General features: G+C 70.0%; 105 protein-coding genes and 2 tRNA genes (2 of these 107 cut by a window edge). 45 read left to right on the forward strand and 62 right to left on the reverse strand.

The genetic code is table 11. The annotated features are described in order from the left end of the window. The 5 genes from ACFY16_RS02655 to ACFY16_RS02675 all read right to left on the reverse strand — a co-directional run. Positions 1–579 carry the 5' portion of a class F sortase gene (locus ACFY16_RS02655; protein WP_390645242.1) on the reverse strand. It extends 123 nt beyond the left edge of the window, so only the first 579 of its 702 coding nucleotides appear in the window; the start codon lies at positions 577–579; its stop codon lies beyond the left edge, outside the window. Between the two features lie 6 nt (positions 580–585). Further along, positions 586–1,146, reverse strand: a complete 561-nt coding sequence (locus ACFY16_RS02660; RefSeq protein WP_390645243.1) for a hypothetical protein — start codon at positions 1,144–1,146, stop codon at positions 586–588. Between the two features lie 104 nt (positions 1,147–1,250). Beyond that, complete coding sequence (locus ACFY16_RS02665) at positions 1,251–2,030, reverse strand: HAD-IIA family hydrolase (protein WP_390645244.1); 780 nt, start codon at positions 2,028–2,030, stop codon at positions 1,251–1,253. Between the two features lie 86 nt (positions 2,031–2,116). Next, positions 2,117–3,199, reverse strand: coding sequence for an LPXTG cell wall anchor domain-containing protein (locus tag ACFY16_RS02670; RefSeq protein ID WP_390645245.1), 1,083 nt, complete (start codon positions 3,197–3,199; stop codon positions 2,117–2,119). A 153-nt stretch (positions 3,200–3,352) separates the two neighbouring features. Next, positions 3,353–4,489 carry an ROK family protein gene (locus tag ACFY16_RS02675; RefSeq protein ID WP_390645246.1) on the reverse strand — a complete coding sequence of 379 codons (1,137 nt, stop codon included), beginning with the start codon at positions 4,487–4,489 and terminating at the stop codon, positions 3,353–3,355. A 56-nt stretch (positions 4,490–4,545) separates the two neighbouring features. Here ACFY16_RS02675 and ACFY16_RS02680 point away from each other — a divergent pair, with 56 nt between their 5' ends. From ACFY16_RS02680 to ACFY16_RS02690, 3 genes are all read left to right on the forward strand, one after another. Beyond that, entirely contained in the window at positions 4,546–5,631 is a 1,086-nt protein-coding gene (locus ACFY16_RS02680; protein ID WP_390645247.1) for a Gfo/Idh/MocA family oxidoreductase, read from the forward strand. Further along, positions 5,631–6,131 (forward strand): heme-degrading domain-containing protein, encoded by a 501-nt coding sequence (locus ACFY16_RS02685; protein ID WP_390645248.1) that lies wholly within the window; start codon positions 5,631–5,633, stop codon positions 6,129–6,131. Before ACFY16_RS02680 ends, ACFY16_RS02685 begins: the two co-directional genes overlap by 1 nt. A 96-nt stretch (positions 6,132–6,227) precedes the next feature. Next, positions 6,228–7,121 carry an LLM class F420-dependent oxidoreductase gene (locus tag ACFY16_RS02690; protein ID WP_390645249.1) on the forward strand — a complete coding sequence of 298 codons (894 nt, stop codon included), beginning with the start codon at positions 6,228–6,230 and terminating at the stop codon, positions 7,119–7,121. A gap of 59 nt (positions 7,122–7,180) precedes the next feature. On the opposite strand, the gene ACFY16_RS02695 is transcribed toward ACFY16_RS02690, so the two are convergent. Both ACFY16_RS02695 and ACFY16_RS02700 read right to left on the reverse strand, forming a co-directional pair. Then, a complete protein-coding gene (locus ACFY16_RS02695; protein ID WP_390645250.1) occupies positions 7,181–8,038 on the reverse strand; it encodes a fumarylacetoacetate hydrolase family protein in 858 nt (285 codons plus the stop codon). A gap of 155 nt (positions 8,039–8,193) precedes the next feature. Then, positions 8,194–8,721, reverse strand: a complete 528-nt coding sequence (locus ACFY16_RS02700) for a winged helix-turn-helix transcriptional regulator (RefSeq protein ID WP_390645251.1) — start codon at positions 8,719–8,721, stop codon at positions 8,194–8,196. A 143-nt stretch (positions 8,722–8,864) separates the two neighbouring features. Here ACFY16_RS02700 and ACFY16_RS02705 point away from each other — a divergent pair, with 143 nt between their 5' ends. After that, the gene (locus tag ACFY16_RS02705; protein ID WP_390645252.1) at positions 8,865–10,247 is read left to right on the forward strand and encodes an MFS transporter; all 1,383 of its coding nucleotides are present in this window, start codon (positions 8,865–8,867) and stop codon (positions 10,245–10,247) included. Here the strand turns inward: ACFY16_RS02705 and ACFY16_RS02710 are convergent. Beyond that, positions 10,225–11,049, reverse strand: coding sequence for a class E sortase (locus tag ACFY16_RS02710; protein ID WP_390645253.1), 825 nt, complete (start codon positions 11,047–11,049; stop codon positions 10,225–10,227). The two genes, ACFY16_RS02705 and ACFY16_RS02710, sit on opposite strands and share 23 nt — an antisense overlap. Positions 11,050–11,326: 277 nt before the next feature. Here ACFY16_RS02710 and ACFY16_RS02715 point away from each other — a divergent pair, with 277 nt between their 5' ends. The 9 genes from ACFY16_RS02715 (at position 11,327) to ACFY16_RS02755 (ending at position 23,627) form a co-directional block, all read left to right on the forward strand. Beyond that, the gene (locus tag ACFY16_RS02715) at positions 11,327–12,571 is read left to right on the forward strand and encodes a cytochrome P450 (RefSeq protein WP_390645254.1); all 1,245 of its coding nucleotides are present in this window, start codon (positions 11,327–11,329) and stop codon (positions 12,569–12,571) included. Between the two features lie 200 nt (positions 12,572–12,771). Then, on the forward strand, positions 12,772–14,247 hold the full coding sequence (locus tag ACFY16_RS02720) for a beta-1,6-galactanase (protein ID WP_390645255.1): 1,476 nt from the start codon (positions 12,772–12,774) through the stop codon (positions 14,245–14,247). A gap of 89 nt (positions 14,248–14,336) precedes the next feature. Then, positions 14,337–15,353: an SEC-C domain-containing protein gene (locus tag ACFY16_RS02725; RefSeq protein WP_390645256.1), complete on the forward strand. Its 1,017-nt coding sequence runs from the start codon at positions 14,337–14,339 to the stop codon at positions 15,351–15,353. Positions 15,354–15,393: 40 nt separating this feature from the next. Then, the gene (locus tag ACFY16_RS02730) at positions 15,394–15,813 is read left to right on the forward strand and encodes a DUF3592 domain-containing protein (RefSeq protein ID WP_390645257.1); all 420 of its coding nucleotides are present in this window, start codon (positions 15,394–15,396) and stop codon (positions 15,811–15,813) included. Between the two features lie 231 nt (positions 15,814–16,044). Beyond that, a complete protein-coding gene (locus tag ACFY16_RS02735) occupies positions 16,045–17,625 on the forward strand; it encodes an ATP-binding protein (protein ID WP_390645258.1) in 1,581 nt (526 codons plus the stop codon). 118 nt (positions 17,626–17,743) lie between these two features. Beyond that, on the forward strand, positions 17,744–20,641 hold the full coding sequence (locus ACFY16_RS02740) for a Z1 domain-containing protein (protein WP_390646081.1): 2,898 nt from the start codon (positions 17,744–17,746) through the stop codon (positions 20,639–20,641). Between the two features lie 12 nt (positions 20,642–20,653). Further along, positions 20,654–21,124 carry a very short patch repair endonuclease gene (locus ACFY16_RS02745; RefSeq protein ID WP_390645259.1) on the forward strand — a complete coding sequence of 157 codons (471 nt, stop codon included), beginning with the start codon at positions 20,654–20,656 and terminating at the stop codon, positions 21,122–21,124. A 125-nt stretch (positions 21,125–21,249) separates the two neighbouring features. Beyond that, positions 21,250–22,245 (forward strand): DNA cytosine methyltransferase, encoded by a 996-nt coding sequence (locus ACFY16_RS02750; RefSeq protein WP_390645260.1) that lies wholly within the window; start codon positions 21,250–21,252, stop codon positions 22,243–22,245. A gap of 11 nt (positions 22,246–22,256) precedes the next feature. Beyond that, the gene (locus ACFY16_RS02755) at positions 22,257–23,627 is read left to right on the forward strand and encodes a DNA cytosine methyltransferase (RefSeq protein ID WP_390645261.1); all 1,371 of its coding nucleotides are present in this window, start codon (positions 22,257–22,259) and stop codon (positions 23,625–23,627) included. Positions 23,628–23,645: 18 nt separating this feature from the next. Here the strand turns inward: ACFY16_RS02755 and ACFY16_RS02760 are convergent, their stop codons facing one another. The 3 genes from ACFY16_RS02760 to ACFY16_RS02770 are packed head-to-tail and all read right to left on the reverse strand — an operon-like array spanning position 23,646 to position 27,670. Then, a complete protein-coding gene (locus tag ACFY16_RS02760; RefSeq protein ID WP_390645262.1) occupies positions 23,646–24,524 on the reverse strand; it encodes a DUF6339 family protein in 879 nt (292 codons plus the stop codon). Beyond that, complete coding sequence (locus tag ACFY16_RS02765) at positions 24,521–25,516, reverse strand: hypothetical protein (protein WP_390645263.1); 996 nt, start codon at positions 25,514–25,516, stop codon at positions 24,521–24,523. Before ACFY16_RS02765 ends, ACFY16_RS02760 begins: the two co-directional genes overlap by 4 nt. Before the next feature lie 3 nt (positions 25,517–25,519). Continuing rightward, positions 25,520–27,670 (reverse strand): helix-turn-helix domain-containing protein, encoded by a 2,151-nt coding sequence (locus ACFY16_RS02770; protein WP_390645264.1) that lies wholly within the window; start codon positions 27,668–27,670, stop codon positions 25,520–25,522. A gap of 730 nt (positions 27,671–28,400) precedes the next feature. Here ACFY16_RS02770 and ACFY16_RS02775 point away from each other — a divergent pair. From ACFY16_RS02775 to drmB, 5 genes are all read left to right on the forward strand, one after another. After that, positions 28,401–28,610, forward strand: a complete 210-nt coding sequence (locus ACFY16_RS02775; RefSeq protein ID WP_390645265.1) for a hypothetical protein — start codon at positions 28,401–28,403, stop codon at positions 28,608–28,610. Positions 28,611–28,821: 211 nt separating this feature from the next. Beyond that, the gene (locus tag ACFY16_RS02780; RefSeq protein WP_390645266.1) at positions 28,822–33,585 is read left to right on the forward strand and encodes a DEAD/DEAH box helicase; all 4,764 of its coding nucleotides are present in this window, start codon (positions 28,822–28,824) and stop codon (positions 33,583–33,585) included. Further along, positions 33,582–35,486: a UvrD-helicase domain-containing protein gene (locus tag ACFY16_RS02785; protein ID WP_390645267.1), complete on the forward strand. Its 1,905-nt coding sequence runs from the start codon at positions 33,582–33,584 to the stop codon at positions 35,484–35,486. Before ACFY16_RS02780 ends, ACFY16_RS02785 begins: the two co-directional genes overlap by 4 nt. Next, positions 35,483–38,740, forward strand: coding sequence for a helicase-related protein (locus ACFY16_RS02790; protein WP_390645268.1), 3,258 nt, complete (start codon positions 35,483–35,485; stop codon positions 38,738–38,740). Before ACFY16_RS02785 ends, ACFY16_RS02790 begins: the two co-directional genes overlap by 4 nt. Continuing rightward, positions 38,737–40,602, forward strand: a complete 1,866-nt coding sequence (drmB, locus tag ACFY16_RS02795; protein ID WP_390645269.1) for a DrmB family protein — start codon at positions 38,737–38,739, stop codon at positions 40,600–40,602. Before ACFY16_RS02790 ends, drmB begins: the two co-directional genes overlap by 4 nt. 313 nt (positions 40,603–40,915) lie before the next feature. Here drmB and ACFY16_RS02800 read toward each other — a convergent pair whose 3' ends face one another. Further along, positions 40,916–41,545 (reverse strand): ATP-binding protein, encoded by a 630-nt coding sequence (locus tag ACFY16_RS02800; protein ID WP_390645270.1) that lies wholly within the window; start codon positions 41,543–41,545, stop codon positions 40,916–40,918. 216 nt (positions 41,546–41,761) lie between these two features. Here ACFY16_RS02800 and ACFY16_RS02805 point away from each other — a divergent pair, with 216 nt between their 5' ends. From ACFY16_RS02805 to ACFY16_RS02815, 3 genes are all read left to right on the forward strand, one after another. Beyond that, positions 41,762–42,610: a helix-turn-helix domain-containing protein gene (locus tag ACFY16_RS02805; protein ID WP_390645271.1), complete on the forward strand. Its 849-nt coding sequence runs from the start codon at positions 41,762–41,764 to the stop codon at positions 42,608–42,610. Between the two features lie 32 nt (positions 42,611–42,642). Beyond that, positions 42,643–42,822 (forward strand): DUF397 domain-containing protein, encoded by a 180-nt coding sequence (locus ACFY16_RS02810; RefSeq protein ID WP_390646082.1) that lies wholly within the window; start codon positions 42,643–42,645, stop codon positions 42,820–42,822. Between the two features lie 70 nt (positions 42,823–42,892). Then, positions 42,893–43,195, forward strand: coding sequence for a DUF6247 family protein (locus ACFY16_RS02815; RefSeq protein WP_390645272.1), 303 nt, complete (start codon positions 42,893–42,895; stop codon positions 43,193–43,195). A gap of 99 nt (positions 43,196–43,294) precedes the next feature. On the opposite strand, the gene ACFY16_RS02820 is transcribed toward ACFY16_RS02815, so the two are convergent. Then, positions 43,295–44,143 (reverse strand): alpha/beta fold hydrolase, encoded by an 849-nt coding sequence (locus ACFY16_RS02820; RefSeq protein ID WP_390645273.1) that lies wholly within the window; start codon positions 44,141–44,143, stop codon positions 43,295–43,297. 207 nt (positions 44,144–44,350) lie between these two features. On the opposite strand from ACFY16_RS02820, the gene ACFY16_RS02825 reads away from it, so the two are divergent. Further along, complete coding sequence (locus ACFY16_RS02825) at positions 44,351–44,842, forward strand: hypothetical protein (protein WP_390645274.1); 492 nt, start codon at positions 44,351–44,353, stop codon at positions 44,840–44,842. Between the two features lie 108 nt (positions 44,843–44,950). Next, positions 44,951–45,253: a hypothetical protein gene (locus ACFY16_RS02830; RefSeq protein WP_390645275.1), complete on the forward strand. Its 303-nt coding sequence runs from the start codon at positions 44,951–44,953 to the stop codon at positions 45,251–45,253. 62 nt (positions 45,254–45,315) lie between these two features. Here the strand turns inward: ACFY16_RS02830 and ACFY16_RS02835 are convergent, their stop codons facing one another. Continuing rightward, the gene (locus ACFY16_RS02835) at positions 45,316–46,281 is read right to left on the reverse strand and encodes a GlxA family transcriptional regulator (RefSeq protein ID WP_390645276.1); all 966 of its coding nucleotides are present in this window, start codon (positions 46,279–46,281) and stop codon (positions 45,316–45,318) included. 174 nt (positions 46,282–46,455) lie between these two features. Here ACFY16_RS02835 and ACFY16_RS02840 point away from each other — a divergent pair, with 174 nt between their 5' ends. Both ACFY16_RS02840 and ACFY16_RS02845 read left to right on the forward strand, forming a co-directional pair. Continuing rightward, entirely contained in the window at positions 46,456–46,905 is a 450-nt protein-coding gene (locus ACFY16_RS02840) for a hypothetical protein (protein ID WP_390645277.1), read from the forward strand. 472 nt (positions 46,906–47,377) lie between these two features. Continuing rightward, positions 47,378–47,986, forward strand: coding sequence for a hypothetical protein (locus ACFY16_RS02845; protein WP_390645278.1), 609 nt, complete (start codon positions 47,378–47,380; stop codon positions 47,984–47,986). Here the strand turns inward: ACFY16_RS02845 and ACFY16_RS02850 are convergent. The 3 genes from ACFY16_RS02850 to ACFY16_RS02860 all read right to left on the reverse strand — a co-directional run bounded on the left by ACFY16_RS02850 (position 47,955) and on the right by ACFY16_RS02860 (position 51,286). Beyond that, positions 47,955–48,233, reverse strand: coding sequence for a zeta toxin family protein (locus tag ACFY16_RS02850; RefSeq protein ID WP_390645279.1), 279 nt, complete (start codon positions 48,231–48,233; stop codon positions 47,955–47,957). The two genes, ACFY16_RS02845 and ACFY16_RS02850, sit on opposite strands and share 32 nt — an antisense overlap. 83 nt (positions 48,234–48,316) lie before the next feature. Continuing rightward, entirely contained in the window at positions 48,317–49,831 is a 1,515-nt protein-coding gene (locus ACFY16_RS02855; protein WP_390645280.1) for an MFS transporter, read from the reverse strand. Between the two features lie 120 nt (positions 49,832–49,951). Further along, the gene (locus ACFY16_RS02860; RefSeq protein ID WP_390645281.1) at positions 49,952–51,286 is read right to left on the reverse strand and encodes a DUF445 domain-containing protein; all 1,335 of its coding nucleotides are present in this window, start codon (positions 51,284–51,286) and stop codon (positions 49,952–49,954) included. A gap of 193 nt (positions 51,287–51,479) precedes the next feature. Between ACFY16_RS02860 and ACFY16_RS02865 the strand changes: the two genes are divergently transcribed. After that, positions 51,480–52,832, forward strand: a complete 1,353-nt coding sequence (locus tag ACFY16_RS02865) for an SGNH/GDSL hydrolase family protein (RefSeq protein ID WP_390645282.1) — start codon at positions 51,480–51,482, stop codon at positions 52,830–52,832. A 131-nt stretch (positions 52,833–52,963) separates the two neighbouring features. Here the strand turns inward: ACFY16_RS02865 and ACFY16_RS02870 are convergent, their stop codons facing one another. The 4 genes from ACFY16_RS02870 to ACFY16_RS02885 all read right to left on the reverse strand — a co-directional run bounded on the left by ACFY16_RS02870 (position 52,964) and on the right by ACFY16_RS02885 (position 56,540). Then, on the reverse strand, positions 52,964–53,848 hold the full coding sequence (locus tag ACFY16_RS02870) for a DUF1707 domain-containing protein (protein WP_390645283.1): 885 nt from the start codon (positions 53,846–53,848) through the stop codon (positions 52,964–52,966). A 33-nt stretch (positions 53,849–53,881) separates the two neighbouring features. After that, the gene (locus ACFY16_RS02875; RefSeq protein WP_390645284.1) at positions 53,882–54,871 is read right to left on the reverse strand and encodes an ATP-binding cassette domain-containing protein; all 990 of its coding nucleotides are present in this window, start codon (positions 54,869–54,871) and stop codon (positions 53,882–53,884) included. A gap of 6 nt (positions 54,872–54,877) precedes the next feature. Next, positions 54,878–55,642, reverse strand: coding sequence for an ABC transporter permease (locus ACFY16_RS02880; protein WP_390646083.1), 765 nt, complete (start codon positions 55,640–55,642; stop codon positions 54,878–54,880). 97 nt (positions 55,643–55,739) lie between these two features. Continuing rightward, positions 55,740–56,540, reverse strand: a complete 801-nt coding sequence (locus tag ACFY16_RS02885) for an ABC transporter permease (RefSeq protein WP_390645285.1) — start codon at positions 56,538–56,540, stop codon at positions 55,740–55,742. 202 nt (positions 56,541–56,742) lie between these two features. Between ACFY16_RS02885 and ACFY16_RS02890 the strand changes: the two genes are divergently transcribed. Continuing rightward, positions 56,743–59,103: a transglycosylase domain-containing protein gene (locus tag ACFY16_RS02890; protein ID WP_390645286.1), complete on the forward strand. Its 2,361-nt coding sequence runs from the start codon at positions 56,743–56,745 to the stop codon at positions 59,101–59,103. A gap of 43 nt (positions 59,104–59,146) precedes the next feature. Here the strand turns inward: ACFY16_RS02890 and sugE are convergent, their stop codons facing one another. The 3 genes from sugE to ACFY16_RS02905 form a co-directional block, all read right to left on the reverse strand. Next, complete coding sequence (gene sugE / locus ACFY16_RS02895) at positions 59,147–59,467, reverse strand: quaternary ammonium compound efflux SMR transporter SugE (RefSeq protein WP_390645287.1); 321 nt, start codon at positions 59,465–59,467, stop codon at positions 59,147–59,149. Positions 59,468–59,654: 187 nt separating this feature from the next. Beyond that, positions 59,655–60,011 carry a co-chaperone GroES gene (locus ACFY16_RS02900; RefSeq protein ID WP_351139693.1) on the reverse strand — a complete coding sequence of 119 codons (357 nt, stop codon included), beginning with the start codon at positions 60,009–60,011 and terminating at the stop codon, positions 59,655–59,657. A gap of 55 nt (positions 60,012–60,066) precedes the next feature. Beyond that, positions 60,067–60,396, reverse strand: a complete 330-nt coding sequence (locus tag ACFY16_RS02905; protein ID WP_390645288.1) for a DUF3618 domain-containing protein — start codon at positions 60,394–60,396, stop codon at positions 60,067–60,069. A 95-nt stretch (positions 60,397–60,491) separates the two neighbouring features. On the opposite strand from ACFY16_RS02905, the gene bcp reads away from it, so the two are divergent. From bcp to ACFY16_RS02920, 3 genes are all read left to right on the forward strand, one after another. Next, positions 60,492–60,959: a thioredoxin-dependent thiol peroxidase gene (gene bcp, locus ACFY16_RS02910; protein WP_390645289.1), complete on the forward strand. Its 468-nt coding sequence runs from the start codon at positions 60,492–60,494 to the stop codon at positions 60,957–60,959. Positions 60,960–61,108: 149 nt separating this feature from the next. Continuing rightward, complete coding sequence (locus ACFY16_RS02915) at positions 61,109–62,161, forward strand: HNH endonuclease signature motif containing protein (RefSeq protein WP_390645290.1); 1,053 nt, start codon at positions 61,109–61,111, stop codon at positions 62,159–62,161. Positions 62,162–62,215: 54 nt separating this feature from the next. Further along, positions 62,216–62,300, forward strand: a tRNA-Leu gene (locus tag ACFY16_RS02920). 45 nt (positions 62,301–62,345) lie between these two features. Here the strand turns inward: ACFY16_RS02920 and rdgB are convergent. The 4 genes from rdgB to ACFY16_RS02940 all read right to left on the reverse strand — a co-directional run bounded on the left by rdgB (position 62,346) and on the right by ACFY16_RS02940 (position 64,599). Next, complete coding sequence (gene rdgB, locus ACFY16_RS02925; RefSeq protein ID WP_390645291.1) at positions 62,346–62,948, reverse strand: RdgB/HAM1 family non-canonical purine NTP pyrophosphatase; 603 nt, start codon at positions 62,946–62,948, stop codon at positions 62,346–62,348. Positions 62,949–62,981: 33 nt separating this feature from the next. After that, positions 62,982–63,386 (reverse strand): hypothetical protein, encoded by a 405-nt coding sequence (locus tag ACFY16_RS02930; RefSeq protein WP_390645292.1) that lies wholly within the window; start codon positions 63,384–63,386, stop codon positions 62,982–62,984. A gap of 151 nt (positions 63,387–63,537) precedes the next feature. Then, positions 63,538–64,275: a ribonuclease PH gene (gene rph, locus ACFY16_RS02935; protein WP_390645293.1), complete on the reverse strand. Its 738-nt coding sequence runs from the start codon at positions 64,273–64,275 to the stop codon at positions 63,538–63,540. A 90-nt stretch (positions 64,276–64,365) separates the two neighbouring features. Then, entirely contained in the window at positions 64,366–64,599 is a 234-nt protein-coding gene (locus ACFY16_RS02940; RefSeq protein ID WP_043228148.1) for a glucose PTS transporter subunit EIIB, read from the reverse strand. A 176-nt stretch (positions 64,600–64,775) separates the two neighbouring features. Between ACFY16_RS02940 and ACFY16_RS02945 the strand changes: the two genes are divergently transcribed. Beyond that, positions 64,776–66,077 carry a PTS transporter subunit EIIC gene (locus tag ACFY16_RS02945; RefSeq protein ID WP_390645294.1) on the forward strand — a complete coding sequence of 434 codons (1,302 nt, stop codon included), beginning with the start codon at positions 64,776–64,778 and terminating at the stop codon, positions 66,075–66,077. A 161-nt stretch (positions 66,078–66,238) separates the two neighbouring features. Further along, complete coding sequence (locus tag ACFY16_RS02950) at positions 66,239–67,543, forward strand: PTS transporter subunit EIIC (RefSeq protein ID WP_390645295.1); 1,305 nt, start codon at positions 66,239–66,241, stop codon at positions 67,541–67,543. A 70-nt stretch (positions 67,544–67,613) separates the two neighbouring features. On the opposite strand, the gene ACFY16_RS02955 is transcribed toward ACFY16_RS02950, so the two are convergent. Further along, positions 67,614–68,366 carry an MBL fold metallo-hydrolase gene (locus tag ACFY16_RS02955; protein ID WP_390645296.1) on the reverse strand — a complete coding sequence of 251 codons (753 nt, stop codon included), beginning with the start codon at positions 68,364–68,366 and terminating at the stop codon, positions 67,614–67,616. 215 nt (positions 68,367–68,581) lie between these two features. Between ACFY16_RS02955 and ACFY16_RS02960 the strand changes: the two genes are divergently transcribed. Further along, positions 68,582–69,037 (forward strand): type II toxin-antitoxin system PemK/MazF family toxin, encoded by a 456-nt coding sequence (locus ACFY16_RS02960; RefSeq protein WP_390645297.1) that lies wholly within the window; start codon positions 68,582–68,584, stop codon positions 69,035–69,037. Positions 69,038–69,056: 19 nt separating this feature from the next. Here the strand turns inward: ACFY16_RS02960 and ACFY16_RS02965 are convergent, their stop codons facing one another. The 8 genes from ACFY16_RS02965 to clpS all read right to left on the reverse strand — a co-directional run bounded on the left by ACFY16_RS02965 (position 69,057) and on the right by clpS (position 74,458). Beyond that, entirely contained in the window at positions 69,057–69,494 is a 438-nt protein-coding gene (locus ACFY16_RS02965) for a hypothetical protein (protein WP_390645298.1), read from the reverse strand. A gap of 194 nt (positions 69,495–69,688) precedes the next feature. Next, positions 69,689–70,639, reverse strand: a complete 951-nt coding sequence (locus ACFY16_RS02970; protein WP_390645299.1) for a PLP-dependent cysteine synthase family protein — start codon at positions 70,637–70,639, stop codon at positions 69,689–69,691. Between the two features lie 16 nt (positions 70,640–70,655). Continuing rightward, positions 70,656–70,934 carry a MoaD/ThiS family protein gene (locus ACFY16_RS02975; RefSeq protein WP_390645300.1) on the reverse strand — a complete coding sequence of 93 codons (279 nt, stop codon included), beginning with the start codon at positions 70,932–70,934 and terminating at the stop codon, positions 70,656–70,658. Positions 70,935–71,049: 115 nt separating this feature from the next. Then, positions 71,050–71,145, reverse strand: a complete 96-nt coding sequence (locus ACFY16_RS02980; protein WP_385062288.1) for a putative leader peptide — start codon at positions 71,143–71,145, stop codon at positions 71,050–71,052. 79 nt (positions 71,146–71,224) lie between these two features. Continuing rightward, positions 71,225–71,647, reverse strand: a complete 423-nt coding sequence (locus ACFY16_RS02985; RefSeq protein WP_390645301.1) for a Mov34/MPN/PAD-1 family protein — start codon at positions 71,645–71,647, stop codon at positions 71,225–71,227. Between the two features lie 132 nt (positions 71,648–71,779). Beyond that, positions 71,780–73,204: an amino acid permease gene (locus ACFY16_RS02990; protein WP_390645302.1), complete on the reverse strand. Its 1,425-nt coding sequence runs from the start codon at positions 73,202–73,204 to the stop codon at positions 71,780–71,782. Positions 73,205–73,522: 318 nt separating this feature from the next. Then, positions 73,523–74,128, reverse strand: a complete 606-nt coding sequence (locus ACFY16_RS02995; protein ID WP_390645303.1) for a DUF2017 domain-containing protein — start codon at positions 74,126–74,128, stop codon at positions 73,523–73,525. 12 nt (positions 74,129–74,140) lie between these two features. Continuing rightward, complete coding sequence (gene clpS / locus ACFY16_RS03000; protein ID WP_152892859.1) at positions 74,141–74,458, reverse strand: ATP-dependent Clp protease adapter ClpS; 318 nt, start codon at positions 74,456–74,458, stop codon at positions 74,141–74,143. A 180-nt stretch (positions 74,459–74,638) separates the two neighbouring features. On the opposite strand from clpS, the gene ACFY16_RS03005 reads away from it, so the two are divergent. Both ACFY16_RS03005 and ACFY16_RS03010 read left to right on the forward strand, forming a co-directional pair. After that, the gene (locus ACFY16_RS03005; RefSeq protein ID WP_390645304.1) at positions 74,639–75,985 is read left to right on the forward strand and encodes a nicotinate phosphoribosyltransferase; all 1,347 of its coding nucleotides are present in this window, start codon (positions 74,639–74,641) and stop codon (positions 75,983–75,985) included. Positions 75,986–76,126: 141 nt separating this feature from the next. Beyond that, positions 76,127–76,711 carry an isochorismatase family protein gene (locus ACFY16_RS03010; protein ID WP_390645305.1) on the forward strand — a complete coding sequence of 195 codons (585 nt, stop codon included), beginning with the start codon at positions 76,127–76,129 and terminating at the stop codon, positions 76,709–76,711. A gap of 5 nt (positions 76,712–76,716) precedes the next feature. On the opposite strand, the gene ACFY16_RS03015 is transcribed toward ACFY16_RS03010, so the two are convergent. Together ACFY16_RS03015 and ACFY16_RS03020 are read right to left on the reverse strand one after the other, a co-directional pair. After that, complete coding sequence (locus ACFY16_RS03015) at positions 76,717–77,046, reverse strand: hypothetical protein (protein WP_390645306.1); 330 nt, start codon at positions 77,044–77,046, stop codon at positions 76,717–76,719. A 121-nt stretch (positions 77,047–77,167) separates the two neighbouring features. Beyond that, positions 77,168–79,516, reverse strand: coding sequence for an immune inhibitor A domain-containing protein (locus ACFY16_RS03020; RefSeq protein ID WP_390645307.1), 2,349 nt, complete (start codon positions 79,514–79,516; stop codon positions 77,168–77,170). Between the two features lie 402 nt (positions 79,517–79,918). Here ACFY16_RS03020 and ACFY16_RS03025 point away from each other — a divergent pair, with 402 nt between their 5' ends. After that, positions 79,919–80,245: a hypothetical protein gene (locus ACFY16_RS03025; RefSeq protein ID WP_390645308.1), complete on the forward strand. Its 327-nt coding sequence runs from the start codon at positions 79,919–79,921 to the stop codon at positions 80,243–80,245. Between the two features lie 84 nt (positions 80,246–80,329). On the opposite strand, the gene ACFY16_RS03030 is transcribed toward ACFY16_RS03025, so the two are convergent. Next, positions 80,330–81,079 carry an RDD family protein gene (locus ACFY16_RS03030; RefSeq protein ID WP_390645309.1) on the reverse strand — a complete coding sequence of 250 codons (750 nt, stop codon included), beginning with the start codon at positions 81,077–81,079 and terminating at the stop codon, positions 80,330–80,332. Positions 81,080–81,177: 98 nt separating this feature from the next. Continuing rightward, on the reverse strand, positions 81,178–82,833 hold the full coding sequence (locus ACFY16_RS03035) for an RDD family protein (protein WP_390645310.1): 1,656 nt from the start codon (positions 82,831–82,833) through the stop codon (positions 81,178–81,180). A gap of 242 nt (positions 82,834–83,075) precedes the next feature. Here ACFY16_RS03035 and ACFY16_RS03040 point away from each other — a divergent pair, with 242 nt between their 5' ends. Next, positions 83,076–83,552 carry an SsgA family sporulation/cell division regulator gene (locus ACFY16_RS03040; protein WP_390645311.1) on the forward strand — a complete coding sequence of 159 codons (477 nt, stop codon included), beginning with the start codon at positions 83,076–83,078 and terminating at the stop codon, positions 83,550–83,552. Between the two features lie 22 nt (positions 83,553–83,574). On the opposite strand, the gene ACFY16_RS03045 is transcribed toward ACFY16_RS03040, so the two are convergent. After that, positions 83,575–84,981, reverse strand: coding sequence for an FAD-binding oxidoreductase (locus ACFY16_RS03045; protein WP_390645312.1), 1,407 nt, complete (start codon positions 84,979–84,981; stop codon positions 83,575–83,577). A 93-nt stretch (positions 84,982–85,074) separates the two neighbouring features. On the opposite strand from ACFY16_RS03045, the gene ACFY16_RS03050 reads away from it, so the two are divergent. Further along, positions 85,075–86,550, forward strand: a complete 1,476-nt coding sequence (locus tag ACFY16_RS03050) for a tetratricopeptide repeat protein (RefSeq protein ID WP_390645313.1) — start codon at positions 85,075–85,077, stop codon at positions 86,548–86,550. Between the two features lie 119 nt (positions 86,551–86,669). On the opposite strand, the gene hppD is transcribed toward ACFY16_RS03050, so the two are convergent. Further along, positions 86,670–87,818, reverse strand: a complete 1,149-nt coding sequence (hppD, locus tag ACFY16_RS03055) for a 4-hydroxyphenylpyruvate dioxygenase (protein WP_390645314.1) — start codon at positions 87,816–87,818, stop codon at positions 86,670–86,672. 125 nt (positions 87,819–87,943) lie between these two features. Here hppD and ACFY16_RS03060 point away from each other — a divergent pair, with 125 nt between their 5' ends. The 5 genes from ACFY16_RS03060 to ACFY16_RS03080 are packed head-to-tail and all read left to right on the forward strand — an operon-like array spanning position 87,944 to position 92,164. Beyond that, on the forward strand, positions 87,944–88,423 hold the full coding sequence (locus tag ACFY16_RS03060) for an Lrp/AsnC family transcriptional regulator (protein ID WP_351139635.1): 480 nt from the start codon (positions 87,944–87,946) through the stop codon (positions 88,421–88,423). A gap of 22 nt (positions 88,424–88,445) precedes the next feature. Beyond that, on the forward strand, positions 88,446–89,093 hold the full coding sequence (locus tag ACFY16_RS03065; RefSeq protein WP_390645315.1) for an ABC transporter permease: 648 nt from the start codon (positions 88,446–88,448) through the stop codon (positions 89,091–89,093). Between the two features lie 43 nt (positions 89,094–89,136). Beyond that, positions 89,137–90,387, forward strand: a complete 1,251-nt coding sequence (locus ACFY16_RS03070; RefSeq protein ID WP_390645316.1) for a betaine/proline/choline family ABC transporter ATP-binding protein — start codon at positions 89,137–89,139, stop codon at positions 90,385–90,387. Continuing rightward, entirely contained in the window at positions 90,384–91,211 is an 828-nt protein-coding gene (locus ACFY16_RS03075) for an ABC transporter permease (RefSeq protein ID WP_390645317.1), read from the forward strand. Before ACFY16_RS03070 ends, ACFY16_RS03075 begins: the two co-directional genes overlap by 4 nt. Further along, positions 91,208–92,164: a glycine betaine ABC transporter substrate-binding protein gene (locus tag ACFY16_RS03080; protein WP_390645318.1), complete on the forward strand. Its 957-nt coding sequence runs from the start codon at positions 91,208–91,210 to the stop codon at positions 92,162–92,164. The genes ACFY16_RS03075 and ACFY16_RS03080 overlap by 4 nt, the downstream gene beginning before the upstream one ends. Before the next feature lie 92 nt (positions 92,165–92,256). Here ACFY16_RS03080 and ACFY16_RS03085 read toward each other — a convergent pair whose 3' ends face one another. The 3 genes from ACFY16_RS03085 to ACFY16_RS03095 form a co-directional block, all read right to left on the reverse strand. Further along, entirely contained in the window at positions 92,257–93,048 is a 792-nt protein-coding gene (locus ACFY16_RS03085) for a S16 family serine protease (protein WP_390645319.1), read from the reverse strand. 98 nt (positions 93,049–93,146) lie between these two features. After that, positions 93,147–94,256, reverse strand: coding sequence for an o-succinylbenzoate synthase (gene menC / locus ACFY16_RS03090; protein ID WP_390645320.1), 1,110 nt, complete (start codon positions 94,254–94,256; stop codon positions 93,147–93,149). After that, positions 94,253–95,023 (reverse strand): chorismate synthase, encoded by a 771-nt coding sequence (locus ACFY16_RS03095; protein ID WP_390645321.1) that lies wholly within the window; start codon positions 95,021–95,023, stop codon positions 94,253–94,255. The genes menC and ACFY16_RS03095 overlap by 4 nt, the downstream gene beginning before the upstream one ends. Positions 95,024–95,201: 178 nt before the next feature. Here ACFY16_RS03095 and ACFY16_RS03100 point away from each other — a divergent pair, with 178 nt between their 5' ends. Next, positions 95,202–96,749, forward strand: a complete 1,548-nt coding sequence (locus ACFY16_RS03100; RefSeq protein WP_390645322.1) for a PucR family transcriptional regulator — start codon at positions 95,202–95,204, stop codon at positions 96,747–96,749. Positions 96,750–96,770: 21 nt separating this feature from the next. Here the strand turns inward: ACFY16_RS03100 and dapE are convergent, their stop codons facing one another. From dapE to ACFY16_RS03135, 7 genes are all read right to left on the reverse strand, one after another. Then, a complete protein-coding gene (gene dapE / locus ACFY16_RS03105; RefSeq protein WP_390645323.1) occupies positions 96,771–97,829 on the reverse strand; it encodes a succinyl-diaminopimelate desuccinylase in 1,059 nt (352 codons plus the stop codon). Continuing rightward, positions 97,826–99,298 carry an amino acid permease gene (locus tag ACFY16_RS03110; protein ID WP_390645324.1) on the reverse strand — a complete coding sequence of 491 codons (1,473 nt, stop codon included), beginning with the start codon at positions 99,296–99,298 and terminating at the stop codon, positions 97,826–97,828. Before ACFY16_RS03110 ends, dapE begins: the two co-directional genes overlap by 4 nt. 163 nt (positions 99,299–99,461) lie before the next feature. After that, positions 99,462–100,103: an IclR family transcriptional regulator gene (locus ACFY16_RS03115; RefSeq protein WP_390645325.1), complete on the reverse strand. Its 642-nt coding sequence runs from the start codon at positions 100,101–100,103 to the stop codon at positions 99,462–99,464. Between the two features lie 361 nt (positions 100,104–100,464). Continuing rightward, on the reverse strand, positions 100,465–102,279 hold the full coding sequence (locus tag ACFY16_RS03120; RefSeq protein ID WP_390645326.1) for a DEAD/DEAH box helicase: 1,815 nt from the start codon (positions 102,277–102,279) through the stop codon (positions 100,465–100,467). Between the two features lie 118 nt (positions 102,280–102,397). Beyond that, on the reverse strand, positions 102,398–102,781 hold the full coding sequence (locus ACFY16_RS03125) for a type II toxin-antitoxin system death-on-curing family toxin (protein WP_390645327.1): 384 nt from the start codon (positions 102,779–102,781) through the stop codon (positions 102,398–102,400). Beyond that, the gene (locus tag ACFY16_RS03130) at positions 102,782–102,979 is read right to left on the reverse strand and encodes an Arc family DNA-binding protein (RefSeq protein WP_390646084.1); all 198 of its coding nucleotides are present in this window, start codon (positions 102,977–102,979) and stop codon (positions 102,782–102,784) included. A gap of 30 nt (positions 102,980–103,009) precedes the next feature. Further along, positions 103,010–104,482, reverse strand: a complete 1,473-nt coding sequence (locus ACFY16_RS03135) for an MFS transporter (RefSeq protein ID WP_390645328.1) — start codon at positions 104,480–104,482, stop codon at positions 103,010–103,012. Between the two features lie 248 nt (positions 104,483–104,730). On the opposite strand from ACFY16_RS03135, the gene ACFY16_RS03140 reads away from it, so the two are divergent. Continuing rightward, a tRNA-Cys gene (locus ACFY16_RS03140) sits at positions 104,731–104,802 on the forward strand. Here ACFY16_RS03140 and ACFY16_RS03145 read toward each other — a convergent pair. The 9 genes from ACFY16_RS03145 to ACFY16_RS03185 all read right to left on the reverse strand — a co-directional run. Beyond that, positions 104,774–105,451, reverse strand: coding sequence for an HAD family hydrolase (locus ACFY16_RS03145; protein WP_390645329.1), 678 nt, complete (start codon positions 105,449–105,451; stop codon positions 104,774–104,776). The genes ACFY16_RS03140 and ACFY16_RS03145 overlap by 29 nt on opposite strands. Before the next feature lie 46 nt (positions 105,452–105,497). Then, entirely contained in the window at positions 105,498–106,697 is a 1,200-nt protein-coding gene (locus ACFY16_RS03150) for an SUKH-4 family immunity protein (RefSeq protein ID WP_390645330.1), read from the reverse strand. 112 nt (positions 106,698–106,809) lie between these two features. Next, a complete protein-coding gene (locus ACFY16_RS03155) occupies positions 106,810–107,346 on the reverse strand; it encodes an AAA family ATPase (protein WP_390645331.1) in 537 nt (178 codons plus the stop codon). Beyond that, positions 107,343–107,477, reverse strand: coding sequence for a hypothetical protein (locus tag ACFY16_RS03160; protein ID WP_390645332.1), 135 nt, complete (start codon positions 107,475–107,477; stop codon positions 107,343–107,345). Before ACFY16_RS03160 ends, ACFY16_RS03155 begins: the two co-directional genes overlap by 4 nt. Then, complete coding sequence (locus ACFY16_RS03165) at positions 107,474–109,786, reverse strand: xanthine dehydrogenase family protein molybdopterin-binding subunit (protein ID WP_390645333.1); 2,313 nt, start codon at positions 109,784–109,786, stop codon at positions 107,474–107,476. Before ACFY16_RS03165 ends, ACFY16_RS03160 begins: the two co-directional genes overlap by 4 nt. Next, positions 109,783–111,342, reverse strand: coding sequence for a 2Fe-2S iron-sulfur cluster-binding protein (locus ACFY16_RS03170; RefSeq protein WP_390645334.1), 1,560 nt, complete (start codon positions 111,340–111,342; stop codon positions 109,783–109,785). Before ACFY16_RS03170 ends, ACFY16_RS03165 begins: the two co-directional genes overlap by 4 nt. Next, a complete protein-coding gene (locus ACFY16_RS03175) occupies positions 111,339–112,232 on the reverse strand; it encodes an FAD binding domain-containing protein (RefSeq protein WP_390645335.1) in 894 nt (297 codons plus the stop codon). Before ACFY16_RS03175 ends, ACFY16_RS03170 begins: the two co-directional genes overlap by 4 nt. A gap of 259 nt (positions 112,233–112,491) precedes the next feature. Then, on the reverse strand, positions 112,492–114,159 hold the full coding sequence (locus ACFY16_RS03180; protein WP_390645336.1) for a beta-N-acetylhexosaminidase: 1,668 nt from the start codon (positions 114,157–114,159) through the stop codon (positions 112,492–112,494). A 222-nt stretch (positions 114,160–114,381) separates the two neighbouring features. After that, positions 114,382–114,652: the 3' portion of a DUF3039 domain-containing protein gene (locus ACFY16_RS03185; protein WP_390645337.1), read on the reverse strand. 2 nt of this gene lie beyond the right edge of the window; 271 of the gene's 273 nt are visible here — the last part of the coding sequence; the start codon is cut by the window's right edge — 1 of its three bases falls inside, at position 114,652; the stop codon is at positions 114,382–114,384.

A 114,652-nucleotide genomic window follows, 5' to 3' on the forward strand; every position in this document is an offset into this window, starting at 1 on the left:
GCCGTAGGCCTGGCGGGCGTCGAAGTGGTCGCGGGTGATGACCTGGACGTCGTCGATGGTGAACTCGGCGACCTTGCCGTCGTCGCGGACCACCCGGACCGTCTCGCCCGGCCGCAGCGCACTGATCTTGTAGAAGACGGCGGGCCGGGTCTCGGTGTCGACATGCCCCACCATCAGCGCGGTCCCGGCCGCGCCCGGCTTCACCCCGCCCCCGTACCAGCCGACCACGCCCGCCTGGTCGAAGGGCGGCGGCTCGATCGCCCCCCGCGTGTCCAGCCCCCGGGCCACGACCGGCGCCTGCACGCCGAGGTCGGGTATGTCGATGCGCTGCGGCAACGCTGGCCGCAACGGCTGTACGGCGGGCGGCAGTTCGTCCTCCGCCGGCCGCCCGACGGCCGCCACGTCACCGGTGGTCGGCGCGGATATCCCCTGCCGCACGTCGGTCACCCCGCGCCCCCACAGCCACAGCCCGAGCAGCAGCATCGCCCACGCGAGGCCGGTCAGCAGACGGCCACCGGAGGAACTCTCCCGGTCTTCCGACAGGTGTGCGGGCGGGGCGTCGGACAGGTCTTCGGACATGGCCGTTCAGTCCGTCCTGCGGCTCCGGCGGCCACTCCGGAGCGCTACGGCGGTGGCGGCGACGCCCGCGAGAATCAGGCCGGTGACCGTGTGGGCGGTGCCCGGACCGTCCGCGTGGACGTCCACCGAGGCGAAGTGGGCGGTGCCGCCGCCGCCCGCGTCAACGGGGGCGATCGGGGAGGCCGAAACGTACGGGGAGGCAGGGGCGTACGGTGCCGCCGGGCCGCCGCCGGCGACGGTGACGGTGCCCTTCACCTGGACGTCGGCACAGGTGATCCGCACGTCGTACGAGCCCGGCTCGACCGTGGAGCGGATACGGGTCTCCCCGGCCAGCGCGCCGTCGGTGCCGGCCAGCCGGGCGTCCGAGACGAACGCCGACGACACGGCGGTGGCCGTCGTTCCGACACAGCCGCTGACCCGCAGTGCCACGTCGGCGCCGGGGGCGGGGGACGACGGAGTCACCGAGACGCTGCCACCGCCCGCCGGGTCCGCCGCGTACGCCACCGGGGCGAGTGTCGCGACCGCGGCCACGAAACCCGCACAAAGAGTGACTTTCCAAGAACCCATCGTGAAACCTCCTGATATCTGGAGGTTCCCCCTGGGAGCGCGGCCCCGCATCCGCTGCCGGGCCGCACTGCTCCGTACGGGTGATCTTCCTCGCGTCGGCGGTTTCAGATCCGTTCGACGAGGTCCGCGATGGAGTTCACGACCTTGGACGGCCGGTACGGGAAGTCCTCGATCTGCTCGGGCCGGGTCAGGCCGGTGAGCACCAGGAACGTCTGCATTCCGGCCTCCATGCCGGCCAGCACGTCGGTGTCCATGCGGTCGCCGATCATCGCGGCGGTCTCGGAGTGGGCGCCGATGGCGTTGAGCCCGGTGCGCATCATCAGCGGGTTCGGCTTGCCCGCGAAATACGGCTTCTTGCCGGTCGCCTTGGTGATCAGCGCGGCCACCGCGCCGGTGGCGGGCAGCGGGCCCTCGGTGGACGGGCCGGTCTCGTCCGGGTTGGTGCAGATGAAGCGGGCGCCGCCGAGTATCAGCCGCACGGCCTTGGTCATCGCCTCGAACGAGTACGTCCGGGTCTCGCCGAGGACGACGTAGTCCGGCTCGTGGTCGGTCAGGACGTAGCCGATGTCGTGCAGCGCGGTCGTGAGGCCGGCCTCGCCGATGACGTACGCCGTGCCGCCCGGCCGCTGGTCGTCCAGGAACTGGGCGGTGGCCAGCGCCGAGGTCCAGATGGACTCGACCGGCACGTCCAGTCCCATGCGCCGCAGCCGGGCGTGCAGGTCGCGCGGGGTGTAGATCGAGTTGTTGGTGAGGACGAGGAACGGCTTGCCGGACTCGCGGAGCTTCTTCAGGAAGGCGTCGGCGCCGGGGATCGGGACGCCCTCGTGGATGAGCACACCGTCCATGTCGGTGAGCCACGACTCGATGGGCCTGCGGTCTGCCATGTGCGGGATCTCCTGCCGTACGCGCTACGTGAGCCCCAGCCTAAACACAGGTCCGATCTTGAGGGAACGGTCGTCCGCCCCCGTGTTCAGCGACGCCTGCGGACCAGCACCAGCGCACCGCCGGCGACCAGCAGGACGACGGCGGCGGCGAGGGCACCGCCCGGGGTGCCGAGTCCGGTGCGGGCGAGTTGGTCGGCGATGGAGAAACGGTCATCCGGGGCGATGGAGGGGGTGGGGGTGCTCGGGGTGGTGGGGGTGCTCGGGGTGGTGAGGGTGGAGGACGCGGTGCGAGTGGTGAGGGTGGCGTGCGGCGTGGGGTCGGGAACGGGATCCGGATCGGGATGCGGGTCTGGGTGCGGGTCTGGGTGCGGATCGGGATCCGGGTGGAGGGAGGGAACAGCGGCGGTGCCGGGATCGGTGCCGGTGCGGGGGCTGTTGGGGTCGGGATGGGTGCTGTGGTCGGTGGTCGGATCAGTGGTGGGGCCGGTGGTGGAGTCGGTCGTGGGGCCGGTGGTGGAGTCCGTGTCCGTGTCCGTGTCGGACGTCGAGCCGGTGTCGGTCTCCACGCGGAAGCGGTAGTCGTTCGACTCGCCGACCCAGTCGCCGTCGTCCTCGTGGCGCTGGACCACGGCGGCGTTGACGGTGACCTCGTTGGACACGGCGTCCGAGGTGAGGGCGAGGCGGACCTTCACCGTGAGGGTCTTGTTGGGGCCCACCGTGAAGCCGGGAAAGTCGTCGGCTTTCCCGCCTTCCTGACCGAAGGCCCCGACCAGTTCGTCCTCGTCGGTCGTCTCGAAGTGGACGGGCCGGGGTCGCGCACCGTCGTAGAACTCCAGATGCGGCTGCGTCGGCTTCAGGGCGTGCTGCCCGTCGACCAGCACGACGACCGGGTGGATGCCCGAGCAGGAGCGGGCGGTGGTGTTGGTGAGGTCGAGGTACCAGGTGCCGTAGCCGCCGCCGGCCTCGTAGGAGGCGGGGCCGCCGTGGATGCGGGTGGTGAGGGGGAAGGCGCGGTCGCCGGCGGCGGCGCAGGACGGCCCGGGGTCGGCGGCGTTCGCCGAGGCGGGGTTCGCCACGGCGGCCGCCGAAGCGGTCGCCGCCGGTACGGGGAGGAGGGCGGCGGCTGCCGCCAGGCAGAGGGAGGCGGGCGTGCAGGGTCGCATGGTCATGTGACCCTGCCCGGTGCAGGCGGCGGAGGAACGATGCCGTGCCGGAGCGGAGGGCGACGGAACTCGAACGGACGTCCAATTCCGCCCGATCGGCGCGCCCCGGTTGCCACTCCGGGAAACGTCGTTTCAGCTGTGGTCCCGGGTCACGTCGTTTCAGCTGTCGTCCCGCCCGAACAGCGGCCCCAGCAGCAACTGCGCCGCCCCCTCCGCGACCCCTCGCACCCCGCCCGGAGCGACCCGCACCGGCACCGCGCCCTCGGCCGCGCCCTCGCGCCGGGCCCGCGCGTCGAGCACCTCCGCCACTCCGCGCACGAACCGCTCCGGCTCCGCGGCGACCGTACGCCCGCCGAGCAGCACCAGGTCGATGTCGAGCAGTCCCACCAGGTTCGCCGCGCCCGCGCCCAGCACCCGCGCCGCCTCCTCGACGTCACCGCGCGCCACGGCGCCCAGGCACAGCGCCTCTATGCAGCCGCGGTCGCCGCAGGTGCACGGCGGTCCGTCGAGCTGGATGACCTGGTGCCCGAACTCCCCCGCCCCGGTCCGCGGGCCCCGGTGTACGCTGCCGCCGATCACCAGTCCGGCGCCGAGTCCCGTACCGAGGTGCAGATAGGCGAAGGACCCGCTCTCGCCGCCGACGGCCAGCCCGAGCGCCGCCGCGTTGGTGTCCTTGTCGACGACGACGGGCACGCCCCCGAGCCGCCCGGCGAGCGCGTCCCGCAGCGGGAAGCCGTCCCACTCGGGGAAGCCGGTGACGCGGTGCAGCACGCCTCGGGTGTGGTCGAGGGGACCCGGCAGGGCCACGCCGACCCCGAGGAGGGAGCCCGGGCGCCGCGTCGCCGCCAGCAGCTCCGCCTCCCGGGCCACCGCCGCCACCACGGCCTCGGCCCCCGCCCCCAGGTCCAGCGGCCCGCCCCGCTCCCCCACCACGCTCCCGGTGAGGTCGACCAGGACGGTCCGCAGCTCGTCCCGGTCCAGATGAACGCCGACCGCGTAGCCCGCCTCCGGCACCAGCCGCAGCACCGTACGCGGCTTGCCGCCCGTCGACGCGCGCCGCCCCGCCTCCGTCGCCAGCCCCTCCGCCCGCAGCCGGGCGGTGATCTTGCTGACGGCCTGCGGGGTCAGCCCGGTCCGCTCGGCCAGCTCGAGCCGGCTGATGCCGTCGCCGCCCGCGGTGCCCGCCGTGCGCAGCAGGTCGAGGACCAGCGCGGTGTTGTGGCTGCGCACGGCGAGCAGGTTCGCCCCCGCCGCCGCGCCCGTGCCGCTGCCGCTGCCGCTCTTCGCCCTGTTCACGCCACCATTCTCCCCCGCGCTTGCACTTTGGCAACAGCGTTGCGAAAGTGGAGGGCATGAATGGTACGACTGGCACGACTGGTACTCCCCTCCGTGTGGGCCTGATCGGCTACGGCCTCGCGGGCTCCGTCTTCCACGCCCCGCTGATCGCGGCCACCGAGGGCCTCGCCCTCGACACGGTGGTCACTTCGAACCCCGAGCGGCAGGAACAGGCCCGGGCGGAGTTCCCGGACGTCCGCGTCGCCGCCACGTCCGACGAGTTGTTCGACCGCGCCGACGACCTCGACCTGGTCGTCATCGCCTCCCCGAACAAGACCCACGTCCCGCTCGCCACCGCCGCGCTGAAGGCCGGCCTGCCGGTCGTGGTCGACAAGCCGATCGCGGGCACGGCGGCCGAGGCGCGCGAGCTGGCGGCCCTCGCCGAGGAGCGCGGCCTGCTCCTCTCCGTGTTCCAGAACCGGCGCTGGGACAACGACTTCCTGACCCTGCGCAAGCTGATCGACGAGGGCGAACTGGGCGACGTATGGCGCTTCGAGTCGCGCTTCGAGCGCTGGCGCCCGCAGCCGAAGGGCGGCTGGCGCGAGTCCGGCGACCCCGCAGAGATCGGAGGTCTGCTCTACGACCTCGGCAGCCATGTCGTCGACCAGGCGCTGGTCCTCTTCGGCCCCGCCACGCAGGTCTATGCCGAGGCGGACGTCCGCCGACCGGGCGCCGAGACGGACGACGACACCTTCATCGCCCTCACGCACGCGAACGGCGTCCGCTCCCACCTCTACGTCTCCGCGACGACCGCCCAACTCGGCCCGCGCTTCCGGGCGCTGGGCTCGCAGGCGGGCTACGTCAAGTACGGCCTGGACCCGCAGGAGGCGGCGTTGCGCGACGGCGAGCGCCCCGCCTCCGGTTGGGGTACGGAGCCCGAGTCGCTGTGGGGCCGTGTCGGCTCGGGCGAGTCCCCGCTGACCGGCGGCGGCACCCCCGTACCGACCCTGCCCGGCGACTACCCCGCCTACTACGCGGCGGTGGCGAAGGCCCTCACCGAGGGCGGCCCGAACCCGGTGACCGCGCTGGAGGCGGCCGCCGCCCTCGATGTCCTGGAGGCGGCCCGCCGTTCCGCCCGCGACGGAGTGACGGTGAGCCTGTGATGAGCGGACGCGAGATCACCCCGAGGTCCACCCCCGAGATCACCCCGAGCCTGGAAGAACTGGAGGCCCAGGAACGCCGTCTGGTCTTCCCCCAGTTCTCCAACTACGACGCCTGGGCACTCGGTTCCCTGCTGGTGGACCTGGCCCGGGAGTCCCAGGCTCCGGTGGCCATCGACATCCACCGCGCCGGCCAGCAGCTCTTCCACGCTGCGATGCCGGGTTCCACCCCCGACAACGACGCGTGGATCGCCCGTAAGCGCCGGGTCGTCGAACGCTACGGCGCGGCCTCCTACCTCGTCGGCGCCCGGTTCCGGGCGAAGGGCACGACGTTCGAGGAGTCCTCCCGCCTCGACCCCGACACCTACGCGGCACACGGCGGCTCCTTCCCGATCAACGTCGAGGGCGTCGGCGTGATCGGCGCGGTGACGGTGTCCGGGCTGCCGCAACTGGAGGACCACCGGTTCGTGGTGGGGGCGCTGGAGCAGTTCCTGAGCGAGTAGTCCGTCGGCAGGATTACCGCGCGGCTTCCTCCGGTTGGGCCTGACGTGCGTGACGATCACGGCACGACACCCACCCGGAGGAGAGGGAAGGACCCGATGAGCGAGTCGACGAGCAGCACGAGCGGCACGAGCGGCACCAAGGAGAAGGTCGGCCGGTACGGCATCTGGAGCGTGGAGCTCCGCTCGGAGGATCCGGCCCGGCGCGGCGAGATCGCCGAGGCCGCCGCGGAGCTCGAACAGCTCGGTTACAGCGCCGTCTGGCTGGGCGGCAGCAGCGCCGCGCGGCATGCCGTCCCGCTTCTCGAAGCGACGTCGCGGCTCGCGGTCGGCACGAGCATCCAGAGCATCTGGCAGTACGACGCCGAGGCGAGCGCGGCCGGCTTCGCCGAGGTGGAGTCGGCCCACCCCGGCCGCTTCGTCCTCGGCCTCGGCGTGAGTCACGCCAAGCTCGCGGAGCAGTACCGCCGCCCGTACTCGGCCCTGGTCGCCTACCTCGACGCGCTGGACGCGGCCGGTGTCCCGGCCGGGCGTCGGGTCCTGGCGGCCCTCGGCCCGAAGACCCTGAAGCTGGCCGGCGACCGGGCGGCCGGCGCGATCCCCTACCTCGTCACCCCGGAGCACACCGCCGAGGCCCGCGAGATCCTGGGCGAGGGGGCGCTGCTGGCCCCGGAGTTCAAGGTCGTCCCGGAGACCGACCCGGCCCGCGCCCGCGCCCTGGCCCGCGAGCACCTCGCGATGTACCTCGCGCTCCCCAACTACACCAACAGCTTCCAGCGCCTCGGTTTCACCGAGGACGACCTGGCCGCCGGCGGCAGCGACCGCCTGATCGACGCGCTGTACGCGTGGGGCGACGAGGAGCGGATCCGGGACAGCGTCCACGCCTTCCACACGGCGGGCGCCGACCACGTGGCGATCCAGGTCGTGAACGGCACCTCACCCGACGCCCTGCCGCGCGAGACATGGCGCAGGCTGGCCGATCTTCTGATCTGAGGCCGGGCGCTCAGGTGATCTGAAGGGGCCGGGCGCTCAGGTGACCGGAAGGCCGGGGCTCAGGCGTCCTTGAGCTCCTGGCGCTGGCGCCCGAGCCCCTCGATCTCCAGCTCGACCACGTCACCGGCCCGCAGGAACGGCTTCGGCTCGGGTTGCCCCAGCGCGACCCCGGCCGGGGTCCCGGTGTTGATGACGTCACCGGGGTACAGCGTCATGAACTGGCTGACGTACCACACCACTTCACCCACGGGGAAGATCTGCTCGGCGGTCGTCCCGTCCTGCTTCAGCTCGCCGTTGACCCACAGCTTCAGCGAGAGGGCCTGCGGGTCCGGCACCTCGTCGGCGGTCACCAGCCAGGGCCCCAGCGGGTTGAACGTCTCGCAGTTCTTCCCCTTGTCCCAGGTTCCGCCCCGCTCGATCTGGAACTCCCGCTCGGACACGTCGTGCGCCACCGCGTAACCCGCGACGTGCGCGAGCCCTTCCTCCGCCGACTCCAGATAGCGGGCGGTCCGCCCGATGACCACGGCCAGCTCCACCTCCCAGTCGGTCTTGGTGGAGCCGCGCGGTACGAGCACCGTGTCGTGCGGCCCGACGACGGTGTCCGCCGCCTTGAAGAAGATGACGGGCTCGGCGGGCGGCTCGGCCCCCGTCTCCCGGGCGTGGTCGTGGTAGTTCAGCCCGATGCACACGATCTTGCCGATCCGCGCCAGCGGCGGCCCGACGCGCAGTCCGGTCGCGTCCAGCTCCGGCAGTTCCCCGGCTTCGGCGGCGGCACGGATGCGGCCGAGCGTGGCGTCGTCGGCGAGCAGTGCGCCGTCGATGTCCGTCACGAGACCTGACAGGTCCCGCAGGACACCTTCGGCGTCGAGCAGCGCGGGCCGCTCCGCTCCCGCCGTACCGACTCGCAGCAGCTTCATGATGACAATCTCCCTCGATCGCGAGCGCCCCACCGATGTGTGCAGCCATCGGAGGACTGGTTGATCCTCCAAGCTCGGCGTCCAGTCTGCAAGACCATGTTCACGGACTGGACCGCGACCGAGGTACCCGGGGCCCGCGCCGGCCACGGGGGGGCTTATACGGGTTCGGTGACGAGGGGCTCCAGCAGCCGCCTGGGCTTCAGCAGGGCCCTGCTGACCGGATCCGCCGGGTCGAGGTCGAGTTCGGGCCCCGGCACCATGAGGACGTCCTGGACCGGTACGACGATTCCGCAGGCGGGGCATTCGCCGTACGGGCCGAGTTCCGTGCCGCAGTCGGCGTGCCGGAACTCGCGCAGCCGGGACCCGTCGATGTGCTCGCGCCCCCACCAGCCGAGCGACCGCAGCGTCGGCCACAGGGCCATCCCGCGCTCGGTGACGACGTACTCGTCGCGCGGCGGCGACTGCTGGTAGCGGCGCTTCTCGAGGATCCCCTCGGCGGTGAGCGACTGGAGGCGGGAGGCCAGGACGGCACGGGGGATGCCTAGGTGGACGAGGAAGTCGTTGTAGCGCCGTACGCCGTAGAGCGCGTCACGGATGACGAGCAGTGTCCATCGTTCGCCGACGACCTCCAGTGCCCGGGCCATCGAGCACTCCTGCGTCGCGTAGTCCTTACCCAGTGCCATGACGTCCACTGTAGCCACTTTTTCCGTTATTGGTTCAGTGACCGAACCTGCGGTGCTACGGTGTGGGAGTGGAGGTGAGTTCAATGATCGAACCTACCCCGCCTCATCGAACTCGTACGGTCGCAGTCCACGGAAGGGCAGCCATGACCCGGCTCGACTACAACGCCACGACCACCCGAGCAGAGCGGAACCAGCACCCGGACCCCGGCCCGCGCCCCCGGGCGACCCTGGCCCTGACCAGCGCCGCGACCGCCGTGGCCCTCATGACGTACACCGCGCCGATGGTCACGCTCCCCGAGATGGCCGCCGACCTGCACACCGCGGCGTCCGCCCAGGCCTGGCTGCTCAACGGCACCCCGCTCGGCCTGGCCGCCCTGCTCCTGGTGGCCGGCAGCCTCGCCGACGACTACGGCCGCCGCCGGATCTTCGTCGCCGGCACGCTCGCGCTCGGCATCACCACCGCGCTCGGCGGACTCACCACGTCGACCTGGCTGTTCACACTGACCCGCGTCGCCCAGGGCGCGGCGAGCGCGGCACTCCTCGCCAGCAGCCTGGGCCTGCTCGTGCACGCCTTCCCCACCCCGCGCGGCCGGCTGCACGCGACCGGGGTGTGGGGCGCGTTCGTGAGCGGCGGCATCGCGGTGGGCCCCCTGCTCACCGGGGCCCTGCCCGACTGGCGGCTGGGCTACGTGATCCTGGGCGCGGCCGCGCTGATCGTGGCCGCCCTGTCGGCGCGCACGCTGTCCGAGTCGCGCGCCCCGCGCGGCGGCCGCCCCGACCTGCTCGGCGCGACGACCTTCGGGCTGGCGCTGGTCGCCCTGGTCGCGGCGCTGACGCTGGGACGGGACGGCTGGCTGCGGGCGCCGGTCGGCCTGCTGCTGGCCGCGTTCGTCCTGCTGATGGGCGTCTTCACCCTGGTCGAACGCCGCTCCGCCACCCCGATGATCGACCTCTCCCTGCTGCGCCGCCCCCGTTTCCTCGCCTCCTCCGCAGGCGGCCTGTTCACGGGCCTCGCCGTGATCGGCCTGTTCAGCTTCCTGCCGGCGCTGCTGCAACGCGCCCTCGGGCTGTCCGCGCTGGACACGGCGTGGCTGTTCCTGCTCTGGTCCGGCCTGTCCTTCGGGGTCGCGTTGCAGGCCCGGCGGCTCGCGGGCCGTATCGTGCCGCGCCACCAACTGGCCCTGGGTTTCCTGCTGCACGCGGTCGGCGTGCTGGCGATGCTCGGCGCGATCGGCGCGGGCTCCTGGCCGCGCATGCTGCCCGGCCTGGTGGTCGCCGGCGTGGGCAGCGGCCTGCTCAACGCGGCCCTGCCGCTGCTGTCGGTCGAGTCCGTACCGCCGGAGCGGGCCGCGATGGGCTCGGGGGCGCAGCAGACGTTCCGCTACATCGGCTCCTGCGCGGGCGTCGCCCTGACGATCGCGCTCACCACGTCCGGGGGAAGCCTGGCGCAGGGCGCGAACATCGCGATCGCGGTGTCGGCGGGACTCGCGGCGGTGGGCGCGGTCAGCGTGGCCGCATGGAAGTGAGCTTGCCCCACACCACCAGGCGGTATTTGGAGGTGTACTCCGGGGTGCAGGTGGTGAGGGTGATGTAGTACCCCGGGCTGCTGTAGCCGTAGGCGGGTTCGGTCAGGCTCCGGGGTACGGCCCGGATGACGCCGGAGTCGCGGGCCGAGGTCTGCGGGAGCGTCCGGTCGACGGTGTACGTGTAGACCGCGCTGCTCGTCTCCACCCGCACCTCGTCGCCCTTCCTGAGCCGGTTGACGTACCGGAACGGCTCACCGTGGGTGTTGCGGTGCCCGGCGAGAGCGAAGTTGCCCGCCTGGCCCGGCTGTTGGGTGCCGGGGTAGTGGCCGACGTATCCCTTGTTGAGGACGTTCTGCTTGCTGGTGCCCTCGGCGACGGGGACGCGCAGGTGGAGGCGGGGGATGGTGAGGACGGCGTAGGCCTGGGACCACTGGGGCGGCTCGGGCCGCGGGCGGGTGGCGGAGCGGCGGGGCGTGCTGTTCGGCCGGCCGGTCGAGGGGGCCGTCACGGAGTCGGCGTCGTCATCGCCGGACGGGGACGCGCTGCTCGGAGAACCGCCGGGTGCCCCTGCCGTCCCCCACTGCCGCTCCAGCGCCTCCACCTTGCGGTCGGCGCCCTGCTTGGCCTCCCGGTTGGTCCACCACAGCTGATGGACGACGAGGAGCAGGAGAACGAGCCCTACGGTGACGAGTGTTTCGCCCGCGCCCCACAGCGCGCGCCGCCGCGCAGCTCGTCGCCGCTGGGTGCTGTGCCGCACGACGCGAACCCGCATCCGCGTACGCATCGGCGTCCGCATCCGCATCCGCACGCCGCCTCCTTCACCGGGGCCGCCCGCAAGATAAGGCGCGGGGGGCGAAGTCACCAGCCCTGTACGCGTCCTCAGTCACCAGCCCCGTACGGCTCTTGGCCGGGTCACGCGAATGGCGGCACTGCCGTGCGGACCACCGACGGCTGATACAGGCTGTGCGGAAGGGAACGGAAGGGAAGGGAAGGGAACGGAACGGCGCGGCATGACGCCGGGCGCATCAGGCCGCACCAGCCTGCTCAGGCCGCATCAGGACGTACGGGAGTGGTGTGAAATGACCTTCTGCTCTGACTCCACCTCCGACTCCGCCGCCATCACGCCTCCCCCGCCCGTGAGGTTCTGGCCCGTCGACGACCTGCCCTCCCTCGACCCCGACCCGTTCCTGGACGAGGTGCTGCGCGACGAGCCGGTCACCCGGATCGAGCTGCCGCACGGCGACGGACACGCGTGGCTGGTCACCCGCTACGAAGACGTCCGCTTCGTCGCCTCCGACTCGCGCTTCTCCCGTGCCGCGCTCGTCGGTCGTTCCGTGACCACCATGCGGCCGACGCCGGTGGCGTCACAGACGGCCGGACTGCAGTACGTCGACCCGCCCCGGCACACCCTGCTGCGCAGGGTCGTCGCCCGGGCGTTCACCGGCAAGAGCATGATGCGGCTGCGCCCGATGGCGGAGCGCACCGCCGCGGAACTGCTCGGCGGGATGGAACGCGCCGGGGCCCCGGCCGACCTCATGCAGCACCTGCACGGCCCCTTCCCGATCGCCGTGATCCGCGACTTCCTCGGGGTCGACGAAAGCGACTGGCACCGCTGGGCCCAGGCCGGCGAGGCTCTCCTGTCCGCGGGACCGGACTCCGGTGAGCGCGGCGAGACGGCCCGGAACGCGACGCGCGCCCGCGTCATCGACCTCCTCGAGCGTCGCCGCGACGACCCTCGTGACGATCTGGCCGGCGTGCTGGCGCAGGCCGCCGCGACGGGCGAGATCACGGACGACGAGGCGATCTCCCTCGCCATGGCCATCCAGGTCAGTGGGGGCCACGCCGTGCGCAACAACAGCGGCTCCATGATGTACACGCTGCTCACCCACCCCGAGCAGCTCGACCGGCTGCGCCGCGAACCCGAACTGCTCCCGAAGGCCGTCGACGAGCTCTTCCGCTACGTCCCTCACCGCAACGGCGTCGGCATCCCCCGCATCGCCACCGAGGACGTGGAGGTCGGCGGTCACGTGATCAGCGCGGGCGACGTGATCTACTGCGCCTACGTCGCCGCCAACCGCGACCCCGCCGTCTTCCCGGACCCCGACGCCCTGGACTTCGACCGCGCCGACGTCTCCCACCTCGCCTTCGGGCACGGCCCGCACCACTGCCTGGCCGCCATCATGGCCCGTATGGAGGCCGAGGTGATGATCAGCTCGGTGCTGGACCGCTTCCCCGGTATCCGGCTCGCCGTCCCCGCCGACGAGGTGGAATTCCAGCGGCAGGGGCTGATCCGCGGCCCGAGGACGCTGCCCGTCACCTGGTAGCGGCTTCCACCATCGCCCTCCTCGGCTTCCACCACCGCCCTCCCCGGCTTCCTCCAGCGGTTTGAGAAAGGGCTGTAAGAAACGCTGTCAGAACCCTCGACAACCTCACGCGGCACACCCGATGCTTCCTGATGCCATGAACGGGACGGGCAACAACGCCGGTTCGACGACGACCGGCCGTTGACGGAATCGGAGAAGCCATGATCCGACGCAGAACCCTGCTGGCCGCGGCAGGGGCCGGAGTTCTCGGCAGCACCCTGGCGACGGGCACCGCCCGCGCGGACGCGACGATCGCCGTCAACCCGGCGGTGGGCTACGGCACTTGGGAAGGCTGGGGCACCTCGCTGGCCTGGTGGGCCAACGTCTTCGGTGCCCGGGACGACTTCGCCGACGCCTTCTTCACCACCAAGTCCGTGTCGTACAACGGCAGGACACTCCCCGGCCTGGGTCTCAACATCGCCCGCTACAACCTGGGCGCGTGCAGCTGGAACACCGTCGGCGGCGAGAGCATGGTGGCCTCCGCCAACATCCCCGCCTTCAAGCAGATCGAGGGTTACTGGCAGGACTGGAACAACGAGGACCCGACGTCCTCCGCCTGGGACTGGACGGCGGACGCGTCCCAGCGCGCGATGCTGGTGAAGGCGACCGCCCGGGGCGCGACGACCGAGCTGTTCGCGAACTCCCCGATGTGGTGGATGTGCCTGAACCACAACCCCTCCGGCGCTTCGGACGGCGGCAACAACCTCCAGTCCTGGAACTACCGTCAGCACGCCTCCCACCTGGCGGCCGTCGCCCTGTACGCCAAGAACAACTGGGGCGTGAACTTCGCGACGGTCGACGCCTTCAACGAGCCGAGCTCCAGCTGGTGGACGGCGACGGGCACGCAGGAGGGCTGCCACATGGACTCGACCGTCCAGGCCGCCGTACTCCCGTACTTGCGCAGCGAGTTGGACAAGCGCGGCCTGACGGGCACGAAGATCTCGGCCTCGGACGAGACGAGTTACGACCTGGCCCGCACGACCTGGAACTCCTTCAGCTCGACCACGAAGGGATACGTCAACCGGGTCAACGTCCACGGCTACCAGGGCTCGGGCGGCCGTAGGGACCTGTTGTACACGGACGTCGTGACGACCGCCGGCAAGGCCCTGTGGAACTCGGAGACCGGCGACAACGACGGCACCGGCATGACCATGGCCAGCAACCTGCTCTACGACTTCCGCTGGCTGCACCCGACCGCGTGGGTCTACTGGCAGGTCATGGACCCGTCCACGAACTGGGCGATGATCGCGTACGACGCCAACACGCTGGCGGCGGGTGCCGTCACGACGAAGTACTACGTGATGGCCCAGTTCAGCCGCCACATCCGCCCCGGGATGAAGATCATCGACACCGGCGTGAGCTACGCGGCGGCGGGCTACGACGCGACGGCGAAGCGCCTGGTGATCGTGGCTGCCAACAACTCCACCTCGGCGCAGACCCTGACCTTCGACCTGTCCCGCTTCACGACGGTGACGGGCGGCTCGGGCGGCCTGGTCCCCCGCTGGAACACGCTCACGACCGGCGGCGGCGACCTCTACACGGCCCACTCGGACACCTATCTCTCCGGCAAGACGGTGAGCGTGCCGTTCGCGGCGAAGTCGGTGCAGACGATTCAGGTGGACGGGGTGACGGTGTAGGACCGCCGGGACCCGGGCTCCAGTTGGTCCCGGGTCCCTGGCCTGCAGATATCTCACTCTTTGCCCGGGCCGGCAGTACGGTGTCAACCATGCGCCCCGACACGCCTGCCGAGAACGTCGACCACACCGCCGAAGCGGCACGCCTGGAGCGGACCGCCGGCCTGTATCCCGAGGACGCGGAGGCCCTGCTGCTGCAGGCCGCGGCCCACCTGGAACTGGCCGGCGACCGCCCCGCCGCGTCCACCCTCTACGACCGCCTGCTGAGCTCTCCCGAGACCTTGGACACCCCCCACCTGGTGCGGGCCCTGAAGGCCTCGAACCTCTGGGAGTACGGCCATGAGGCGGAGGCGCGAGCCATCATCGACGGCATCCGCACCGCGTCCCCGCGCGACCCCGCCCCCTGGGTGATCGTGGCGGAGTCCCTGGAGTCCCACGACGAGCTGGAGGCGGCGCAGGAGACGTTCACGGAGGGGGTGACCCTCCTCCTGACGGATGTGACAGATCCGCCGTATTCGTCGCACCCCCTGCTCTTCGGCCGCCACCGCGTGCGCCGCATGCTGGGCGCACCCCACGACGAGTGGGACACCCTGGCGGACACGCTCCACTCCTCCCCGGTCTCCCTGGACGAACTCCACGACCCGAAGCGGGTCTGGTCCCTGGGCTCGGACAACCCCGCTGAACTGGCGGCGGAGATCTCCCGCCTCCGGGCCGAGCTGGGCACGTACCGGGAGGCGCTGTCCCGTCCGTTCCCGGTGGCGGTACTGCACTGGCCGACGGGTGAGCTGGCGGAGCTTGTAGCGGCGTATTCCTCGTTGGCGGAGGAGTACCCCTCCCATGAGCTGCACCTCGCGACGATAGAGGCGTCCCTGCGCGAACTGGCGGCTTCCGGCACCCCGAACCTGGGCATCGTGACGGGGACGGTCCCGTCGTACGAGGCGTTCGCGGCGTCGGAGGGAGCGTCACCGGGGGATTCCGACTTGCTGCCGCAGTACGCGACGACGCTGGCGGCACGGGGGCGGGCGGTGGCTTGGCCGCCGCAGAGGGGGAGCGGGTGCTGGTGTGGGTCGGGGCGGGGTTATGGGGAGTGTCACGGCGTGGGGGCGTAACAGCACCTGACGTCAGGAGCGCCGACGGGGGGAGGCGGACATGTCCCAGCCGTGGCTGACGTTCGCCCTCCTCTTCGCCGCCGGGTGGCTGGCCTACGGCCTCCGCGTCGCCCGCCGCGGCCTCCGCGAGCGCAGGGGCGTACGGCTGCTCGGCGTGCGGGGCTCCCGCACGGAGGGCGAGGTCGTCCGCGGCCCACGCCACGAGGGCCCGACCTCCCACCCTCCCCAGATCCGCTACCAGGCGGGCCCGAACAACCAGACCTACCGCCGACCTCCCCTCAACGCGGATCTGCACGTTCTGCGGGTGGGCTACGAGGTGGTGGCACGGTACGACCCGGAGGACCCACGCCGGGTGGTCGTGGTGCGCACACAGCAGACGTTCAACCCGGGGACGTATGTGGTGAACGGGGTGCTGGTTTGTTTGTTCGGGGTGGGGTTGGCGGTGTGGGCGCTGGTCTGAGCAGGGCCGGTCGACGTCCACCGGCCGTTCGAGCAAGTACGGATGTGGAAGTGCCGGGCCGGCACAGCCAGGCGTGAACCCTTCGCCCACGGCGCATCCAGAAACTTCGAGCGCGTTTGTTCCGATCCCGTTACTCCTTCACAACTCACTCACGCTAACGTCACATGCGACCAGCTGAACTCGCATGCCCGCACGCATCCCGGGCATGTCCCGGCCCGCGAGGACACCTGCATGCCGCCCTACCAGCCGTCTTCGGACTGGCAGTTCGACGTACCCACCAGCGGAAGCAAGCGGCTCCCCCCGGCGGCCAGGTCGTTCGAATCGCTCGCGCACCAGGGCTACGGCTTCGAGGCGGCCATCGCCGACCTGATCGACAACTCGATCGACGCGGGAGCCCACAACGTCGTCGTGAGCTTCCTGCGGGACACCGGTGAGCGCGGCGGCCGAGACCGTCTCGTCGGCCTGCTCGTCATCGACGACGGTCATGGCATGGACGATGCGAGCCTGGACACGGCGATGACCGTCGGCGGGCGCGAAAAGTACGCCACCGGCGCCCTCGGGCACTTCGGCGCCGGCCTGAAGGCCGCCTCGCTCTCGCACGCCGACGCGCTCACCGTGATCAGCCGGACCAAGCGCAGCCCGTCGACCGGCCGCCGCTGGCTCACCGCCCGCGCGCAGGCCGACTTCACCTGCGACATCGTCGATGCGACGTACTGTCAGAACCTGGTCGACCGTTACGACGGCGTCATCGGCTGGCACGGCACGATCGTGCGCTGGGACCAGGTCCGCGCGTTCGAGACCATCACGGCCGGGCAGACCGACCGCTACCTGAACGACGCGATCGAACGGCTCGAGACCCACCTCGGTCTCTATCTCCACCGCTTCCTCGCCCGCGACGGCTTCCACGTCGACATCGTCGTCGAGGACGTCCACACCCGGGAGGAGCTGGACCACCGGGGCGTGGAGCCCATCGACCCCTTCGGCTACCGAGTTCCGGGCCGTGCCGGTTTTCCCCGTACGTACGTCGCGCCCGTCGAGGGCGTCGGCGACGTCGCGCTCACCGCCCACATCTGGCCGCCCAAGTCGCCGCTCGTCGCCTACCGAGGCATCGGCCCGCTCGCCGAGCGGCAGGGCTTCTACCTCTACCGCAACGACCGACTGGTGCAGGCCGGCGGCTGGAACGACACACGCAGCCCGGAGGGCCACCTCGCCCTCGCCCGGATCGCCGTGGACCTGCCGTCCGAACCGAACGACGTGTTCGCCCTGACCGTCAAGAAGGACGGCGTCCAGGTCACACCGGCGTTCGCCCGAGGGCTCGAGAAGGCGGCCGACCCGACGACCGGCCATACCTTCGCCGAGTACGTCCACGAGGCCGAGGCGACCTACCGCGAAGCCGCCAAGCGGCGCACCGAGGTCAAGCGCATGGCCGTCATCCCGCCCGGCAAGGGCATCGATCCGAAGCTGAAGCGGACGCTGCGGGACGAACTGCCGCAGCTGGAGGGCGATGACCCCATCACCTTCATCTGGGCCAAGCTCGACGTGCCACCCGGCGTCGACTCCGCCGAACTGCTCTTCACGGTCGACCACAAGGAGCGCCTGGTCGTCCTCAACAAGGACTACCGGCACGCCTTCAACGGCGGCCGGCGCGGGGGCTCCAACGACGCTCCGGTCCTCAAAGGCCTGCTCTACCTGATGCTCAACGAGATCTTCCAGAAGGAGCGGGTCTGGGCCAACCAGACCGACAAGGTCGCCCTGTGGAACAGCGTGCTCGTCACCGCGGTACGGGCCGAACTCGCCCGCTCCGAGGGTTAGTCCACCCGTCCACCCGCATCCTCCCGTACGCCAGAGAGGCCACCCAGCCGCCGTGACCGCAGAGAACACGCCCGCTCCCGACCACCTCGTCGATCTCCACGGCGAGGTCCTCGACGCGATGAGCCGACGTGGCCCCAAGCACTTCGCCAAACTGGCCTTCGTCCTCGCCGACACCGACGAACCGGCCGACACGGACCTGCCCCACTTCCGCGATCGCATCCTGACCGCGGGCCCCGGCGACGAGCTGCTCTCCCTCTGGCGCCGCAAACTCACCGCATGGGACTTCGAACAGTCCCCCGCATGGTCGGCCACCGCGCCTCGCACCCCGGAGCGCCGCGCCGAGGTCTACGACAAGCTCGCGTTCGGCGCGGACCTGCGCAAAGCGCTCGACGCAGCCGTCCCGGTCCACAAAGAACCGGGTCCTGTCACCATCAGCCGCGAGTTCCAGCCCTGGTACACCAGGGAACAGGCGGCGAACCGCTCCTTCTACTGGGCGTCGTACGAGCGCCTGCTGCGCCGCAAGGGCTGGAGCGACGCGGCGGTCTCCAGCCTGGACGAGGCCGCCCATGCCGTCGTGGAGCGGCTTGCCGACCCCACCCGCGACGACCCCTACGGCGCGCGCGGACTCGTCGTCGGTTACGTACAGTCCGGCAAGACCGCCAACTTCACCGGCGTCACCGCCAAGGCCATCGACGCGGGCTACCGCCTCGTCATCGTCCTGGGCGGCACCCTGAACCTGCTGCGCGGCCAGACCCAGCGCCGCCTCGACATGGAACTGATCGGCCAGGAGAACATCCTGGGCGCCGCCGACCCGAACGACCCGGACGCCCTGGTCGACATCGACTACCAGGACGACGAGGACTGGCCCGCGAAGTTCGTCTCGTTCGGTGCCCGCCCCTCCGTGCTCGGCGCCTTCGACATCGAGCGTCTGACCTCCCGCGACCGCGACTACATGTCCCTGGAACGTGGCATCAGCGCCCTGGAGTTCGAGAAGCCGGACCGCACGCGCTCCCTGTACGACCCGGCGAACCTGCATGCGGCCCGCGCCCGCGTCATGGTCGTGAAGAAGAACAAGTCGGTCCTGGCCAAACTGGTCAAGGACCTCAAGAAGATCGGCCCGATCCTCGGCGAGATACCCGCCCTGATCATCGACGACGAGTCCGACCAGGCCTCGGTCAACACGACCGACCCGAAGAAGTGGGAGGAGGGCACCGTCACCCGTACCGCGATCAACGGCCAGATCAGCCAGCTCCTCAAGCTCCTCCCCCGCGCCCAGTACGTCGGCTACACCGCGACCCCCTTCGCCAACGTCTTCGTCGATCCGGGTGACGAGGAGGACATCTTCCCTCGCGACTTCCTGATCTCCCTCCCCCGCCCGGCCGGCTACATGGGCGTCCAGGACTTCCACGACCTGGATGCCGTACCGGACGACGAGGACGAGGCCACGAAGGGCTTGGCCGAGGCGACCCACGTCCGCGGCATCTACGACTCCACGGGCGACCGCCTCCAGGAAGCGATGGACGCCTTCGTCCTGACCGGCGCCCTCAAGCTCTACCGGGCCGCCCACGGCGTGCCCGACGGCCCGTTTCGCCACCACACCATGTTGGTCCACGAATCCGTCCGGATGGCCGAGCACACCGCGCTGGCCCTGCGTATCAGCACCATGTGGCACCACTCCGGGTACACCGGCCCGGAGGGCCACGCCCGTCTCGCGTCCCTCTTCGAGAAGGACTTCCACACGTACGCGGACGAGTCGCTGCCCGCCCCGACGACCTACGCCGACCTCAAGCCGTACGTCTCCCGCTGCCGCCAGCTCATCAACACCGGCGGCTCCCCCGTGATCGTCGTCAACGGCGACAGCGAACGCGACTACGCCCAGCCCGACCTGGACTTCGACCGCACCCCGAACGTCTGGAAGATCCTCGTCGGCGGCACCAAGCTCTCCCGCGGCTTCACCGTCGAAGGCCTGACGATCACCTACTACCGCCGCACGACCCAGCAGGCCGACACCCTGATGCAGATGGGCCGCTGGTTCGGCTTCCGCCCCGGTTACCGGGACCTCGTCCGCCTCTACATCGGCCGCGAGGAATCTCTTGGCCGCGGCCGCACCGCCAAGACGGTCGATCTCTACGAGGCCTTCGAGGCGATCTGCCGCGACGAGGAAGTCTTCCGTGAGGAGCTGGCCCGCTACGCCCCGCTGGTGGACGGCCGCCCCCAGGTCACACCCGCGCAGATCCCACCGCTGGTAGCCCAGCATCTGCCGTGGGTGAAGCCGTCGGCCCGGAACAAGATGTTCAACGCGGAGTTGGTGGAGGTACGGTCGCCGGGCGTCTGGGAGGAGCCCACGGCCTACCCCGAGGAACCTGACGCCCTGCGTCACAACACGGAGTGCTGGGCGCCGATCCTCGGAGCTCTGTCGCATGATCCTGTCTCGCTCTGTGTGGACGGCAGCCCGCAGTACGACGCGCGGGTGGGCACGGTGTCGCACCAGGACCTGCTCATGGTGCTGTGCGACCTGCGCTGGTCCACCCCGGAGCAGTTCTCGCCCCACCTGGAGTTCCTGCTGGGCGCCGGGCGGGATCCGGGCACGATCGACGACTGGTTCGTGATCGCTCCGATGCAGGCCCGCCGAAACGAGGCGCGCATTCTGGGGCACGGCCCCTTCTCCCTCGCCCGCCGTAAGAGGCGCCGAGGGCCCCTGTTCGGCGCGATCCGCGACCCCAAGCACGTCGCAGCGGCGATGCGCCTGGCGGGAGTCACGAACCTGACCGGAAACGCGACCGTCGAGCAGAACGTCCGTCCGCGTCGGGGTGCGCTGGTGCTCTATCCCGTGGTGGAATCGGAACCCCGGATCGCGTCCGACGGTTCGGCCGATCCGCGTGACCTCGTGATGGCCTTCGCCTTCGTCGCCCCGCCGTCGACGGCTCAGAGCGACCGTCCCTTGGTGCGGTTCCGTGCGATCGACTCGACCAGGGCGGAAGTGGCGATCATCGACCGTGACGACATGCGTTCGTGAGGCTCGACGACAATGAACAGCATGACGCCTTCCTCTCCCGGCGTCTCGTCCCGCATGAGCAAGCAGCTGAGCAAGAACACGGGGGTCGAGCTGGCCGTACGACGGCTGCTGCACGCGGCCGGGATGCGTTATCGCGTGGAATACCCCGTGCCGGGCATGCCTCGGCGGCGGATCGACGTGGCGTTCCCCCGGGCCAAGGTCGCGGTCCTCATCGACGGCTGCTTCTGGCACGGCTGCCCCCAGCACGCCACTCAGCCGAAGGCCAACGCGGACTGGTGGCGCCACAAGCTGGACCGGAACATGGCCCGCGACCGGGAGACGACCGAGCATCTGCTCGCGGCGGGGTGGACGGTGCTGCGGTTCTGGGAGCACATGCCGGCGGAAGAGGTGGCGGCGACGGTACATGCAGTGGTGGACCAGGAGAAGCAGGGTCGGGACCGGCGGAAACAGAGGGCGCTGGAACAAGTTCGCCGGAAGAGCTGAGGGTGAGCAGCGGAAGGCCGGACGGTGCTTCGGTTCTGGGAGCATGAAGCTCCCGAGGAAGTGGCCGTACGGGTGGGGGCGGCTGTGGAGCGGCGTCGGACAGAACGAACGAGGGGGAAGAAGAAGTGAGCGGACTGACGTTCGTGGATGTGTGCTCCGGGGCGGGTGGGCTCGCCCTCGGGCTTGAGCAGGCGGGATTCGAGCCGCGACTGCTTCTGGACGAGGACGCCGATTCCTGCCGAACCCTGCAGGCCAACCGACCGCAGTGGAACGTACTGCACACCGACTTGCTGGACTTCGACCCGAGCGAGTATCCGGAGAGCTACGACGTGGATCTCCTCTCGGCCGGCCTGCCGCGCGTGAAGTCGAGCGCGACCGTCGGGCGCACGGATTCGCTTGTGGAGGAGCGGCTGTTGAAGGCCACGATCTATCTCGTCCATGCGATCAGGCCTCGTGCGGTACTCATCGAGAACGTTCCCGGGCTCGCCCACTCGGACGACTATCAGCAGTTCCGTGACTTCGCTCGTGCCGAACTGGCCCACCTAGGATACGAGTTCAGTTGGTTCATCGTGAATGCCGTCGACTTCGGCGTACCACAGAACCGCAAGCAGGGCGTCCTGGTAGCAGTCGAGCGGCAGCGGGCCAAGGAGTTTCGGCCGCCGGCGCCGACGGTGGAACAGCCGACGACGGTGGGCGAGATCTTGCTGCCGTCCATGGCCTCACGCGGTTGGCGGGACGCCGCCCGCTGGGCTGCCCAAGCGAATCGGCCGGCTCCGACGCTGGTCGGCGGATCGAAGAATCGAGGCGGCGCCGACCTGGGGCCGACGGGGGCCAAACGGACGTGGGCGACCATGGGCGTCAACGGTCACACCGTGGGCGACGAGATCCCCGGCGTGGATTTCGTGTGGGACCCCGAGCTCGGTAGAGACAATATGGTGAAAATCACATCGGAACAGGCGGCACTGCTCCAGGGCTTCCCCGAGTCATGGAAGATCTCCGGGCTCAAGACCGCCCGGTATCGTCAGGTCGGGCACGCGACACCGCCGGCCGTCGGAGAAGCGCTGGGGCGAGCCGTCGCCGAAGCTCTGGGTTGGGGTCCGGCAGACCCCGTTGCCGGCTAGACTTCCGCCACATGACCAGCACGGCGTCCCACCAGTCCATCCTCGACAGGCCCTTTGTCCTGGATCTCTTCGCAGGGCCCGGAGGGTTGGACGTAGCCGCGCACGCGCTCGACATCCCGAGTCTCGGCATCGAGTGGGACAGGAGCGCGTGTCTGACACGCTACGCGGCCGGGCTGGACACCCTCCACGCCGATGTGAGCGCGGTGCGCAGGGAGGCTTTCGAGTCACTGCCGCCGGAGATCAACATGCTCGCCGGAGGTCCCCCGTGCCAGACGTACTCCGTGGCGGGGCACGGCACGGGACGCAAAGCCTTGGACGAGGTCAAGAAGTACATCGACCGGCTGCTGGCAGGCGAACCTGACGAGCAGATCGACGAAGAGCTGAAGGCCCTTCCCGATCCTCGCACCGCGATGGTCCTCGAACCGCTCCGGTACGCCATCCAAGCGACCAAGAGCCCGAACCGGGAGAGGCGCCCGTACGACGTCATCGTCCTGGAACAGGTCCCCACGGTCGCCCCGCTCTGGAGGCACTACGCCAAGGTATTGAAGGAGACCGGCCTTCCCGACGGCACCAAGTACAACGTCGTCGTCGGCGTGCTCGACACCGAGACCTACGGGGTACCGCAGACGCGATCCCGCGCAGTACTGATCGCTCGACGTGAAGGGCTGGGTGAGCCCTCCCTCCCGGGAGCGACTCATCAGGCCTACGAGCCGAAGAAATGGCACCGGAGGACCGAACAAGCCCTGAGCCCAGCCCATCAACCGACCCTCGACGAGGACACCGCGCCCGAGCCCGACACCCAGGAAGCCGGCGATGCGGAGCTGAAGCACTGGAAGTCTATGGGGGATGTCCTCACAGACCCGGCGGGCACGCGCCCCGGGCGTGACAGTCCCTTCCTGGTCCGCTCGAACTACGGCAGCTCCGGAGTCTCCGGGAGGCGTGGTGTTCGCAGCGACCGGCAGCCCGCATTCACCGTCACCGGTCGCATCTCCCGCTTCGTGGTCTTCCAGCACCTCGACGACAACGTCGTCTACGAGGGCGCGCGGTTCAGCATGAACGAGGCAGGTCTGCTGCAGAGCTTCCCACCGGGCTATCCGTGGTCAGGCACGGCGCAGGCCCAGCAGGTGGGCAACGCCGTGCCGCCCCTGTTCGGCGCGCACCTGCTGAGCGCCGCGCTGGCTCTTCCCTCGCCGGGCGAGGATCTCCTGGTGGAGCCGTGGACACCGGCCACCGAGGAACAGCGGGCCAAGCTGCGAAGCCACGGCTGCGGAGCCTCCGACGCCTGCACCGCCAGGTGCCCCGAGTCCCAGGATCAGGCGCCGCCCCGCGCGATCCCGCACCCGCGCAAGAACGACGAGAGCAAGAAGGCGTCGGTCAAGTAGCGCGCGAACCCGGCACCGTCAATCAGCGATCTTCCTGCCTCTGATCGGTGTCGTCTCGAACAACTCCGCGAAGTAATCGGTGAGCGCGACCACAGACTTCTCAGGGACAGGATCCTCGTCGGGCCCGTCCGGGAGGCTGCGCCGCCCGACCGGTGGCGCCGACCCCGCCTCCGCGATCCAGTCGCGCAAGCGGGCAGGCTCCTTTGGCTCGTCCGGTGCGAGCACGTCGTAGATCAAGGTTGCTCCGGCCGCATTGATCGCGGCACTGAGACCGGCGACCTCTCGTCCCTTGGCCACCAGTCCGTTCTGCAGAAGGCGAACCAGTGCCTGGGCCGTGGGGCGATGGTCGATCAGGTCCATCCGCAGAACGGTGTGGATGAGGTCCTGGTTTCCGCAGGCGGCCACGACCGGCTCGTAGTCCGGCCCGTTCCGGAAGAGTTCGGCCGCCCACCACAGGCGGGAGAAGCACTGTCGGTCCGCCGGGCCCCGGAAGCGCTCTGCCGCGATACGTCTTCCCGGGCTCTTCGCCGTGGGCTCCGACAGGTGGCGCCAAGCGACGTAGTCAGGGGCTACGGCCAGACCGATGTGGTTCCACAGACGTTTGTCCGCCGCTTCTCGCCGTGTCAGGCGCAGCGTGGCGTGGAGTCGTGGCGCGAGCCACGCGTCGGCTCCGGTGCGGTCCTCCCGGAACTCGTACATGGCGTCTTCCACCAGGCTCCGGATCGGCTCGACCGACCACCTGGCGTCGTCCTCGGGAAGTTCCTCGACGACCTTGGCCAGCTCGATGCCGCCGTGCACCTCCTCGCCGCTGAGCAGTTCCTCCGTGAGGAACGGATCGAGGGCCGACGTGGCGAGCAGCGCGAGATGCTCCGGTACGTGGTTCGGTTTGGTGATCACGTCTCGCTCTCCCGGTTCATCTGTTCCAGACCTCGGATGGCATAGCCGACCGCCTTGGCGGCATCGGCACGACGGACCGCCGCGTAGTGGATGCGGGTCTGGAGCTCCACCCAGCCCGAATCGCCGGTGCGCCGCTGATGGACCTGCCGCAGGGCTTCCTCCACATGGACGCCGGGGATCACGTCCGGGAGCATCTCCCGGAGGACCTCTCCCTGCCAGTCGGTCGGGAAGACCGGGCCGCTGCCAGGTTCGACCTCCAGATCACCGATGGCGCCGTGGAAAACCGCGGTCCAGGCGTCGGTGGTCATCTGAGCGACCAGGAGGTCACGAACCCTGCTGTCGATACCGGAGCCGTTGGTGTCCAGCAGCCCTATGACGCCCTCGACATCGGTGTTCACGAACACGGTGGGAACCCTGGCCGAGGTGTCCACGATCCAGGGCGCGTCGGCATAAGCGTGCAGCCACTCCCGGGCGCTCTTCTTGAACGAGGTTCGCTGGAGCTCCAGTTCGAGCCCGTTGACCGGTTCGTCGGAGACCGTGTCGATCGTCCAGCTCCGGTCGGTCTCCGCGATGGCCCGGCCGGCAATTCCGTCCACTGTCGCGACGGCGTGCACGGCGAGGGAGGCCCGCCCCACGTGATCGTCCCGGAGCACCTCCAGGAAGCCGGACCACTCCCGACCGCTCTCCGTGTCCCGCTTGAGATCCACGGAGGTACGGACATTGGTCTCGCCGTCGGTCAGCACGGCGAGGACGCGCAGATCGGACCAGGCCGCATCTGACGCATTCGTCCCGGGCGGCAGCGTCGCGGAGAGACCGATCGTGGCGCTCACCCAGTCGGAATGGCCCGCGATACCGAGCGCGACGGCCTGCAACTGGGTGGAGTACGCAGTGGTTTCCAGCTGGTCGCGTGTACCGTCGTCGAGTTTGAGAGAGACCGAGGTCACCCGGACGCTGATCGGCTGCTTGGGACGCTTGTACGGGTAGGACTTCACGCGCTACTCCCCCTTGCCCGTGCGGAGTTCGAGGACGAGGCGTGTGAGCGCGGTCCTGACCGTGTGGCTGGTGACGTCGGTGGAGCCCCGGAACTTCGCACGGCGTGCACCGGGTGTGAAACGCAGGATCCCGTCCTCCACATCACAACCCTCAACGGCCACGAGTTCCGCCCAGTCCAGCTTCGGGCGGCCCCCGGAGCGCACCTCCAACTGAGCGACCGGCACCATGGGGGTGATCTCGTCACCCCGTGGAATGCTGACCTCGGCGGCGATCCGCCACTCTCCGTCGTCACCGATCGTCGCATCGAGTTCTGTCAACACGGGAACCACGGGGCCGGTGGGCGCCTTGACCTTGGACCTCGCCTTCTTCACGGTAAGCGCCTTGCGCAGGGCCTCACCGCCCTCACGGCTGCTGCGCTTCGGTCGTGCCACAAGTTCCCTGATCGCACTGTTGACCTCGTAGGTCAGCGCGTTGATCCGCCGGTACGCGGAGGGCGACCAGCGCAGGGTCAGCTCCTCCGTCTGCCCCCAACGATCGTGCTCAGGTGGTTCCGCCGCACGCAGGAAATCCTCGGCTTCCTTCGCGAAGGGGGCCGAATCGCCGGCGGCCTCGCCCACGAGGAGAACAGCCTGGAAAGGGTTGGTCCCGAGCGGCAGGTTCGAGACCCCTGCCTTCCTGACAGTCATACGGTTGCCACGCAGCGAGTGCACCTGATTTTTCGGTACGTCCGCGTCACCAGTGGCCTCAGTGACCAACAACGTCGCTTGGTGTGTGCCAAGAGTGCCCCGAGTTCCTCCCGCGAGCGGCAGCCGCAGTGGAACGCTTCGTGCTGCCACCTGTCCGGCTTCGGTGACCCGCTCCACGGTGGTGCCCTCGTAATACGCCCGCAGGGCACGGGTCCGGGCGGGCTGCTCGGCGGACGGATCCACTTGCTCGTCCGGTACGACAACGTCGCCGTTCCGCATGGTGCGGACCGAGGCCTCCAGAAGCGGCAACCTGCCGCCCCCTCCGGTCATCGCGGCCCAGAAGTCACGCCCAAGCGCCTTGACCAGCCGGCGGTGCATCCTGCGGATGTCGTGCGTGTCCTCGTTGCCCTCCTCATGCACATCCACGGACTCGTCGTCGGCGTCGGAGGACTTCTCGTCGAGAATGGCCACGTCGTGCGCGCCGACGATGAGGAAGGACGTACCGGGTTCGTCGCCCTCTCGGGTCAGGTGCAGACGGGCCGCGGTCTCCTCGTCCGCCCACCAGGAACGAGCAACCTCGGCGCCGGGCGAATCGGGATCGGGGCGTCCGAACCAGGCGGGCCCCGCGTACGGCTTGCCGTCGACCTCTCGCCAAGGCAGTTCGAGACGGCCGATCATCCGCCGCTCGGTACGCCCCTCGTGGGACTCGGACAGAGTGGAGTTGATGAGAACGAGCCCGAGCGCGCTGGTGGCCCACAGCGTCGCCTTGCCCAGGCCGTAGGAACCACCCGCACCACTATCGGACTTGAGACTCTCCAGTTGTCGTCGGACCACTGCGGCGAACTTGCCGTCCGTGTAGTCGTCACCGGTGAGTCCGGAGGCGTTGTAGTCGTCGACCCGCAGCAGGATCAGACGGCCCTTCTCATACATGTCGCGCACTCCGGCGTCCACGACCCGGCCGACCTTCTGGTTACCGGCGTTCTCCGAGACAGCGGAGTAGTGCGGGAAGAGGTCGTTCCAGAGAATCGCGTCGCGGAAGTCCTCCAGCACCTCACCCGTCAACTCGTGCAGCGTGTAACGGACCCTGACCGGACGGCCGTTCCGCCGTCGCTCGTCGAGGCTGTTCTGACAGGTCTCACGGGCGAGGACCTGCACGTCGGCGTCGAAAGCGAATGCGGCGGCATTGCCCAGGTCGCGGCCCCCATCGAGATAGCCGGGACGGTGGTACCAGGTGACCGGGAGGCCGGCCTGGGTGTCGGTGGTGCGGGTGTGAACCGTTCCCACATCTGTACCGAGCGCCTTGGCAATGTCCACCATGACGGTCGGGCGCGGGGTGGACCTTCCGGTGATCCACGCAGAGACGGCGGCTCGGGTCAGCCCCAGCTCCTCCGCCAACTCGGCCTGCGTCTTTCCCGCGAGCTTGAGTTGACGGGCCAACCAGGGCCCGAACTCCTCACCTGTCTCCACGAGCCACCCGCTCCTGACCTCGGTCGCATGTTGTCGACCATGAGGCTAATTTGACGAAGGCTCAGCCGTCAACCAACAATTAACATGGCTCGATTGCCGGAGCACTTCGACCGTTCGTCCGACTTGTCCAAAATCTAGGCGTTCACCCCACCTCTGGAGGCGCCTCCCCTTTCGACGCCCCATCCCGGGCGCCGCCCACGATCCACACAAAGTCAGACCTCACTCCGCACTGCACCCACGGCCACATCACCCTGCATCGACCGGCACCACAACCTCACACTCCGCGACGCCACTTGATCCCGCGCAACATCCTCCGCCCTCCAACCGACTCCCCCGGCCGGACAGCAGCTCAATAAGCGGAATCATCAAATCCCTTCACCGGTACGGGAGTTCGGGGTTGTGATCCAGACTGAACTGCCCTAGCTTCTACGGTGACGCAGAAGCCGTCTCGCTCGCGGAACCCGAACTCCGGGGGAAGCGGGCGGCCGGGGGAGAGCTCCGCTCGGATTTACTTCCGAGCGACAGGGGACCGGTGCGTCCAAAGCCGGTCGACAACTTCATCAACCTCACGCAGATACGTTTTCTCTAAAAGGGTGACGACCGGGGACCCTCACCCGCTAGCGTGTTTCTCTGAAAAAGAATCTTCGGTAAGGACAAACAACCGCTCCACGGGGGACCTGTACGTCAATCAACCCCTGTGTGACCACACGAGACAGGGGTGGGGAACCCGATGGATGAGCAGGACTGTGATAGCTGCCACTTGGAATCGTTCCGGGAATTGAGCGGATTTGAATTGAGTGTTCAGCTGGCAGCGAGCAAGGCCGACATGGCGGGGATTATTTACGCGCACGACCTTTCCGAAGAGAAGTTCTCCGACAGGTTCCCCGAGTTGGCCAAGCTGGTTCAGGATCTGCCGGACGACCTCCCTCACCTGGGCTGACACTGCCTGCGGGAACAGGGAAATTCCAGGCTTCCAGAACCCGTCACCGCCACCAAGAACGCCTTCGACCGGGAACCGGATCGACCGGATCGTGAAGGCGCGCTGACGCAATCCGGCACCGCAACCAACGGGGGCCGGCTGTCTGAAGTTGGCAGCCGGCCCGCCGATTCCACTTTCGCTCGAACCCTGACACCCCAGGAGTGTAGAAGCAGTGCGACCTTCATCCTCTTCGGTAGTTCAAACAGTTCTCGAGCAGTCCGACCGCGTCCTGCAGACGTACGCCGTGGATGCCGGCCTCGTAGCAGAACATGCCAATGGAGAGCGCCGTATCACCCAGGGCGGATATGGCGATCGCCAACTTTTCGAGCTGGTTCAGAATGCGGCCGATGAAATCGCCGACGAGCCGGGCGGGCGCGTCCATGCCGTTCTCACGGATACCTATTTGTATTGCGCAAACGAGGGAAACCCCGTTACTCCCGAAGGTGCGGAAACAATTCTCCGAATGAGCATGTCGAAGAAGCGCGGAGGGCAGATCGGCCGATTCGGCGTCGGCGTAAAGTCGGTCCTCGTGGTGACCGACACTCCCCAATTCTTCAGCCGCAGCGGAAGTTTCGGATTCGACCGCGCTTGGTCGTACGAGCAGATCAAGGCAGTGCCCGGTGTCACGGCACGGTACGGCCCGGAGTTCGACGCCCCCGTGCTGCGGATGGCGCGCCCGCTCGACATGCAGACCGAGCGCGCCGGCGACCCCGTCCTGAACGAGCTGTTGACCTGGGCTACCACCGTGGTTCGCCTGCCCCTGCTCCCGAAGGCCGGTGATCGACTGGGCCGGGACATGCACGGTGGTCGCGCCAAAGACCACGGAGAGCTCCGGGACGAGTTCCCCGCCAGCTTCCAACTCTTCTCGCCGCATGTCGCGAAGGTCGTGCTGGAGGACCGCCGTCCCCGGCCGGTTGCCCGCCGGACACTGACCGCCCAACAGACCGGCGATCTGCACACCGTGATCGAAGAGCGGACCGGGAAGGCGGTCGCCACCGAAAAATGGCGTGTGTTCACCATCACCCACGAGCCGGGCCCGGCTGCCCGCGCAGACGCCGGTGAACTCCACGGCCGGCTCTCACTCGAACTCGCCTGGGGTGTCCCCGCCCAGGAGAAGGATCCTGAGAGCGGTTTGTACCTCAGCCCGCGCTCGCGCGGTCGTGGCAAGTTCTGGTCCTTCTTCCCGACCAAGTACGAGATGTCTCTCAGCGGCATCCTCAACGGCGCCTGGAAGACGAACGAGGACCGACAGAACTTGCTCGACTCCTCACCGTTCAACCAGGAGATGATCAGCGTGGCGGCGAAGCTGGTCGTCGACTCCCTCCCCTCTCTTGCTCCCTCCGCGGACCCGGCCGCCTACCTCCCGCTGCTGCCGGGTCGTGTCAAGGAGGCGATCAGCTGGGCCGACGAGTTCCTGACTCGAGAGATCTGGGCCCGCACCGCGGACCGCCCGTCGCTTCCCGACCAGGACGGAGTCCTGCGCTCACCCTCGGATCTGCGCATCCACCCACGGCTCGACAAGGACCTGAAGAAACTGTCCGGCTGGCTGCGGATGTGGCACGAGTGCCCTGGGCGACCGTCGAACTGGCTGCATCCGAGCGTCGAAGCGGACTCTCTGCGCTCAGGCAAGGTCGAGCACGTTCTCGCTGCGGCAGGGCATGGGCGAGCCGACGTACGCGAATGGCTGGAGGCCCTGGTCGCGAACGGTACCGCCGAAACGTCAGCGGTGGCGATCAGGATTCTCGCGGACATGGTCGAATCCCGTTCCCCGTACGCCGATGAGGCTCGCAAGGCGCACATCGTGCTCACCGAGGAGCACGGCTTGGTCGCCCCTGTGGCCGGCAAGGTGTTCCGCCGCGCCGACCAGGGCGGGCTGCGCGAGTCCATGGTGTATGCGGTCGATGCGCTCGCTCAGGACCCGTCGCTGGCACATGCGCTCAACGTCCTGGGCATCCGGGAGGCCGACGTCGAGGGGCGGTTCATCAGCGTTCTCGACCAAGGCTTCGATCACTACAAGGAATCCGACTGGCAACGGTTCTGGGAGCTGTTCCGCCAGGCCGGGGTGCGGCGGCTCGCCCACAAGGTCCTGGAGCGGGTGCCCGCGCCGCGCTCGACGCTGCGCGTGCGGACCGCCGACCGGCGGTTCCGACCGATCGAGGACTGCATGCTGCCGGGCGTCGTCGTCGACGCCAAGCGCGACCGGAGCGTCGCCGTCGATATGACGTTCCACTCCGACGACACGCCTTTCTTTTCCCAGATCGGCCTGCGGGAGCGGCCTACCGCCGGCATACAGCCCACGACCGACGAGGCCTGGTTCGAGGAGTACCGGGAGGCCGTCCACGCCGCCTACCTACGCGGCCTGAACAGCCAGGCTCCCCGTCCCACACTGAACCGCATGAAGGTCGAGGGAGCCGCGATCGGCGGCCCGCTCCACCTTTTCCGCGCGCTATCCGAGGAGTCCCGCGCTGCCTTCCTGAGGATGCTCCCGGACGACGCCGTGGTGGACAACTGGACCCGTCAGGTCGGTGCGCAGACCAACACCCGGCAGGCTGTCATGTCGCCGATCCGCTGGATGCTGCAGAAGTACGGCATGGTCGCCACCTCCCAGGGGATCAAGCCGCTCAAGGAAGCCGTCGGCCCCCAGCTCACCGCCTACCGCGACGTACTGCCGGTCGCCGACCTCTCCCCCGAGAAGGCTCGCAAGCTGCGCCTGCCCGCCACCGTCGACGAGGTGCCTTCCAACCGATGGATCATGCTCCTCGACGAGGTGTCCCGCAGTGAGGACGACACCTTCGTCGGCGCTACCTACGTGATGCTGACGCGGTTCGAAGCGGACTTCCCCGAGGACTCCCTGACCCGTTGCCGGATCGGCGACACCTGGGGCACCCGCCCCGACGACGAGATCACCCTCGCCGCCAATGCCGCCGAATACCGGGCGCTCCGTGCCGAGCAGTTGCCCGCGCTGCTCGTGCCGACCGCCGAGGACGTCGAGCTGATGGTCGAGAAGTGGGGGATGCTTCGCTACAAGGACGTGATCAGCCGGGAGACCCGCGAAGTGGCCGAGGGCGACGCGGTGCCGCTCGTCGAGCTGTACCCAGGCCTGCGTCAACGCCTGAACAGCGGGAACCGGAACAGTCTGGTGCAGCGCTGCACGGAGCTGGACGAGATCACCCGCACGCCTAACGGCACGCGGGCCACGCCGTTGAAGGCCGCCCGTCAGGGTGACGTCGTCAAGGTCCGCGTCCCGCTGGACCCCGATCAGATGCTGCTCCTGATCGACCACGAACTCGGGCTCGGGCTGGGACCGGCCGGCTGCCGGGCGGTGCTGGAGCACCAGGACCGCATGGCACGGGACAGTGCGATGCAGGCCGCGCAGAAGGCGGTACGCGAGGCCGAGGACGTGGTCTCCAAGATCGAGCTGCTGATCGGCGCGGACGCGCTGCGCGCCGGGCTTCCCGAAGGGTTGATGGAGGCCGAGCTGCAGGCGACCGGCGGCGTGGAGCCGTCCGGTCACCGGATCGCGCAGATGGCGTTCAACGCGCATGGCGACGGCGTGCTCCATCAGCACGCCCGGGACATCCAGGCACGGTTCCCGAACGCGCCGGTCGGTTACACGGGTTCGTCGGCGGCCATCGCCTTCGTCTCGGATCTCAGGCTGCCCGGTTCGTTCGCCGGTTCAAGGAACCCGTCCCCGCCCGTCGCCGAGACCGTCGAAGGTCCTCGGGACTTTCCGATCCTCCACGGCTACCAGGAGGACCTGTGCCGCAACATCTCCACCATGCTCGACCGACTGGCCCCACAGCGCGGCATGCTCTCGCTGCCCACCGGAGCGGGCAAGACCCGGGTCACCGCCGAGGCCGTGATCCGCTGGATCAAGCGCGTCGGAGACCTCAAGGGTCCGCTGCTGTGGATCGCGCAGACCGAGGAACTGTGCGAACAGGCCGTTCAGAGCTGGAAGTTCGTGTGGAACAAGGTCGGCCCCCAGAGCCCTCTCACGATCAGCCGACTGTGGAACAGCAACGAGGTCGGAGACGTCGTCGACCACCCGCACCTGGTCGTCGCCATCGACGCCAAGCTGGAGCGGTGCCTGGACACCGATCAGTACGCATGGCTGCGCCAGGCCGCGCTGGTGATCGTGGACGAGGCGCACACCGCCATCTCCAAGCGGTACACCCAGATCCTGGGCCAGTTGGGCCTCACCCAGTACGAGACCGAGCGTCACCTGCTCGGCCTGACCGCGACCCCGTTCCGCAACACCAACGAGGAGGAGACGCGTCGCCTGGTCAGCCGCTTCGGCAACCGACGCCTCGACGAGGGCGTCTTCCCGTCCGGTGATCCGTACCGAGACCTCCAGGAGTGGGGCATGCTCGCCCAGGTCGAACACCGCACCCTGGAGGGTGGCCGGATCGAGCTGACCCGGGACGAGAAGACCTACGCCGACCGGATGACGGTGCTCTCCCGCTCGGCCGAGCAACGACTGGCGGACGACCACGAGCGCAGCCGTCGCATTGTCGACTCGGTGCTCGAAATTGCCGAGGAAGGGCCGACGTTGTTGTTCGCGACCTCCGTGGACCATGCCAAGTATCTGGCGGCCATGCTCAACGATCGCGGTGTCCGATCAGCCGCCGTGGACTCGACCACCAGCACCCAGGACCGTCGCAACCGCATCGAGAACTTCCGAAACGGTCACATCCGTGTGCTTACCAACTACGGTGTCCTCACCCAGGGGTTCGACGCTCCCGCCACCCGCGCTGTGGTGGTGGCCAGGCCGGTCTACAGCACCAACGTGTACCAGCAGATGATCGGCCGTGGTCTGCGCGGCCCCCGGAACGGCGGCAAGGACAGCTGCCTGATCCTGAACGTCAGCGACAACATCGAAAACTTCGACACCAAGCTCGCCTTCACCCAGTTCGAGCACCTGTGGAGCAGCAAGTGACCGACGCCTACCTCGACAGCCCCCCGCTCACCGACGAGCAGCGGGCCGTTGTCGAGCAGCCCTGGGACGCCCGCGTCCTGGTGACCGCCGGTGCGGGGGCCGGCAAGACGCACACGCTGGTGCGGCGGCTAGACGCGCTGTGCGGGCACGAGGATCCCGAAGAGGCGCTGGAGGCGTCCGACATCCTGGTGCTCACTTTCTCCCGGGCGGCGGCCCGGGAGCTGCGGCAGCGAATCGCCAGGCACGGGGAGTGTGCGCGTCGAGTGCGGGCGCAGACCTTCGACGCCTGGGCGTACGGGCTGTTGCGGCAGGCGTACCCGGACACCGACTGGGGCGCGGCCTCCTTCGTGGAACGGATCGAGGCCGCTGCCCGTGCGGTCGACAAGGGGGCTCTGGACGCCGGTGATGCCGTACCTCCCTCGCATGTGGTCATCGACGAGGTGCAGGACCTGCTGGGCGCCCGTCGGGACCTCGTGGAGGCGCTGCTCGACCGGTATCAAGAGAGCTGCGGCTTCACCGTGGTCGGGGATGCCGCGCAGTCCGTCTACGGCTTCCAGATCGCGGACCTGGCCGAACGTGCCGACGAGACCAATCGGTTCTTCGACTGGCTGCGCGCCTCGTACCCGGACGACCTCGTCGAGCTCCGCCTCACCGGGAACTTCCGGGCGGCCACCCCGGAAGCCCGGATCGCGCTGGGACACGGGCCTCTCCTGCAGAACGTCACCGATGCCGACGAAGCCACGGCTCTCTACGAGGAGCTGCGCGATCTGCTCCTCACCCCGGTGAACGGCATGGGCGACCTCACCGACCCGTTCACGCTCGACGGACTGCGCATCTTCCCCGACACCTGCGCGATCCTCGCCCGCGACAACCGGCAGGCCCTCGTCGTCTCGGAGCTGCTTCACGAACACGGCGTGGAGCACCGGCTACGGCGCCCTCTGGAGGACCGTCCGGTGCCGTACTGGGTGGCCGAGCTGCTGCGCCGCACCGAGTCCGTCACGCTCTCAGAGGATCGGTTCCGCTCGCTGCTCGCGGAGATACCCCTGCCGTACGAGCCGGACCCGGACACGGCGTGGGCCGTGCTGCGCCGGGCGGCCCGGGGGCCCGGACGTGGTGTCCTCGACCTCGACCTGCTGCGCCGTCTGGTCGCCGACGGCCGCTTCCCCGATGAGCTGGCCATCCCGGAGAGGGAACGGATCGTCGTCTCCACGGTGCACCGCTCCAAGGGGCTGGAGTTCGACCGGGTGATCGTCCTCGCCCCGCCGACGACCGCCGAGCTGCGCAAGCAGTTCAAGGAGGAGCTCGACCTGCCGGCCGAGGTCCGCGCCCTGTACGTGGCCATGACCCGGGCCCGCCAGGACCTGTACCACGCGAACCCGCCCGAGCTGCCGATCTTCAAGCGGGCCGGAGGCAGAAAGAACGGCCGCCGGTTCCTCGGCGGTTGGAAGTCGTACGAACGGAAGGGAATCATCGGCGAGTCCGGCGACGTGTGCGCGGACAACCCTCCCGGCCACGAGACCGACGCCGTAGCGACGCAGGCCTACCTCTTGGAGCACGTCGCCCCGGGTCATGAGGTAGTACTGCGCAGACGCCACGACCTGCCGCTCGGCGAGTGGCAGAGCCCGCCGTACGTCCTGCTGCACAACGGACGGGAGATCGGCGAGGCATCGGAGCGGTTCCGGCAGGAACTGTTCCAGGTGCAGAAGGTGAGCCGCACGTGGGACCCCTGGTGGCCTGACAAGATCCACGGGCTGCGGGTGGACACCCTGGAGTCCGTCGCGGGCAGCACCGCCGCCGGCGCCAACGCCAGCCTCGGTGACCGGGGTGTGTGGATCGCGCCCCGGATCACCGGTATCGGAAGGTACCGACGGGCGAACGACGACGAGGAGCAGCGCGCATGAGCGACACGGAGAACCGGCACGCCGAGCACTACCGGGTCCGGGACGAGGAACTGTTGGTGGGCCTCCGCCGCGAACTCCTCGGCCCCGCCCCGGACGCGGCGCCGGAGGACCGCGCGGAGGTCCTCACCCAGGACGCCCCCATCGACCGCTACCTGACCGGCGTCCTCTATCCGAGGCCGGTGGACGACAACGCCAAGCAGCGGATGGCCGACGACGAGCGCGAGCAGGATGGTACGGACAGCGAGCCCTTGCGTACACGCGACAACCTGGAGGAGTCCGGGACCGCGCAGGAGGTCGGCGCCGCCGGATCCCGTCGACCCTCCTCCATGGGGCTCACCTTTGCGGTCAAACCGACCATAAGCGGCGCCGTCGTCGTCTCCGCGCGGGCCGCCGCCTACCGACCCACCGATGCCGACGGCAACCCCGTACCGGCCCGTCGTGCCGAGGCTCGCACCACCTCCGACCAGCAGGAACACTGGCGGCGCGAGGAGCTCGCACTGCCCGACACCACGGTCGACGTGACCACCCCCGCCCCTGACCTGCGATTCGAACTGACGGATGGGGCCGGGCTGCGGGTCAACGTCCGCCGCCTCGACAGGACCACGGGCACGGTGACCGTCACGGTGACCCTGGTCAACACCCACAAGATCGGCGAGCGGGAGCTGCAGGACGCGTTCTCGCTGTTCCAGTGCGGGCTCGTCGTCCGTGCGGCGAACGGCTCCAGTGCCTTTGTGGAACGTCCCGCTCCCGAGGTCGCGCACGATCCCGAGGTCGCCACCAGCCGACTGCTCCACCGGCACGCCCCGACGTTCGCCGTCGGACACGGCTGCGCCGCCGAGTGGGACTGGGCTCCGTCGCCAATAGGAGTAGCGGACTCCACACCTCACGCCGGTGTGCCCGAGGTACGGAGCGAGTTCGTACCCACCGTGGAGGTACTGCTCACCGACTCCAACCCGGAGATCGACAGTTCCGCCCTGTCCATGGTCGGCCTGGCCAAGCGTCCCGACAGCGAGGTCCTGGCCGCGCTGGAGGCACTCGCCGCGGGCTACGAGAGCTGGATCGACCGTAAGAAGGTCGAGAGCGAAGACCTGGATCCGGCGTACGCCAAGGCCGCAGAGGCCCAGATCCGTGCCTGTCGCGAGGCTCTGGAACGCATCCGTGAGGGCATCGGCCTTCTGCGCACCAAGCCCGACCTGATGCGGGCCTTCCGTCTCGCCAACCTGGCCATGGCCGAGCAGCGGGCGCGCAGCGCCTGGGTGAAGGGTGGTCGCGTCGGATCCCCGGAGACGTCCAAGGCGTACTGGCGTCCGTTCCAGATCGCCTTCGTCCTGCTCTGCCTGGCCGGCATCGACAACCCGGAACACCGCGACCGGGACGTCTCCGACCTGCTGTGGTTCCCCACCGGTGGTGGTAAGACCGAGGCGTACCTCGGCCTGATCGCACTCACCTCCTTCCTGCGCCGGATGCGCCTCGGAGTGAACGGCGGCGGGGTCACCGTCCTGATGCGGTACACCCTGCGGCTGCTCACCCTCCAGCAGTTCGAGCGGGCCGCGATCCTGCTCTGCGCCATGGAACGGATGCGTCGCGACAACGAGTCGGAGCTGGGCAAGGAGCCCTTCTCCCTCGGCATGTGGGTCGGCCGCTCCGCCACGCCCAACACCCTGGAGGAAGCGGCCGGCCGGTTGGCCGAGCTCCACAAGGACCTCGACAAGCGCTTCGCCACCGAGAACCCGGTCCAGTTGCACACCTGCCCCTGGTGCGGCACCCGCCTCGACGCCCGCGCCTACGAGGTCGACGAGGCAGCGAAGCGCATGCACGTCCGCTGCCCGGGTGCGGACTGCGACTTCGCCCGCGGCCTGCCCGTCCACCTGATCGACGAGGCGGTCTACGACGCACGGCCGACGCTGGTCATCGCCACCGTCGACAAGTTCGCCTCCATGCCGTGGCGTCCGGCCACGGCCGCTCTCTTCAACCGGGACAATCCGAAGGATTGTACGCCGCCGCCCGAGTTGATCATCCAAGACGAACTCCACCTGATCTCCGGCCCGTTGGGCACGCTCACCGGCCTCTACGAGACCGCCGTCGACGAGCTCGCCGGGCGCCCCAAGGTGATCGCTTCGACGGCGACCATCCGGCGTGCCGCCGACCAGGGCCGCAGCCTCTTCGACCGTGAGGTCCGTCAGTTCCCGCCCGCCGGCCTGGACGCACGGGACTCCTGGTTCGCCGTGGAGACCCCGCGCGCGGAAAAGGCCAGCCGTCGTTACGTGGGCCTCCTCGCCCCCGGCACCAGCCAGTCGACCCTCCTGATCCGCACGTACGCGACTCTGCTGCACCGGGCGCAGCAGGCGGAGACCTTGGACGAGGTGCGGGACGCCTACTGGAGCCTGGTCGGTTACTTCAACAGCCTTCGGCTGCTGTCGGCCGCCGAACTGCAGGTCCACGACGACGTGGTGGCATATCTGGAGCTTCTCGCCGCACGTGAGGAGACCACCGTCCGCGCCACCGCCAACTACTCGGAGCTGACCAGCCGCGTCGACGCCAGCGACATCCCGGCCCGCCTCAAGGGCATCGAGAAGAAGCTGCCCGACCCAGACACCGTGGACGTGCTGCTCGCGACCAACATGATCGCGGTCGGTGTCGACGTGGACCGGCTCGGTCTGATGGCCGTGATGGGCCAGCCGCAGACCACCGCCGAGTACATCCAGGCCACCAGCCGCGTCGGTCGTGCCCACCCGGGCCTGGTCGCCGTCATGCTCAACGCGACCCGCCCCCGGGACCGTTCACACTACGAGAACTTCCTTCACTTCCACTCCGCCCTGTACCGCGAGGTCGAGTCCACCTCCGTCACCCCGTTCTCCGCCCGGGCCCGCGAACGCGGCCTGCACGCGGTGATCGTCGCGCTGACCCGGATCCTGATCCCGGCAGCCCGCCCGAACGAGGCAGCGGGCCAGGTGGAGTCCTACGAACACCTGATCCGTGAGGACATCAAGCCGGTCCTCCTCGAACGCGTCCACGCGGTCACCCCCGAGGAGACCGAGGCGGTGTCCCGAGCCTTCGACGAGTTCGTGGACAAGTGGCTCTACGAAGCGGACCTGCACAGCGGCCTGCTCTTCGAACCGAAGAAGGGCAGACGCAGCCCTTCTCTCCTGAAGTCTTACGACGACGAGGCCGAGGATCGCGAGGCCTGGCCCACCCTGTGGAGTCTGCGCGACGTCGACGCCGAGTCCGCCCTGTTCATGGAGGCAACCCGATGACCCCGCCCCCCGCGCGCCGCCGCCGCTCCGGCGCGGAAGGCTCCGCCCCCGCCCGCAGCCTTCCGCGTCGCGGCGCGGTCCGTCGCGCCCAAGCGATCACCACGTACGGTGTCGGGGCGCTGATCGCCGTCGACCACGAGTCCTTCGTCGTCTCCGGGCTGGACGGCGCCGACGAGCACTGGAACGCGGACGAGGCGCCGCGCGTCTACGAGCGTCGGCTCGCCCGCGTCCTGGACGTCGAGCACTTCCGGCTGCCGCCCGCCTCCGACGACTCCAGCAAGGACGGCCTCCGTGTCCGCCGCTTCCCTCTGATGCACTCCTGCCCCGAGTGCAACGAACTGCGTCGCCACCGCGACTTCAACCCACCGCCCGGCAAGAGCGTCTGTGGAACGTGCGAGGCGGACCTGGTCCCCTCCCGCTTCGTCATCGCATGCGAGGCCGGGCACCTGGACGAGTTCCCCTACTGGCACTGGGTCCACCGTGGCGCAGGGCGCGGGACGTCGACCGCCGGATCGTGCGGCGGCACGCTCACGCTGCGTGCCTCCGGCCGCAGTTCCTCGCTCCGGTCGATCCGCGTCTCCTGCAGTTGCGGCAGCGTGCCCGAGGTGTCGATGGAGGGCTCCTTCCGCAGGAGCGCCCTCAAGGATCTCGGCCTGCGCTGTCGCGGCACCCGTCCCTGGCTCGGCACCTCCGTGCCCGCCGATTCCTGCGGCCTCACCCCGCGCACGCTCCAGCGCGGTTCCTCCGCGGTCTGGCAGCCTGTGCTGAAGTCGGCGCTCTCCATTCCGCCGTGGAGCGACGGTCGTGCCGATCCCCTCACCCCGTACTGGGACCAGTTGCGGAAGTTGAGCAGCCGGGCCGACGTCGAGATGTGCCTGAAGTTCGCCTTCGGTGGGGAATGCCCCGTCCCTCTCGACGAGGTGATGGAACTCCTTGCCGCCGAGCAGGAGGAGGACGCCGACAGCGACAAGGCCTCCACCTTCGACCACCGCTACCGCGCCCTGCGCAACAAGGAGTACGAACGGCTCCGAGCCGGCAACGACGAGCGCGAGCGCTCCCGTAAAGAGCAGTTCATCTGCGAGACGCCGCTCGGCGACCCGGCCGCCCTCGACGGTCTCGGCGTCACCGGACCCATGCTGGTAAAGAAGCTCCGCGAGGTCCGCGCTCTCAAGGCGTTCACCCGCCTCACCGACCCCGACTCGACCACCGAGGCGGACGAGGCTGCGCTCTCCTCGGCCCGGCTGAACTGGCTGCCCGCCATGGAGGTACGCGGCGAAGGCGTCTTCCTCCGGCTGGCCGAGAGCCCTATCGCCGCCTGGGAGAAGCTCACCGCCGTGACGGCACGCGCCGAGCGCATGCATCGCGCCCACCAGCATGTGATGGAGCAGCGGGCCTCCGACCCCACCCAGGTGCAGCCGTCACCCGCCACGCCCCGCATGGTGCTGCTGCACACCCTGGCCCACGTCCTGATCAACGAGTGGAGCCTGGACGCCGGATACCCTGCCGCAGCCCTCCGCGAACGCCTCTACGCCGACGAGGAAATGGCGGGCCTGCTCATCTACACCGCGACGAGCGACTCGGCGGGCAGCCTCGGTGGTCTGGTCGCACAGGGCGAACCCGAACGACTGGCGGGCACCATCCGCTCCGCGATCCGTCGGGCCTCCTGGTGCTCCGCCGACCCACTCTGCGTCGAGTCCGAGGCCTCCGGAACCGACGGCACCAACCTCGCCGCCTGCCACGCCTGCGTGATGCTCCCGGAGACGAGCTGCGAGCACAACAACATCCTGCTCGACCGCGCGCTGCTCGTCGGCACCCCGGAAGATCCTCACCTGGGCTTCTTCGCGAACATACTGGCCCACTAGCTTCCGGCCCCCAGGGGAACGCCGACACAGATCGGCGGTCTTGCAGGACGGATGCCTCGGTAGGGGCGGGGACTGGCACTGTAGGTGACGCTCCGGTTCAAGTCTCCGCCATAGCCGTCCCAGATCCATGGCACTCCATGACACAACTGCGGCGGTACAGCGAGCAGTGGCTTATCGCCCTGGTGCAGGGCCACCCCTCCCAGGGCAGGGGGTACCGGGTGGCCTGCACGATGCACTTCTGCTCGCCACGTACGAGGACGTCTCAGCCGGTTTCCTCCGTCAGGGGCTCGCCCTGCGAGGCAAACCGTTTTCTTCAGCCGTCCAGTTCAGCGTCGTAGCGGGTTTGAGCACGATCCAACGCCTCGTCCACGTCGCAACCGTGCGCACGAAGCCAGTAGAGGAAGTCCATGATGACCGTGATCACCGACTCCTCGGCGACGGCCCTCCCCAGTCTTCCCGGGCCGGGCCGGAGGGACTCCTCCACAATGGCGTAGGAGCCCAGCAAGGCCTCGGCCCGCAAAACGCGACGGCATTCCACATGACCGTTCGACGTTGTGAGGCTCGTTGCCAGCTCACACCACGTGGTCTTCCGGTCGGGGCCGAGCTGGACGCCCCAACGGTCGGCGACCGCATCGACAAGGGCCATGCCTCGGCCGGTCTCGGCGTCGGAGTCCGTGTCCAGGAGGGTGGGCAGGGCGCGTGTATCGGGGTCGTGGACCTCGATGCGCAGGCGGGTGCCACTCATGGAGACCGCCAGCGTGGCCGGGGTGCCGTGGCCGACGTGAGTGATGACGTTGGCCACCAGCTCACTGACACAGAGTTGTGCCTCTTCGGTGACCTCGTGCAATCCCCAGATGCCCAGGTGCAGTCGCATGATGCGGCGCAAGGCGGCGACTTCCGCGGGTTCGGCAGTGAAGGCCAGGTCCCACGGCTTGCGTGCCATACACGCTTCATCGATCACGAAGACCCCTCTCGTCGCAGTTGGCTCTACGTGAGCAGCGGAGCGTTACAGATGCTCACGGTGAGTCGTCGTGGAGAACAGAGTGGCGTGCGCCCATCCCGTCGTGCAATGTGCACGCAGGGATTCCCACTTCTGAGTGATTGGCAGGCCCACCTCTTGGCGGGAGACTGAACGCCCGTTACCAGAAGGAAGGTTGGGATGGCAGGTTCACCGACGGCACGCCGTCGCCGTCTCTCGATCGAGCTGAAGAAGCTTCGCGAGAAGAGCGCACTCACCTGCGCCCAAGTCGGCGAGGCCCTGGACTGGAGTGGCTCCAAGGTCAATCGGATGGAGACGGGAAGCGGCCGGGTCCAACCCTCCGACATTGACGCCCTGTGCCGGTTCTACGGGACCAGCGACGAGCTGCGGGAATTCCTCAAGTCCCTGGCACGGCAGGCCAAGACACGCAGCTGGTGGCAGGTACACGGCGCCGGCGTGCCCGAGTGGTTCAACATCTACATCGGCCTGGAACAGGACGCCTCCACACTGCGGCAGTACCAGTGCGAGTTGATCCCCGGGCTCATGCAGACCAGGGCTTACGCATGCGAACTGCACAAAACCGGTGCGCACATGACCGCCGAGGACATCGACAAAGCCGTACGCGTGCGCATGGAACGTCAGACCATGCTGGCGCGCCCCGACGCCCCCGATGCCTGGTTCATCGTGAACGAGGGTGCCGTTCGCAACGTCATCGGGGACCGTGCCTTGATGCGGGAGCAGCTCGAACGCGTCCTGGATACAGCTGACCTGCCGAGCGTCACCCTGCAGGTCCTGCCGTTCGACTCAGGCACGCATCCGGTTACGGGCACCTTCACCATGCTGGGCTTCCCCGCCCAGGAAGACCCCGATCTTGTGTACCGGGACGGCATCACTGATGCCGTATACCTGGAAGGCGAGCATCATGTTCGCGAGTACACCAGGGCATTCGACGGCTTGCGGGCCGCTGCGCTGAGTCCTCCGCGTTCCGCCCAATTGATCAAGTCGGTCGTGAAGGAATACGCAAGGTGAGCATTGCAGAGTCCAGCAGTTCCAGCCGTCTGGTGTGGTTCACGTCGTCGTACAGCAACGGCGCCGGCGGGGAGTGCGTCGAGTGCGCACTGATCGATGATGGCGCTGCCGTGCGCGACTCCAAGAAGTCGGGAGGGCCGGTGGTCACCGTGGGAAGCAGGGCTTGGCGTTCCTTTGTAGTGGCCGTGGCTCAGGGACATCCGACGCGTTGAGGGAGGATGCATCCTTGCTGCCGGGCCCTGTAGGGCACTGCCCGTAGGACAGAGGATCAAGGAGCAGATCGTGAGCGCACAGCACTCAGAAGCGCCCGTTCCTGCTCCGTTGCCGTTGCCCCTGAGGACCATCGGCGACATTCGAGCCGCTCTGCGGTCCGGGCACGGCTTCCCCGGCGACCGGGAGTCCTTCGAAGCGGATCTTCAGCATGCGCTGGAGACGTCGTCGGAGACAGACCTGAACCCGGTCGCTGCGGTGATCGTCGACTACCGGGGCAGAATCCGTCTCTACCAGGACCCTGAATTCGACATCGCAGTGCAGGAGGGTATCGACCTCGCGGCCCGGGTGAAGCGGGAGGCCCAGGACCGGTGAGCGGCGTATTCGCGGCCGTGACAGTGAGGGCGGCCGAGCGGGCGAAGGACCTCGGAGCCGGGCAGGCCCTCAAAGTACCGCAGCAGGGGGAAACGCGGCTCAGTTGCTGCGCCTGCGCGCCTGAAGGGACGGCCGTTCCTTCAAGAACGGCGCGATCACCTCGTAGACGGCGTCCGGCCGGTCCAGGTGGACGTCATGGCCCGCGTTCGGGATGACTGCGACGTCCGTCCGCATGGCCGTCGCCTCCGCCTTGGGCATCGTCCCGTTCTCGCCCCGGATCACCAGCGTGGGACACGTGATCCGCGCCCACTCCTCCCAGTAGTCCTCCGTCGCCAGCTCCGCCACCGCCGCGACCATCGTGTCGCGGTCCACCCGGCGGTGGCCGCCGTCCTCCCGCCAGTCCAGGCTCCTCGCCCATGCCTCGTGGCCCAGGAAGGCCGTGGCGTCGGCGAAGGACTTGAAGGGGGTTGGCCAGCTGCCCAGCCAACCCGCTATCTGACCGGGGAGGTCGGGGTTCCGACCCGCCGGGCCCGCCTCCACCAGGATCAGGGAGTCGACCAGGGACGGGTGGGCCGCCGCCGTGAGCAGGGCGGTCAGGCCGCCGAGTGACTGGCCCACCAGGATCGTCGGAGACAGGGACAGGTGGTCGATCAGGGTTACGGCGTCCTGTACCGCCGCCGCTCTCGTCATGTCCCGTGGGCGGCGCGTGCTCTCGCCGTGGCCTCGGGCGTCGTATCTCACCACTCGGTGGCCGTCCGCGAGGAGACGGGTGGTCAGGTCGTCCCATTCGGCCATGTGACCTGCCAGGCCGTGGAGGAGGAGCACCGGCGGGCGGACCGTCCGGCTTGTTCTCGGGTGCCCTGGTGGGGTGCGGTCCAGGTAGGCGATTCGGGTGCCGTCGCGGGCGGCGAGACGGGAGAAGTGGTCGGGGCGATCGGGGTGCGTCAACTTGGTTGTCTCTTGTCGGGTTTGGGAGACAGTCGTGCCGGGCGACGCAAGAATCTCCCGTCCCGCCGGTCACCGGCGCGGGTCGCGCCTCAACTGTGACCCTGCTGTTGCCGGAACTGTGGGTTCCGTCACACGTGAGCCAGGATCATCGTGCTGAACTCGGCGGATTCACAGATTCTTTGATCAACCGAACAGGGGAGCGCCTCGATGTGGTTTCTGAGTTTGCTGTTCCTCGTGATCGCCGCGGTCACCGTCTTCGGCCTTGTCGGGTACGGCTGTAGCGTCCTGGCCCGGCGCGGTGTGCGGCGCATCGAGCCGCCCGTACTGCTCCGGACGCTTGCCGCCCTCTCGGGCGCCGTCGCCGTCGCCGTGTACACGTGGGGGCTGCTCCATGTCGCCGGTTCGCTCACGGTGGCGGACGACGGGGGTACCGACTCGGCGCCGGTTCAGCCCTGTCGTACGGCGGGGTGGCTGGAGCGGCGCGAGAGAGGCATCGAGATCTCCGGATACTCCGTGAGCTTCGTCCCCGTGAGGTTCGTGTGCGAGACGAGTGACGGCGGGAGTTACGACCTCGTCCCCGGTTACGTCAATCCCGCCGCCCTGGGCTTCGCCCTCGCCGGCGCAGGATGCGCCCTCTCCGCGGGCTACGTGACCGAGCTCCGGGCCAGGAGCGAGGCCCGGGCCCGGCAAGCGGCCTGAGCGCGATCACAGAAACGGAAGCCGGAACGAACTTGACAGGACCCGGCTCAAGTCTGGGGGACGGCCGCACCTGAGAGTTAGCCTCGGGTGATCAATGAGGAGGTAGTCATGGCGAAGGTTCCCAGCGCAGTGGTCGCCGCGAGTGGGCTCGTCGGCGGGTACGGCGTGGCCCGCTGGACCAAGAAGCGGCAGCTCGGCGGGGCCGTACTGGCCGCGGCCGGGGTCGCGGCCGCCCGGCAGTGGCGGGAGCAGGCCGGCGGGAAGGCCGCGGGGGCGCTGACCGCCGCGTACGTCGCCGCCTTCGCCGGGTCCCACCCGCTGGCCAAGAAGGTGGGCGCCTGGCCCGCCGTCTTCGGGGTGGCGGGGGCCGTCGCTCTGGCCTCCTGGGCCGTCGCCGACCGCCGGCGGTAGGAACAACTCCAGGAACAGCAGGAACAGCGGCAGCCCGGCACTTCGTGGACAGCTCGCGCGGTCTACGACGTCCGGGACGGCTCCTGCGCCGATCTGAACGCCCTCCGGTATCCCAGCGGGCTGGTCCCCACCACCCGCCGGAACCGTTCCCGGAAGGCCGTCGGCGAGCCGAAGCCCGCCTGGGTGGCGATCCGCTCGACCGGGTAGGCGGTCGTCTCCAGCAGGTGCTGTGCGCGCCGTACCCGCGCCCGGTGCAGCCACTGCAGCGGCGTCGTGCCGGTCTGTTCGCGGAAGCGGCGGTTGAGGGTGCGGGTGCTCATGCCGGCGTGGGTCGCGATGTCGTCCAGGGTGAGGTCGCGGTCGCAGTGGTCCGCCAGCCACCGCAGCACCGGCTCCAGGGTCGCGCCCGCCGGTGCGGGCGGCTGGTCCTGGACGATGAACTGGGCCTGGCCGCCCTCCCGTTCCAGCGGCATGACACACATGCGGGAGGCCTGCGCGGCGACGGCCGAGCCGTAGTCCCTGCGGATCATGTGCAGGCACATGTCCATGGCCGCGGCCGCGCCCGCCGAGGTGAGGAACTGGCCGTTGTCGACGTAGAGGACGTTGGGGTCGACCGTCACCTTCGGGTACCGCTCGGCCAGGTCGCGCGCCGCGATCCAGTGGGTCGTCGCGCGCAGGCCGTCCAGCAGGCCCGTGGCGGCGAAGAGGAAGGCGCCGACGCAGATCGAGGCGATGCGCGTGCCGTTCGCCGCGGCCGCGCACAGGGCCTCCGCGACGCCCGGCGGCAGCTGGTCCGGCGGCTCCTCCACGCCGGGCAGGACGATCGTGTCCGCCTCGGCCAGCGCCTCAAGACCGTACGGCGCCCGCACCGTGAACGCTCCCGCGCTCACCTCCCCGGACACCGAGCAGACCCGCACCCGGTACGCCTCCCTGCCGTCCGGCAGCCGGGCCCAGCCGAAGGCGTCGATCGGGGCGGAGAGGTCGAACGGGATGACCCCGTCCAGTGCCAGTACGGCCACGGTATGCATGGCAAGAGCGTAGGGGTACGACGGATTACGGCCAACCGGGCCGACCCGTGGCCACACGCAGCCCGTCGCGCAAGCCAGTCGCGCCCCGCCCTACAGCGGCTCCTGGCGAGAATCCGTCGTCCTCTGGCACTCCTGCCACTTCTGCAAGATCCGCACGCCTCCTACCGTCGGCCCGTGACCAAGTTCCTCCTCGCCGTCCACGTCCTCGCCGCGATCGTCGCGATCGGGCCCGTCACCGTCGCCGCCAGCATGTTCCCGCCCGCCGCCCGGCGCGCCCTGGCCGAACCCGACGACGCCCGGGCGACCGGGACCGTACAGCTGCTGCACCGCATCTGCCGGGTGTACGCCGTCATCGGCGTCATCGTCCCCGTCTTCGGGTTCGCGACGGCGAGCAACATGGGTGTCCTCGGCGACGCCTGGCTGGTCGTGTCGATAGCCCTGACCGCGCTGGCGGCGCTCGTCCTCGCCGCGCTGGTGCTGCCCCGGCAGGAGGCGCTCGCCGAGGGGCGGGGGACGCGTGAGGCGACCGTACGGCTGGCCATGTTCACCGGGGTGTTCAACCTGCTGTGGGCCGCGGTGACGGTCCTGATGATCGTCCGGCCGGGGTCTACGACCGGGGCGTGATGTGCCCCAGTACATTCACCACCAGGCCGTTCGGGTCGCGCACATGCTCGTGACGAGCTGGTGGCTAGCCGAGCAGGGCACAGAGACAGAGGCGGCGTGCTGAACTCGGGCGGCGGACACATCCACCACACCACCTACCACGACGGCACAGCCGTCCTCGACGCCCCGGCGCAGAACCTGGCTGATGCTCGACCCGGACGCCTCCCGCATCTGGCGTGCCGTCATCCTCCATGGCCATACGGACGGGCTCGCAGAGGGGATCGCCGTACCGGCCGGCCAGGGCGCCCGCGCCGTGTTCGAAAGTCGCTTCGGACACTCGCGCTAAGGACCGCAAGGTCGCTCTCGCCTCACTCACGCGTCAGCCTCAGATCGCGATGGTCCTCAGCGCGAAGGGGCACAAAAATGGCTTCTACGTCTACACGTCCTACCCGTCGTGAGGGGGCAGAGAATGACGGGTAGGCACAGCGACTTCATGTTCGGCCTTCCCTGGGTGATGGGCTTCTTCCACCAGGACGTCTACCACGACGGCCCGAATCCGGCTGCGGTGGTGACGTACCACCTGGTGGAAGACCTCGCTCCCGAGTCCGTGCTCCTCGTGCGTCGAGATGCGCAGCGCTTGGTGGAGGGTCTCGCAGCCACGCAGATCGAAGCGATCTGGCAGGAATGCACGGACAGCGTCGCCGCCTTCTTCGGGCAGCCCGGGGTGGAGGACGGGACTTCGTGGATGCGGCACCTCGTCGTGCTGTGTGACGCTTGGTTGTCACGTTGTGCATCGCGAACAGAGCTGGCGCAGGCGGATCTCTACGACGGGTCAGAACTCGCATCGAGAGTGCTGGCGGCGGTAGGCGAGTACCAGCCGTACCTCGCTTCAGACGCGGGCGATGCTTTGTCGGCGGCGGTTACTTCGTGCACCCCCGACCTCGCCTTCCGGCTTCTGCTTCAAGCGCTGCCCCGTGCTTCACGGGCGCCGCTCTATTTCACGATCACCAGCGACCAGCACGCATCGTTGGTAGAACTGGCGGAAGCATTCGACTACGGCGAATACGCTCTCAGCGATCTGGACGCCGTGATCGACAAGTAAATCGACAAACTCCCGGAGATGCGACGAGAACGGGCCGCTCGCGGTCGTCGATGCCGACCAGGACGGGCAGATCGGCGACGGAGCTTTCCACGACCGCGGCGAAGCGGCGCCCGCGCACGTACTTTTCAACCTCGGCCTGCCGGCGCAGCACGTCCGGCCGCACCGTCACGCCGGCGGTGCGGTCGTCATCGCGCAGCAGACGCCCGTATTCAGGGTGAGCTGACTTGTACAGGTCGTGGCCGATCAAGCTGTTTTGGGCGGTGGGGTCGGCGGGGGAGGAGCGGTGGGGTCACCGTGGCCGTCCGTGGGGCCCGGTCCGGGCGCCGGGCCCTACGCCGACGCCGCCCCCGACCCCCTCGTCCTCTTCCCCGCCGTGGCCGGCGCCGCCGGGGACGGCGCTGCCGACAGTGGCGTCGCGATGTCCTCCAGCGAGCGGCGTTCCGCGTTGACCGCGAGGAACGCGGCGACGAGGCCGGCCGCGCACATCAGGCCGGCGCCGATCTGGAAGGCGAGGACCGTGTCGCCGACCACGCCGGTTTCGGTGAGGTCGGCGAAGACCAGCGGGCCGCTGATGCCGCCGGCCGCGGTGCCGAGGGCGTAGAAGAAGGCGATGGACATCGCACGGGTCTCCATGGGGAAGATCTCGGAGACCGTGAGGTAGGCGCTGGACGCGCCCGCCGAGGCGAAGAACAGCACCACGCACCAGCACGCCGTGAGCGTTCCGGCGGTGAGGGAGCCGCGGGAGAACAGCCAGGCCGTGCCGAAGAGGAGCAGTCCGGACAGCAGATAGGTCGACGAGATCATCACCCGGCGGCCGACGGTGTCGAAGAGCTTGCCGAGCAGCAGTGGGCCGAAGAAGTTGCCGATCGCGATGACGGCGAAGTAGTAGCCGGTGTGGCCGGTCGGGACGTCGTAGAACTTGGTCAGGATCGCGCCGAAGCCGAAGGTGATCGCGTTGTAGAGGAAGGCCTGGCCGATGAAGAGGGAGAAGCCGAGTACGGCACGGCGGCGATAGTCGGAGAACACCGTGCGAGCGATCTCGACGAAGCTCGTGCTCTCCCGCTGGTGGATGACCAGCTCACCCTCGGGTTCGGCGAGCGACTCACCCCTCTCCGCCTCGACCTTTTGTTCGATTGAGGTGACGATCTCCTCCGCCTCGTGGTCGCGGCCGTGGATCAGCAGCCAGCGTGGACTCTCGGGGACGTTGCGCCGTACGAGGAGGATGACCAGGCCGAGGACGACGCCGAGTGCGAAGGTCAGCCGCCAGCCGACGTCCTTGGGCAGGACGGCCGTGTTCAGCGCGACGATCGACAGCAGCGAGCCGCCGACCGCGCCGATCCAGAAGCTGCCGTTGATGACGAGGTCGACGCGGCCCCGGTAGTAGGCCGGGATCAGCTCGTCGATCGCGGAGTTGATGGCCGCGTACTCGCCGCCGATGCCGAAGCCGGTGAGGAAGCGGAAGAGGAAGAACCACCAGGTGCTGAAGGAGAGGGCGGTCAGGGCGGTGGCGGCGAGATAGACCGCAAGGGTGATCATGAAGAGTTTCTTGCGGCCGTACCGGTCGGTGAGGCGGCCCCAGAACAGGGCTCCGGAGCAGGCTCCGGCGACGTACAGCGCGGCCGCGATGCCGGTGACCTGTCCGGAGGTGATCGGCAGTCCGCTGCCCGGCTCCGACAGCCGGCCGGCGATGTTGCCGACGACCGTGACCTCGAGGCCGTCCAGGATCCACACGGTGCCCAGACCGATGACGATGGTCCAGTGCCAGCGCGACCACGGGAGACGGTCCAGGCGGGCGGGAATGCTGGTGGTGATGGTGCGGCCGGTTCCGGCTTGCGCGGTGGCCATGGGCTCCCTCCTCGTCGAGCGGAACCCGGACCGGGTGCCCTCGACCAGGGATCTCAAGCCATGGCCACCGAGGTGGCGGCGGCCGAGTCCCTCAGGCGGCCCAGGCGGGCCCCTCAAGCCTCAAGCCCCCAGCGCCCGCGACACCACATAGATCAGCAGCCCCGCCAGTGAACCCACCACCGTGCCGTTGATCCGGATGAACTGAAGGTCCCGGCCGATGTGCGCCTCGATCTTCTTCGTCGTGTGCCCGGCGTCCCAGCTCGCCACGGTGTCCGTGATCAGGGAGGTGATCTCCTTGCGGTACGTCGTCACGACGTGCACCGCCGCGCCCTCCACCCAGCTGTCGACCTTCTCCTGGACCTTCGGCTCGGTGGCCATCCGGGCCCCCAGCGACAGCAGCGAGGCCCTTACGCGCAGCCGCAGCTCGCTGCGCTCGTCCTCCGCCGCCGACACGATCATGGACCGTACGGCGGTCCAGACGGACGCGATGAGGTCCTGGACCTCGCCGCGGCCCAGCACGTCACCCTTGAGCCGCTCGACCCGCGCACGCGTGTCGGTGTCGGACTGCAGGTCGGAGGCGAAGTCGGTGAGGAAGCGGTCGAGGGCGCCGCGGGCCGGATGGGAGGGCATGTCGCGCGTCTCCGCGCAGAACCGCACCAGCTCCTTGTAGACGCGTTCGCCGACCTTCTTGTCGACGAAGCGCGGGGTCCAGCCGGGCGCGCCGCCCTGCACGGCGTCCATCACGGAGTCGCCGTGCAGTACGAGCCAGTCGTGCGCCTTGGCCACGACCAGGTCGACGACCCGTTTGTGGCCGCCGTCGGCGACGATCCTCTCCAGCGTCTTGCCTATGCCGGGCGCGATCTCCTGGGCGTCGGCGCGGCGGGTGATCGCCTCACCGACCACCGCCTGGACGTCGGAGTCGCGCAGCACCGTCAGCGCACCGCGCAGAGCGGTGGCCAGCTCCGCCGTGACCCGGTCGGCGTGCTCGGGCTCCGCCAGCCAGGCGCCGAGGCGGCTGCCGATACCGACGGCGCGCAGCCGCTGCCGTACGACGTCCTCGGAGAGGAAGTTCTCGCCGACGAACTCGCCCAGGGAGACGCCCAGCTGGTCCTTCTTGTTGGGGATGATCGCGGTGTGCGGGATGGGCAGGCCGAGGGGGTGGCGGAAGAGGGCGGTGACCGCGAACCAGTCGGCGAGGGCGCCGACCATGCCGGCCTCGGCGGCGGCGGCGACGTACGACGTCCAGGTGCCGGCGCCGGAGTGCCGGGCCACGGTGGCGAGGACGTACACGACGGCCACGAAGAGCAGCAGACCGGCCGCGGTGAGTTTCATCCTCCGCACCCCGCGCTGCTTCTCCACGTCGGCGGCGCTGAAGGTGGTCATCGTGCGCCGGCCTGCGGCACGCGACCCCGCTCCGGTCAGTTCATCCAGTTCGTCCTGATTTGTAACGCTCATCCACTCCACCCGTTCGTGACCCCTCGGACCTATTGTCCCTTCCTCGTCCCTCAGTGACCGACTCCTGGAACGGAACAAGAGTTCCCGGCGTCTGTTCCTGAGGGGGTCCGGGCACGGGCTCGACCTCATGACGCATCATGAGATGTTCACAACGGAGCCTCGGGCTCCCCATGCCCGAGGAGACCCGCACCGCATGACCAGGCGTCACGGTTGTGCTCTGCTGTCCGCGATCATCGCCCTGATCGTGGCCCTTTCCGCCGTCATCTACGTGGGTGTGGCGGCCGACGACGGCGACGCCGGCGCGAAGAACGGCCTCGCCTCCGTCCGTGCGGGTGCCCCGCACAGTTCCGCCGCCCCCGCCTCGACCGGCGTCTGGGTCGGTGCCTGGTCCACCTCTCCGTCGGGAGCCGAGCCGGGCACCGGGACGAACGGCATGGCGGGCCGCTCCGTGCGCAACGTCGTGCACACGGCCGTCGGGGGTACGAGTGCCCGGATCACGCTGTCCAACCTCTACGGCACCCAGCCGCTGACCCTCACGCACGCCTCGATCGCCGTCGCGGCCACCGCCACCGGCGCGACGGGCGCCGACGCGGCCACCGGCACCATGCGGCGGCTCACCTTCGCCGGCGCCACCTCCGTGGTCATACCGGCGGGCGAGCAGGCGGTCAGCGACGCCGTGCCCCTGCTCGTCCCGCACGACGGCGACATCCTGGTCACCACGTACTCCCCCACCCCGTCCGGCCCGGTCACCTACCACCGTTACGCCCGCCAGATCAGCTACGTCGCCGAGGGCGACCGTACGGAGGACGTGACGGGGACCGCGTACGACGAGCAGACCGACCACTGGCGCTACCTGACCGCCCTGGACGTGCTCAGCAACGAGTCCGACGGCACCGTCGTCGCCCTCGGCGACTCGCTGACCGACGGCGTCACCTCCACCGAGGACGCCAACCACCGCTGGACGGACGTCCTTTCGGACCGCCTGCGCAGGGCCGTCGAGTCCGGCGCGGACGTGCCGCGCTACAGCGTCGTCAACCAGGGCATCAGCGGCAACCGTGTCCTCACCGACGGGCCGGGCCGCCCCGCCGACAACACCAGTGGCCTGAACCGCTTCGGCCGGGACGTGCTGGACCGCACGAACGTCAAGGTCGTCGTCATCGACCTCGGCGTCAACGACATACTGCGCAGCGAGCGGCCCGCCGACCCCGAGAGGATCCTCGACGGCCTGCGCACGCTGGTGCGGCAGGCCCACGCGCGGGGAATCAAGGTCGTCGGCGCGACGCTGATGCCGTTCCAGGGGCACCGCCGCTACACCGACACCCGCGAGGAGATCCGGCAGGAGATCAACGCGGAGATACGGGCGGGGAAGGTGTACGACGCGGTCGTCGACTTCGACAAGGCGCTGCGGGACCCGTACAACCCGCGCAGGCTGCGCTCCTACTACGACTCCGGGGACCATCTGCACCCCAGCGACAAGGGCTACCGGACGATGGCGGACGCCTTCGACCTGGACGACCTGACCGGGGCGGCACCGGCGCAGCTGTGACCGGGCGGGCGCCCCCAGCCGCCCCGCCGGACAGGTCCTGATCCCCGGAGCGGCCAGTCCGCGTAGCGGGCCGTCCTCGTCGACGGCCGGTCCTCGTCAACGGCCGGTCCTCGTACGGCTCCTCGCAACGGCTAGTCCTCGTAACGCCGCCTGTCCCGCTCCCCGCCCCGCTCGTCCCGCTCCTCGCGCCGCGCGTCCCGCCGCTCCCGCAGTTCCTCCCGCCGTTCCCGCTGAAGCTCCCGCCGCTCCTCGTGCCGCTCCCGCAGCAGGTCCCGGTGGCCGTCGAGCATCTTGCGGTGCGCCCCCTCCACCTCGTCACGGAACGACGAGTGCAGGTCCTTCAGCGCGGCCTTGCGGTCCAGCTTCTCCTGCCGCCGCTCCTCCTTCAGGCGCAGCCGCTCGGCCCGGGTCACCTTGCGTTCGATACCGACCCCGCCCCAGAAGGCGAAGCCGCTCACGATCACCCGCGGCGCCCCCGGGTCCCCCTGCACGCCCGCCTCACGGTGGTCGAAGCCGCCCATGATGCCGATGCCGCGTACGACGACCTCGACACCCGGCGGCACCACGATGTTCATCCCGCCCATGATCGCGACGCAGTTGATCTCCACCTCGTGGTCCGCGAAGTTCGCCTCGCGCAGGTCGAGCTCCCCGCCACCCCAGAAGGCGAAGCAGTTGAACCGCTTCGGAACCGTCCAGCGCCCCTTGCGCTGGAACCCGGACATCACGGCGACGGCCCACGTCGACGAACCCTCGCCACCGACGATCCGCCGCGCCCAACCCCCGCCGCCCGCAGGCTCCTTGGTCAGGGAAACGGGGGGCGGCGTGACACCCGCGACCGGCAGGTCCCGGGTGATCGGGGCCAGTTCGCCGTACGTCCGCGCCTTGTACGTCGCCTCCAGCCGCTCCTCGAACTCCTCCATGTCGAGCCGGCCCTCCGCGACGGCCTCCCGCAGGACCTCGGCGACTCGCTCACGATCGGCGTCGGAGGCACGCAGCTCCGGGGCATCGTCGGTCATACACAGCAGCGTACGAGTTCCCGGCGCCCGGCACTATGCGGTGGCCTTCTCCGCGTACATTTTCGCGATCACCGCCTCGATGTCCGGCTCCCGCACCGACAGGTCGACCAGCGGGTACGCCGCCGCGATCCGCGCCACCAGCGGTGCCGCCGACTCCGACGCCGGGAAGGCCAGCCACTGCCGCGGCCCCTGCACCCTCACCACCCGCGCCCCGGCCGCCTCGATCGGCGGCAGCTCCCGCTCCAGGTCCACCACCAGCGTCCGTTCGCTCTCCCCCACCTCGTGCAGCCCCGCCAACGGGCCGTCGTACATCAGACGCCCGTGGTCGATGACCATCACCCGCGAGCACAACTGCTCGATGTCCTGGAGATCGTGCGTGGTCAGCAGCACCGTCGTCCCGCGCTCGGCGTTCAACTCCCGCAGGAACTCCCGCACCCTGGCCTTGGAGATGACGTCCAGACCGATCGTCGGCTCGTCGAGGTAGAGCACCTCGGGGTCGTGCAGCAGCGCCGCCGCGATGTCGCCGCGCATCCGCTGCCCCAGCGACAGCTGCCGCACCGGAACCTCCAACAACTCCCCCAGCTCAAGGAGTTCGACGCACCGGTCGAGATTCTCCCGGTAACGTGCGTCCGGGATCCGGTACATGCGGTGCATCAGCTTGTACGAGTCGATCAGCGGCAGGTCCCACCACAACGTCGTACGCTGCCCGAACACCACCCCGATACGGTGCGCGAGCCGCGTGCGCTCCCGCGACGGATCGATGCCGGCGACCCGCAGCCGGCCGCCGGACGGGGTGAGAATGCCCGTCAGCATCTTGATGGTCGTCGACTTGCCGGCACCGTTCGGCCCGATGTACCCGACCATCTCGCCACGCGTCACACGGAAGGAGATGGAGTCGACGGCCCGCACCTCGCGCCGCTCCCGCCGGAGAAACCCGGTCTTCCTGCGCACGTCGAAGACCTTCTCGACCCGGTCGAGTTCGATGAAGTCACTGCCACTGCCACTGCCACTGTCGCTGTCCACTGCCCGCTAACTCCCTGTACTCCGATACGACCCGAGCCCCGCCCGCCACGCCAGCCCCGCCAGCACACAGCAACCCGCCGCCACCAGCGGCGGCGCGAAGGCCGCCCACTGCGGCAGGCCCAGTGGGTACGGCCGCCCCAACACATAGGAGCCGGGGACCCAGTTGACGAAGGCCAGCGGCAGCATGAACGTCGCCCCACGCACCAGGTCCTTCCCGAACACCGCCGGCGGATACTGCAGCATGAGGTTGCCGCCGTACGTGAACGCGTTCTGCACCTCGGCGGCGTCCTGCGCCAGGAACTGGAAGGCCGCCCCGGCCACGAACAGCGCGCAGAAGATCACCGCGCCGCTGACCAGCATCACCGGCACCAGCAGCACCTTGGGCACGGTCCAGTCGACGTCGACGGCCACCAGTCCCCAGCCCAGCACCAGCACGCCCTGCGTGATCCGGCCCAGCCGGCGCAGCGCGAAGTGGTCCGCGCCGATCTGGGCGAGCACCGGGACGGGCCGTACGAGCATCGTGTCGAAGGAGCCGTCGCGGATCCGGGTGCCCAGCACATCCATGGAGCCGAGCACCAGGTCGGCGACACCGAACGAGGTGGCGGACAGACCGTAGAGGAAGACGACCTCGGGCAGCGTCCAGCCGCCGAGCGAGTCGACCTGCGCGAACATCAGCAGGACAGCGACGAGATCCAGCCCGGTCACCAGCAGGTTGCCGAACGCCGTGAGGGCGAAGGAGGCCCGATAGGTCATGGTCGACCGGACCCACATCCCGGCGATCAGTCGGTAGGCCCGCAACCCCTCTCCCACTCCGGACACTCCGGACGCCCTGGACGCCCTCGTCGCCTTGGAGGTCCCCTCGAAGGTCTCAGCCACCCTGCACCACCACCCGCCGTGTCGCCGCCGACTGCACGAGCCGCCCCGCCGCCAGCAGCACCACCGCCCACACCACCTGGAAGGCGTACGCGCCCAGCGGGTCGGTCTCCCCCATCAGCACATCCGCCGGCATCTGAAGTTGCGCCGCCCACGGCAGCGCAAGGACGACATCGCCGAGCGCGCCCGGGAAGGCGTTCAGCGGCAGGGCCATGCCCGTACAGAAGATCCCCAGGACCATCACGGCCTGGGAGACGCCCGTGCCGTCCATGAGCCAGAACGTGCTCAGGGCCGCCAGATAGCGGATGCCGAAGCTGACGACCATCGCCAGCAGGAGCGCGACCAGGAACGCCACCCAGGTGGTGACGTCCGACGGCAGCGCCATCGGGAAGAACAGCGCGCCGAACACGAACGGGATCACACCCCGCCCCAGCATCTGGAACAACGCCCGCCCCAAGTCGCTCGCCAGCCACCACAGTTGGAGGTCGGCAGGCCGGTACAGGTCGACAGCGATCTCACCCGTACGGATGCGAGCCATCAGGTCCTTCTCGAAACCGCCGCCCTGGATGGCGAGCGTCGCGTACAGACACTGGCCGAGCCACACGTACGTGACCGCCTGCGTCTGGTCATACCCCCCAAGGTGCGGCTTCTCGTCCCATAGCGCCAGATATGTGTAGACGAGGATCAGGCCGAAAACGGTGTTGGTGAACACCCCCGCGGCAGTGGCCGCCCGATACGTCGCGTACCGTCTGAAACCCCCCGCCGCGACGGCCGCGTACAACCGCGACGAACCCACGGCAACTTCCTCCTCGCCCGTCCGACACCGAAGCGCAGGAGCCTAGTCCGCGGCCGACCCGGCACACCACGCATTTTCCGGGCGCAACGCGCGCCGTTCGCCGGGAACGGAACGCTTGGTGCGACAGTCTTCAACAGGGGGCGCAGAAGGCGTACGAGGGCGTACGGGAACGTACGACGCGAAACAGGAGTCCGTGCACGACATGAGCGACGAGCCGCAGCCGCAGCAGCCGACCGAGGGCGGGAAGAAGGCCAAGCGGCCCAAGCGCACCGGCTGGCGCCGGATCATCCCGACCTGGCGCATGGTGCTGGGCACCTCCGTCCTCGGCGTACTGCTGCTGGCCGGCCTGTTCTTCGTCGGCTACTCCATGGTCAAGATCCCGCCGGCCAACGCGCTCGCCACCAAGCAGAGCAACGTCTACCTCTACGCCGACGGCACCGAGATCGCCCGCGACGGCGCGATCAACCGGGAGAACATCGACCTCGCCCAGGTCTCCAAGGACGCCCAGCACGCCGTACTCGCCGCCGAGGACCGGGACTTCTACACCGAGTCCGCGATCGACCCCCAGGCGATGATCCGCGCCGGCTGGAACACCGCCACCGGCAAGGGCAAGCAGTCCGGCTCCACCATCACCCAGCAGTACGTCAAGAACTACTACCTCGCGCAGGAACAGACCGTCACGCGCAAGGTGAAGGAGTTCTTCATCTCCATCAAGCTCGACCGCACCCAGAGCAAGAACCAGATCCTCGAGGGCTACCTCAACACCAGCTACTTCGGCCGCAACGCCTACGGCATCCAAGCCGCCGCCCGCGCCTACTACGACGTCGACGCCGCCGACCTCGACCCGGCCAAGGGCGCCTACCTCGCCGCACTGCTCAACGCGCCCAGCGAGTACGACGTCATCGCCCACCCCGAGAACAAGGCCGCCGCCCAAGCGCGCTGGAACTACACCCTCGACGGCATGGTCACCAAGGGCTGGATCAGCCGGTCCGACCGCGCCGGCCTGAAGTTCCCCACGCCGAAGGAGGACAGCGCCGCAGCCACCGGCATGTCCGGGCAGCGCGGGTACATCGTCGACGCGATCAAGGAATCCCTGAAGGACGACAAGATCGTCACCTCGGACGAGCTCGAGTCCGGCGGCTACCGCGTCACCACCACCCTGCAGAAGAGCAAGCAGGACGCCTTCGTCGACGCCGTCAACGACAAACTCATGTCCAAGCTGGACAAGAAGAACCGCAAGGTCGACACCTACGTCCGCGCGGGCGGCGCCGCCGTCGACCCCAGGACCGGCAAGGTCGTCGCCATGTACGGCGGCATCGACTACGTCAAGCAGTACACGAACAACGCCACCCGCGGTGACTTCCAGGTCGGCTCCACCTTCAAGCCGTTCGTGTTCACCTCCGCCGTCCAGAACGACTCGGTCACCCAGGACGGCCGCGCCATCACCCCCAACACCTACTACGACGGCACCAACGAACGCCCCGTCCAGGGCTGGAGCGGCAGCACCTACGCCCCCGAGAACGAGGACAACCACTCCTACGGCAACATCACCGTGCGCACCGCCACCGACAAGTCCGTCAACGCGGTGTACGCGCAGATGGCCGTCGACGTCGGCCCCCAGAAGGTCGAGGAGACCGCGGTGGACCTGGGCATCCCCGCCACCACCAAGGACCTGAACCCCTACCCCTCCATCGCGCTCGGCACGGCCACCGCCAGCGTCCTCGACATGGCGAAGGCGTACGCGACGCTCGCCAACCACGGCAAGATCGCCACGTACACGATGATCGACAAGGTCACCAAGGACGGCCAGGACGTCATGGACCTGTCCAAGGCCAAGGCCAAGGCCCGCCAGGCCGTCAGCCGCGAGGCCGCCGACACCACCACCTCCGTCCTCCGCAGCGTCGTCCAGAACGGCACCGCGACCGCCGCCCAGGCCGCGGGCCGTCCGGCGGCCGGCAAGACCGGCACCGCGGAGAACGACACGGCGGCCTGGTTCGCCGGCTACACACCCGAACTCGCCACCGTCGTCTCCGTCATGGGCCAGGACCCCGTCACCGCCGCCCACAAACCGCTGTACGGCGCGATGGGCCTCCAGCGCATCAACGGCGGCGGCGCGCCCACCGAGATCTGGTCGCAGTTCACCAGGACCGCCCTCAAGAACAAGCCGGTGACCGACTTCGACCTCCAGCTCCAGGCCGGCGCCGACCTGCCCCAGGCCCCCAGCACCGATCCCTCCCGGAGCCAGTCGGCCACCACGGGCGAGGACAACGGCGGCACCACGTCCGACGGCGGCACGCCCACGGACGGCGGCACCCCGACCAGCGGCGGTACGCCCACCACGGACGGCGGCACCACCGACGGCACCACCACGGACGGCGGCACGACCACGGACGGCACGACCGACGGCGGCACGACGACCGGGGACACCGGCGGAGAAACGACCGACGGCGGCACGACCGACGCCGGAACGACCACCGGCAGCACCACGGGAAGCACCTCCAGCGGCGGCACGACAACCGGCACGATCGCCGGAACAGGCACCCTCAGCACCCACTGGGACTGACGAGGCGGCGGCGGCGCGACGGGGTGGCGGGGCGGCCGGCCGGTCAGTGACCGGAGGTCGCCTTCAACCCCACCACGGCGACCAGCAGCAGCCCCACGAAGAAGACCCGGGCGGCGGTCGCCGGCTCCCCCAGCACCACCATGCCGACCACCGCCGCACCGGCCGCCCCGATACCCACCCACACACCGTAGGCAGTACCGATGGGCAGCGACTTCGCGGCGTACGACAGCAGCACCATGCTGGCGACGATGCCGGAACCGGTGAGAAGACTGGGAACCAGGCGGGTGAAACCGTCGGTGTACTTCATACCGACCGACCAGCCGACCTCGAGCAGACCGGCGACGACGAGCAGAACCCAGGCCATGACGAGCACCTCCGAGACGTACGGAACTCTTTCGGGTGCGTCGTCTTTTCCAGATACCGCTGTCCTGCGTCCCGGTACGGCGCGTCTCGTCGGGCTCCTTCCCAACGTAGCAAGGGAACGGGAAAAGGGCTGGTGACGATGGTCACCAGCCCTCTCGAACCGCAGATTCAGAGATATTCAGAAGTAGTCAGAGGTACAACCCGGTCGAGTCCTCCGACCCCTCGAACCGGTCCGCCGCCACGGCGTGCAGGTCGCGCTCACGCATGAGCACGTAGGGCACACCCCGCACCTCGACCTCGGCACGGTCCTCCGGGTCGTACAGGACCCGGTCACCCGGCTCCACGGTCCGTACGTTCTGACCCACCGCGACAACCTCGGCCCACGCCAGTCGGCGGCCGACGGCGGCCGTGGCGGGAATCAGGATGCCGCCACCGGAACGCCGCTCACCCTCGGCGGTGTCCTGCCGCACGAGTACGCGATCGTGCAGCATCCGGATGGGCAGCTTGTCGTGATGGGGGCTGTGCTCGTGTCTGTTGGCGCTCACACCTCTGAACCTACCTGCCTGAAGCGAAAACGTACGCGGGTGGGTCGCCCGCCCCTCAGCCCTTGCGGCGCTTCGTCCCGAGGGCCAGCAAGCCCACCAGCCCGACGGCGACGAGCGCGACGGGCACGATCCGCTCGATCCGCGGCGCCCCCTCCTCGTCGACGAACTGCGCCTTCACATCACTCACGACCCGATTGACACCGACGTACGCGCGCCCGAGTGAGTGATCGATGTTGGATACGACCTTGGCCTTGGCATCACCGACGATGGTCTTCGGGTGCACCCGCACACCGATCTCGTCGAGAGTCTCGGCCAGCGTCTCGCGACGGCGCTTGATGTCCGCCTCGATCTGCGCCGGGGTTCTGGTGTCCGACGTGTCCGCCACCGTACGGCCTCCGAAGTCTGCTGATGCGTTGTTCCGGACAGTCTGTCAGCTTCACACCGCGCCGCACTGTCAGGACCCCCGGTTACGCTAGACCGATGAGCGAGCGACTCCAGCCCGGGGACACCGCCCCCGCCTTCACGCTGCCCGACGCCGACGGCAACGAGGTGTCACTGGCCGACCACAAGGGCCGCAAGGTGATCGTCTACTTCTACCCGGCGGCCCTGACCCCCGGCTGCACCAAGCAGGCGTGCGACTTCACGGACAACCTGGACCTGCTGGCCGGCGCCGGCTACGACGTCATCGGCATCTCGCCGGACGCGCCCGAGAAGCTGGCGAAGTTCCGCGAGAAGGAGTCCCTGAAGGTCAAGCTCCTGGCGGACCCCGACAAGAAGATCCTCGACGCCTACGGCGCCTTCGGCGAGAAGAAGAACTACGGCAAGACGTACATGGGCGTCATCCGCTCCACGGTGATCGTCGACGAGGACGGCAAGGTCGAGCGCGCGCTGTACAACGTCCGGGCGACGGGCCACGTGGCGAAGATCATCAAGGACCTGGCTATCTGAGAACAGCTCCAGCTTCCTGCCGAGCAAACGGCTCGCACCGGGGTGACCCGATGCGAGCCGTTTCGCGTTTCGACCGTGACTGTCCGATAGGCGGTTCGTTACTCCGTACGGGCCACGAACGGGTGGCCGGTACAGGAGGGGCGACGGACGTGCAGAACACACCGGAACCGGCAACGAGCGCCACCCACATTCGCAGCACACGACGGTCAGACCCATACGGCAGGGAACAGCTCGCACCGGTCGTCGCCGAGGCCCGCAACTGGAATGATCTGATGCGGCGGCTCGGTCTCAGGGCAAGCGGAGGGCGACGGCGTGTACTGCAGGAGAAAGTAGCCGAGCACGGACTCGACACAAGCCACTTCGTGAAACGCAGCCCATGGCGCAAGTACCCGGACTCCGCCATTGCCGAAGCCGCCGCCTCATCGTCCTCACTGCGCGACGTAGCGCTGAAGCTGGGCGCCACTCCAGCCACCGGCACTTTGTCGCACATTCGCCGCCGCATTCACGCGGCGGGCATCGACATCAGTCATTTCCCGGGCATCGACCGGCCGGACCTGGATCTGCCCTTCACCCCTGAAGAACTCACGGCAGCTGTCGCAACGGCGACCAGCGTGCGCGGGGTGGCCCGCGCCCTGGGGGTACCGGACGACAGTCGCTCGCGCGCAACTCTGAGCCGCATGCTGCGCGCCCAGTGCATCGACACGGGTCATTTCTCCCACCAGCGCGTATCAATCCCCGAGAACAGGCTCCGCGACCTTGTACTGCACTCCACGAGCTACGCCGACGTGATGCGTGGTCTCGGCCTGGACGTAAACGACACCAACCACCGGCGCGTCCGACGCGCGGCAACTCGGCTCGGCCTGGACACGAGCCACTTCAAGCGCCGGTCGTGGGCGCGCCCGGAGCGCCCCGCCCCCGAGTCCATCTCTCGCCGGGTACTGGTTGTTCTGCCTCCCGAGGCGGGACGCACCAACAGATCTCAGCTGCACCGGGCCCTGGCTGAGATCGGGGTGCCGTACGCGTGCGAGACCTGCGACAACACAGGCGAGTGGCTGGGGCGGACAATCACCCTGCAGATCGACCACATCAACGGGGACTGGCGCGACAATCGCCGGGAGAATCTGCGGTATCTCTGCCCCAACTGCCATGCACCGACAGAGACGTGGTGCCGCCAGAAGACGAGGGCACCCCTCGCCGCGTAACTTGCTCTACCCGTACACTGAACGCTGTCGGTCGAGCGTGATGACCGTTTTTGAGCGGCCGTGATGGAATTGGTCAGACATGTTGCGTTTAGGGCGCAATGGGCGAAAGCCCGTGTGGGTTCGAGTCCCACCGGCCGTACGTATACCGAGGGGCGCCCAACCCGGGCGGCCCCTCGGCTGCGTCTCAGCCCAACAGCTCCCGCACCACCGGCACCAACTCCCGAAACGCCTTCCCCCGATGGCTGATCGCGTTCTTCTCGTCCGCGCTCAGCTCCGCGCACGTGCGTGTCTCGCCCTCCGGCTGGAGGATCGGGTCGTAGCCGAAGCCGTTCGTGCCGGACGGGGTGTGGCGTAGTACGCCCCGCAGCTGGCCCTCGACCACGCGTTCCGTGCCGTCCGGGAGGGCGAGGGCGGCGGCGCAGGTGAAGTGGGCGCCGCGGTGTTCGTCGGCGATGTCGGAGAGCTGGGCGAGGAGGAGGTCCAGGTTGGCCTGGTCGTCGCCGTGGCGGCCTGCCCAGCGGGCGGAGAAGATGCCGGGGGCGCCGTTGAGGACGTCGACGCAGAGGCCGGAGTCGTCGGCGACTGCCGGGAGGCCTGTGGCCTGGGCGAGGGCGTGGGCTTTGAGGAGGGCGTTCTCGGCGAAGGTGACGCCGGTTTCCTTGACGTCGGGGATGTCGGGGTAGGCGTCCGCGCCGACGAGGTCGTGGGGCAGGCCTGCGTCGGCGAGGATGGACCTCAGTTCGGTGATCTTTCCGGCGTTGCGGGTGGCGAGGATCAGGCGGGTCATACGCACCAGTATCCCGGGCCCGTCCGGTCGCTCTTACGGTGTGCAGACCTTCGTCAGTTCGCCGGCCGCGTCGGTGACGGGGCTGAGGTCGGGGGTCTTGTCGCCGTTGTCGACGGCGGTGCGGACGTTGTCCACGGCCTTGCGGAGGTCGTCGACCGCCTTGTTGACGTCGGCGTTGTCGGTCTTGTCGCCGATCTTGTCGAGGTTGTTGTCGATGGACGCGAGGGACTCGTCGGTCTGCGTGGGGTCGTTCGCGGCGTTCTCCACGGCCTGCTGGAGGTCGGTGACGCTGTCGGCGATGGTGTCGGCGGTCTGGACGCAGTCGAGGGCCTTGTTGACGGCGTCGCAGCCGGTCGTGAGGCCCGCGGTGAGTGCGACGGCCGCCACGGCGGCGGCGATGGCGGTACGGCGGCCTCGGCGTCGTCGGCTCGCGCCCATGACTGGTTCCCTCCCCTTGGCAGGCCCCGAGGGCCCCCGTTGCGATGCCGGGCGCACGGTGGTGTGCGGTGCGCCCGAACATCCGTATTCGTAGGGACGCGGGGGCCGGGGGTGTGGTTGCCCGCCCCTGTCGGCCCGCTTGGTGTCCCTTTTACTTTTCGAGGACCGTATCAAGTGCCGTGCGCTGCGCGACCGCCAGTTCTGCGCAGCCGGAGACGGCCAGGTCGAGGAGGGAGTTGAGTTCGTCGCGGGCGAAGGGTTCGGCCTCGGCGGTGCCTTGGACCTCGACGAAGCGGCCGTCGCCGGTGCAGACGACGTTCATGTCGGTTTCGGCGCGGACGTCTTCTTCGTAGCAGAGGTCCAGGAGGGGTACGCCGCCGACGATGCCGACGGAGACGGCGGAGACGGTGCCGGTGAGGGGCTGGCGGCCGGCCTTGACGAGTTTCCTGCCCTGGGCCCAGGTGATGGCGTCGGCGAGGGCGACGTACGCGCCGGTGATGGCGGCGGTGCGGGTGCCGCCGTCGGCCTGGAGGACGTCGCAGTCGAGGACGATCGTGTTCTCGCCGAGCGCTTTGAAGTCGATGACCGCGCGCAGGGAGCGGCCGATGAGGCGGCTGATCTCGTGGGTGCGGCCGCCGATCTTGCCGCGGACGGATTCGCGGTCGCCGCGGGTGTTGGTGGCGCGGGGCAGCATGGAGTACTCCGCGGTGACCCAGCCCTCGCCGCTGCCCTTGCGCCAGCGGGGGACGCCTTCGGTGACGGAGGCGGTGCAGAAGACCTTCGTGTCGCCGAAGGAGACGAGGACGGAGCCCTCGGCGTGCTTGCTCCAGCCGCGTTCGATGGTGACGGGGCGGAGCTGTTCGGGGGTGCGGCCGTCGATTCGAGACATGGCGCTGAGCCTAGCCGCACATACGGAGGGGCCCCTCCCGCGGTGGGTAGGGGCCCCTCCGGATGAGGCGGCGTGCCTCGCGTCAGGTGTTCACATCATGTCTTCGATCTCGGCGGCGATGGGGTCGGCGTCGGTGCCGATGACGACCTGGATGGCGGTGCCCATCTTGACGACGCCGTGGGCGCCGGCGGCCTTGAGGGCGGCGTCGTCGACCAGGCTGGCGTCGGCGACCTCGGTGCGGAGCCGGGTGATGCAGCCTTCGACCTCTTCGATGTTGTCGATGCCGCCGAGCCCGGCAACGATCTTCTCAGCCTTGGTGGCCATGTTCCTTCTCCCTGATCCGAACCGCTTTGTCGCAGTAACCCACAGTTGGCCCATCTTTGCGAGCGGTCGTGTCGTGGGTGCCGAATGATGGCGTTCACGACAGCGGAACCGTCCGCCAACTGGTCTACACCACCTGCCGGACGGTCGCCAAACCCGGCCCCCGCGGGAGGAGTCCGATGAGCGCCGACGCCACGGTCGGTCCCGCGCGTCAGCGCTGGAACACCTTGTTCCAGGGACTGCAGAAGATGGGGCGCAGTCTTCAGCTTCCCATCGCGGTCCTGCCTGCGGCGGGCATTCTGAACCGGCTCGGGCAGCCGGACGTGTTCGGGGACGACGGGCTGGGCTGGACCGACGTCTCCAAGGTGATGGTGGGCGCGGGCAGCGCGCTGCTCGACGGCTCTCTCGGGCTTCCGCTGCTGTTCTGTGTGGGCGTGGCCATCGGTATGGCGAAGAAGTCGGACGGCTCCACGGCGCTGGCAGCGGTGGCGGGGTTCCTCGTCTACTACAACGTGCTGCACCAGTTCCCCGAGCAGTGCCCGGGGGGTTCGAAGGCGATCCCGCAGGTGGGCTGCCAGATCAGCGTCGGCGCCGGCGTCGGCGCGGTGACGCCCTACACCTTCCAGAACCCCGGGGTCTTCGGCGGGATCGTGATGGGCCTGCTGACGGCCTTCTTCTGGGCCCGCTTCCACCGCACCCGCCTGGTGGACTGGCTGGGTTTCTTCAACGGCCGTCGGCTGGTGCCGATCATCATGGCGTTCGTGGCGATCGTGTTCGCGGCGCTGTGTCTGTGGATCTGGCCGCCGATCGGTGACGCGCTGGAGAGTTTCAGTGACTGGCTGAGCGATCTGGGCGCCTGGGGGGCGGGCGTCTTCGGGGTCGCGAACCGGGCGTTGCTGGTGATCGGCCTGCACCAGTTCCTCAACGTGCCCATCTGGTTCCAGTTCGGCAGCTTCACCAAGCCCGACGGCACTGTGGTGCACGGTGACATCAACATGTTCCTTGCGGGTGATCCGAACGCGGGCCAGTTCACCTCGGGTTTCTTCCCGATCATGATGTTCGCGCTGCCGGCGGCGGCGCTGGCGATCACGCACTGCGCGAAGCCGAGCCGGCGCAAGGAGGTGGGGGGCCTGATGCTGTCGGTGGCGCTGACGTCGTTCGTCACCGGCATCACCGAGCCGCTCGAGTACTCGTTCCTCTTCGTCGCGCCGCTGCTGTACGTGTTCCACGCGCTGCTGACGGGTGCGTCGATGGCGGTGACGTGGGGGCTGGGGGTGCACGACGGGTTCAGTTTCTCGGCGGGTCTGATCGACTACGTCATCAACTGGAACCTGGCGACGAAACCGTGGGCGATCGTCCCGATCGGGCTGTGCTTCGCCGCGGTGTACTACGTCGTCTTCCGGTTCGCGATCACGAGGTTCGATCTGAAGACGCCGGGGCGGGAGGCGGAGGACGAGGTCGAGGACGTCACGAAGGCGTGATCCGCCTTGCCCGCCTTGCCCGCCTCCCCCGGGGGTCTTTGTCGTTGCCTTGGGTAGCGCCCTGGTAGCGGAATCGCGGGTTCCTTATGCGGCCTTCATCGTGCTACAACAGGTCTACACCACTGAGTGGTGTAGACCAGGCCCCCCGATGGAGGAAGTCTATGAGCACCGCCACCGCAACGGCGGCCCCCGCAAAAAAGCGGGGATCCGGCCTGTTCCAGGGCCTGCAGAAGGTCGGCCGCAGCCTGCAGCTGCCCATCGCCGTGCTGCCGGCGGCGGGACTTCTCCTGCGACTGGGGCAGGCGGACGTCCAGGAGAAGCTGCATCTCCCCGCGGACGTCGCGAAGGTGTTCGCCGGAGCCGGCGGCGCTCTGCTGGACAGCTCGTTCGGACTTCCCCTGCTGTTCTGTATCGGCGTGGCCATCGGCTTCGCCAAGAAGGCCGACGGTTCGACGGCCTTGGCCGCCGTGGTCGGCTTCCTCACCTACTACGCGGTGATCCACCAGTTCCCGATCGAGGACGGCCACGACGGCGCCACATACACGGCGACCGGCCTCTTCGGCGGTTTCTGGCAGAAGGGTAACGAGGCCGCGCAGACGGCGACCTTCCAGAACCCGGGTGTGCTCGGCGGCATCATCCTCGGTCTGCTGACGGCCGTGCTGTGGCAGCGCTACCACCGCAAGCGGCTCGTCGACTGGCTCGGCTTCTTCAACGGCCGCCGGCTCGTACCGATCATCACGGCCGTTGTCGGCACCTCCCTCGGTGTCCTGGTCGTCCTGGGCTGGCAGCCCATCGGTGACGTCATCACCGACTTCGGCGAGTGGATGACCGGTCTGGGGTCCTTCGGCGCGGCCCTGTTCGGTCTGATCAACCGCGGCCTGATCCCGATCGGCATGCACCAGTTCGTGAACTCCGTGGCCTGGTTCCAGATCGGCGACTTCACCAACTCCGCCGGTACCGTCTTCCACGGCGACCTGCCGCGCTTCTTCGCGGGCGACCCGCACGCGGGCATGTTCATGACCGGCTTCTTCCCGATCATGATGTTCGGTCTGCCTGCCGCTGCCCTGGCCATCGCGCACTCCGCCCGCCCCGAGCGCCGCAAGGCCGTGCTGGGCATGATGATGTCGCTGGCCCTGACCTCGTTCGTCACCGGTGTGACCGAGCCGATCGAGTTCTCGTTCATGTTCATCGCGCCGGTGCTGTATGCGATCCACGCGGTCCTCACCGCGGTGTCGATGGCAGTGACATGGGCGCTGGGCATCCACATGGGCTTCAGCTTCTCGGCCGGCCTCACCGACGTCCTCATCAACTGGGGCATCTCCACCAAGCCCTGGCTGATGATCCCCGTCGGCCTGGTCTTCGCCGCGATCTACTACATCGTCTTCCGCTTCGCGATCACCAAGTTCAACCTGGCGACCCCGGGCCGCGAGCCCGAGGAGGAGATCGAGGACCTCACGAAGGCGTGAGTCGGATCTGAACGGCCAGAAGGCCCCCGGAGCTCTTGAAGCTCCGGGGGCCTTCGTCGCGCCGTAGAACCTAGATCTCGTACGACACCCTCGGCGCCGCCAGCTCCACCGGCCCGTCGTACACCGCACGCGCGTCCGCCAGGTTGATCCGGGGGTCCGTCCACGGCGGGATGTGGGTCAGGACGAGGCGGCGGGCGCCCGCGCGGGCCGCCGCCTCGCCCGCCTCGCGGCCGTTGAGGTGCAGGTCGGGGATGCTCTCCTTGCCGTGCGTGAAGGCGGCCTCGCACAGGAACAGGTCGGTGTCCCGGGCGAGTCCCGCCAGCACCGGGGTGACGCCCGTGTCGCCGGAGTACGTCAGCGACCTGCCGCCGTGCTCGATGCGGATGGCGTACGCCTCCACCGGGTGGGCCACGCGTTCGGTGTGGACGGTGAAGGGGCCGATCTCGAAGGTGGACGGCTTGACCGTGTGGAAATCGAAGACCTCGCTCATGGACGAGGCGGTGGGGGTGTCGGCGTAGGCCGTGGTCAGACGGTGTTCGGTGCCCTCGGGTCCGTAGACCGGGAGCGGGTCGCAGCGGCCGCCGTCGTGGCGGTAGTAGCGTGCGACGAAGTAGGCGCACATGTCGATGCAGTGGTCGGCGTGCAGATGACTGAGGAAAATCGCGTCGAGGTCGTAAAGACCGCAGTGGCGCTGCAGCTCGCCGAGGGCACCGTTGCCCATGTCGAGAAGCAGCCGGAAGCCGTCGGCCTCGACGAGGTAGCTCGAGCAGGCCGATTCCACGGACGGGAACGACCCCGAGCAGCCGACGACGGTGAGCTTCATAAAGCAGAAACCTCCGCTGGCGGGAACGCTGGGAAACAAGGAAACGGGGGTCGTGCGGTCCGTCGAGCGTAAGGCGCGAAACCTCGGGTCGCTCCTCCGCCAGGGGCCGTTGTGGGCGAACTCACCTGTGCTGTCACCGGTTCGGCTGGAAGCGCGGCGCATAGGGCGTGAGGAAAGGCGCGCGGTGGGGAATGTGCGCCGGTAACGTCGTCCGTATGGACACCTCGTGGTGGCTGGCGCTCGCGGCGGTGGTGCTGCTCGCGCTGGTCGCCATGCTCGTCGACGGCTGGGGCAGGAGCGGTCGGCCGGCCGGGCGCAGGACCCGGCCGCCCGGGCGGCCCGAGGGGCGCGGCGGTGCGGGGCGGCCGCAGCCGGCGGAGATCTGGTGGGCGAGCGTGCCGTACGAGGACGGGCCCGGTGGCAAGGACCGGCCGTGCCTGGTGCTGTCGGTGCGCGGGCGGCGGGCGACGGTCGCGAAGATCACCAGCCGGTACCACGACGAGCGGGCCGGGGTGATCCCGCTGCCGCCGGGGGCGGTCGGGGACGCCCATGGGCGGGCGAGTTTCCTGGAGACGGACGAGCTGCGGCAGGTGCCGCTGGTCGACTTCCGGCGACGGGTGGGTGTGGTGGACCCGGCCCTGTGGGACCAGGTCCGGCACCTGGCCGGCTGACAGCTGGCGGGCCGGCGCCTCAACGCACCCGCACGGTGACCGTCCACTCCTGGATGCCCATGCAGGAGACGCGGCCGGGGCTGGTGCTCTCGGGGCAGAGCGGGCGGGACGAGGTGAGCTTCGCGGTTCCGGTGGCGACCGCGTCGTAGGCGGCGGTGGCGTCGCCCGGCAGGACGACGATGCCCGCGTTGGTGGCCCGCAGCACGCTGCCCGTCGCGGTGACCGGCCTCCAGGGGCGTTCCCTGGTGCCGTCGAGGGTGAGCCGGACCTGGCCGCCCTTCGTGACGCAGACGGTGTGGCCGTCGTCGGCGGCGCTGAGCTGGACGTTGGTCGCGCAGGCAGCCGTGGGGGGCGGTGACACCGTCCCGCCGCGGGCGCCGTCGTCCCCGCTGTGAGTGCCGCAGCTCACGAGGAGGAGTGCCGTCGCGGTGACGGCGGTGACCGTCGTACGGCGCATGGGGTGACCGCCTTTCCGCCGGGACCGGATCCGGACGCGGATGTGACGTTCCGTCTCCGCGTTCGGATCCAGTCGGCGTCCGGATTCAGGCCGGATTCAGGCCGGAGCCAGGCCGAACCCGAGCAGAGCCCAGGCCGAACCCGAGCAGAGCCCCGGCCGGACCCGAGCAGAGCCCCGGCAGGGCCCTGCCGGGGCTATGCCCAGAGCTGGCCCTGGAGCGTCTCGATGGCCTCCTCCGTGGTGGCCGCCGTGTAGACGCCGGTGGAGAGGTACTTCCAGCCACCGTCGGCCACGACGAAGGCGATGTCGGCGCTCTCGCCCGCCTTGACCGCCTTGTTGCCGACACCGATCGCGGCGTGCAGGGCGGCGCCGGTGGAGACGCCCGCGAAGATGCCCTCCTGCTGGAGCAGCTCGCGGGTGCGGGTCACCGCGTCCGCCGAGCCGACCGAGAAGCGGGAGGTCAGGACGGAGGCGTCGTAGAGCTCCGGGACGAAGCCCTCGTCGAGGTTGCGCAGGCCGTAGACCAGGTCGTCGTAGCGCGGTTCGGCGGCGACGATCTTCACGTCGGGCTTGTGCTCGCGAAGGAAGCGGCCGACTCCCATCAGCGTGCCCGTGGTGCCGAGGCCGGCCACGAAATGGGTGATGGAGGGGAGGTCGGCGAGGATCTCCGGGCCGGTGGTGGCGTAGTGGGCGCCGGCGTTGTCGGGGTTGCCGTACTGGTAGAGCATCACCCAGTCCGGATGCTCGGCGGCCAGTTCCTTGGCGACGCGTACGGCGGTGTTGGAGCCGCCCGCGGCCGGGGACGAGATGATCCGCGCGCCCCACATGCCGAGCAGGTCCCGGCGCTCCTGTGAGGTGTTCTCGGGCATCACGCACACCATGTGGTAGCCCTTGAGCTTGGCGGCCATGGCGAGGGAGATGCCGGTGTTGCCGGAGGTGGGCTCGAGGATCGTGCAGCCGGGGGTGAGACGGCCGTCCTTCTCCGCCTGCTCGATCATGTGCAGGGCCGGGCGGTCCTTGACCGAGCCGGTCGGGTTGCGGTCCTCCAGCTTGGCCCAGATACGGACCTCGGGGGACGGCGAGAGCCGCGGCAGGCGCACCAGAGGGGTGTTGCCCACCGCGGCCAGCGGGGAGTCGTAACGCATTGCGACCAGGGACCGATCAGGCCATGCCGCCGGCCACGGCCGGCAGGATCGTCACGTTGTCGCCGTCGGACAGCTTGGTGTTGATGCCGTCCAGGAAGCGGACGTCCTCGTCGTTCAGGTAGACGTTGACGAAGCGGCGCAGCTCGCCGCCGTCCACGATGCGGGCCTGGATGCCCGCGTGCCGGGTGTCGAGGTCGGCGAACAGCTCGGCGAGGGTGTCCCCGGTGGCCTCTACGGCCTTCGCGCCTTCGGTGTAGGTGCGGAGGATGGTGGGGATGCGGACCTCGATGGCCATGGCTCAGGGCTCCTGTCGGGAGTGGTCAGGTCGGGGGGCGCGCGGCGGCGCGGTGCGTGGCGTTACGCGGGTGAGGCGCCGCGGGCTCACGGCCGTACGGCGGCAGGGGCCGGCGTCAACAGATGGCGCTGGCGAGCCTGCACAGGTCGACGTGCAGCCGCGCGACGAGCAGCGTGCCCGGCGTCCTGTCGCTCACGTCGTTGAAAACCATGGGGTCATCGTATCGATTCCCGGTCCGGGCCCCGGAGTGTGATCCCACACTGCGGACGGTTTTCAACCAAGGGGTGAGATCAGTACGACTCGACCACCTTGACCTCCTCCTCCGTCACCTCGCCCTCGACGATGCGGAAGGAGCGGAACTGGAAGTCGCCGGCGCCGTCGGTGTCCGCGGTGGAGACGAGGACGTAGTGGGCGCCGGGCTCGTTGGCGTAGGAGATGTCGGTGCGGGAGGGGTAGGCCTCGGTCGCGGTGTGGGAGTGGTAGATGATCACCGGCTCCTCGTCGCGGTCGTCCATCTCGCGGTAGAGCTTGAGCAGGTCCTGTGAGTCGAACTCGTAGAACGTGGGTGAGCGGGCCGCGTTCAGCATGGGGATGAAGCGCTCGGGGCGGCCTTCGCCCACCGGGCCCGCGACCACGCCGCACGCCTCGTCGGGGTGGTCCTGGCGCGCGTGGTCGACGATCTGGTCGTACAGGGCCTGGGTGATGGTCAGCATGCTGGTCAGGATAAGCAGACGGGCTCTCCCATACCGAGGGGTGGTACGGGAGAGCCCATATGCCGGACGCCCTGAGCGGCTGCCGCGGGGGGTGCCACGAGTACTCCCCGCGGCCGGACGTCCTCGGTGAGGTCAGCCGACCTTCTCCAGGGCCGCTTCGCGGCGCTCGGCGACCTGGGGGTTGCGGGACTTCAGGACCGCCCAGCCGATGGCCAGGGCGGCGGCCCAGCCCGCCATCACGTAGAGGCAGATGCGGGAGTCGGCGTCGTACGCGATGAGGCCGGTGACGAAGAGCAGGAAGGCGATGGCGATGTAGGAGCACACCGCGCCGCCCGGCGCGGGGAAGGAGGAGGCGGGCAGGCGGCCCGCGACGACCGCGCGGCGGTAGAGGACGTGGCTGATCAGGATCATCAGCCAGGTCCAGATGCCGGCCGCGGTGGCGACGGAGGTGACGTAGCCGAAGGCCTTCTCCGGGACGATGTAGTTCAGGACCACGCCGATGCCCATGAAGAGCATGGAGACGGTGATGCCGATCGCCGGGGTCTTGGTCGAGGAGAGCTTGTTGAAGACCTTCGGGGCCTCGCCGTTGTCCGCGAGGGTGCGCAGCATGCGGCCGGTGGAGTACATGCCGGAGTTGCAGGAGGACAGGGCGGCCGTCAGCACGACGAAGTTGACGATGCCCGCGCCGGCCGGGATGCCGATCTTGGCGAAGGCCTCGACGAAGGGGCTGACGCCGGGCGCGAACTCGGTCCACTTCACCACGCAGAGGATGACGGTGAGGGCGCCGACGTAGAACAGGGCGATGCGCCAGGGCAGGGTGTTGATCGCCTTGGGGAGGGTCTTCTCCGGGTCCTCGGACTCGCCGGCGGTGACGCCGACCAGTTCGACCGCGAGGTAGGCGAACATGACGCCCTGCAGGGTCATCAGGGACGAGCCGATGCCCTTGGGGAAGAAGCCGTCGAACTGCCAGAGGTTGGCGACCGACGCGGTGTCACCGGCGGAGCTGAAGCCGAAGGTGAGGACGCCCAGGCCGATCACGATCATGCCGATGAGGGCGGTGACCTTGACCATCGAGAACCAGAACTCCAGCTCGCCGAAGAGCTTCACGGAGATCAGGTTGACCCCGAAGAGGATCACCAGGAAGACCAGTGCCGTCACCCATTGAGGGATGGACGGGAACCAGAAGTTGACGTAGATCGCGGCGGCGGTGAGTTCCGCCATGCCGGTGACGACCCACATCAGCCAGTACGTCCAGCCGGTGAAGTAGCCGAAGAACGGGCCGAGGAACTCGCGGGAGTACTCCGCGAAGGAGCCCGAGACGGGGCGGTAGAGCAGCAGTTCGCCGAGGGCCCGCATGATGAAGAAGATGATCACGCCGGCGAGGGCGTACATGAGGATGAGACTGGGGCCGGCCTTGGCGATGTTCGCTCCGGCGCCCAGGAAGAGGCCGACGCCGACGGCTCCGCCGATCGCGATCATCTGGACCTGGCGGCTGCCGAGCCCGCGCTCGTACCCCTCTTCCGGGGTGTTGTCCTTGTCGACCTGCACAGAGGTCATGTGTGGTGCGCCTTTCTCCATACCGAACCGGGCCTTGCGTCGGCCTCGGATCGGGTCTCGATCCCCCCGGATTGCTGGAGCTGTGCCTGGCCGGCGATCCGCCGGCTCGGTGGCGCACCCGACGGAACATGGGTGGTGTTCGCCGGGCGGTCGTGAAGATTTATCACGACCGCAATATTGATCGCCTGGGCGGTGAGTGGCGCATCACACAAGAAGAAGCGGCCAAAGGGTGCACAAAGTGGACACAGTCGGCCGCTGCGGTGATGGGATCGTTATCCGGACTTGAGCGTCCTTTGAGCGAACACCTTGCCGGACGGATCAGGGCATAAGTGTTGAAACAAGCGTCTCTTGGAGCCCGCCCAGCCACAGATACGCCATGACCATCGGCTTGCGCGGGTCCTCGTCCGGGAGGCGGTAGAGGAGGTCGGTGTCGTCCTCGTCGGTGATCTCGAGGCGGGATCCGATCGCCAGGCGCAGGTCGTTGAGGGCCCTCAGCCATTGGAGGGACTCCTCGGGCGACAGCTTGAGCACCCCGCCGCCGTCTCCGGCGGCGGAGGTCAGCGCGTCCAGGGTGCGGATCACCGCGAGGGCGTTGTCGCGCTTGCCGGCCCGCAGGTCGTTCTCGGTGTAGCGGCGGAATTCGGCGGAGTGGGCCTGCTGCTCCTCGGCCTCCTTCGTCCCCGCGGTTCCCTCCGGGTCGCTGTAGGCGTCCGGGAAGAGCCTCCTGAGGACCGGGTCGGCGGGCGGCTCGCTCGGGCCCTCGGCGAACAGCTCGGCGAGCGGGTCGGCCGGGGCGTCCGCGGCGGGGCCGGGACCGATCAGCTCCAGGAGCTGCACGGTCAGCGACCGGATGATGGAGATCTCGACATCGTCGAGCGCGACGGCCGCGCCGCCGCCGGGAAGCGGTTCGAAGTGTCCGGGCATGAAGGCGATTCGCTACTTCCGGTCCTGCTGGAGGGTGGCCCACAGACCGTAGCCGTGCATGGCCTGCACGTCGCGTTCCATCTCCTCGCGACTGCCGCTGGAGACGACCGCCCGGCCCTTGTGGTGGACGTCGAGCATGAGCTTGGTGGCCTTGTCCTTGGTGTAGCCGAAGTACGACTGGAAGACGTACGTCACATAGCTCATCAGGTTGACCGGGTCGTTGTGGACGATCGTGACCCAGGGGACGTCGGGCTCGGGTACGGCGAAGACCTCCTCCGCCGACTCGGTGCGTTCGATCTCCAGGGGTGCGGGTGACGTCACAGAGCCCATGCTGCCACCCGAGGGGGGTGGTCGCACAAACTGGCCGCCCGCGCGTGCCTCATCCCCCAAATCGTCAGACTGACGAGATGGGAGTACGATCCGTCCCCATACTGCATACCCCGGGGGACAACCCCCGGACCCCCGGCAGAGACTGGGGGTGTCCGGAGAGTCATTGCGAGGAGAGCTTTGGTGGACGTAGCGGACCTTGGGCTGCCGGTGGACGTTCCCTCGACGGCGCTCTTCACTGACCAGTACGAGCTGACGATGCTGCAGGCCGCCCTGAAGGCGGGCACGGCCGGGCGGCGCAGCGTGTTCGAGGTCTTCACCCGGCGGCTGCCGAACGGGCGGCGCTACGGCGTCGTCGCGGGCACCGGGCGCGTGCTGGACGCGATCGAGAACTTCCGCTTCGACGCGGATGTCCTGGGCTTCCTGCGCGAGCACGCCATCGTCGACGCGGAGACCCTGGAGTGGCTCGCCTCGTACCGGTTCTCCGGCGACGTCTGGGGCTACCCCGAGGGCGAGGTGTACTTCCCGGGCTCCCCGATCATGCGGGTCGAGGGCTCCTTCGCCGAGTGCGTGCTGCTGGAGACGGTGATCCTCTCCGTCCTCAACCACGACTCGGCGATCGCGGCCGCCGCGTCCCGGATGTCCTCCGCCGCCGGGGAGCGGCCGCTGATCGAGATGGGCGCCCGGCGCACCCACGAGCTGGCCGCGGTCGCCGCCTCGCGCGCCGCGTACGTGGGAGGCTTCGCCTCCACCTCCGACCTGGCCGCCGGCTTCCGCTACAACATCCCGACCGTCGGCACCTCCGCCCACGCCTTCACCCTGCTGCACGACCGTGAGCGGGACGCGTTCCAGGCCCAGGTCGCCTCGCTGGGCCGGGGCACGACCCTGCTGGTGGACACCTATGACGTCGCCGAGGCGGTCCGTACGGCCGTCGAGATCGCCGGGCCCGAGCTGGGCGCCGTGCGCATCGACTCCGGCGACCTGCTGCTGGTGGCGCACCGGGTGCGCCATCAGCTGGACGAGCTGGGCGCGACCGACACGAAGATCATCGTGACCTCCGACCTGGACGAGTACGCGATCGCCTCGCTGGCCGCGGCGCCCGTGGACGCGTACGGCGTCGGTACACAGCTGGTGACCGGCTCCGGGCACCCGACCTGCTCGATGGTCTACAAGCTGGTCGCCCGCGCCGAGTCCGCCGACCCGAAGGCGCCGCTGCTGCCGGTGGCGAAGAGGTCCACCGGCGGCAAGACCTCCATCGGCGGCCGCAAGTGGGCCGCGCGGCGGCTGGACGAGTACGGGGTCCCCGAGGCCGAGGTCGTCGGCACCGGCCCGGTGCCCGGCGAGCTCGCGGACCGGCAGCTGCTGGTCGAGCTGGTCAAGGGCGGCGAGGTCGTCGCCCGCGAGCCCCTGGACGTCGTACGCGACCGCCACGCGGCGGTCCTGGCCGAGCTGCCGCTGTCGGCGACGCAGCTGTCGCGGGGGGAACCCGTCATTCCTACGGAGTACGTCCACGGGCGGTCGGGTAGCTAGAGCTAGTGCCCTCACTCACGCCCGCGCCCGCCCCCTCCCGTGCCGACCCCGAAGTCTCTAGGCTCGGAAGTTCACGGCCGGGCCCGCGCCCCTTCTCCCTCCCCTTCCTCGTCGAGATCCCATAGCCGAAGGACACCGACCATGCGCCGCGCCTTGATCGTCGTAGACGTGCAGAACGACTTCTGCGAGGGAGGCAGCCTCGCGGTGGCCGGGGGTGCCGATGTCGCCGCCGCGATCACCGAGCTGATCGGCCAGGCACCCGCCGGCTACCGGCACGTGGTGGCCACCCGCGACCACCACATAGCGCCCGGCGGCCACTTCGCCGACAACCCCGACTTCGTCCACTCCTGGCCCGCGCACTGCGTCGCCGGCACGGAGGGGGTGGGCTTCCACCCGAACTTCGCGCCCGCGGTCGCCTCCGGGGCGATCGACGCCGTGTTCGACAAGGGGGCGTACGCGGCGGCGTACAGCGGCTTCGAAGGCGCCGACGAGAACGGCGTCTCGCTGGGCGACTGGCTCCGGGCTCGGCAGATCGACGAGGTGGACGTGGTGGGCATCGCCACGGACCACTGCGTGCGGGCCACCGCCCTGGACGCCGCACGGGAGGGCTTCCGCACGCAGGTGCTCCTCGACCTGACCGCCGGGGTGGCCGAGGAGACCACCGCGCGGGCGCTGGAGGAGCTGCGGGAGGCGGGCGTGGAGCTGACCGGGAAGCCCGTCGTCTGAGCGGCTCACACCGGGGCTGCGGGCCGCCTCAGCAGGGCCCTGATCGGACGCCACAGCTCCGGCGGGGTGACACCGTTGTCGGGGGCCGTGCGCCATATCAGGCCGTCGGGATGGTGCAGGACCGCGGTGATCTCGTCCGGGGTCGGCGGGGCCGCGTTGCCCCGCAGGTAGACGGCGCGCAGGCCCAGGTTGCGGAGCCTGGTCAGGGCCCGGGCGCGGTTCCGGGCGTGGACGAGTACACGGACTCCGGTCGGGCCGTCGGTGGCGGGGCTGGGCAGGTTCAGTGCCACCACCACCATGCCGTTCGGCAGTCTGCAGAAACCTCCTGCGGCCATACGGTCACACCCCCGTGCGCTTCGGCGTCAATAAGAAATCCACAGGACGCACCTAAACACGCTCGGCGGCAACCCGCCAAGGGGTTGCCGCCGATACGCATCTGACCTGCGAAAACTCTCTTTACTTCACGGACGGGCCAACCTGGAGCTTGATCGTCGAGCCGCTCAGCGGCTCATCGACGATCTTGATCCGGGTGCCGGTGTCAGTGATCTTGACGCCGGCGAGCGGGTTCGACGTGTCGTAGTACGTCGACGTGCTGTCGTCGAAGACCGGAACGCCGGCCTGCGACTTGATCTTGGCGGCGACGTCGGCCTTGTGCAGCGTGACGGCGTCGGTCGGGTACCGGCCGAACGTGGAGTCGTAGGCCTGGATGCGGTTGCGCATCAGCGTGCCGTCGGACCACTTCAGCGCCGTCGGGTGGGAGTCGATCGGCAGGATCAGGCCCTCGCCCGGGTGCGCGCTGGTGTTGTCGTCGGCCTGGGAGGTGTCCCACTTCCAGATCAGCAGACCGTTCTGGTAGGCGTAGTGCTCCACCCAGTCCGGACGGGTCGTCGAGAAGCCGAAGTTGTACGGGCCGGTCTTCAACTGCTTGTCGTACGACACGTACTGGCGGTTCTCGGCGATGTAGTACTGCGCGTAGTCGTCCGTGATGGACGCGCCGACACGGGAGAAGCCGGCCGCCGTCCAGGCCGCGTCGGCGGACTCGGCGTTGTCGGAGAACAGGGCTGCGCCATCGGCGGTCACCGTGATCTCGTCGGCCGCGAAGCCCTTCAGCGCCACACCGCCGTCGGTCTGGTAGCGGAAGCGCAGGTCGATCTTCTGGCCCGCGTACGCGTCGAGCGGGAACGTCAGCTTCTGGTAGGCGTCCACCGAGCCGGTGAGGGCGGGCTTGTCGCTGCCGTCGCGCGGGATGGCGGTGCCGTCGGCCAGAGTGCCGTCGATCGGCGTCCAGTTGGCGCCGCCGTCGGTGGAGACCTCGGTGTAGAGGTAGTCGTAGTCCTGCTCGATGTCCCACCAGCCGTCGAGGGTGAGGCTCGCGGCGGACTTGCCGGTCAGGTCGACCGAACGGGTGAGGGTGTTGCGCAGGTCGTCACCGCTGCCGCTCCACCACTGCGTGGCGCCCTGCGCCGGGGTGACGACGTCGGTGGTGACCGTCTTCTCCGGCAGCTGGACCACGACGGCCTGCGGGTTCTTGGTGTTGTACTCCGCGACACCCAGCGTGTGCGAGGACTTGGTGCCGGCCTTCGCCACGTCGTAGTCGAGCCAGCCGAGCTGGAGCTTGTCCCAGGCGCCCAGGTCGCCGGGAAGGTCGCCGATGGCCTCCTTGCCGGTGCCGAGCCAGGAACCGGAGGACATCAGGGTCCAGAAGCCGGTGGAGTTCTCGCCGCCCGCGGTGTCGTACTCGTCGGGCAGGCCGAGGTCGTGGCCGTACTCGTGGGCGAAGACGCCCAGGCCGCCGTTCTCCGGCTGGATGGTGTAGTCGCCGACCCAGATGCCGGTGTCGCCGATCTGCGTGCCGCCGAGCTTGTTGGTGTCCGGGCCGGTGGCGCCGGCGTCGGTGCCGAAGGCGTACCAGCGGTGCGCCCAGATCGCGTCCTCGCCCTGCGCGCCGCCGCCCGCGGACTCGTCCTCGCCGGCGTGCACGATCTGGAAGTGGTCGATGTAGCCGTCGGGCTCGTTGAAGTCGCCGTCGCCGTCGTAGTCGTAGCGGTCCCACTGGTCGAACTCGGCGAGCTCCGCCTTGATCTCGGCGGCGGTGTCACCGGCCGCCTCACGCTCGGCGACCCAGGCGTTGACGCCGTCCTGCACCGCGTACCAGGCGCCGGTGGACGCCTCGTTCGAGCCGTAACGAGCCTCGTTGTAGGGAACCTTGACCCAGTCGGTGACCTCGCCGTCGACCGAGTAGCGGCCCGAGGACTGCTTCTCGTAGTACTTCTTCAGCGACTCGACGCCGTTGCCGGTGCCGAAGTACAGGTCCTGGAAGTGCTCCTGGTTGTAGTCCGCCTGCCAGGCCGTGCTGTTGTCCTTGGCGCGGTCCGGCGCGGCTATCTCGTTGTGCAGCGGGCCGACGGTGCCGCCGTAGCGGCTGTCCACCTGGTCGCCGAACTCGACGAGGATCGTGAAGATCTTGTCGGTCTTCTCACGGCCGAGCTCGACGTATTTACTGTCGCCCTTCGTGCTCTTCAGCTGGACGACCTGCGAGCCGTCACGGTCCTTGACCGTGGCCTCGCCGGATATGACCTGCTGAAGGGCCTCCTCGCGCTGTGCCTCCTGGGTCTTGCTCAGGGGGCCGTCGAGGTCGTGTTCCTTGCTCTTCACCGGCTGCGGGTCATGCCGGTCCACCGCGGAGGTCTCCGCGGACGTGGTCTCCGCGGCCTGCGCCACCGCGAAGGTCGAGAACGTCGCCGAGGCCGCCGCTACGGCGACGACCGCGGCGGCCGTTCTGAAGGTCCAGGTTCTACCGGTCACTTGATGTCCTCCCCTAACGCGACCGACCGCGCGGAAGGGGGGCCTGTTCATGGAAGGTCCGCGCGCGGTTATACGCGTGTAGTCAAGTGACGACATTTGACTACTGGTTTGCGAGAAAAGACAGACCTTGACTTGAGCAGGACAACTGCATTATGCGAAGCAGGAGTTCGCATTACGGACACGAGGCTGTAACACAACGGGCGCGCGCCACTGTCCACTTGCTGGATGCCATGACTCCGTGCGCCCCCCGTGCACCGACCCTGTTGGTTAGGTCACGCTTACCGCTCGTTCCGCTCGGGCATGCAGCCGATTAGAGTCGACTGGCGGAAGGCCCGGAAGTCGGCGGAAAGCCAGGCCGATACCACGTCTCACCCCTTTTTCCCATCCGAGGACACGATTGCCATGCCTCGTCCGACTGCCGCACAGCTCGCCTACGGTTCCTGCACCGTGATCTTCTCGACGCTCGCCATGCTGCTGCTGTCACAGACGAGTTCGGGCGTGGGGATCGCGGTGATCGCCCTCGCGGCACTCGCGCTCGGGCTCCTCGTCGCGATGACGGTCCCGCTGCCGAAGCCGCGCGCCGTCGCGCCGGCCGAGGTACCCGTGGTCGCCGAGGTACCCGTGGTCGCCGAAGTGCCCGCGGTCTCCGGTGTACCCGCGGTCTCCGAGAGGGCCGAGGTCGTCGAGCTGCCCGAGGTCGTCCAGGAGCGGGTGCCGACGGCTCCCTGACGGAGCCCGGCACACGGTCGGCGGGCCCGAGTTCGCACGGACCCGCCGTTTCTTCCGGACGCCGGACGCGGCGCCCGGGGCGCCTCAGGTGGTGCTGACCACCACCGTCCTGGCCGCCTTGTCGTGCAGACCCTGCTTGTAGGGCTTGTCGAAGAAGCTCCAGCCGCCCGCGATGATCGTCCAGACGCAGGCGCAGCAGAAGGCGAACGGGATCCACAGCACCGCCGCGCGGGCCAGCGCGGTCTGCACGGAGGGCGTGGCGCCGTTGTCGAGGTTGGCCACGCGCATGCCCAGCCATTTCTTGCCGAGGGTCTGCCCGGACTTGCTGATCAAGAAGGTGTCGTAGGCGATGTAGAGCACGGCGGCGACCAGGGACTGCGCGAAGGACTTGCCGTAGGAGATCTTTTCCGCGTTCACGTCGTACTCGTGGACTCCGGTGCCCCAGGTGACCAGCCAGACGACGATGCCGACGAGGATCATGTCGATGATCCGGGCGAGTGTGCGCTTGCCGCTGTCGGCGAGCGGCGGCATGCCGGCGAGCGGGTCGGCGGGGTACTGGCCACCGCCGTAGGGACCGCCTCCGCCGTAAGGAGGCTGACCACCGTAAGGGGGCTGACCCCCGTACGGAGGCTGCCCGCCGTAGGGGGGCTCGCCGCCGTACGGCGGCCGACCACCCGGCGGTGGGGGCTCCTGGCCGCCCGGCGGTGGGGGCTCCTGGCCGCCCTGGGGCGTGTCGTACGGCGAGCCCTCGCCCTGCCCGGGCGGGGGCTTCTTCCTGAACGGGTCGTCGTCCGGTGGCTGCTGACCGGAGCCGGGGGGCGGTTCGCTGCTCATGGGCCGAGTCGACCGCGAACCCTCCGGCTCCGCATCCGGCGAGCGGCCGTCCGGAGTACCGCTTTTCCGGTGGCTCTCCGACGTATACGGTCAGCCGCTCAGTCCGCTACGAACGTGTGTGCGGCCTTGTCGTGCCAGCACTGGCGCCACGGCCGGTCGAACAGGCACCACAGGACGCCTACGACACCGATGCCGAGCAGACCGGGCACGCTGTAGACGAGCCAGCGGCGCAGAGCCGCGCCGAAGGCCGGGGGCTCGTGGCCCTCGATGTCCCGCACCTCCAGACCGAGCAGCTTCTTGCCCAGCGTGCGGCCCCACTTGGCGGTGGGCAGCGCCTCGTAGAGGACTCCGAAGACGAGCAGGACGGCGAGGACGATTCCGAGGTACACCGATGTCGTGCCGTCGAGCAGCCAGACCGTGACGGTCTCACCGGACAGCTTGGCCGCGTCGATCTTCTCGTTGACGTGGTCGAGCGCCTTCGTGCCGAGCGGTACCGCGGCGGCGGAGGTGACGGCCGCGAGGACCACGGTGTCGACGAACCGGGCCGCGAGGCGCTTGCCGAGCCCCGCGGGCCGGGCCGCCGCCTGACGCCGGGCGGCCGCCTGGAACACGTCCTCGACCGGCGGCTTCCACGGCGCGACGGGCTGGTCGTCGCCCACGCCCGCCAGCCGGTGCACCTGCTGCGCCCAGGACGGCTGACCGCCGCCCGGCCCGCTGGTCATCGGCGTCATCGGCGCGGCGCCGGCGGGGACGGGTGCGGGTGCGGGGGCCGCGGCGGGGGCTTCTGCCTGTGGCTGAGGCCGCTGTGGCTGCGGTTGTGGCTGAGCGGCCGCCGCCCGGTCCGCGGCGGCCTTCCCGGCACCGAAGCCGGGGCGTCCGGTGCCGACGCCGGGCGCGGGCGGGCCGACGGGTCCCTGCGGGCCGTAGCCGTCGGCCCCGAACCCTTCGGCCGACGGGGCCGCGCCCTGGGCGCCGATGCCCGGCGCCCCGGCAGCCCCTGCCGACCCCACCGGGCCCTGCGGGCCGAACCCCGCGGCCCCGGCACCGCCGTCGCCCGCCGCCGGTGCGCCGCCGGTATGTACGGAAGCGCCCCCGCGCTGCGCCGTGCGCGCCCCGTCCTGCTGCGCCGGGCGCGGGGAAACCGCGCGGAAGGTCATGGTGCCGTCGTCGCCGGCGGGACCGCCGGGGCGGGGGACGCCGGGAGTGGCCCGGTCGGCCGGGGCGCCGGAGGCACCGGGCCCCACCGTCGGCCGGCGGAACACGAACGTTCCGTCGGAGGGGATGTCGCCGGACTCCGCGGGCGGGATCGTCGCCGTGCCGTCCGTGCTGGCGGAGCGGCCGTCGGGCTGAGCCGCGGCGACCCGGGGGTCGGTGCCCTGCGGAGCGCCCCAGGAGACACGGCGGTCCTGGTCGCCGCCGAAGCCGGACTGGCGGGAGCGGTCGGCGCCCCAGGCGGACGCCGGCTCGGGACGGCTGCCGTGCTGCGCCTCGGCCGGGCCGGCCGGGCCTTGCTGCCCCGGGTCCTCGTCGAAGAAGTGCGGGCCGGTCTCCTCGACCGGCGCGGGCGCGGGCGGGGACGCCGGCTGGGCGCCGGGCGGCGGCGTGAGCGGCGCTCCGTCGGACGGGGCCGGACGGCTCGTGCCCGGTACCCAGGAGGCACCGTTCCAGTACCGGACATATCCAGGAATGGACGGATCCGGGTAATACCCTTCGCGGGGCCTGTCGTCGCCGGGTGCCGGGGTTGGGGCGCTCATGTCCGTCGTCCCGTATCTGCTCGGGGGTCCAATGGGGCCTCCACATCTACCAGACGAGCGCAACCCCCACCGCCAGTCCCGCCCGACCCGCCCCTTTCCGGGCAACCTCGTACACGTACTTCACACGCCCGGAAGAAAGTCCGGAGAAAAGTTCCGCCAACCCGCGTAATGGTTCCGGCCCTCCCCTCTCTCCTCCCGTACGGGCTCACCCCAGGACCCCGTACGAGAGAGGAACGCACGACATGCACCCCACCGTGGTAGAGCGTGAACTGGAGCTCAAGCTCGTCCTGTCGTCGGAGCGCAGCATCCCCGTCCCGGCCCGTCTCAGCTACCGCCGCGACGATCCGTACGCCGTCCACATCGCCTTCCACATCGACTCCGAGCACCCCGTGAACTGGACGTTCGGCCGTGAACTCCTGGTGGAGGGGGTGTTCCGGCCGTGCGGGCACGGGGATGTGCGGGTGTGGCCGACGAAGGTCGCCGGGCGCAGCGTCGTGCTGATGGCGCTCAGTTCACCCGACGGGGACGCGCTGCTGGAAGCCCCGACGGCACAGGTGTCGGCCTGGCTGGAGCGCACGCTGCTGCTGGTGCCCCCGGGGTCGGAGGGGGAGCGGCTCGGCCTGGACGACGGTCTGGCCGAGTTGCTCGCCCCGACGCCGATGGACGACCTGTGGCTGCGCGGCCCTCGGCCGTCGGACGAGTCCCAGGACGGGGCGTGAGCCGGCGGGGCATCGGGGTGGGTCAGAAGAGTTTGCCCGGGTTCAGGATGCCCAGCGGGTCGAAGACCTGCTTGACCGCCCGCTGCATCTCCAGCCCCACGGGGCCGATCTCGCGCGCCAGCCACTCCTTCTTCAGCACGCCCACGCCGTGCTCGCCGGTGATCGTGCCGCCGAGCTCCAGGCCGAGGGCCATGATCTCGTCGAAGGACTCGCGGGCGCGCCGGGACTCGTCGGGGTCCTGCGCGTCGAAGCAGACCGTCGGGTGCGTGTTGCCGTCGCCCGCGTGCGCGACGACCCCGATCGTGAGCTGGTACTTCTCGGCGATCCGCTCGACTCCTTCGAGCATGTCGCCGAGCCGTGACCGGGGCACGCACACGTCGTCGATCATCGTCGTGCCGGCCACCCTCTCCAGCGCGGTGAGCGACAACCTGCGCGCCTGCAGGAGCAGTTCCGACTCGGCCGCGTCGTCGGCCGGTACGACCTGGGTGGCGCCGGCGGCCTCGCACAGCGCCCCGAGGGCGGCGAGGTCGGCGGCCGGGTCCGGGGTGTCGAAGGCCGCGAGCAGCAGCGCCTCCGTGCTCTCCGGCAGGCCCATGTGCGCGAGGTCGTTGACCGCCTTGACCGTCGTACGGTCCATCAGTTCGAGGAGGGACGGCACATGGCCCCCCGCCATGATCCGGCAGACCGCGTCGCAGGCGGCGGCCGCGGACGCGAACTCGGCGGCCAGCACCAGCTGCTGGGGCGGTTGCGGCTTGAGGGCCAGGACCGCCCGTACGACGATGCCGAGCGAACCCTCGGAGCCCACGAACAGACGGGTCAGGTCGTATCCGGCGACGCCCTTGGCGGTACGGCGGCCGGTGGACATCAGGCGGCCGTCGGCCAGCACCACGTCCAGGCCGAGGACGTACTCGGCGGTCACCCCGTACTTCACGCAGCACAGGCCGCCGGAGGCGGTGCCGATGTTGCCGCCGATCGTGCACATCTCCCAGCTGGAGGGGTCGGGAGGGTAGTACAGGCCGTGCTCGTTGACCGCCCGGGAGAGGGCGGCGTTGATGACGCCGGGCTCGACCACGGCGATGCGGTCGACCGGGCTGATCTCCAGGATCCGGTCCATCTTCGTCAGGGACAGCGCGATGCAGCCGGCGGAGGTGTTGGCGCCGCCGGACAGGCCGGTGCGGGCGCCCTGAGGGACGACCGGGACACGCAGCTCGGTGGCGGTGCGCATGACGTGCTGGACCTGTTCGACGGTACGCGGGAGCACGACCACTGCCGGGGCGCCGGCCGGGCAGAAGCTGGCCATGTCATTGGCGTACGAGACCGTGATGTCCGGATCGGTGACGACCGCCTCGGCGGGCAGGCCGTCCAGGAGACGGTCGACGAGGTTCCCGGTCGCTTCGTCACGAGGCGCTTCGATACGGCTCATGATCACAGGTTCGCACCCCGGGGCCATCGGTGTGAACCCCGTCCGCGGCTCCCATCGGCTGCCGCGATGTGGTCGTCGTACTGCAGCACAGTGAACGCCATGGACGCAGAACCGATGACCTCTGTGGCGTCGGCCCGCCGGCCGAGTACCGCCAGGCGTGTCGCCGGGCGGCTGTTGATCGCCTCGGCCGTGGTGTGTGTCGCGCTGGGCACGGTGCTGATGCTGGCGCCGTCGCAGCAGCGTGCCGAGGCGCCTCTGGTCCCGGTGGTGCCGGCCGCACCACCGGCGCCGGCTCCCGGAGCGCAGGCCCGGGCCGCGGTCCTCGGCGGACTGCCGGCCGCGCTGCCGGACCTGGCGATGCTGATCGGCGAACGCGAAGCGTATCTGCGGGTCCATCCGAAGGACGCGCGGTCGTGGGCGGTGCTCGGGGCCGCCTACGTCGAGCAGGGCCGGCGGGTGGCGGACGCCGCGTACTACCCGAGGGCCGAGGAGGCGCTGCGCACCTCGCTGCGGACCCGCCCGAAGGACAACGCGGAGGCCCTGGACGGCCTGGCCGCGCTGGCGAACGCCCGCCGCGACTTCCCGGCCGCCCGGGAGTGGGGCGAGGAGTCGCTGAAGCTGGCGCCGAAGCGGTGGACGACGTATCCGCTGCTGATCGACGCCTACACGGGACTCGGCGACTACAAGGCGGCCCGGGGGACCCTCGACAAGCTGATGGCGCTGCACCACGGACCCGCCGTGCAGGCGCGGGCCGCTGCCGTCTACCGGGACCGGGGCTGGCGCGAGGACGCGGCGGCCATGCTGTCCGACGCGGCGGCGGGCGCGCGGGATCCGGCGGAGCAGGCGGCGTACCAGGAGCAGGCCGGGGAGCTGGCGTGGGAGCGCGGGGACCGGGAGGAGGCGCTGCGGCGCTTCCGGGAGGCGGTACGGCTCGACCCGGACCAGCGGGCCGCGCAGGCCGGGCAGGGGCGGGTGCTGGCCGCGCTGGGGCGGACGTCGGAGGCGCTGGCCGCGTACCAGGCGGCGCTGGCCAAGCAGCCGCTGCCGCAGTACGCGCTGGAGCTGGGCGAGCTGTACGAGTCGCTGGGGCTGGAGCATGCCGCGCGGGTGCAGTACGACCTGCTGCGGGCGCGGGTGGACAACGCGGCCGCGGGCGGGGCCGACGAGGAGCTGCTGCTCGGGCGGTTCGAGGCGGACCACGGCGACGCGATGGACGCGGTGGAGCGGCTGCGGGCGGAGTGGGAGCGGCAGCCGGGGATCGCGGTGGCCGACGCGCTGGGGTGGGCGCTGCACCGGGCCGGGGATGACGAGGAGGCGCTGAAGTACGCCACGATCGCGACGGACAAGGATCACGGGGGCGGGGTGCGCAGTGCGCCGTACGCGTACCACCGGGGGATGATCGAGCGGCAGCTGGAGCTGACCGGCCCCGCGTCGCGGCACCTTCAGGAGGCGCTGCGGATCAACCCCTACTTCTCGCCGTTGGCGGTGCCCGCCGCTCGGACGGCGCTGGCGCGGCTGGGCGAGCCGCCGGACGTGGGCCTGGGCGAGGAGGACGCGGGAAGCGAGCAGCGTTGAGTCACCCGGCCGCCGTGCCGATCAGCGCGCCTCCCCGTCGGCGTGGAAGGGTTCGGCGACGGCGCCGAACCCCTCCGTACCGCCCACGTCGTTGATCCCGGCCGGGCGATGAGCTCGGCCTACAGGTTGCCGCGCTTCTCCTGCTCCCGCTCGATCGCCTCGAACAGGGCCTTGAAGTTGCCCTTGCCGAAGCCCATCGAGCCGTGCCGTTCGATGATCTCGAAGAAGACGGTCGGCCGGTCCTGGACCGGCTTGGTGAAGATCTGGAGCAGGTAGCCGTCCTCGTCGCGGTCGGCGAGGATCTTCAGTTCGCGCAGGGTCTCCACGGGGACGCGGGTGTCGCCGACCCACTCGCCGAGGGTGTCGTAGTAGGAGTCGGGCGTGTCCAGGAACTCCACCCCGGCCGCGCGCATCGTCCGTACCGTCTGCACGATGTCGTTCGTGTTGAGCGCGATGTGCTGGACGCCGGCGCCGCCGTAGAACTCCAGGTACTCGTCGATCTGGGACTTCTTCTTGGCGACGGCGGGCTCGTTGATCGGGAACTTGACCTTGAGCGTGCCGTCGGCGACGACCTTCGACATCAGGGCGCTGTACTCGGTGGCGATGTCGTCGCCCACGAACTCCTTCATGTTCGTGAAGCCCATGACCTCGTTGTAGAAGCCGACCCACTCGTTCATCCGGCCGAGCTCGACGTTGCCTACGCAGTGGTCGATGGCCTGGAAGGTGCGGTGGGCCGGCGGTTCGACGATCGGGGTGGCGGCGACGAAGCCGGGGAGGTAGGGGCCGTCGTAGCCGGAGCGGTCGACGAGGGTGTGGCGGGTCTCGCCGTACGTCGCGATCGCGGCCAGGACCACCGTGCCGTGCTCGTCCTTCAGCTCGTACGGCTCGGTCACCGAGCGGGCGCCGTGCTCGATGGCGTAGGCGTACGCGCGGCGGGCGTCCGGGACCTCGATGGCGAGGTCGACGACGCCGTCGCCGTGCTCGGCCACGTGCTGGGCGAGGAAGTGGCCCCAGGCGGTGGCGGGCTTGATCACGGAGGTGAACACGAAGCGCGCGGAGCCGTTCTCCAGGACGTAGCTCGCGGTCTCGCGGGCGCCGTTCTCCGGTCCGGAGTAGGCCACCCGGCGCATGCCGAAGGCGGTGGAGTAGTAGTGCGCCGCCTGCTTGGCGTTGCCCACGGCGAAGACGACCGCGTCCATTCCCTTGACCGGGAAGGGGTCGGCCTGCCGGGCGGTCGCGTCGGGAGTGTGGTGTGTGGTCTGCGTCATAGCGGCAGCCTGGCCCGGCCTTGCAAGGTGCGCAATAGTTTGCGTGTTCGCTGGGCAATCTGTGCAGTGCCAGGCCAGTAACGGCGGGCTTTCTGTACATGATGACCACTCCGGGAGGGTTCCGCATGGCGATCGATCGACTAGACGGCCGGATCATCGTGCTGCTGGCGCGCGAGCCGCGGATCGGCGTGCTCGAGATGTCACGGCGGCTCGGAGTCGCGCGGGGGACCGTGCAGGCGCGGCTGGACCGGCTTCAGTCGAACGGAGTCATCCGGGGATTCGGTCCTCAGGTCGATCCGGCGGCCCTCGGCTATCCCGTCACCGCCTTCGCCACCCTCCAGATCCGGCAGGGGCAAGGGCCCGACGTACGGGCGCACTTGGGATCGGTGCCGGAGGTGCTGGAGCTGCACACCACCACCGGCAGCGGGGACATGCTGTGCCGGCTGGTGGCCCGTTCCAACGCCGATCTCCAGCGGGTCATCGACCTGGTTGTCGGTTTTGATGGGATCGTCCGGGCCTCCACCGCGATCGTGATGGAGAACCCCGTTCCGCTGCGGATCATCCCGCTGGTGGAGCAGGCGGCGGAGGACCGGGACACGACCTGACCGAGCGAGGGGGTGACCGCGCTTGAATTTCTGGGAGTACTTGAGCACGCGCCACCAGCAGCTGCTCACCGACGCCTACCAGCACGCCAGCGCCGTCTTCCAGTGCATGGTGGTGGCGACCCTGATCGGCGTGCTGATCGGCGTCGTCACCTACCGCAGCGAGTGGGCCGGCAACCTGGCCACCATCACCACCGCCACCCTGCTGACCATCCCGTCCCTCGCCATGATCGGTCTGCTCGTCCCGGTCGTGGGGCTGGGCGTGCCGCCGACCGTCATCTCGCTGACCCTGTACGGGCTGCTGCCGATCGTGCGGAACGCCATCGTGGGCCTGCGCGGCGTCGACCCCTCCCTGGTGGACGCGGCGCGCGGCATCGGCATGTCCCGGCCGGCCCGACTCCTGCGGGTGGAGCTTCCGCTCGCCTGGCCGCCGATCCTCACCGGCATCCGCGTGTCGACGCAGATGCTGATGGGCATCGCCGCCATCGCCGCGTACGCCTCCGGGCCCGGCCTCGGCAACGAGATCTTCCGCGGCCTCGCCTCCCTGGGCAGCAGGAACGCGCTCAACCAGGTACTCGCGGGCACGCTCGGGATCGTCATCCTCGCGCTGTTGTTCGACGCCGCGTACGTCCTGCTCGGGCGGTTGACCATTCCCAGGGGGATCCGTGCCTGAGCCCTCCGAGACGCCCGTGGGATCTGTGGCATCAGCGTCGTCTGTGCCGTCTGCGCCGCCGGAGAAGAGCACCGCGGGGGCCTCGATCGAGCTGGAGAACCTCAGCAAGCGGTATCCGGGCAACCCCAACCCCGCCGTCGACAACGTCAGCATGGAGATCAAGGCGGGCGAGACCGTCATCTTCGTGGGGCCGTCGGGGTGCGGGAAGTCGACGACGCTGAAGATGATCAACCGGTTGATCGAGCCGACCGCCGGCCGCATCCGCATCGGCGGCGAGGACGTCACCGACATCGACCCGGTGAAGCTGCGCCGGAAGGTCGGTTACGCGATCCAGGCCTCCGGCTTGTTCCCGCACATGACGGTCGCCCAGAACATCGCCCTCGTACCGAGGATGCTCGGCTGGCCGAAGGGGCGGATCCGGGAGCGGGTGGAGGAGATGCTCGACCTGGTCGGGCTCGACCCGGGCGAGTTCCACGGCCGCTATCCGCGCCAGCTCTCCGGCGGCCAGCAGCAGCGGGTGGGCGTCGCGAGGGCGTTGGCGGCCGATCCGCCCGTCCTGCTGATGGACGAGCCGTTCGGCGCGGTGGACCCGATCACCCGCGACCACCTCCAGGACGAGCTGATCCGGCTCCAGCGCGAGCTGCACAAGACGATCGTCTTCGTCACCCACGACTTCGACGAGGCCATCAAGCTCGGCGACCGGATCGCCGTCCTGCGTGAACGCTCGCACATCGCCCAGTTCGACACCCCGGAGGCGATCCTCACCAACCCGGCGGACGACTTCGTGTCCGGGTTCGTCGGCGCGGGCGCGGCGTTGAAACGGCTCAACCTCACCCGGGTACGCGACGTGGAGATCACCGACTATCCGACGGCGACCGTCGACCACCCGCTCCAGCAGATCTTCAACAAGCTCCGCGCCAGCGGCACCAACGAGATCCTGCTGCTCGACAAGCGCGGGCGGCCGTACAAGTGGCTGCGGCGCGGCGACATGATGCGGGCCAAGGGCTCGCTGGCCCGCGCGGGCACGCTGGTGAGTGACACGGTCACCCGGGATGCCACCCTGCGCGACGCGCTGGAGGCGGTGCTGACGGACAACACCGGGCGGGTCGCGGTCACCGGGCGGCGCGGCGAGTACATCGGCGTGGTCGACATGGAGACGCTCATGAACTCCGTGCACGAGCTGCTGGAGGCGGACCGCCTGGAGGCCATGGAGGCGCAGCACGAACTGGAGGAGACGCGGGCCGCACAGACGCACGCCGAACAGGAGGGCGTCGGAGGGGAGGAGAAGGCGTGACCACTCCCGAGGACACGGAGGCGGAGGGGACCGAGGCGGAGGAGGCCGAGGCGCGGGCGCCGCGGCTGCCGCAGCGCCCCCCGCGGCGGCACATCACCTGGCAGAAGCTGACCTTCCTGCCCGCGTTCCTCGTCGCCCTGCTGCTGGCGACCTGGCTGTGGTTCCGGCAGGCCCAGCTCGACACGATCTCCGAGAACGCGCTGTCGCACGGCCAGGTGTCCAAGGCGCTGTGGCAGCACGTGGAACTGACGGCGATCTCCACCTTCTTCGTGCTGATCATCGCGATCCCGCTGGGCATCCTGCTGACCCGCAGGTCGTTCCGGAAGGCGACCCCGGTGGCGATGACGATCGCCAACATGGGTCAGGCCACCCCCGCGATCGGCCTGCTCGCCCTGCTGGTGATCTGGCTCGGCACCGGCATGAAGGCCGCCTTGATCGGCATGATCATCTACGCCATCCTGCCGGTGCTGTCCAACACGATCACGGGACTGAAGGCGAACGACCCCGCGCTGCTGGAGGCGGCCCGCGGTATCGGCATGTCCGGGCTGGGCGTGCTGAGGCGGGTGGAACTGCCGCTGGCCGTCCCCCTGATCCTGGCGGGCGTCCGAACCGCCCTCGTCCTGAACGTCGGTACGGCGACCCTGGCGACCTTCGGCGGAGGCGGCGGCCTGGGCGTACTGATCACGACCGGGATCACCACCCAGCGCATGCCGGTGCTGGTCCTCGGCGCGATCCTCACGATCGCCCTGGCCCTGCTGGTGGACTGGCTGGCCTCGCTGGCCGAGCTGCTGCTGCGGCCGCGGGGGCTGGAGGTGGGCAGGTGAAGCGCACCTGTCTGGTGGCCGCCGGGGCGCTGGTGGTGGTGTCCGGCTGCGGTCTGACCAGCGGCTCCCCCATGGTCGACGACGTGTCGCCCGGTTCCATCGGGCAGGGCGAGCCGCTCAGGGGCGCGCATCTGACGGTCACGTCGAAGGAGTTCACCGAGCAGCTCATCCTGGGCTCGATCATGGGCATCGCCTTCCAGGCGGCCGGCGCGGACGTCCTCGACCGGACCGGCATCCAGGGCTCGATCGGCGCCCGCGAGGCGGTCAAGAACGGTGACGCGGACGGCATGTACGAGTACACGGGCACCGCCTGGATCACGTACCTGGGCAACAGCGAGCCCATCACCGACCCGCTGAAACAGTGGGAGGCGGTGCGTGACGCCGACCTGAAGAACGGGCTGACCTGGCTGCCTCCGTCGCGGCTGAACAACACCTACGCGCTGGCGATGAACCAGGCCAACTTCAAGAAGTACGGCACGAAGACCCTCTCCGACGTGGCGGCGCTGTCCAGGTCGGACCCCAAGGCCGTGACGCTGTGCGTGGAGGGCGAGTTCGCCAACCGGGCGGACGGGCTGCCGGGCATGGAGAAGGCGTACGGCATGAGCGTGCCGGCGGGGAACGTCACGCAGATGGACACCGGGATCATCTACACCCAGGTGGCGAAGGGCAGTTGCACGTACGGGGAGGTGTTCACCACCGACGGGCGGATCAAGTCCATGAACCTGGTGGTGATGCAGGACGACAAGAAGTTCTTCCCCAACTACAACGCGGCCCCGGAGATCAACTCCAAGGCCCTGAAGCAGTGGCCGGCGATCGCGGAGGTCCTCGACCCGATCACCAAGAAGCTGGACAACACCGTGGCGCAGACACTGAACGCGAAGGTGGACGTGGACGGGGAGGATCCGCATCAGGTGGCGCTGGACTGGATGAAGAAGGAGGGGTTCGTGAAGTGAGGAAGCAGAGCCCGGCGCTCGCGCACCATGGCGTGTGGCGTCGCGGGCCGGACGGGACTCTCGAAACACGCCCCAGGACAGGCGGAGGACAGCTAGCAGCTCGGAACCGAGCCCTTCCCCTTCTCCAGCGCCACCAGCGCGCCGACCGCGCTCTTCAGCGTGGTCACCGGAACCAGCCGCAGCCCCTTGGGCAGCTCGGACTTGGCGTCGGAGCACTCGTCCTTCGGCACCAGGAACACCGTCGCCCCGTCCCGCCGCGCGGCCTGCGTCTTCAGGGCCACGCCACCGACCGCGCCGACCTTGCCGTCGGCGGTGATCGTTCCCGTGCCGGCCACGGTCCGGCCGCCCGTGAGGTCGCCGCCGCTGCCGTCGCCGTCGAGCTTGTCGACGATCCCCAGGGAGAACAGCAGCCCCGCACTGGGCCCGCCGACGTCGGCGAGCTTCAGCGAGACCTTCACGTTCTTGTCGCTGAGGTCGAGGTAGTTCAGCGCCGCCTCGGCCGCCGCGTCCTGGGACTCCTTCATCTGCTCGGTGTTGTGCCGCTCGATCTCCTTGGTGCTCTGGCCGCTCGGGTAGACCGAGTCGCGCGGCATGATCGCCCGGTCCTTGGCGAACCAGGCGTCGATCACATCGGACAGCGAGACGCGTGTATCGGGGCTGGTCGCCTCGATGGTCGTCATACGCAGCTGCCCGTTCGTCCCGCGGACCGGCGCACCGGAGATCGTGATCACCGGGGTGCCCTGGTTCTTGCCGAGGACGTTGGCCGTCATACCGGGCTGCGTGACCGAGAACGGCAGCGGCGCGAAGGCCGCCGTGGCGATCAGGGCCACGACGGGCAGGGCGCAGACGGCGAGGGCCTGGGGGCGTGTGAGGCGAGAGAGCACGAGGTCAATCTAACGCGGCGGTGCCGGCCGGCTCGGCGCCGGTCGACCCGGCCGGACCGGCCGGCCGACTCGGCCCGCTCAACCCGGCCGACTCCCCCTCAGCCCGCGTACAGCTCCCGCCGCTCCCGCGTGAAGCGGCGCAGCGCGTCCGGCAGGGGTTCCGTACCGATGCCGGGGGTGCGCGGAACCGGGAGGTGGCCGTCCTCCAGTACGAACGGCTCGGTGATGTCCTCGGCGAAGTAGCGGGCGGACGCGGAGGTGTCGCCGGGGAGCGTGAAGCCGGGGAGGGCCGCCAGGGCCAGGTTCGGGGCGCGGCCGATGCCCGTCTCCAGCATGCCGCCGCACCAGACGGGGACACCGTGCGCGTGGGCCACGTCGTGGACGCGGCGGGCCTCGAGGTAGCCGCCGACCCGGGCGGGCTTGACGTTGACGACCCGGCAGGCGTCCATGGCGATCGCGGAGGCGGTGTCGCGGGCGTTGTGGAGGGACTCGTCGAGGCAGACGGGGGTGGCGATCCGCTTCTGCAGCTGGGCGTGGGCGTGGAGGTTGTCCTCCTCCAGCGGCTCCTCGATCAGCAGCAGCCCGAAGTCGTCGAGGCGGCGCAGGTGCTCGGCGTCCGCGAGGGTGTACGCCGTGTTGGCGTCGACCTGGAGCGGCAGCGCGTCGCCGAACCGCTCGCGGACGGCACGGACCGGCTCGACGTCCCAGCCGGGCTCGATCTTCAGCTTGATGCGGACGTAGCCCTCGGCGAGGTAGCGCTCGACGTCGTCCAGGAGCTCCGGCAGGGAGTCCTTGATGCCGACCGAGACCCCGGCGGGCACCCGGTCGCGCACCGCGCCCAGATAGGTGGCGAGCGGCATGCCGTGCGTGCGCAGCTCCGCGTCCAGGACCGCCGTCTCCAGGGTCGCCTTCGCCAGCTCGTGGCCCTTGATCTTCGCCATCGCGGGGGCGAGCGCGGCGGTGGTGAGGTGCGGCAGGGCGGCGACGCGCGGCAGCAGGAAGTCGCGCAGCACGATCTCGGCGCCCGCGACGAACTCCGAGCAGTACAGCGGCTCGGGGTCGGCGGCGAACTCCGACCAGCCCTCGGCCGTGTCCGTGACGACGTGGAGCAGGAAGGTGTCCTTGGTCGTCATGGTGCCGAAGGACGTACGGAACGGGGTGACCAGCGGGATCGCGACGTGCACGATCCCGACGCGTTCGAGCTTCACGCGGCGCCTTCCGAAGAGCGGGTGAGGGTGTACCAGCCGTCGCGGGACATGCCGGTGGCGGTGAAGCCCTGCGCGAAGGCCTCCGTGAACACCTCGCGCACGGCCCGCCGCCAGCGCATCGCCAGCGCCGGGTCGGCGGCACGCAACTTGACGACGTCGTCGGGCACCCGGCACCAGACGTGCAGGTCACCGAGATCGCGGCGGGCGAGCGGGGCGCCGTCCGGGGCGATGTGGGTGGCGGGGGCCGCCTCGCGGTCGCCGGTCTCGTACGGCTTCCTCGGCTCCGTCAGATCCCAGGTCACCGTCAGCCGGTCGCTCTCGTCGCCGTCGTTCACACCGTCGGCCATCGGCCCGTAGAAGTCGACGAGGTACTCGGTGCCGACCGCGCCCAGCTTGACCAGGTTGAAGCGGGCGTTGCGGCCGACCAGCGGGTCGAACGTCCAGCGCATGGTGCGGGCGCCGCGCTCCAGCGCCCAGGCCCGCTGCGCCTGCTTGACGGCGTACCCGAGGCCCGGGTCGGCGGCGGCGACGAAGGAGTACGCGTCCTGCTCGGCCGGCGGCCCGAACACGGCGACGGACGCCCCGGCGAGCCGCTCCCCCTCCTCGTAGGCGGCGTGCACGGCGCCGCCCGCGTGGACCAGGCTGTGCAGCACCTCGGCCGGGTAGGGCGGGGTGCTGCGCGGGGTCTGCCAGACGTCGCTGAAGAAGTCGGCGACGGCCGCGATCCCGGCGACGTCGTGAACGGTACGGATGGTGACTCCGGTCATGGATCGAGTCTCGGAGCCGGTGCCCCGCCCCGGGTTGTGCACCTGGACAAGGCATGCGTACGTTCCTTTATGGATCGGCCAATCAAGAGACGGCCGAACCAGACCGGCCGAACCAGACCGGCGATCAAGACCGGCCGGCCAAGACAGTGGCCACCCCCTCCACCCACTGAGGAACCTCATGGACGCCTGCACCCTCGGCGAACTCCTGGACGTCATCGGCGGCCACTCCGTACGCCTGCACACCGCCCCCGCCGCCGGCCTGACCGCCCCGGTCACCGAGGCGCTGCTCTACGACGCCCAGGGCCCGCTGCCGCGGGTCTCCGGCGCGCTGCTCCTGGCCGTCGGGGTACGGGCGCCGGCCGCCGGGCCGCTGGTGCGGGCGGCGGCGGAGGCCGGGATGACCGGGGTCGTGGTGCGCGGCACGGACGGGCCGGTCGGCGAGGCGGATGCGCGGGGCGTGGCGCTGCTGTCGGTCGACGAGGACGCGGCCTGGCACCACGTGCACCTGCTGCTGGCGTCGGCGATCGGCGCGCGGCCGACCCCGGCGGCGGGCGGCCTCGGGGACCTGTTCGCGCTGGCCGACGCGATCGCGGCCGCCACCGGCGGGGCGACCGCCGTGGAGGACCCCCGCCAGCGGATCCTGGCCTACTCGACCGTCCCCGGCCAGCCCGTCGACGAGGACCGCCGGCAGGGCATCCTCGGCCTCCAGGTGCCGGGCAGCCCGGAGAACACCGAGCAGTACCGGATGCTGTTCGCGGCCGACGGTCCGCTACGGCTGCCCGCCCTCGGCGCGGACGACCTGCCCCGCCTCGCGGTCGCCGTACGGGCCGGCGGCGAAACGCTCGGCTCGGTCTGGGTCGTCGACGACGGCACCCTCACGCCGGACGCCGCCGAGATCCTGGGGCGGGGCGCGTCCACGGCCGCGCTGCTCCTGCTGCGCTCCCGGGCGGCCCAGGAACTCGCCCGCCACCAGAACAGCGACCTGCTGCGCCGTCTGCTGGAGGGCACCGCCGACGCGACCGCCGCGGCCCACCGGCTGGGAGTCGAGACCGTGCGGGTCGCCGCGTTCGTCCTGGACTCCGCCGCGAGCGTGCCCGACAGCGAGCAGACCGCCGGGCGCCTGCTGGACGTCGTACGCCTGCAGTGCGAGGCCCGCTACGGGCGGCACGCGTGTGTGCTCCTGGACGGGGTGGTGTACGCGCTGCTGCCCGCGCCCGGCGAGAGCGGCGGGGCGCGGCACCGGCCGCTCGCCGAGGACATCGTGCGGCGGGCCGGGCAGGCGCTGCGGGTGCCGGTGCGGGCGGCGCTCGGCTCGGTGGTGCCGGACCTCGGCGGGGTCGTGGCGTCGCGCGCGGACGCCGACCTGGTGCTGCGACTGCTGGACGCGGACCTGCCGGTGGCGACCGTCGACGAGCTGCGCCCGCGCGTCACCCTGCTGCGGCTGGCCGAAGTGCTGGGCGAGCGGAGCGAGCTGAGCGCGGGCGCGTGGCGGCGGGTGCTGACATACGACACCGAGCACGGCACCGACTACGCGCGCACCCTGGTCTGCTGGCTGGACACGGGCTGCGACATGGCGGGCGCGGCGAAACTGCTCGCCGTGCACCCCAACACCTGCCGCTACCGCCTGAAGCAGGCCCAGCAGCAGGTCGGGATCGACCTCGACGATCCCGACGAACGGCTGGTGCTGTGGCTGCAGCTGCGGACGCTGGCAGGCCTCAGAGGCTGACGGAGAGTGACGGGGCCGGTTTCACCCCAGCCATGTCCTGAGCCGGTCCTCGCACTCGCGGAGGTGCGTGACGGGCACGTACTCCCCCGCCGTGTGGGCGAGCGACGGGTCACCGGGGCCGTAGTTGAGGGCGGGCATGCCGAGCGCGGCGAACCGGGCGACGTCCGTCCAGCCGAGCTTGGGCCGGGGCTCGGCGCCCAGCGCGGAGACGAACCCGGCAACCCGGTCCAGCCGCGGCAGCGCACCCGGCACGACCTCGGTGACGCGGACCTCGTACCCGGCGAAGAGCTCCCGTACGTACGCCTCCGCCTCCTCGGCCGAGCGACTCGGCGCAAACCGCGAGTTGACGGTGATGACGCACTCGTCGGGTACGACGTTCCCCGCGACGCCGGCCCGCACGGCGACCGCGCTCAGCCCCTCCCGGTACTCCAGCCCGTCGATCACGACCCGCTCGGGCGTGTGGTCGTCGAGCCGCTGGAGGACCCGGGCGGCCTTGTGCGCGGCGTTGACGCCCTTCCACGCGCGTGCGGTGTGCGCGCGTTCGCCCCGTACGACGATGTCGGCGGTGAGGATGCCCTGGCAGCCGGCCTCGACGCCGGCGTCGGAGGGTTCCATGAGGATGGCGAGGTCGCAGTCGAGGAGGTCGGGGCGGTGTGTGGCGATGGTGTTCAGCCCGTTGCGGTCGCCCTCGACCTCCTCGCACTCGTAGAAGACGTAGGTGAGGTCGCGGGTCGGGTTCTCCAGGCTCGCCGCCAGCCGGAGGGCGACGGCGACGCCGCCCTTCATGTCGCAGGCACCGAGCCCGTGGACGCGGCCGTCGGCGAGCCGGGACGGGAGGTTCCCGGCCGCGGGGACCGTGTCCAGGTGGCCCGCCAGCAGGGCGCGCCGAGGGCGCCCGAGGTCCGTACGGGCGACGACCGAGTTGCCGACGCGCTCGACGGCGAGATGGGGCAGGGCACCGAGGGCACCCTCCACGGCGTCCGCGAGCCGGCCCTCCTCCCCGCTCTCGGAGGGGATGTCGACGAGGGCGCGGGTGAGGTCGACGACGTCGGCGGTGAGGTCGAGGTTCAGGGGGTTCATGTGTGTTCCTGGTGCCGGCTGAGCTGGTTGACCTGGTTGAGCTTGGAGTGTCGGATGCCGTAGAGGCCGTAGATCACCAGACCCACAGCCATCCACACCCCGAACGCGATCCAGGTGTCGGCGCCCAGGCTGAACAGCATGTACACGCAGAAGCCCACGCCGAGGATGGGCGTCACCGGGGAGAAGGGGACGCGGAAGGAGCGGGGCGCGTCGGGGTTGCGGCGGCGCAGCAGCACGACCGCGAGGTTGACCAGCATGAAGGCGAAGAGGGTGCCGATGCTGGTGGCGTCGGCGAGGCTGCCGAGCGGGACCAGCGCGGCGAGGACGGCGATGAAGCCGGAGACGATGACGGTGTTGGCGCGCGGCACCCCGGTGGTGGGGTGCACCTTGGCGAACAGCGGCGGCACGAGCCCGTCCCGGGCCATCGCGAACAGGATGCGGATCTGCCCGTACTGCACGGTCAGCACGACGCTGGTGGTGGCGATGACGGCGCCGACGGACAGGAGGATCGGCCACAGGCTGCCCCCGCCGACGGACTGCACCAGCACCTCGCTGAGCGTGGCCTCCGTCCCCTCGAACTTCTGCCACGGCATGGCACCGAGCGCGGCGACGGCGACGATGACGTACAGGGCGGTGACGAGGACCAGGGAGAGGATGATCGCCCGGGGCAGGTCGCGCTGCGGGTTCTTGGCCTCCTCGCCCGCGGTCGACGCGGCGTCGAACCCGATGTAGGAGAAGAAGAGGGAGGCCGCTCCGGCACTCATGCCGGCGGCGCCGAGCGGGAAGAGGGGCTGGAAGTTCCCGGCGTGGAACGCGGTGAAGGCGACCGCGCAGAACATCACGAGGGCGACGATCTTGACGGCGACCATGATGGTGTTGGCGACCGCGCTCTCCTTCGCGCCCCGCAGCAGTACGACCATGGCGAGTACGACGATGAGGGCGGCCGGGATGTTGAGGGTGCCGCCGTCCCCGGGCGGGGCGCTGAGGGATTCGGGCAGGGTCATGCCGAGGGTGAGGTCGAGCAGCTCGTTGACGTACTGCCCCCAGCCGACGGCCACCGCGGCGACGGACACCCCGTACTCCAGGATGAGACACCAGCCGCAGACCCAGGCGACCAGCTCGCCGAGGGTGGCGTAGGCGTAGCTGTACGACGATCCCGAGCCGGGGATCATGCCGGCCAGCTCGGCGTACGACAGTGCGGAGAACAGTGCGGTCACTCCGGCGAGCACGAAGGACACGATGATCGCCGGCCCCGCCTCGGGCACGGCCTCGCCGAGCACGACGAAGATCCCGGTACCGAGGGTGGCGCCGACGCTGAGCAGCGTGAGCTGTGCGACCCCCATGGTCCGCTTCAGCGAGCTCCCGGCGGCCTCCTCGACCAGCGCGCCGACGTCCTGCCGCCGCGTCAGCCGCCGCCCGCCGGACCGCGCCTCCGGTCCACCTTGGGGCCGTGTACCCACTGTGTCCACCCTGCCACTCCCTCCGCCGCATCCGCCTGTGCCTGTCTGGCCTGATGATGCGGAGGGGAGGTCGAATGACGGTGAGAGGATCGGCCAGAGGTGGCCGTGGGTGTTTGGTGGATCGGCCAAAGCCAGGGGGAGCTTGGAAACACGCCCTGTTCGGGCGGGCGGCTCAGCGCAGGGCTTCCGCGACCTCGCGAGCCGCGTCGACGACCCGGGGCCCGACCCGCTCGGGTACCGCGTCCGCCAGCATCACCACACCCACACTGCCCTCGACACCGGTGATCCCGAGCAGGGGAGCGGCCGCCCCGCTGGCCCCGGCCTCCAGTTCCCCGTGCGTCAAGGTGTACCCCGGCTCCCCCGAAGCCTTCTGCCGCGCGGAGAGAATCGCCTTGCCCGCGGCCCCCCGCTCCAGCGGATGCCGGAACCCGGCCCGGTACGCCACGTGATAATCCGTCCACGTCGGCTCGACCACGGCCACGGCCAGCGCCTCCGACCCGTCCACGAGTGTGAGATGCGCCGTCGCTCCGATGTCCTCGGCCAGCGACCGCAACGCCGGCAGCGCGGCCTCCCGTACCAGCGGATGCACCTGTCGGCCGAGTCGCAGCACCCCCAGCCCGACGCGTGCCCGCCCGCCCAGATCACGCCGTACGAGCGCGTGCTGCTCCAGCGTGGCGAGCAACCGGTACACCACGGTCCGGTTCACGCAAAGTTTGTTGGAAAGCTCGGTGACGGTCAGCCCGTGGTCCGTGTCGGCCAGCAGCTTGAGGACCTTGAGTCCTCTGTCGAGCGTCTGGGAGGTCTCCGCGGTCACGACGCCCACTCCTTAAGTGGTGAGGCCGGCAGCCCCCGACGCGGCAGATGCGTCACCGAGTCCCGTCAGTGACGCGCTTCAGAGGCCGCCGATCGGCAGGACGGCCCGGTCTGTCCGGGCCCAGTCGCTTCACGGCTGCGCTCCGCGGCGGCGCTGCCACGGGGCGTGTGCGTAACCGGACAGTAGCGAAGCCGGTTCGCTCAGCGGAAGGCTCCGTCCAGAATCCGGTCACTGCCCGGTATGAACTACCTGTGTTTGTCCCGATACGTACAGCGCACGCCGTACCACGCGCGCCACCGCCGCACCTCCGAGCACCTCACGCATGCAGCACCTCACGCCACAGCCGCTCACGCGCCGGGCGTCACCGCATCCGGGTGGCCCACTCCTGCACCTTGGCGATCCGCTGGCGCAGCTGTCCGGCCGTCGCCTCGGCGCTCGGCGGTCCGCCGCACACGCGCCGCAGTTCGGTGTGGATGACCCCGTGCGGCTTGCCGCTCTGGTGGACGTACGCACCGACCATCGTGTTGAGCTGCTTGCGCAGCTCCATCATCTCCTTGTGGGAGACGACCGGCCGCCGCTCGGCGGGCAGTTCGAGCAGGTCGGCCTCCTCGTCCGGCTTCTTGCGGCTGTGCGCGATCTGCCGGGCCTGCCGCTTCTGCAGCAGCAGCTGCACCTGGTCGGGTTCGAGGAGCCCGGGGATACCGAGGTAGTCCTGCTCCTCCGCACTCCCGGGGTGGGCCTGCATGCCGAACTCGGCGCCGTCGTAGAGGACCCGGTCGAAGACGGCCTCGGACTCCAGGGCCTCGAAGGAGAACTGCTCCTGCTCCCCGGTGTCCTCGTCCTGCTCCTTGTTCGCCTCCTCCATCTCCTTCTCGGACTCGGCGTACGGGTCCTCCTCGCCCTCCTTCCTGGGCTTGTCGAGGGCGTGGTCGCGCTCGACCTCCATCTCGTTGGCGAAGGTGAGGAGGTCGGGGACGGTCGGGAGGAAGACGGACGCGGTCTCGCCGCGCCGCCGGGACCGCACGAAGCGTCCGACGGCCTGGGCGAAGAAGAGGGGCGTGGAGATGGTGGTGGCGTACACCCCGACCGCGAGCCTCGGCACGTCGACGCCCTCGGACACCATGCGGACGGCGACCATCCAGCGGTCGTTGCTCGCGCTGAAGTCGTCGATCCGCTTCGAGGCACCGGTGTCGTCGGAGAGGACCAGCGTGGCCTTCGTCCCCGTGATCTCGCGGATCAGCTTGGCGTAGGCGCGCGCCGAGTCCTGGTCGGAGGCGATGACGAGGGCGCCCGCGTCCGGGATGGCCTTCCGGACCTCGGTGAGCCGCCGGTCGGCGGCGCGCAGCACGCTGGGCATCCACTCACCGCGCGGGTCGAGTGCGGTGCGCCAGGCCTGCGAGACGGCGTCCTTGGTCATCGGCTCGCCGAGCCGGGCGGCGATCTCGTCGCCCGCCTTCGTCCGCCAGCGCATGTTGCCGCTGTAGGAGAGGAAGATGACGGGCCGCACGACGTGGTCGGCCAGCGCGTTCCCGTACCCGTACGTGTAGTCGGCGGCGGACCGCCGGATCCCGTCGTTCCCCTCCTCGTACGTCACGAAGGGGATGGGGTTGGTGTCGGACCGGAACGGCGTACCGGTGAGCGCGAGCCGCCGCGTGGCCGGTTCGAAGGCCTCCAGGCAGGCCTCGCCCCAGGACTTGGAGTCACCGGCGTGGTGGATCTCGTCGAGGATGACGAGGGTCTTGCGCTGCTCGACCCGGTTGCGGTGCAGCATGGGCCGCACCCCGACACCGGCGTAGGTGACGGCGACGCCCTGGTACTCCCTGCTGAGCGGACCCGCGCTGTACTCGGGGTCCAGCTTGATCCCTATCCGCGCGGCCGCCTCCGCCCACTGCTTCTTCAGGTGCTCGGTCGGCGCGACCACGGTCACCTGCTGCACGACGTGGTGGTGCAGCAGCCAGGAGGCGAGCGTCAGCGCGAAGGTCGTCTTGCCGGCGCCGGGGGTGGCGACGGCGAGGAAGTCACGCGGCTGCTCCTGGACGTACTTCTCCATCGCCCCCTGCTGCCAGGCACGCAGCTTGCTGGCGGTACCCCAGGGGGCACGGCCGGGGAAGGCGGGTGAGAGGTGATGGGAGTGCGAGGCGGAGCTGGCGGCAGAGCTGGCGGCGGCGGTAGTCACGGTCTCCGGTTCGGGGGGTAGGGCGGCTCGGCTACGTATGACAACCGGGCCACCCTACCGGCGGGCCGGTGGTGGCAATGTGTGGACGAGGCCGGGTCACCCGAGGATGGGACTGAGGTCACATCGCCTCGTGCAGTGCCCTCAAACGCCGGGCGATCATGCCCACATCCTCGAGGACGCCGGACGCCACCTCGATCACCAGCTTGTACGCCTCGTCCTGGTCGACGTCGAGCATTTCCGTGCCGTTGAAGTCGAGGAAGACGACCGTGCTCATCCAGGCCATGCGCTTGTTGCCGTCCACCAGAGGGTGGTTCACGGCAAGGGACTGGAACAGTGCCGCGGCCTTCTCGAACAGATCCACGTACGCCTCGACACCGAACATCCGGGACTGGGGACGATGCGCGGCGGAGCTGAGCAGACCCAGGTCACGCACCGCGACCTCCTGCCCCCCGCACGCCAGCTCCGCCAGGTCCAGGATCTCCTGAACCGTGAGGTACTTCATCTACTCCCCCAGCCTCCGCAGCAGGTCGGCCTGGCGCGCCGCGTACTTGGCCCCCAGCCGGCGAACCGTGGCCCGGTCGGCCTCCTGCTCCAGATATCGGTCGATCGCCTGAAGCACTATGGCGTGCATGCTGCGCCCCTCCTCCTCGGCCCGCAGCCTCAGCGCCTCCTGCTGGTCGTCACGCAGACGAAGATTCATAGCCATACCACGACGGTACCACGTATGGGGTCATCGTGGTACCATTCCGGCGCCTGGCCAAAGCCGCGTAGTCACCCACGCCCCCACCAGCGCCACCTCCGCCATCGGCAGGAACACGACGGCGAAGGCGGCCGGATGGGCGGAGCCGGAGGCCGCCGTGGCCGTCGTGTGCGCGACGGCGCCGCCGCCGAGCGCGGCGAAGGCGGCGCCCCCGGCCGCGAGCAGCAGCGCGTTGGACAGGCCGTCGGAGATCTGGAGGGCGGCCGAGTTGGTACCGGCCTCCTCCGGGGCGGAGAGGCGGAGCAGCAGCACGCTGGTGGAGGAGATCACGAGCCCCATACCGAAGCACCCGAAACCCCACGCCACGGCGACGGTCCAGACGGGCACGGAGTGGATCAGCACGCTGGGCGCCGCGGCGATGGCGGCCGCGACCAGCACCATCCCGACCGTCATCAGCCGCTCCCGGTACGGCTCCACCCGTGGCCGCGACTGCACCCACGAACCCAGCGCCCACGTCCCGCCACCCGCCGCGAGCGAGAACCCGGCCAGCGTCGGCGACAGCCCACGCTGCGTGACCAGCATCAGCGGTACGAAGGACTCGGCGGCGACGAAGGACCCGGCCGACAGCCCGCGCAGCAGCACGACCGAGGGCAGCCCGCGCGCCGCCCGCCAGGTACCGCGCGGCAGCAGCCCGAGTACGGCCGGCACGAGCAGCCCGGCGCCTACGACACCCGGAACGAGCGAGAGGGGACGCAGATCCTGGGCGGCGTACTGGATCAGCCCGGCGCCGAGCGAGATCCCGAGGGCGAGCCGGATACGGCGCCGGTCGAAGGACGCTTCACGCGCGAGCCCCACCGGCCCGGCCGCCCGCCGCCGTATCTGCGGCAGCGCGAGCGCCAGCGGGAAGACGACCAGCACCGGTATCCCGAGGAACACCCACCGCCACCCGAGATGCTCGGTCACCGCGCCGGAGGCGAGCGGCCCGACCACCGAGGGCACGACCCAGCTCGCCGCGAACGCCGCCATGATGGCCGGCCGCAGCCGCTCCGGATAAGCGCGTCCGACGACGACGTACAACGCGACGATCACCAGCCCACCGCCGAGCCCCTGCACGGCCCGCCCGACGATGAACAGCCACATTGTCCCGGCGGTCCCGGCGACCACCAGCCCGGCGGCGAAGGCGGCGATACCGCTGGTCAACGCCCCCAGCGGCCCTCTCCGATCGGACCACTGCCCGGCAAGCACCATCCCGAACAGACTCGTCGTGAAGTACCCGGAAAACGCGAACGCGTACAGCGACACCCCGTCCAGCTCCCGCGCCGCGACGGGCATCGCCGTCCCCACCGCCGTCGCCTCGAAGGCGATCAACAGCACGACCGACACGATGCCGATGCTCAGCGCCCGGTAGGACCGGCTCAGCACGGTGGACTCGTCGCGCTCGGCGGCCGACGGGACGTGGGCGAGGTCCGCGACGCCGGTGTCGCGCGGTTCCAGGGCGGTCATGCCGGCCAGCGTAAGGTCCACGACCCACTGTGACCCCTGTCGGGAGGAGGGCTTCGCCTGGGACCTTGGTCGTACGACCAGGGGACCAGTACGACCAACGAGACCGGGCGCGGGGCGCGAGGCCCCCGTTCATGAACGGCGTATGGCAGTCCCATTGCAGCCCCGCCCGTCCCCTTGAGCCCCTCCCCCACTCCGCCCTACGGTCATGTCACCGAGTTCGGACCGGAGCAGAGCGCTCCACCCGACCCGGCCGTGTGCCCGAGTGGTTTAGGGACTCGCCTGCAAAGCGAGTTACGTGGGTTCGATTCCCGCCACGGCCTCTACAGGCTTCGCCCAGTCGACGATGTAGGGCGCTGCCTCGCGCAGGCTTGCGAAGTGGCGGTGCACGCCGTCCACCGCGACCGGGGCGTTGACTCCCCACACCGTCATGCCGGCCCGCAACCCGGACTCGACTCCGGACGGCGCGTCCTCGATGACGAGGCAGTCTTCCGGCTCCGCACCGAGCCGCTCCGCGGCCAGCAGGTAGGGGACCGGCGACGGCTTGCCTTCCTCGACCGCGGCGGCGTCCACGAGCACGCCCGGAACGGGCAGTCCGGTCCGGGCGAACCGTCCGCGCACCCGGTGCTCGTAGTTCGAGGTCACCAGCCCCCAGCACCCGGAGGGCAGAGCGGACAGCAGTTCCGACGCACCGTCGAACGCGGCATAGACGCCGGACCGGACGTCGTCGTCCTCCAGTTCATGCAACGCGGCCAGGCACTCCTGCGGATCCCGACCGGGGACGACCTCCTCGAAGGTCTCCATCGGCCGCGTCCGCAGCGCCACTTGACAGACCTCGTCAGGGTCCAGCCCGTAGCGACCCGCCCACGTCGCCCAGACCCGGCGCTGGTTGTCGACTGCGTCGATCAACGTGCCGTCGACATCGAACAGGACATACTTCCCGGCACCGGGCCGGGTTGGTTCGCTGGTCACGCCTTGATCATGTCATCAGCCTGCTTCCGGGCCGGTCTCCCGGCCGCTAAGCGTACAAACCCCCGCCCGCCTCGTCCCCGAACACCTCCGGCCAGTACCGCCACCCGTCGTCCGACGGCGTCGACGGAGTCGGGTCGCAGGCGATCGGGTCGGCCGCGGCGAGGGTGCGGGACATCGTTTCGGCCAGTTGGTCGTAGGCGTCGGTCAGGGCGTGGATCGTGTCGAGGGACTTCTCGCGGTTGATCAGCCACAGGGTGAAGGCGAGCGTGGAGACGTCGGCGTTGAGGGGGCGCAGGGTGGTGTCGGGCTCGCTCCAGCACAGAACCGCACCGGTGGTGCCGTCGATGAGGAGGCTGGTGTCCTCCAGGAGGTGGCCGAGGCGGATCAGGTGGTCCGCGCCGGCCGGGAGGTGGGCGGCGGTGAGGTCGTCCTCCCGCTCGCTCGCGCAGATCGCGTAGTACTCGGCGAGGGTCGGCAGTGGCACGTCGGTGTCCAGGGAGAACCAGTAGCCCTCCTCCGGCAGGCCCGCCTCCCGCAGGAAGCGGCGGGTCGGCTCGTGGGTGAGCGTGGACGGGAAGTCGACCTCCTCGAAGCGGGCGATCCGGCCGGGGCCGAACGCCTCGTCCAGCAGGCGGGGTGGCAGGTCCAGCGCCAGCCCGGATGTCGTGCCCGGGCCCGCCACCAGGGACAGGGGGCGGATCACCGCCGTCATCTTCCAGAAGGGGCCCGGGTCGCCGTCCGTGCTCTCCTCGAAGAGGGCGAGGAGTTGGCGTGACGCCTCCGCCACCGCCTGCGGTCCCAGTCGGCCCGCGTACGAGGCGAACTGGCCTCGCAGCGCCGCCAGTTCGTCCGCCGCCGTCGCGAACCGCACCAGCTTCTCCAGGGAGGGCGCCAGCGGGCGGGTGTCCATCAGGTCGGGGCGGTCGTGCAAGAAGTACGTCGTCGAGATCTCGCCCGTCGCGCCGTCGAGTAGGACCGACTCGGTCTCGCGGCCGTCCGCGCCCAGGATCCCGCCTATGACCAGCCGGTCGCGCAGCTCCGCCGCCAGCCGGTCGGGGTCGCCCGTCGAGTCCCCGACCGTGCGCAGGCCGTCCGTGCGCAGTGCGTCGAAGGACAGCAGGTCTCCGTCGGCGGGCAGTCCGGGACCGCTCAGCCAACGGCGCGTCGGTGCGTGCGTGACGTACGGATCCAGATCGTCCTCGGTGAGTGTGATCACCGCGGTACCGACGGTGTCGGTCGTGCTCATCGTTCCCCCGTGCGTGAAGTCGCCGTCCCCCGGGAAGGTCGTCCAACTGGCGCCGTCCCACTGCCCGGAACACTACGCGGCACCACTGACAACGGCCCCAGTCAGAGAGACGTCAGGCAACCCTCGCGCGTTCCCGTCCCGCCAGGATCGCCTCCACCGTCTCCCCCACGGTCAGCTCCGAGGTGTCCAGCCACAGGCCGAGGCGTGGGGTCCGGGCCCGTAGCTCGCCGTCCAAGTCGCCGACCGTCCAGGCCCCGTAGCCCGTCTTCTCCCGTCCGGCCTCCCGGGCCGCCACCGTCTCGGCGCTCGGTGCCAGTACGACCACGTGGAGGGGGCGGGTGCGGACCAGTTCCAGGTATGCCGTCAGATCCGCGCCCAGGATCACGTCCTGCACCACCGCTGTGAAACCGGCTTCCGCGTACGCGTCCGCCGTCGCCGCGGACAGCCGGTACCGCAAGTGGAGTTGGGCCTCGCCCTCGCCGCCGACCCGGGCGCCGGGCACGTACTCCTCCCGGCCCGACACCACCATCCGCCGGAACACATCCCCTCGGACGTGCGCCGCCCTCGGCAGCTGTTCCGCCAGCGCCTGCGCGACCGTCGACTTGCCGGACGCCATGACACCCGTGATGACGACGACCCCGCGCGTCACGTGAAGTACACGCCGCCCAGCACCACGGCCACCGCCGCGAGCACGAACAGCAGGACCCACATCAGCAACTTGCCGACGCCGGGCGCCGGTTCGTAGCGCGGAGACTCGGGCTCGGGCTCGGGCGGGGTCACTGTGCCGTCACCACCGCGGCCTGCGGGCGGATCGGCAGCCGGTTCACGGGGCGGCCGGTGGCCGCCCGTACGGCGGAGGCGATCGCCGCGGGCGACGTCACGACCGGCACCGCGCTGACGGCTTTCGCCCCGAAGGGCGCGACCACGTCCCGCTCCTCGACCAGCTTGACGATGCGGATGTCGGGCGCGTCCAGGGCGGTGGGCAGGGCGTACCCGGTGAGGTCGGGGTGGCGGACGAGACCGCGCGGGGTGCGCAGGTTCTCCGTGAGGGCGATGCCGACGCCCTGGGTGACGCCCGCCTCGATGCGCGCGGCCAGCTGGGTCGGGTTGAGGACCCGGCCGACGTCCTGGGCGACGGCCAGTTCCACGACCCGTACCGAGCCCAGTTCGATGTCGACGTCCACGACCGCGCGGATCGCGCAGAAGGCGAGCCCGACGAAGGCGTCGCCCTGGCCGGACTCGTTCAGTGGCTCCGTGGGGTGGGGGCGGCACTGGGCCGTGGCCCACAGTTCCTTGCCCTCCAGGGCCTCCGTGACGGTGGTGGACAGGACTCCGTCGTACGACGTGATCTTGCCGTCGGTGATCTGGAGGAGTTCGGTGGACATGCCGAACTTGTGCGCCAGGGGCTGGAGCAGTTGCGTACGGACCATCTTGGCGGCCCGTTCGACCGCGCCGCCGGACACCCAGGTGTGACGGCCGCGGCAGCCCGGCCCCGCGGGCGGCTGGTCGGTGTCCACCGGTGCCACGTGCACCTCGTCGATGCCGAGGGTCTCCTGGACGATCTGCCGGGCCAGCGTGGTGAAGCCCTGGCCGGTCTCCACCGCCGCGCACAGCACGGTCGCCACTCCGTCGTGGACCTTCACCGTCGCCGTGGACACCTCGTCGGCGCCCTCCGCGCCGAGCATGTGCACCATGCCCACGCCGTAGCCCACGCCCCGGCGCACCGCGCCCGGTTCGCCCGCGCCCTCGGGGCCGCCGGGCAGCAGCCACTCGTCCTCGGGGGCGTCCTTGGGAAGCTGCGGGAGGGGAAAGTCCCTTACCGTCTGGAGGAGTTCGGCGACCGGGGCGGGGCAGGTGACCGTCTGCCCGGTCGGCAGGACGTCGCCCGTGGCCATGGCGTTGCGCAGGCGCAGTTCGGCGGGGTCGAGGCCCAGCTTCTTCGCCAGCTTGTCCATCTGCGCCTCATAGGCGGCGCACACCTGCATGGCGCCCTCGCCGCGGACGTGGCCGGAGGGCGGGTTGTTGGTGCGGACGGCCCAGCCCTCGATGAAGGCGTTGGGGACGACGTACGGGCCGCAGGCGAAGGAGACCGCGGCGGCCAGGGCCTCGGCGGAGGTGTCCGCGTACGGGCCCGCGTCCAGCAGGATCTGCGCCTCGACCTTCACCAGCCTGCCCTCGGCGTCGGCGTGGTGGCGGTAGCGCAGCAGCGTGGGGTGCCGGTGGACGTGGCCGAGGAAGGACTCCTCGCGCGTCGCGGTCAGTTTCACCGGGCAGCCGGTCTTCAGCGCCAGCAGGCCGAGCGGGAGTTGGAAGCCCTGGTCCTCGCGGTCGGCGGTGGCGCCGGGGACGCCGGTGACGACGATCTTGACGCGGTCCGGTTCGAGGCCGAAGCAGGCGGCGGCGGTGTCGCGGTCGCCGTGCGGGTCGGTGGAGGCCAGGTAGAGCTCGACGCCGCCGTCGGGGCGGGGCACGGCGAGGCCGGCCTCGGCGCCGATGGGGGCCGGGTCCTGGCGGCCGATGCGGTACTGGCCCTCGACGACGACCTCGCCGACCGCCTCCGCGTCGCCGTGGTGCAGCGGGATGTGGCGGATCAGGTTGCCGTCGGGGTGCAGGGGTTCCGCTTCGAAGGCCTGCTCGGGGTCGGTGACCGGCTCACGCACCTCGTACTCGACGATGACGGCCGCCGCGGCCATGCGCGCGGTGTCCGGGTGGTCGGCGGCCACGGCGGCGATGGGCTCGCCGTGGTGGCGTACGACGTCGGAGGCGAAGACCGGGCGGTCGGCTCTGCCGCGTCCGTGGAGCGCGCTGCCGGGGACGTCCTCGTGGGTGACGACGGCCCGTACGCCGGGCATCTCGCGCGCGTGGGAGGTGTCGATGGAGACGATGCGCGCGTGCGGGTGCGGGGAGCGCAGCACGGCCGCCCACAGCAGGCCCTCGGCCCACAGGTCGGCCGCGTACGGGAACGTGCCCTCGGTCTTGGCTCGGGCGTCGGCGGGCCGCAGGGAGGCGCCCAGGCCGTGCGGGATCGGTTCGGGGGCGGGGGCTGCCTCGGCGGCGGCGGTGGTCGCGGTGGCGGCTTCGTTGCTCACGCCTGGCCTCCGTCCTGGCCGTACGTCCGGTCGTGCGGCCCCGGTGTTCCGGGGGTTCCTCGGGTGCCTGGGGGGTCGAAGGCCGACGGGTTGACGCCGCCGGCGCCGGGGCCCGCCTGGTGCGGGATACGTGCCTCGTCCGCGTCCGGTTCGGCGTCGGCCGCGTCGTGCGCCTCGCGTTCGGCGACCACCTCGCGTACGGCGTCCAGGAAGCCCCGGTAGCCGGAGCAGCGGCACAGATTGCCGCACAGTGCCTGGCGGGTCTCCAGCTCGGTCGGGGCGGGGTTGCCCTCCAGGAGGTCGTGCACGGTCATCGCCATACCGGGCACGCAGAAACCGCACTGCACGGCGCCGCACCTGGCGAGCGCCCGCTGCACGTCCGAGGACTGCCCGTCGACGGCGAGGCCCTCGACGGTACGGACCTCGCTGCCGGCGGCGGTGACCGCGGGTACCAGGCAGGAGGCGACGAGCCGGCCGTCGACCTGGACGTTGCAGGCCCCGCACTCGCCCTGCGAGCAGCCGTCCTTGGCGCCCGCGAGGCCGAGCCGTTCGCGCAGCACGTACAGCAGCGACTCGCCGATCCACGCGTCGGCGACGGGGCGCTCGGAGCCGTTGACGCGCAGGACGTAGGAGGCGAGGGGGTGGTCGTCGTGGGGTGGTGCCACGAAAGCGGCGTCCTCCGGGGCGGCGGTGCGCTCCGGAGAGGCGGAGTGTTCCGGGGCGGCGCTGTCCTCCGGGGAGGCGGGTTCGTCCGCCGGTTCCGGCTTCTCCGGGGTCGCGCGGCCTTCCTCCTCGGCCTCGGCGGGTCCGGCGGCGGGCCCGGTGGCCTTCTCAGGCGCCCCAGCGGCCCCGTGGACGTCCTCGGGCGCTTCACCGGCCCCCTGGGGCTCCTGGGCCATGGGAAGGGGCTGTGCGGGCGCGTACGGCTCGCTGTGGGCCTCCGGCGCGGGTGTCGCCGGCTGTGCGAGCGCCTGCTGCCCCCACGGCTCCCCTGTCGCGCCGGTCGCACCCGTCGCCCAGGGCGCGGGCGCGCCGCCGGGAAGGGTGGCCGGCGGGGTTCCGCCCCACTGCTCCACCAGTGCCGACGTGGTGAACTCGCCCGATTCGTCGGGAAGGTCGCCGCCGGCGACGGGGATCGACCACTGGCCGGTCACGTCGTGGCCGGGGGCCGGCGCGGACTCGGTGACCGTGGTGTCCTCGAAGTTCCACTGGCCGGTGACCCCGGGGTGGTACGTGAACCGGTCGTCCCCGCCCGCCTCCTGGGGCACGGCGTTGGGGTCGGGCCACTGGACGGCGTCAGCGGGCACCGCCCACGCGCCGGTCGCCGCCGGGTCGGTCGCCGCGTCCGGGTGGGAGCTGACCGCTATCTGCGGTGGCACGTAGCCGTGGCCGGGCGCGGCCAGTGGGCTGTCGCCGCGTGCGGCCAGGAGGGCGTCGATGCCGCCCTCGGGAAGCTTCACGAAGGCGGTCGCGCCGTCGTCGTAGTCGCCCTGGGGCAGCGGGTCCCAGCGGCCACCGCCCTGGGACGCGCCCTGTCCGTGCTGGTCGTCGGTCACGACAGCGCCCTCCCCAGTGCTCGTCGGGCCAGCGCGGCGACGGTGCGCCGCAGGTGCAGTACGGCGGCCGGAAGCTGCGGCACGGAGCCGTCGGCGTCCGGGACCGGGTCGGGAATGCAGGCCGCGGCGACGTACTCGCCGAAGGCGTTCAGCGCCTCCGGGACGATCGCGCGGCCGTTGTCCCAGTCGATGAGCGCGGCGACCCACTGCTCGGCCTCCAGGGGCCGCAGCGGCATCGGCGCTATGGCGCCGACGGCGCACCTGACTCCGCGCCGGGCGGGGTCCAGGACGAGCGACACGGACGCGGTGGCGCGCCCGGGGCCGGTGCGGCCGGTCGCCTTCAGGAAGACCTGCGGGGCGTGCAGCAGTGGTACGCGCACGTAGCCGATGAGTTCTCCGGCGCGGAGCATCTCCATGCCCGCCAGCAGGTGCGACACGGGCATCTCGCGGCGGGCTCCACCCGGGCCCGCGATGATCAGCGTCGCCTCCAGGGCGGCCAGCACCGGCAACGCGTCCCCGGTGGGTGACGCGGAGGCGATGTTGCCGCCCAGGGTGCCCGCGTTGCGGATGTGCGGCGGGCCCGCGGCGCGCGCGGCGGCGGCGAGCGCGGGGATCAGGGCGGCGAAGTCGGGGCGGCCCATACGCGCGTGGGTGAGGCCCGCGCCGAGGAGCGCGTGTCCGTCCTGGTACTGCCAGCCGCGGATCTCGCTGATCCGGCCGAGCCCGACCAGGGCGGTGGGCCGGAGCTGACCGGAGTTGACGGCGGCCATGAGGTCGGTGCCGCCGGCCACGGGCACGGCGGCGGGCACGGCGGTGAGTGCCGCCACGGCCTCGTCCAGTGTCGTGGGCAGCGTGACGGCCTGCCCCGCCTGTGGTGCGTGCGTGGTCAAACCGGCTGCCCCTTCCCGCTGCCCCACCTGGTCCCACCTGTGCTGCCGTACGGTACGTGCTGACAGGGCGGACGTGGCAACTCTGGCACATCTTCGCAGGACCCGAACGCGGGGGTCCGCTAGGAGGCATTCGCCCACCTCACCGAGGAGATGGCCCGTTTTCGCACGGCATCACCCGTGCATACCGATTGACACTCTTCGGTGACCCTTATGCGTCTTTTCTGTGACCTGTTCGAGGCAGGCCTGGCGACAGCCGTCCCTATCGGCTCGGCGGCGGGCCGTCGATCGGGCGGCCGGGCACACCGGGGCGCCGCTGCCACGGGCGCGGACCGGCGGGCGGCCGGTAGGCGACGCCCAGGGCGTCAAGTCGACGGTAGTGGACGGCCATCCGCCGCTCGAAGTCGGCGAAGTCCCGTTCCGCCGGGGCGGGCAGGTGGCCCCAGGCGACCTCGGCGAACGCGGCGAGCCTCGGGAAGGCCTGGTAGTCCACGCGCGCCTGGTCCTCCATCACCTCGGTCCACAGGTTGGCCTGCGTGCCCAGCACGTGCCGTGCCTGTTCCTCCGTCAGCTGCGCCGGGACGGGCTCGAAGCGGTAGACGTCCTCCAGGGTGCGGACGTAGCCGATCGGGACGGGCTCGTCCTCGCCCGCGTCCTGCCGGTGGTCCAGGTACACCTGCTGCTCGGGGCACATGACGACGTCGTGGCCGGCCCGCGCGGCGGCGATCCCGCCCTCGTAACCGCGCCACGAGGACACGGCCGCGCCGTCGGCCAGCCCGCCCTCCAGGATCTCGTCCCAGCCGATGAGCCTGCGCCCGCGCGCGGCGAGCCACGTGTCGAAGTGCCTGATGAACCACGCCTGGAGTTCGTCCTCGTCGGCGAGCCCGAGCTCCTTGATGCGGGCCTGCGCGGTGGGCGACCGCCGCCACTGGTCCTTGAGGCATTCGTCGCCGCCGACATGGACGAACTCCGACGGGAACAGGTCGAGAAGTTCCTCGAACACCCCTTCGTAGAAACGCAGGGTGTTGTCAGTGGGGGCGAGTACGTTCGCAGAGATCCCCCAGTTGTCCCAGACGGTGAGGGCGGTGATGACATCGGTGTTGCCGAGTTCCGGATACGCGGCGATGGCGGCCTGCGAGTGCCCCGGTAGGTCGATTTCGGGGACGACGGTGATATGCCGCTCGGCGGCGTAGGCGACGATCTCCCGGATGTCGTCCTGGGTGTAGTAACCGCCGTGCGGCTTCTCCTCCCACAGCGGGGAGGCCCGGTGGCCGAATTTCGTGCGGGAGCGCCAGGAGCCGGTCTCCGTCAGTTTCGGGTAGCGCTTGATCTCGACGCGCCAGCCCTGGTCGTCCGTCAGATGAAAATGGAAGACGTTGAGTTTGTGCGCGGCCATCAGATCCAGATAACGCAGCACGCCTTCCTTGGGCATGAAGTGCCGGGCGACGTCGAGCATGAGGCCGCGCCAGCGGAAGCGGGGGGCGTCGTGGATGGTGACGGCGGGCACCTCCCACTCCGGCTTCCGGGCGAGCGGGGCACGGCGGAAGGCGTCGGCACCGAGCAGCTGACGGAAGGTCTGGGCGCCCCAGAACAGGCCCGCCTCGCTCGCCCCGTCGATGGCGACGACACAGCCGTCGGCGGTGAAGCGGTATGCCTCGGGGCTGCCGAGTTCATCGGCGAGTTCGGGCATGATCCGCAGCAGAACGCGGTCGCCGTCGCCCGAGTGCGGAGACAGCGGATATCCGGTCGCGGCGCCGACGGTCGCGCGCAGCCACCGCGCGACCCGCTCGGTGCCGGGCGTCGCCTCGATCTCGGTCTCCTCGTCGATGGCGTACCCCGTACCGCCGCCGATCGAGGGCGACAGGCGGCTCGGGGCGGGGATCAGCTCCACGTCGAGGCCGGGGAACAGGTGGTACGGAATGTCGCTCATGACGTCAGTCCTTTACCGCTCCGCCCAGCCCGGAGACCGGTCGTCGCTGCACGAGTACGTACGAAGAAGATCAGCACCGGAATCGCCACCCCCAAGAACATGATCAGCACAGGGGTGGGTGTCGCACTATGCGCAATGACAGTTTCGCTGTGCACATGAAAGCCCCCGGGAACGCGTCGAGCGCACTCCGGGGGCCTTCTGGGAGTCCTGAGGGGTGTGGGGCTACTTCTTGCCGTCGCCGCCACCGGCGCCCATGGATTCGTAGATCTCCTTGCACATGGGACACACCGGGTACTTCTTCGGGTCGCGGCCCGGTACCCAGACCTTGCCGCACAGCGCCACGACGGGGGTGCCGTCGAGGGCGCTCGCCATGATCTTGTCCTTCTGGACGTAGTGGGCGAAGCGCTCGTGGTCGCCGTCGCCGTGGGACACCTGTGGCGTCGGCTCTACGAGGGTCCCCGTACCAGTCCCGCGCTCGGGCTCAAGAGTGCTC

It is taken from the genome of Streptomyces sp. NPDC001315 (assembly GCF_042896175.1).
Lineage (GTDB): Bacteria > Actinomycetota > Actinomycetes > Streptomycetales > Streptomycetaceae > Streptomyces.

Coding starts and splice junctions, on each gene's coding strand:
- ACFY16_RS02660 (WP_390645243.1), bottom strand. CDS start 1,146: ATGGGTTCTTGGAAAGTCACTCTTTGTGCGGGTTTCGTGGCCGCGGTC.
- ACFY16_RS02665 (WP_390645244.1), bottom strand. CDS start 2,030: ATGGCAGACCGCAGGCCCATCGAGTCGTGGCTCACCGACATGGACGGT.
- ACFY16_RS02670 (WP_390645245.1), bottom strand. CDS start 3,199: ATGACCATGCGACCCTGCACGCCCGCCTCCCTCTGCCTGGCGGCAGCC.
- ACFY16_RS02680 (WP_390645247.1), top strand. CDS start 4,546: ATGAATGGTACGACTGGCACGACTGGTACTCCCCTCCGTGTGGGCCTG.
- ACFY16_RS02685 (WP_390645248.1), top strand. CDS start 5,631: ATGAGCGGACGCGAGATCACCCCGAGGTCCACCCCCGAGATCACCCCG.
- ACFY16_RS02690 (WP_390645249.1), top strand. CDS start 6,228: ATGAGCGAGTCGACGAGCAGCACGAGCGGCACGAGCGGCACCAAGGAG.
- ACFY16_RS02695 (WP_390645250.1), bottom strand. CDS start 8,038: ATGAAGCTGCTGCGAGTCGGTACGGCGGGAGCGGAGCGGCCCGCGCTG.
- ACFY16_RS02700 (WP_390645251.1), bottom strand. CDS start 8,721: ATGGCACTGGGTAAGGACTACGCGACGCAGGAGTGCTCGATGGCCCGG.
- ACFY16_RS02705 (WP_390645252.1), top strand. CDS start 8,865: ATGACCCGGCTCGACTACAACGCCACGACCACCCGAGCAGAGCGGAAC.
- ACFY16_RS02710 (WP_390645253.1), bottom strand. CDS start 11,049: ATGCGGATGCGGACGCCGATGCGTACGCGGATGCGGGTTCGCGTCGTG.
- ACFY16_RS02715 (WP_390645254.1), top strand. CDS start 11,327: ATGACCTTCTGCTCTGACTCCACCTCCGACTCCGCCGCCATCACGCCT.
- ACFY16_RS02720 (WP_390645255.1), top strand. CDS start 12,772: ATGATCCGACGCAGAACCCTGCTGGCCGCGGCAGGGGCCGGAGTTCTC.
- ACFY16_RS02725 (WP_390645256.1), top strand. CDS start 14,337: ATGCGCCCCGACACGCCTGCCGAGAACGTCGACCACACCGCCGAAGCG.
- ACFY16_RS02730 (WP_390645257.1), top strand. CDS start 15,394: ATGTCCCAGCCGTGGCTGACGTTCGCCCTCCTCTTCGCCGCCGGGTGG.
- ACFY16_RS02735 (WP_390645258.1), top strand. CDS start 16,045: ATGCCGCCCTACCAGCCGTCTTCGGACTGGCAGTTCGACGTACCCACC.
- ACFY16_RS02740 (WP_390646081.1), top strand. CDS start 17,744: ATGAGCCGACGTGGCCCCAAGCACTTCGCCAAACTGGCCTTCGTCCTC.
- ACFY16_RS02745 (WP_390645259.1), top strand. CDS start 20,654: ATGAACAGCATGACGCCTTCCTCTCCCGGCGTCTCGTCCCGCATGAGC.
- ACFY16_RS02755 (WP_390645261.1), top strand. CDS start 22,257: ATGACCAGCACGGCGTCCCACCAGTCCATCCTCGACAGGCCCTTTGTC.
- ACFY16_RS02775 (WP_390645265.1), top strand. CDS start 28,401: ATGGATGAGCAGGACTGTGATAGCTGCCACTTGGAATCGTTCCGGGAA.
- ACFY16_RS02790 (WP_390645268.1), top strand. CDS start 35,483: ATGAGCGACACGGAGAACCGGCACGCCGAGCACTACCGGGTCCGGGAC.
- drmB (WP_390645269.1), top strand. CDS start 38,737: ATGACCCCGCCCCCCGCGCGCCGCCGCCGCTCCGGCGCGGAAGGCTCC.
- ACFY16_RS02800 (WP_390645270.1), bottom strand. CDS start 41,545: ATGGCACGCAAGCCGTGGGACCTGGCCTTCACTGCCGAACCCGCGGAA.
- ACFY16_RS02805 (WP_390645271.1), top strand. CDS start 41,762: ATGGCAGGTTCACCGACGGCACGCCGTCGCCGTCTCTCGATCGAGCTG.
- ACFY16_RS02825 (WP_390645274.1), top strand. CDS start 44,351: ATGTGGTTTCTGAGTTTGCTGTTCCTCGTGATCGCCGCGGTCACCGTC.
- ACFY16_RS02830 (WP_390645275.1), top strand. CDS start 44,951: ATGGCGAAGGTTCCCAGCGCAGTGGTCGCCGCGAGTGGGCTCGTCGGC.
- ACFY16_RS02835 (WP_390645276.1), bottom strand. CDS start 46,281: ATGCATACCGTGGCCGTACTGGCACTGGACGGGGTCATCCCGTTCGAC.
- ACFY16_RS02845 (WP_390645278.1), top strand. CDS start 47,378: ATGTTCGGCCTTCCCTGGGTGATGGGCTTCTTCCACCAGGACGTCTAC.
- ACFY16_RS02855 (WP_390645280.1), bottom strand. CDS start 49,831: ATGGCCACCGCGCAAGCCGGAACCGGCCGCACCATCACCACCAGCATT.
- ACFY16_RS02860 (WP_390645281.1), bottom strand. CDS start 51,286: ATGAGCGTTACAAATCAGGACGAACTGGATGAACTGACCGGAGCGGGG.
- ACFY16_RS02865 (WP_390645282.1), top strand. CDS start 51,480: ATGACCAGGCGTCACGGTTGTGCTCTGCTGTCCGCGATCATCGCCCTG.
- ACFY16_RS02870 (WP_390645283.1), bottom strand. CDS start 53,848: ATGACCGACGATGCCCCGGAGCTGCGTGCCTCCGACGCCGATCGTGAG.
- ACFY16_RS02880 (WP_390646083.1), bottom strand. CDS start 55,642: ATGTGGGTCCGGTCGACCATGACCTATCGGGCCTCCTTCGCCCTCACG.
- ACFY16_RS02890 (WP_390645286.1), top strand. CDS start 56,743: ATGAGCGACGAGCCGCAGCCGCAGCAGCCGACCGAGGGCGGGAAGAAG.
- sugE (WP_390645287.1), bottom strand. CDS start 59,467: ATGGCCTGGGTTCTGCTCGTCGTCGCCGGTCTGCTCGAGGTCGGCTGG.
- bcp (WP_390645289.1), top strand. CDS start 60,492: ATGAGCGAGCGACTCCAGCCCGGGGACACCGCCCCCGCCTTCACGCTG.
- rdgB (WP_390645291.1), bottom strand. CDS start 62,948: ATGACCCGCCTGATCCTCGCCACCCGCAACGCCGGAAAGATCACCGAA.
- ACFY16_RS02930 (WP_390645292.1), bottom strand. CDS start 63,386: ATGGGCGCGAGCCGACGACGCCGAGGCCGCCGTACCGCCATCGCCGCC.
- rph (WP_390645293.1), bottom strand. CDS start 64,275: ATGTCTCGAATCGACGGCCGCACCCCCGAACAGCTCCGCCCCGTCACC.
- ACFY16_RS02940 (WP_043228148.1), bottom strand. CDS start 64,599: ATGGCCACCAAGGCTGAGAAGATCGTTGCCGGGCTCGGCGGCATCGAC.
- ACFY16_RS02945 (WP_390645294.1), top strand. CDS start 64,776: ATGAGCGCCGACGCCACGGTCGGTCCCGCGCGTCAGCGCTGGAACACC.
- ACFY16_RS02950 (WP_390645295.1), top strand. CDS start 66,239: ATGAGCACCGCCACCGCAACGGCGGCCCCCGCAAAAAAGCGGGGATCC.
- ACFY16_RS02955 (WP_390645296.1), bottom strand. CDS start 68,366: ATGAAGCTCACCGTCGTCGGCTGCTCGGGGTCGTTCCCGTCCGTGGAA.
- ACFY16_RS02960 (WP_390645297.1), top strand. CDS start 68,582: ATGGACACCTCGTGGTGGCTGGCGCTCGCGGCGGTGGTGCTGCTCGCG.
- ACFY16_RS02965 (WP_390645298.1), bottom strand. CDS start 69,494: ATGCGCCGTACGACGGTCACCGCCGTCACCGCGACGGCACTCCTCCTC.
- ACFY16_RS02970 (WP_390645299.1), bottom strand. CDS start 70,639: ATGCGTTACGACTCCCCGCTGGCCGCGGTGGGCAACACCCCTCTGGTG.
- ACFY16_RS02975 (WP_390645300.1), bottom strand. CDS start 70,934: ATGGCCATCGAGGTCCGCATCCCCACCATCCTCCGCACCTACACCGAA.
- ACFY16_RS02980 (WP_385062288.1), bottom strand. CDS start 71,145: ATGGTTTTCAACGACGTGAGCGACAGGACGCCGGGCACGCTGCTCGTC.
- ACFY16_RS02985 (WP_390645301.1), bottom strand. CDS start 71,647: ATGCTGACCATCACCCAGGCCCTGTACGACCAGATCGTCGACCACGCG.
- ACFY16_RS02990 (WP_390645302.1), bottom strand. CDS start 73,204: ATGACCTCTGTGCAGGTCGACAAGGACAACACCCCGGAAGAGGGGTAC.
- ACFY16_RS02995 (WP_390645303.1), bottom strand. CDS start 74,128: ATGCCCGGACACTTCGAACCGCTTCCCGGCGGCGGCGCGGCCGTCGCG.
- clpS (WP_152892859.1), bottom strand. CDS start 74,458: ATGGGCTCTGTGACGTCACCCGCACCCCTGGAGATCGAACGCACCGAG.
- ACFY16_RS03010 (WP_390645305.1), top strand. CDS start 76,127: ATGCGCCGCGCCTTGATCGTCGTAGACGTGCAGAACGACTTCTGCGAG.
- ACFY16_RS03015 (WP_390645306.1), bottom strand. CDS start 77,046: ATGGCCGCAGGAGGTTTCTGCAGACTGCCGAACGGCATGGTGGTGGTG.
- ACFY16_RS03025 (WP_390645308.1), top strand. CDS start 79,919: ATGCCTCGTCCGACTGCCGCACAGCTCGCCTACGGTTCCTGCACCGTG.
- ACFY16_RS03030 (WP_390645309.1), bottom strand. CDS start 81,079: ATGAGCAGCGAACCGCCCCCCGGCTCCGGTCAGCAGCCACCGGACGAC.
- ACFY16_RS03035 (WP_390645310.1), bottom strand. CDS start 82,833: ATGAGCGCCCCAACCCCGGCACCCGGCGACGACAGGCCCCGCGAAGGG.
- ACFY16_RS03040 (WP_390645311.1), top strand. CDS start 83,076: ATGCACCCCACCGTGGTAGAGCGTGAACTGGAGCTCAAGCTCGTCCTG.
- ACFY16_RS03050 (WP_390645313.1), top strand. CDS start 85,075: ATGGACGCAGAACCGATGACCTCTGTGGCGTCGGCCCGCCGGCCGAGT.
- hppD (WP_390645314.1), bottom strand. CDS start 87,818: ATGACGCAGACCACACACCACACTCCCGACGCGACCGCCCGGCAGGCC.
- ACFY16_RS03060 (WP_351139635.1), top strand. CDS start 87,944: ATGGCGATCGATCGACTAGACGGCCGGATCATCGTGCTGCTGGCGCGC.
- ACFY16_RS03095 (WP_390645321.1), bottom strand. CDS start 95,023: ATGACCGGAGTCACCATCCGTACCGTTCACGACGTCGCCGGGATCGCG.
- ACFY16_RS03100 (WP_390645322.1), top strand. CDS start 95,202: ATGGACGCCTGCACCCTCGGCGAACTCCTGGACGTCATCGGCGGCCAC.
- dapE (WP_390645323.1), bottom strand. CDS start 97,829: ATGAACCCCCTGAACCTCGACCTCACCGCCGACGTCGTCGACCTCACC.
- ACFY16_RS03125 (WP_390645327.1), bottom strand. CDS start 102,781: ATGAAGTACCTCACGGTTCAGGAGATCCTGGACCTGGCGGAGCTGGCG.
- ACFY16_RS03130 (WP_390646084.1), bottom strand. CDS start 102,979: ATGAATCTTCGTCTGCGTGACGACCAGCAGGAGGCGCTGAGGCTGCGG.
- ACFY16_RS03135 (WP_390645328.1), bottom strand. CDS start 104,482: ATGACCGCCCTGGAACCGCGCGACACCGGCGTCGCGGACCTCGCCCAC.
- ACFY16_RS03150 (WP_390645330.1), bottom strand. CDS start 106,697: ATGAGCACGACCGACACCGTCGGTACCGCGGTGATCACACTCACCGAG.
- ACFY16_RS03180 (WP_390645336.1), bottom strand. CDS start 114,159: ATGAGCGACATTCCGTACCACCTGTTCCCCGGCCTCGACGTGGAGCTG.